The following is a 112,828-nucleotide window of genomic DNA, read 5'->3' as shown; positions in this document are numbered from 1 at the left end:
GGCCGAGCAGCCCGCCGTCGACGGCGACGAGGCGATGGGTCCGAAGCCGCCCGACGACTCGACTGTCAACTTCGTCCTGGATCTCGCGCTGCGCATCGGCGAGGTCCAGATGTCGAGCGGCGCCGGCGCTTCCGACGTCACGGCGACGATCATCGCGCTGACCTCCGCGCTCGGTCTCCCGCACTGCGAGGTCGACGTGATCTTCACGTCGATCACGGTCACCTGCCACCGCGGCACCGACATGGCGCCGGTGACGGCGCTGCGCGTGGTCCGTTCGCGCAGTCTCGACTACACGCGGCTCACCCAGACGGAGACGCTGGTCCGCAGGATCGTCCGCGGGAACATCGGCGCCGAAGAGGCCCAGCAGGAACTCCAGCGGATCACGACCGCGCCGCACCCGTACCCCCGTTGGGTGGCCACGGCCGCCTGGGGCGGGTTGGCCGGGTTCATCACCCTGATCCTCGGCGGCAGCATCGACGTCGCGCTGGTCGCGATGGTGATCAGTGCCGTCATCGACCGGCTCGGCCGCTTCCTGAACCGCTTCGCGCTGCCGTTCTTCTTCCAGCAGGTGATCGGCGGCCTGGTCGCGACCCTGTCCGCGATGGCGATAGTCAGCAGCAACCTGCTCACCACGAACAAACCCACGCTGGTCGTCGCCGCGGCCGTCACCGTGCTGCTGTCCGGTCTCTCCACGGTTTCCGCCGTGCAGGACGCCATCACCGGCTATTACGTCACGGCGGCCGGGCGCACGATGGAAACCGCGCTGATGAGTGCCGGGCTGATCGCGGGCGTGGTGCTCGCCCTCAAGATCGCCTTGCTGCTCGGCCTGCCGCTGACACCGCTGCCCGAAGTGGTCTCCTCGACGCCGCAACAACTTCCGATCATCGTCGTCGGCAGCATCGGCGCGTCCGCCTGCTTCGCGCTCGCGTCGTATTCGACGATGCGCGCGATGATCGTCGCGGGAGCGGCGGGGGCGATCGGCGGCGCGGTGTACGGCGCGCTGATGCTGACCGATTTCGAGGCGGTCAGCTCGTCCGCGATGGCCGCGACGCTGGTGGGTTTCTGCGGCGGCGTGCTCGCCAGGCGGCTCAAGGTGACCCCGCTCGTGGTGGCTGTGTCCGGCATCACGCCCCTCCTTCCGGGCCTCTCCACCTATCGTGGTCTATACCAATTGGGCGTCGAACAGGGCGGGAACATCTCGACGCTGATGACCGCGGTCGCGATCGGGCTTGCCCTGGCAGCGGGTGTGGTCCTCGGCGAGTACCTGGCGCAGCCGGTGCGCACGGGGCTCGGCAGGCTCGAACGCAAGTTCGCCGGGCCGCGGATGGCGGGGCCGATGGAACCCGCCGAGCGACGCTTGGAGTGATCGCGCGACGACCGGCCGTCTCGCGAGCTCGCGATAGGGTCCTTCCCTAGGGCAGCGACCCGCGATTTCGAGGGAGCGGCTGGTGGACGAAGTGAACTCCGAGACGGGCAGAACGGCATCCGCGGATTTCGTGGTGGTGGCGAACCGGCTCCCGGTGGACCTCGAACGGACCGCCGACGGGAGCAGACGCTGGACGGCGAGCCCCGGCGGGCTGGTGTCGGCGCTCGAACCGTTCCTGCGGTCCCGCAAGGGCGCCTGGGTCGGCTGGCCGGGTGTACCCGACGTCGAGGTCGAGGAATTCGACGACGACGGCCTGGTCCTGCACCCGGTCTCCCTGACTTCGGACGACGTCCGCGACTACTACGAGGGCTTCTCGAACGCGACGCTCTGGCCGCTTTACCACGATGTGGTGGCGCGGCCGGTGTTCGACCGGAGCTGGTGGGAGTCCTACGTCCGGGTGAACCGGCGCTTCGCCGAGGCGAGCGCGAAGGTGGCCGCCGAGGGCGCGACCGTGTGGATCCAGGACTACCAGCTCCAGCTGGTCCCGGCGATGCTGCGCGAACTGCGCCCTGATCTCCGGATCGGGTTCTTCCTGCACATCCCGTTTCCCCCGGTCGAGTTGTTCATGCAGATGCCGTGGCGGACCGAGATCGTCCGCGGCCTGGTCGGCGCCGACCTCGTCGGATTCCACCGACCGGGTGGCGCACAGAACTTCCTCTGGCTCGCCAGGCAGCTGGCCGGTCTCGAATCCAGCCGCGGCGCGGTCGGCATCCGCACCCGTCCCGGCCTGATGCAGGTCGGCGACCGGACGGTGCGGGTCGGCGCGTTCCCGATCTCCATCGACGCCGTCGGTCTCGACAAACTCGCCAAGACCAAGGGCGTCGCCGAACGCGCCGCCCAGTTGCGGCGTGATCTGGGCAATCCGAAGAAGGTCCTGCTCGGCGTAGACAGGCTTGACTACACGAAGGGCATCGACCTGCGGCTGCAGGCCCTGCACGAGTTGCTGCACGAAGGCCGCGTCCGCCCGGAGGACGTCACGTTCGTCCAGCTGGCCACGCCCAGCCGCGAGCGCGTCGAGCACTACCAGCGGATGCGCGGCGACATCGAGCAGATGGTCGGGCGGATCAATGGCGAATTCGCCCGCGTGGGTCACCCGGTCGTGCATTATCTGCATCAGTCCGTGAACCGGACGGAACTGGCCGCGTTCTTCTCGGCGGCCGATGTCATGGTGGTCACTCCCCTGCGTGACGGGATGAACCTCGTCTGCAAGGAGTACGTCGCCTGCCGCCACGACCTCGGCGGCTCGCTCGTGCTGTCCGAGTTCGCCGGCGCCGCGGCCGAGCTGACCAGTGCGCTCCTGGTCAACCCGCATGACCTGGACGGGGTGAAGAACGCCCTGGAGACTGCCATTACGCTCGACCCCGCAGAGGGACGCCGCCGTATGCGCGCCATGCGTCGACAGGTCCTCACGCACGATGTCGACCGATGGGCGCGCTCGTTCCTCCAGGCGCTCGGCGGAGAATCGACGGACTGAGACTTCCCCCATACCCCGCATAGTTCCCGAGGAGAAATCGTTGACCGCCGAGGCACTGCCCGCCGAGCTGCGGCGCGCGATTGTCCAGGTCGCGCGTACCCCGCGGCTGCTGGTCGCCTGCGACTACGACGGCACGCTGGCCCCGATCACGGCCAACCCGGACGAAGCCCGTCCGCTGCCCGAATCGGTGGGTGCGCTCAGGTCGCTGGCCGGCCTGCACGAGACGACCACCGCGGTCATCTCCGGCCGCGCGTTGCGCGATCTCGCCACCCTGTCCCGTCTTCCCGCCGAGGTGAACCTGGTCGGCAGTCACGGGTCCGAGTTCGACATCGGCTTCATCCACGCGCTCGACGAAAAGGCCCGCGAGCTCCACAGACGGCTTGAAGCCGAGCTGGAGAACCTGGTGCTCGACGTGCCGGGTGTCTCACTCGAGGTCAAGCCCGCGAGCATCGCGGTGCACGTCCGCCGCGCCGAGCACGAGGCGGGCCGCCGCGTCCTTCGCGATGTCCACAATGGACCTTCCCAGTGGGAGGGCGTGTCCACCACCGACGGCAAGGAGGTCGTCGAGCTCGCGGTCGTCCAGACGGACAAGGGCCGCGCGCTGGACACCCTGCGCCACCAGGTCGGCGCGACGGCGGCGATCTTCCTCGGCGACGACGTCACCGACGAGAAGGCGTTCGCCCGGATCTCCGGCCCGGACCTCGGTGTGAAGGTCGGCGAGGGCGAAAGCCTCGCGCAGTACCGGGTCCCGGACACCGTCGACGTCGCGATGGCGCTCGCCTTCCTGCTCGAAGAGCGCCGCAACTGGCTCTACGGCGAGCAGGCGCCGCCGATCGAGCGGCTTTCCATGCTGGCCAACGAACGTTCGGTCGCGCTGGTCACGCCGGACGCCCGGCTGACCTGGCTTTGTCACCCCGGCCCCGACGCGCCCGCGGTGTTCGCGGACCTGCTCGGCGGCGCCGGCGCGGGGCACTTCTCGATCAAGCCGCACCGCAACGGCCTGCCGCTCGGGCAGCGCTACCTGCCGAACACGATGACGGTCGAGACCCGCTGGTCCCGGCTGCTCGTCACCGACTACATCGAGCCGGAGAGCCCCGCGCACCGCACGGATCTCGTCCGGGTGATCTCGGGTGAGACGTCGGCGGAGATCGTGTTCGCGCCCCGGCCCGAATTCGGTGGCGTGCCGGTGAAACTGGTCGCCAACGGCGACGGGATCCTGGTGCAGGGCACCTCGGAGCCGTTCGCGCTGCGTTCGCCCGGCGTGGAGTGGGAGATCACCTCCGACGGCATGAACGACACCGCGACCGCGCTCGTCACCCCGTCACCGGAGAACCCGGTGGTGCTCGAACTCCGTTGCGGCACCTCGGATCTCGCCGCGCACGAACTGTCCGAAGTAGAGCGACGGTCCCGCGCGGGCGACTACTGGAGCACCTGGGCGCAAACGCTCAAGCTGCCCAGCGTCCAGACCGACCTCGTCGGCCGCTCGGCGCTGACGTTGCGCGGGCTGGTCAACACCGACACCGGCGGCGTGCTCGCGGCGGCGACGTCGTCGCTGCCGGAGGAGATCGGCGGCGTCCGCAACTGGGACTACCGGTACTGCTGGATCCGCGACGCGGCCATGACCGTGCGCGAACTGGTCCACCTCGGCTCGACCGAGGAGGCCGAAGGCTATCTCCGCTGGCTGCACGGCGTACTGTCCACTTTGGCCGGTCCGGAACGGCTGCACCCGCTGTACACCTTGGCGGGCAGCGTGATCGGTGCCGAAGCGGTCATCGAGTCGCTGCCCGGATACGCCGGTTCGCGGCCGGTTCGCGTCGGCAACCTGGCGAACCACCAGGTGCAGCTGGACGTCTTCGGCCCGGTCGTCGAACTCGTGCAGACACTGGCGGCGGCGCGCGGTGAACTGCGCGACGAAGACTGGCAGATGGTGCGCGCGATGGCCGAGGCCGTCACGCGGCGCTGGAACGAGCCGGACCACGGCATCTGGGAGGAGCGGCACGTGCCGCGCCACCGGGTGTACTCGCGGGTGATGTGCTGGGTGACCATCGACAGGGCGATCAAGCTGGGCGAGGTCTACGGCCGTCAGGTGCCGGGCGCGTGGCCTTCGCTGCGCGACGAGATCGCCGCCGACGTGCTGGACAAGGGCTGGAACGAAGAGGTCCAGGCCTTCACCACCGCGTATGACGGAACGGATCTCGACGCCGCGTCGCTGTTCGTCGGGCTGACCGGGCTGATCGATCCGGCCGACCCGCGGTTCCAGTCCACGGTGACCGCGATCGAGGCGGAACTGCGCAGCGGGTCCACTGTGTACCGGTACCGCCGCGACGACGGCCTTCCCGGCGGCGAGGGCGGTTTCCACATCTGCGCGGCTTGGCTCATCGAGGCGTACCTGCTCACCGGGCGGCGCACCGAGGCCGAGGAACTGTTCACGCAGATCGTCGACGCCGCGGGCCCGACCGGCCTGCTGCCCGAGCAGTTCGACCCGATCGCGGAGCGCTCGCTGGGCAACCACCCGCAGGCGTACTCGCACATCGGGCTGATCCGCTGCGCGAACCTGCTTTCCCAGTAGCGCGAACCCCATGTCATGAAAGGGGCTTTCAGGACGAATTTCGTCCTGAAAGCCCCTTTCCTGACACTCAGCCGCCCGCGACCGACGGGATGATCTGGACCTCTTCCGCCCCGGCGAGCGAGGTCTTCGCGCCGTCGAGCCGACGGCACTCCTCACCGTCCACGTAGAAGTTCACATAGCGCCGCAGCACCCCGGTTTCGTTACGCAGACGGCGTTCCAGCGCGGGGAACTCGGCACCGAGCGAGTCGAGTACGGCGTCGAGCGTCGGGGCGTCGACCTCGAACGTCCCCGCTCCGCCCGCGAGCGGCCGCAGCATCGCGGGCAGCAGGACCCGGACCACCTAGACCACCTGGGCCCGTACGCACAACACGTCCGGAAGATGTGCGGCCACCTGATGCCAGGTATCGCCTTCGTCGGGACTGGCCCACACCTCGCCGGACCGCGTGCCGAAGTAGATCCCCGCCTCTTGATCGACGCACATTCCGTCCCGGAGCACACCGGCGTAGAAGTCCTTGTCCGGCAAGCCGTTTCCGAGCCCGGTCCAGGTCTCGCCCGCGTCCTCGCTGCGGTAGACGCGACAGCGGCCGTCCGGCGGGAAACGGAGAACGTCCGCCACCAAAGGGAAGTTGTAGACGGTGTCCGGTTCGGCCGGATGGACGACCATGGCGAACCCGAAGTCGTTCGGCAGGCCGCCGGCGATGGACTTCCAGGTCCTCGTGTCGTCGTCGCTGCGGTAGACGCCGCCGTGATTCTGCAGGTAGAACCGTTCGGGGCGGGACGGATGCATCGCGACCTTGTGCACGCACTGCCCGAACTCGGGCTCCTCGTCCGGCAGGAAGCCCGCGCTGATCCCGCGGTTCGACGCCGTCCAGCTCTTGCCGCCGTCCTCGGTGCGATAGACACCGCCCGTCGACATGGCGACGGTGATCCGCCCGGGATCCGCCGGATGCGGCAGGATCGTGTGGATCATCTGGCCGCCACCGCCGGGAGTCCAGTGTGGACGGTGCTCGTGGTCCCACAGCCCGCGCACGAGTTCGAAGGTCTCGCCGCCGTCCTCGGAGCGGAACAGCGCGGACGGCTCGGCGCCGGCGTAGACGACGTCACCCGAGACCACGATCTGCCAGATGCCTTCGAGCGCGGTCCCGGTGTCGGCGGGGAAGTCCACCGGCGCGTGGTCCGGCTCGGTCCAGGTCTCGCCGAAGTCCTCGGACGTCGCGATCGTCGGTCCGAAATGCTCGTTGACCGCGGCGGCGTAGACCTTGGACGGGGTCAGCGCGACCGCCCGGACGGCCTCCATCGGGAACTTCGGCGTGGAGAGTTCCCAGTTCTCCCTGTCCTCACCGCGGGCGAGGAACAACCCCTTCCTGGTCCCGATCGCCAGCTGGAACTCCACGACGCCGTCCTCCTCGGTCCGATGGTGTGACTGAGGTCACCGTACTACCGAAGCGCGTGAAGGCCCCCTTCCCTCGGCTGAGCCGAGGGAAGGGGGCCTTCACGCGTGGTTGGAGTCGTCGCGCCGGCTGCAGTCCAAGGGGTCGTGGCCTTCGCCTTCTCGGGAGAACGAAGGTCACAGACGAACAGCCGGCGCGACGGGTTCGGGGCGGGTCAGGTTCCGCTGATCAGGCGCAGCGCCAGATCGGAGCTGAACTGTCCGGCTTCGACGTTCGGCGCGATCCCGCACTTGCCGTCGGAGTCACCGGGCACCTTGACCCAGAGCAGCATCTCGGCGCCGCCGCCGGTCTGCGAGGGCGTCCCGAGCTTGCGCCCGGCCGGGTTGCACCACTCGGCGCCCTTGGGGCCGTTGCCGTTGCGGCTCGTGTCGATCACGAACGGCTTGGTGTAGCCGTACTTGCTCGACAGCGCGGCGCTGACACTTCGGCCGTAGTTGGCCGAGTCGGTGGTGGTCTTGTAGTTCGACACGTTGATCGCGAGACCGCGGATCGACTTCACGCCGACTGCGTTGAGCCGGTCGGCCATGGTGGCGGCGGGGATCCAGGTCGAGTTGCCGCCGTCCATGTAGGCCCAGGTGTTCGGGGCCTTCGCGGCGAACTGCTCGGCGGCGTACTTGAGCAGGTCGAGGCGGGTCTGGCGCTCACCGGCGGGCAGGCAGTCGACCTGCGCGAGGGCGTCCGGCTCGATGATGACGACGGCGGGCTTGCCGCCGATGCCGTCGGCGAAGTTCGAGATCCAGGTCCGGTACGCCGCGGGGCTGCCCGCGCCGCCACCGGAGTGCCCGCCGCAGTCGCGGCCGGGGATGTTGTAGGCGACCAGGATCGGCAGCTTGTCCGCCACGTCGGCGGCGTAGGTGTAGCCGTCGACGGCCTTCTTGACGTCGCCGCTCCAGTTGCCGAACCACCGCGCGCCCGCCTTGGTGGAGATGGCGGCCTTGATCTTGTCGGCGGTGCTGCCGGGGTGGTCCTTCACCCAGACGGCGGGGTTGGAGTTCGGGTCGACGTAGAAGCCGTTGGTCTTCTCAAGGGGGTTGCCGTCGGCGGCCTGGGCCGGCGCGGCGATGAGGGCCAGCATTGAGGCGGCCAGCAGACCGAGCGTCTTGATGCGCATATCTCGATCTTCGAACCCTCGCGTACAAGATTCGTACAACCCGCGTTTCGTCCTCTACTTGCGGTACTTGCAAGCGCAAGGACCGCGTCGAGAGGACGAAACGCGAGAGGGGGTCAGGCCGAGTAGCCCTTCGGCGGGATCAGGGTGGCGAGCTGGTTGAAGGTGAGCCAGTAGATCTGGTTGCCGCCGAAGTTGGCCGGGTCGGCGATCTTCACCGTCATGTTGTCGCTGTTGTAGCCGATGATCGTGAAGTAGTGGTAGATCGTGTAGTTCGGGTAGCCCGGCGGGTGGTTGTTCGCCGGGGCGACGATGTTCGCGACGAGCGCGTAGCCCTTGTCGACGTCCAGCACGATGTCGCGCCACAGGAGGTCGCGCTGCGCCTGGGTCGGCGGGTCGTTCGGCATCTCCTTGGTCTCGTACCAGCCGCCCGCGACGTGGTTGTTGAGGACGCGGGTGACCTGGCCGATCCAGTCGGTGCCGTTGGTGCTGGTCGGGAGCTCGTTGGCGAGCTGCTGCTGGCTCGGCGGGTTGCCGTTCTTGGCCGAGATGGCGATCCGGGTGGCGGCCGGGCCGCACCAGTAGCCGGTCTCCTGGATCTGGTACTGGATGTTGAGTTCGGCGGCCGCCTTGACGCCCTCGACCTTGGCGGGCGGCGCCATCGAGTTCACGAAGCCGGGATCGGTGGACTTCTCTTGGGCGACGGCCACGGCCGGCGCGGTGATCAGTGCGGACACCGCGAGCGCGGCGACTACCGCGGACTTGAGTCTGCGCATGGTAATCCTTCCCCAGTTTCACTTTTTATCGGTGAATAGTGAACAGGATCGCCCCTGCGGTGGCTTTTGTCTTGACCTCCACCTGCGCTTTCCCCGAACGGCCCACGACGAAAGTAGGATCGAATGAACGCTCGAGGGGCCATCGGGCAAGAGCGATCGTGCAGGTGATGAAAAACGATCACGAGCAGACGGGCTCGCGAGGGCTGGACAGGCCGGATCTCGGTGGTCCCGACCCGGCACCCGTCTTCGGCATGCTCTTCGACGCTCACGCGGCTCCGTTGCAGCGCTACCTCGCCCGTCGTGTCGGCACCGAAACCGCGCACGACCTCGTCGCCGAGACGTTCCTTGTGGCGCTCCGGCGGCGAGAGACGTATCGCCCGGAGGCCGGGACGGCACGGGCGTGGCTCTACGGCATCGCGACGAACCTGCTCCGGCACCACGTCCGCACCGAGACCCGCGCGCTCGCCGCGACGGCCCGGCTCGCGTCCGCCGACCCCCTGGTCTCGACGGGACACGACGGCCGCGTCGCGGAGCGGGTCGACGCGCAGACCCGCGCGGCCCAGCTGGCGGGCGCGCTGGCCGAACTGAGCGTCGCGGACCGCGACACCCTGCTCCTGGTCTCCTGGGCGGGTCTGGACCCCGGCGAGGCCGCCGAGGCGCTGGGCATTCCCGCGGGAACGGTCAGATCCCGGCTGCACCGGATCCGAAGATGGTTGCGCGCCAACGCACCGGAGATCAATTCAGCGTCCACAAAGGAGGACGGCGAAAGTGCACGGCGATAACATCAGGAAGGTGTGGTCCGACGCCGAACTCGACAAGGCGCTGGCCGATCTCCACTCCGAACCGGACGTCCGTCAGGACGAACTGGCCCGCGCCAGGGCTTCACTCCTGCGCGCCGCGGGCGAGGCCGACCCGCTCCCCGAAACAGCGCCGCCCCCGGCGAAAAAACGACCGGGCTCGTGGCGCTGGATCGCGGCCGCGGCCGCGGCGGCGCTGGTGTCCGGTGGAGGGATCGTGGCGACGAACGCCTTCGTCGGCGAGGACGGCCAGGCCCCCGCGGCCCACTCGGCCCTCCCCCCGGACACGGGCCCCCTGAAGGACCTGCGCGGCTCCGACCTCCCTCTGACCGATAAGCAGTACTGGCTCTCCACGGAGTCGACTTGGACGACGCGGGTCGGCAGGAAGAGCACGGTGATCTACCAGACACACGAGATCGTCGAGCGGTGGCTGCCTTCGGACCGGTCCACCCGGCATCGGACGCGGTTCACCACCACCGGCGAAATCCGCTGGATCAAAGGCGACTACGAGACGGCGAAGGCACAAGGCGAGTCGATCCCCGGCGCGACGGTCTCCACCGGATGGGAAGGCTCGGGGCCGCGGCCGACGGGGACACCTGAGTCCGGGACGACCACGACGAGCCCGCCGCCGGACGGACCCGTCTCGACCCAGCGGGACGGACCTGTGCGAAGCGACTGGATGCTGCTGAGCAAGGAATTCCTCGAAGGGCTGCCCACCGATCCGGCGAAGCTGCTCGAACGGCTGCGCCACGACAGCAAGGACGGCTCGGAGAACACGGCACCCGCGATGTACGACATGGCCCTCAGCGTCCTGCGTTCGGCGCACGGCTACAGCGACCTCCGGGTGGCACTGTGCAAAGCGCTCGCGAACGCCCCGGGCGTCACGCTCGAGACGAACGCGGCCACTCCCGACAAGCGTCCGGCCGTCTCGTTCTCCGTCCGGGACGCGGACCGGGTCAAGACGTTCGTCGTGGACCTGGCGACGGCGCACGTCGCGGGCTACAGCACCGCGCGGAACCGGTCCGATTCCGACCTTCCGGGGCTGTCGATACACGAGACGACGGTGACGACGCAGATCACCGACCGCGATGGCCCCTAGCGGGCGTGTTTGGCGGCGTTGAGCGCGCTTCCGACGTCTCCCACCTCCAGCACCCGGATACCCGGCGGCATCTTGCCGGAGTCCGGCGGCACCAGCGCGTAGGTGAAGCCGAGCCGGGCGGCCTCCGCGAGCCGCCGCCCGACGCTCGGCACCCGCCGGACCTCACCCGACAGCCCGACCTCGCCCATCGCGACGAGCTTGGGCGAGAGCGGGGTGTCCGTCGCCGACGAGATCAGGGCCAGCACCACCGCCAGGTCGATCCCGGGCTCGGTGATCTTCATCCCGCCGACCGTCGCGACGTAGACGTCCTTGTCGCCGACCTTGAGTCCCGCCCGCTTCTCCACCACGGCCAGCACCATCGCGACGCGTGCCGAATCGAGACCGCTCACCGCGCGGCGGGGCTGCGGGGCCTGTGTCGCCGACACCAGCGCCTGCACCTCGCCCAGCAGCGGCCGTTTGCCCTCCATGGTCACCGTGACGGCGGTGCCCGCGACCGGCTCGGAGGTGTGGCTCAGGAACAGGCCCGACGGGTCGGGCACGCCCACGATGCCTTCCTCGACCAGTTCGAAGCAGCCGATCTCGTCCGCGGCGCCGAAGCGGTTCTTGATCCCGCGCAGCATCCGCAACGTCGAATGCTTGTCGCCCTCGAACTGCAGGACGACGTCGACCAGGTGCTCCAGCACCCGCGGCCCGGCGACCGAGCCGTCCTTCGTGACGTGACCGACCAGCACGATCGGCAGTCCGCGTTCCTTGGCCAGCGCGACCAGCCCGGCGGTGACCGCGCGGACCTGGGTGACCCCGCCCGGCGCGCCCTCCACCTGTGGCGAGGCCATGGTCTGGACCGAGTCGACGATCAGGACACCCGGCTTGACCGCGTCGACGTGGCCGAGGATCGCGGAGAGATCGCTCTCGGCCGCGAGGAACATCTCGTCGTGGACGTTGCCGGTGCGCTCGGCACGCAGGCGCACCTGCCCCGCCGACTCCTCGCCGGTGACGTACAGCGCGCGGCCCGCGGTGGCCGCCCATTGATAGGCGACCTCCAGCAGGAGGGTCGACTTGCCGACGCCGGGCTCCCCGGCGAGCAGGATGACCGCGCCCGGCACGAACCCGCCGCCGAGCACGCGGTCCAGTTCGGAGACGCCGGTGGGCTTGGCACGAGCCGTTTCGACGTCGACCTCGCCGATCGGGCGGGCCGGGGCGCTGGGCGCGCCCGCCGCGACCCTGGCTATCGCCGGGCGGGCGTCGCCGCGTTCCTCGAGCGTTCCCCATGCCTGGCACTCCGGGCAGCGCCCGACCCACTTCGGTGCCTCGTACCCGCATTCACCGCAGCGGTAGGTGCTGCCTTTCTTGACCACTCCGCGAGGCTAGCCGCCACCACCGACAAACCCGGGCAGCACGGGCCGGGGGCTGAAGGGGACTTTCCCCGCATCAGATGCAGCGAAGGGGCCCTTCGCCGCGTGTGATGCGGTGAAGGGCCCCTTCAGCTCTCTTTAAGACTTAGTGGCCGCCGGACTTGGCTTCCTTCTCCGGCGCGGGCTCCCGGCTACCCGGGTGCGACGGCGCCGCGACCGGCAGGTCCAGCGTGACCGAACCGGAGTTCTTGAAGACGAAGGTGACCTTGATCGTCTGGCCCGCCCACAGCGGCTGCTTCAGGCCCTGCAGCACGACCGTGGCCTTGCCGACCTCGGTGGGCTGCTCCGGGCCCACGGACGGCGTGACCGTCCCGGCGACGCTCGACGACGGGGCGCCGGACTCGCTGCTCGACGGGGCACCCGAGGAGGACGGGGCACCGGAGGACGACGGGGCGCCCGAAGACGACGGCGCCGAGGAGGGGGCGCTCGTCGGAGCGACCTCCTTGGTCGACTCGACCGCGTCGGACGGGCCGATCACGAGCGCGTGGCTCGCGACGACGGCCTTGGCGCCGGAGATCTTGGCGTCACCGGTGGTGGCTTCGGAGGAGACCGAGACGAGCTCGTCGTCCAGCTTGCCCTGGTTCACGATGGTCAGCGTCAGCGGCACGGCGGCACCCGCCGGGTACGCCTGCCCCTCGGCCGGGAACTGCAGCGCGGCGTTCCGCAGCACCAGGTCCTTGGCCTGCGCGTACGTCCCGTTGACCGCGGGCTGCTGCGAGTCGGTCTGGGTGATCTGACCGGCACCGCAGCCGGCGAGCACGAGCGCGGCGCCGAGCGCCAGCACACCTGCGCCGAACACGCGACGATTCTGCAGCCTCACGTCGGAGTCCTTCCATCTCACGGCCTCTTCACCGCGAAGACTAGCCGGGCGACTTCGCGGCCGGAGAACCCGGTGCGTGTTGACACGCCACCAATGCGGTGACGTGCCCAAGATCAACCGTCCACAAAGGATTTGGAAATCGTTCGCTTCTCACCTGCATGAGCATGGGCGAATTGGGTTTGTCAACCCCTGGGCGGACCATCGTCAGGCCGCTGACCTGCGACGACGATCGCAGGCCGCTAGGTGGGCCTCGTCGGCACGTGCTAAGATGAATTCAGCGAAAGGGGCAGAGGACACATGGTTTTCAAGGTCGGAGAGACCGTCGTCTACCCGCACCACGGTGCCGCACTCATCGAAGCCATCGAGACCCGCGTGATCAAGGGCGAGGAGAAGAAGTACCTCGTCCTCAAAGTCGCGCAAGGGGATCTTACGGTTCGCGTGCCCGCTGACAACGCCGAGATCGTCGGTGTTCGTGATGTCGTCGGGCAAGAAGGACTGGACAAGGTTTTCGACGTTCTGCGTGCTCCGCACACCGAAGAGCCCACTAACTGGTCTCGTCGGTACAAGGCCAACCTCGAGAAGCTCGCCTCCGGCGATGTGAACAAGGTGGCCGAAGTGGTGCGCGACCTCTGGCGACGAGAGAAGGACCGCGGACTTTCAGCCGGCGAGAAGCGCATGCTGGCGAAGGCGCGGCAAATTCTGGTCAGCGAGCTGGCGCTCGCGGAGGGCACCGACGAGGACAAGGCTGAAGTCCTCCTCGACGAAGTTCTGGAAACCGCGGCAGTCTGAACCGGCGGGTGTCCCACGCCAGGTGAGGCTGCGGGGGATACCTCTACGATCGCGCACATATGAGCACCGTCCATATGAGCACAATCGTGTTCGTCACTGCCGTTCCACACCATGCCTCCGACGCGGAGCTCGCTCTCGCGCCGGTCAATGGTGAAGCTCTACTCACGCACACTGTGCGGGGGCTGCTCGCGCTGCCGGATCTCGATCTGGTGGTCGTGGCGGCCCCCGAGCGGTGTGCTCATTTGTTTTCGGCCGCGCTGACCGGCTTGGAAGAGCGTTGCCGGATAGTACCCGGATCCTCGCTCAAACATGCTTTCGACACCGTCGAAAAAGAGATCGCCGGGAATCCCGTTTTCCTCGTGCATGACGCGTTGCGCGCATTCACCCCCGCGGACACGGTCCGTACCGTCGCGGACGCGGTCCGTGCGGGCTTCTCTTTCGTGGTTCCCGTACTTCCGATGGCGGACACCGTGAAGGTGACCGACGCGGCGAAGGTGATCACGGGCACCGAAGACCGCGCACACCTGCGTACGGCGCAAACCCCGCTCGGCTTCACTCGTGAGACTTTTCTCTCGTATGTCGACAAACCGTCTCTCGACGGCGCGCACACCGTCGCCGGGCATCCCGATGCGATGCGCGTCACCACTTCGTTCGAACTGAAACTGGCCGAGGCGATCGCCGTGGCCGGAGAAGAAGAGGATGTGCTTTGAGGATCGGCAACGGCGTTGACGTCCACCCCATCGAGGCAGGCCGCGAATGCTGGATCGCCGGTCTCCTCTGGCCCGGCGTCGACGGCTGCGCTGGGCATTCCGACGGCGACGTCGCCGCGCACGCGTTGTGCGACGCGCTGCTGTCCGCGGCCGGACTGGGTGATCTCGGCGCGGTGTTCGGCACCGGTGATCCGAAGTGGGCGGGCAAGCACGGCGTCGAGTTCCTCGCCGAGGCGCGGCGCCTGGTCGAGGCGGGCGGCTGGACCGTCGGGAACGCGACCGTCCAGATCGTCGGCAACGCACCGCGTGTCGGGAAGCGCCGCGAAGAGGCGCAGAAGGTGCTGAGCGAGGCCGTCGGCGGGCCGGTGAGCGTCTCCGGGACGACGACCGACGGGCTCGGCCTGACCGGTCGCGGCGAAGGCATCGCGGCGTTCGCGACGGCGTTGCTCCTGCCCTCGCAGGAATAGCCCGCGCCAGGAGCCGGTTCGGGCAGTCATGGCAGTCACACTTCCCGAACCGGTCCGAGAACTGGTGGACGGCAAGAACTTCGCGACCGTGGCCACGCTGGACGCCGACGGCGGACCGCAGACCTCGGTCATCTGGGTGGGCCTCGACGACGGCGATCTGGTCTTCAGCGCCACCGAAGACAGGCTGAAGGTGCGGAACCTCCGACGCGACCCTCGCGCGAGCGTGTCGATCACCGACGCGGAGAACCCGTACCGGCACACGCAACTGCGGGGCACGGTCACGATCACGCCGGACCCCGGGAAGACGCTGCCGAAGGCGCTGAGCCACAAGTACCTCGGCCAGGACCCGCCGCCGGAAGGCCCGGAGGTCGAACGGGTGATCGTCCGGCTGCGAGTCGACCGGATCGCCGGGAACGTTCGTTGATTAGGCTCTCGCCATGGGTGTGACTTTCAACGATGAGACCAAGAAACTCCTCGACGGCAACAACTTCCCGGTCCTCGCGACCCTCAACGCCGACGGCTCCGCGCAGACGTCCGTGCTGTGGGCGAAGCGGGACGGCGACACGGTGGTCTTCGCGACCGTCCGCGGCCGTCTCAAGGAGCGGAACATGGCCAGGGACCCGCGGGTGTCCGTGTCGGTGTTCGACCAGGAGAACCCGTACAACTACGTCGAGATCCGCGGCACCGTGGAGATGACCGACGAGGGCGGGCGCGAGCTGATCAACGAGCTCTCGCACAAGTACCTCGGCAAGGACTACCCGGAGGAGCCGGCGGACGTCGTCCGCGTGCTGGTCCGGATCACGCCCACCAAGATCACCGGTAACGCCGCCTGACGGTGCAATGAAGGGGACTTTCATTGCAGAATTCGCAATGAAAGTCCCCTTCATGTCACACGCGGGGAGCGGCGAAGACCCCACGATCGTGGCTAGGGTGGGGTTCGTGACCTATCGCGCTGTGTTGTTCGACTTCTCCGGCACGGTCTTCCGGCTCGAGCAGGATGAGACCTGGCTCGCCGACCTCACCGATCACGAGGGCGAAAACCTCGACCTCGAGGCCCAGACCGAACTGATGCGCCGGATGACCGCGCCGGTCGGCCAGGTCGTCGACCTCGACGAGGAGCACCTGCACGCCTGGCACCACCGCGACCGCGACCCGGTGCTGCACCGGAAGGTGTACCTCGAGGTCCTCAAGCAGTCCGGGGTCCCGCACGCCGACCAGGCCGTCGCGCTCTACACCCGGCTGATCGATCCCACCCAGTGGACGCCGTACCCGGACACCGAGGCCGTGCTCAAGGGCGTCGCGGGCAAGGACGTCAAGGTCGGGGTCCTGAGCAACATCGCCTTCGACATCCGGCCCGCCTTCAGCCGCCGCGGCTGGGACGCCTTCGTCGACGAGTTCATCCTGTCCTTCGAGGTCGGGGCCGTGAAGCCGGAGCCGGAGATCTTCCGGACGGCCATCGAGCGGCTCGGTGTCGACCCCGCGGAGACGCTGATGGTGGGCGACAGCGAGGAGGCCGACGGCGCCGCACGCGAGATCGGCTGCGCGTTCGCGCTGGTAGAGCCGCTGCCGACGACCGAGCGGCCGGACGCCCTACTTGGTGTCATGCGCACCCATAACGTGCTGTAATACGGTCACTGCGACGCCGCTCACGCGGACCCCGTACCCTTTTAGGGTGGCACTACACCTCTATGACACCGCGACCCGGAGCGTGCGGGAGTTCCATCCCGCCCGTAGCGGAACGGCGTCCATGTACGTGTGTGGTGCCACCGTGCAGGGCATCCCCCACATCGGCCACGTCCGCGGCGCGCTGAACTACGACGTCCTGCGTCGCTGGCTCGTCCACAGTGGACTCGATGTGCTGATGGTCCGCAACGTCACCGACATCGACGACAAGATCCTCACCAAGGCCGCCGGAGCGGGTCGCCCCTGGTGGGAGTGGGCCGCCACGCACGAGCGCGCCTTCGAGACGGCGTACGAGTCGCTGGGCTGCCTGCCCGCTTCGATCTCCCCTCGGGCGACGGGGCACGTCACGCAGATGGTCGAGCTGATGCAGCGGCTGATCGACGGCGGGCACGCCTACGCCTCCGGCGGCGACGTGTACTTCTCGGTCAAGGCGTTCGACGGCTACGGCGACCTGTCCGGCCAGAAGCCCGACGAGGTCCAGCAGGGCGAGAGTCTCGGCGAGGGCAAGCGCGACCCGCGCGACTTCACCCTGTGGAAGGCCTCGAAGCCGGGCGAACCGTCGTGGCCGACGCCGTGGGGTGACGGCCGTCCCGGCTGGCACCTCGAGTGCTCGGCGATGGCGACGACGTACCTCGGCCCCGAGTTCGACATCCACGGCGGCGGCATCGACCTGGTCTTCCCGCACCACGAGAACGAACGCGCCCAGTCCAACGCGGCGGGCGACCCGTTCGCGCGGTTCTGGCTGCACAACGCCTGGGTGACCATGTCCGGCGAAAAGATGTCGAAGTCGCTGGGCAACACGGTGTCGATCCCGGAGATGATCAAGAACTACCGGGCGCCCGAACTGCGGTACTACCTGATCCAGCCGCATTACCGGTCGACGATCGAGTACTCCGACGGCGCGCTCACCGAAGCCGCCCAGGGTTACCGGAGGATCGAGCAGTTCCTCCGGCGTACCGCCGGCATCGCCGGTGACGTCCACCTCGGCGAGGTCCCCCAGGAGTTCGCCGCCGCGCTCGACGACGACCTGGCCACCCCGCAGGCGTTCGCAGTGCTGCACAACACGGTCCGCGACGGTAACGCCGCCCTCGACGAGGCCGACACTTCCAAGGCACTCGAATTCGCCGCCTCCGTGCGCGCGATGACCGACGTGCTCGGCCTCGACCCGCTCTCCGCGCGCTGGTCCGAGGCGGGCGGCAACGAAACGCCCACCCGGCAGGCACTGTCCGACCTCGTGGAAGGGCTGCTCACCGAACGGCAGCAGGCCCGCGCAGAGAAGGACTTCGCCCGTGCGGACGCCGCGCGTGACCGCCTCCAGCAGGCGGGCATCGTGGTGGAAGACACCCCGAACGGTCCACAGTGGACCGTCAAGGAAGTCTGACACTTACTCGCTTTTCTAGCTCAAGGATTCTCACTGATGGCAGGCAACTCCCGGCGCCAGGGCGCTATTCGCAAGCCCGGCACGAAGAAGGGTCAGGTCGTCGGTTCCGGCGGCCAGCGCCGGAAGGGCCTGGAAGGCAAGGGCCCGACCCCCAAGGCCGAGGACCGGCCCGGGCACAAGGCGTACCGCATGTCGAACGCGCGTGACCGCAAGGAACAGGCGCGCCAGAAGAAGGCCGACAAGCCGGAACTGATCGCCGGCCGCAACCCGGTGGTCGAGGCGCTGCGCGCCGACGTGCCCGCCACCGCGCTGTACGTCGCGATCAACATCGAGATCGACGACCGCGTCAACGAGGCCGTCCGCCTGGCGGGCGACAAGGGCATCTCGATCCTGGAGGTCCCGCGCGAGGAGCTCGACCGCAAGACCAACCGGGCCATGCACCAGGGCCTCGGCCTGCAGGTCCCGCCGTTCGAGTACGCCGACCCGCGTGACCTGATGGCGGTCGCGAAGAACTCGGGGCAGACCCCGCTGTTCGTCGCGCTCGACGGCGTCACCGACCCGCGCAACCTCGGCGCGGTGATCCGTTCGGCCGCCGCGTTCGGCGCGCAGGGTGTCCTCCTGCCGGAGCGGCGCAGCGCGGGCATGACCGCGGTCGCGTGGCGGACCTCCGCCGGCACCGCCGCCAAGCTGCCGATCGCCGTCGCGACCAACCTCACCCGTCAGCTGAAGGCGTGGAAGGACGACGGCCTGATGGTCGTCGGCCTCGACGCGGACGGCTCGGTCGACATCGACGAACTGGACCTCGCGGCGGACCCGCTGGTCATCGTGCTCGGCTCGGAAGGCCGCGGCCTGTCCCGGCTGGTGCGCGAGACCTGCGACGCGACCGTGTCGATCCCGATGGCCGCCGGTGTCGAGTCGCTCAACGCGTCCGTCGCGGCCGGGGTGCTGCTGGCCGAGGTGGCGCGCCGCCGTCGTCTCACGGGACGTGTCTGACCCCGCACTTCGTAGACACGTAGTTCATCGACATCGGGCGGGGGCCTCAGGCTAAGGTCACCAGCGGATAACGCGCAACCGCCCTGGGGGACCCCGCACCGATGTCGTTCATTTCGCCGCTGTTCCTGTGGTACTTCATGCCGGCGGTACTGCTCGCCGTGCTGGTGTGCCCGCGCAGCTGGCGGAACGGCATCGTCGCCGCGGGCAGCCTGATCTTCTACGCCACCGGCGCCGGGCCGTACACGCTGGTGCTGATCGGCTGCATGGTCGTCAACTTCCTGGCCGGGCCCGCGCTGGAACCGAACGCGTGGGATCTGCAGAACAGGCGGCGCAAGCGGCTGCTGCTCGGGGTCATCGGCCTCAACGTCGGCATGCTGCTGATCTGGAAGTACGCGGGATTCGCGACCCAGCAGATCGCGGCCGTGACGCACTGGTTCGGCGGCGGTTTCCCGGTGGCCGACCTGGTCATCCCGATCGGCATCTCGTTCTACACGTTCCACCACATCTCGTACGTGGTGGACATCTACCGCGGTGAACGCCGCGCGCTGCGCAACCCGGTGTCGTTCGCCGCGTACATCGCGATGTTCCCGCAGCTGGTGGCCGGGCCGATCGTGCGCTACCGCGAGATCGCCGACCAGCTGCCCCAGCAGCGGTCGCATCGCCTCGACGACGTCGCCGCCGGTTTCCCGCGCTTCGCGCTCGGGCTGTGCAAGAAGACGATCATCGCGGACTCGCTCAGCCCGATGGTGGACGCGTGCTTCAACACTCCACCGGATCAAATGACCTTCGCGATCGCCTGGCTCGGCGCGATCGGCTACACCCTTCAGCTGTTCTTCGACTTCTCCGGCTACTCCGACATGGCGATCGGGCTCGGCCGCATGCTCGGCTTCCGGCTCCCGGAGAACTTCGCGCGGCCGTACTCGTCGGTGACCATCACCGAGTTCTGGCGGCGCTGGCACATGTCGCTGTCGCGTTGGTTCCGCGACTACGTCTACATCCCGCTGGGCGGCAACCGCACCGGCGCGGGCCACACGTACCGGAACCTGTGCATCGTCTTCGTGCTGACCGGGTTCTGGCACGGCGCGCAGTGGACGTTCCTGATCTGGGGCGTCTACCACGGCGCGCTGCTGATCGTGGAACGCGCTTTCGGCTACGACGTCACCCCGAAGACCCAGGCCGCCCGCATCGGCCGCCGTGCGCTGACACTCGTGCTCGTGGTCTTCGGCTGGGTGTTCTTCCGCGCCAAGGACCTGCCGCACGCGCTCGGCATGATCGGGCACATGGTGCTGCCGGACTTCACCGGTCTCACCGACGTCGTGGAGAGCGCGGTGACCAACCAGCGGCTGATCATCCTGCTGTGCGCGCTCGCGATCGTGTTCCTGCCGGCGCATCCGGTGACCGGGCCGCTGCTGGAGTCGTCACGGAGCCGCCCGGCGACGGCGCTGCGGATCGGCGTGATGACCGTGGGGCTGATCTACGCGGCGATCCTGATCGCGACCGGCACGTTCAGCCCGTTCCTCTACTACCAATTCTGATGGAGCACCGAGCATGACCGACCTGGCCAGCCAGCCCGGCGTGATCCCCTACGTCGACAACCACGACGGCCAGCGTCGGCTGCTCACCGTCGACATCCCGCCCTTCAGCGTCAATGCCGTGCGCCACTACGCGCCGTTCGCGAGCATCGACGGCAGGCAGTACGTGGTCTCGTGGGGCTCGGTCACGTTCGAAATCCCCGCGGACCGGAACGTGCACGTCAGCGTGCATCTGCAGACCAACTACGCGACCGGGGTGACCTCGACCCCGTTCGCGTCGATCGTCCTGGCCCCGCACCCGGCGCCGGTCCGGCTGGCCATGAAGTTCACGACCAACGCCGAAGGCTCGCTCATCCCGGTCGGCTAGCTTGACTCATGACCGGCGACTGGAAACGGGATCGGGTCGGCTCGGCACTGCGTGGCGAGAACCCGACGGTGCTGCGACGGCTGGACGCGGGATTCGCGGTGATCGGCGATACGCAGTTCCTGCCGGGCTACTGTGTCCTGCTGACGGATTCCCCCGCCGTCGGCAGGCTGACCGATCTGCCGAGGACGCGGCGGCTGGAGTTCCTGTCCGACATGGAGGTGCTCGGCGAAGCCGTCGAGAACGTCTGTGCACGACGGGACCCTGGCTTCCGTCGCGTCAACTTGGAGATCCTCGGTAACACGGACCCGTTCCTGCACGCGCACGTCTGGCCGCGCTACGACTGGGAACCGGCGGACCTCGTCGGGCGGCCGGTCTGGCTCTACCCGGCGGATCGTTGGCGGATCGCGGAACATGCTTTGGGCCCTCGGCACGACTCATTGCGTGAGGCGTTGGCACAGGAGATCACCAGGCTTCGGGCCACGGCCTGAGGTAGCCCCGAGCATCCCCGCCGCCGGTCGGCGGCGGGGATGCTCGGGGCACTGAACTCAGCCGAGACCGGTCAGCAGGTCGGCGAAGACCTGAGGCCGGCTGAAGTAGCCGACGTGAGACGAGGCCAGGGTGTGCACCTCGAACGGGTTGTGCGGAGTCAGCTCGTCGGCCTTGCGGATCATGTAGTCCTGGACCGCCGGGGTGATGCTGAGATCCGAAGCGAGACGGACATAGGTGTGCGGGACCCGCCCCCATCCGTCGGCCTGAACCAACGCTCCCGGTTCGAGCACCGCGTAGCTCTCGTCCGGGTCCAGGGAATCCAGCAACAGCCGGAACTGGTGGTCGCTGGAGTCGGCCATGATGGCGGCCTTCAGCTCGGCGAACAACGCCGGGTCGCCGTGGGCGCTACGCCAGTTCAGCCGGGCCACACCGGGTTCGTCCACGTCGGGCACGGTGATCCGCGCCGCCAGGGCGTCCAGCAGGTTGTCGTCGACCACGTCCCACGGCTCGGTGAGCATGGCCGGGTCGCCGAGGCAGAGCGCGGAGAGGTAGACGACACGGTCGAGCAGTTCCGGCGCGGCGTTGGCGACGGCGCTGATCGTCAGCCCTCCGAGACTGTTGCCGACCAGGACGACCGGTGCCCCGCCGTCGAGCCGTCGCAGGGTGTCCACGACGTGCTTCACGTTGTCCTGCAACGTGATTCCGCGCAGTGGGGAGGGAGCGGCCGCCAGTGCCGCGAGGTCCTGGGGTTGCCGGTAATAGGCGGCCGGGCTGTCCGCACGGTCGCCGTGACCGGGTAGGTCGACGGCGTGCGAACGGTATCCGAGCAGAGCCAGTTCGTTCTGCAACGGGCCCCAGGCCCGCGCGTTACTGGAGCCGCCGTGAACGAAGACGAAAATGGGGCGCGAAGATGCGCGCATCGTGAAGATCCTTGTCATCCCTTGGCGAACGGTGGACGTGGACCTTGGCGTCGGCGAGGGCCGGTACCAGGGTCAGCGTGTCGACCGGAGGCGAAAGGCCTGCCAGGTGTGGATGACGGAGCACATGGTGATCATCTTAGCGAGGGGCGCCGCCGGGCGCCCCTGATTTACCGGACGGCAGGCCGCGGGCCGCGTCGAGCACCAGCCGGGAGAACTCCTCGCCGCGCGCCATCGGCAGGTAGTGCCCCGCCTTCGGGACGGTGATCAGCCTGCCGTCGGCGCAGGCGTCGAGGAAGCGGCGCTCGTGGCGGCGGAAGTGGTCGCGCGAGCCGTTGATCAGCCAGGTCGGCCCCGGGTAGGTGCCGAGTTCCGCGAGCACGTCGAAGTCGGCGAAGGCCTTCGCGACGTCCGGGATCACCTCGGTCGCGATGCCGCCGCCGATCACGGCCTCGGCGAGCTTCGGTGGCAGCGCATTCCGGAACTGCCGTCGGCTGAGTCCTTCTCCCCGGTCCGGGAGCCGCATGAGCAGGCGGTGCGCGATCCGGAAGGGCGCCTCCAGTGTCCTGCCGGGCAGGTAGGTCGAATCCGCGACGACGAGGCCCGCGACCCGGTCCGGATGCCTCGCGGCCGCGGCGATGGCGACATAGCCGCCCAGCGAGTGCCCGACGACCAGAGCGGGCTCCTCGATGCCGTCGACGACGGCGTCCACCGCGTCGGCCAGGGTGAACCGCTCACCTCGGCGGGTTCCGTGCCCGGGCAGGTCGATCGCTCGCGCGGAAGCGCCCGGGTGTTCGAGCTGCTCGGCCCACGCGGCACCGCTGAGCCGGATTCCGTGGACGAAGACGACGGGGACCATGGTTTGCCTCCTGAATGCAACGCACCGTTGCGTTGCAAACTACCGGCGTTCGCCACACAACGCAACGGTGCGTTGTATTGTGCTCCGGTGAGCATCCAAAGCGGCCCTCGCAAGGCCGAGGCGATCTTCGCCGCCACCCTCGAACTCCTGGCCGAGCACGGGTACGAAAAGCTCGCCATCGAGGCCGTCGCCGCCCGGTCCGGCGTCAACAAGACGACGCTGTACCGGTGGTGGCCGTCGAAGGACGCGCTCTTGGCCGCGGCGCTGCGCGATTCGGGACTGTTCGCCGTCGACATCCCGGACACCGGCAGCCTCCGCGGCGATCTCCTCGCCGTGGCGACGCAAATCCACCGGCTGCTGACTTCGGAGCAGACCGCGCCGGTCGTCACGGCGACGCTGACGGCGGGCCCGCGCCGTCCGGAACTGGGTGACGTGTCGCGAAGTTTCTTCGCCGACCGCATGGCGCGCGAAGAGCCGATCTTCGAACGCGCCATCGCGAGGGGCGAACTGAGGTCCGGCGCCGATCCTGTCGTCGTGATGGATCTGCTCGCGGGGGCGATCTGGTTCCGGCTGTTGTTGCGCGGCGGCGAAGCCGGTCCGAAATTTCTCGAAGAAGCCGTCGACACAGTGCTGAACGGGGCCGCGTGAAAATCACTTTGAAGATCGAATCCGAGCGGCTCGAAGATTATCTCGTCGCGGACGTGGTCATCGATCACGATCATCCGCTGATCCGCGAAACGGCTGACGCGCTGTCACCGACCGGCGGCACCGAAGTCGACGTGATTCGTTCGATGTTTCACTTCGTGCGCGACGAGATCGCCCATACGGTGGACGCAGCCGATTCCCGCGTCACTCTTATGGCGTCCGACGTTCTGCGCGAGCGGGTCGGCCTCTGCTACGCGAAGGCCCACCTGCTGGCCGCTTTGCTTCGCAGTCAAGGCATTCCCGCCGGGTTCTGCTATCAGCGGATCGGCGTGCTGCACGGGCTCAACGCCGTGTATCTCACCGGCCCGGACCGGTGGATCCGGCTCGATCCGAGGGGCAACAAAAACGGTGCGGACGCCCACTTTCCTTTCTCACGAACAGATTCCCCGGAAGTAGAGCGGCTCGCGTGGAAGCTGGACCCCGCCAAGGGAGAGATCGACTTCCCCACCGTGTACACCGCTCCGTCTTCGGCCGTTGTCGAAACACTGTCGTCCGCGAAGCCCGGACCCGCTTGGTACGAAGGCATCCTTCCCCACGCTCCGTGAGCGGTTTTTCCGCGTTTCGGCGAAACCCCGGCAGCGAATAAGGTATAGCCGTGCGTTACGTTCGCTGTTGGTATCTTTCCCCCGAATTTCTTATTTCGGCATGGTCACGAGGCGCGTAGAGTAACTCCCCGCACTCGAACAGATACGCAATGCGTTCGTCCGTTCGGGTGCGGATCAAGGAGGTGACCCCCGTGCCCGCGGAAGCCGACCGGCTCCGCCGTACCCCATTGCAAGAGATCTTCTGGACCAGGACGAGCCTGCTGCTCACGGTACTGGTCGTCATCGCGGGCCTCAGCCTGTGGATCTCCAGCATGATGGATCCCGGCGCCGGTAAAACGCTGCTCACTTCACTGGGCACCGGCACCCTGATCTCCGCGGTGGTCGGCTTCGGCCAGACCCTGATCACCGCCGCCGCGTCACAGCGCGCGATGGTGACCCCGGTGATCGAGGAAAGCCGGCGCGCGCTGGAAGCGCTCAGCGCCGAATACCGTTCGCTCAACAAGGAATTCTTCCCCACCCACGTCTTCGAGGCGACGGCCGATCCGGATCCGTTGTTCAACCGGGTCATGACCGAAGACCTCGACGTGGCCCGGCACTACTTCTTCCGCGGCTTCTCCGGCAGGCACGCCGCGGCCCGATTGCTGTTGTCCCGCACCGAAAGGGAGCTGCGCGTGGTCATCGCCGACCCGCGCGACGAGGGCGCCATCAGCGGCAGGGCGCGGTATCTCCTGCGCAGCGAAGAAGCGGGCATGGACTACGAGACGATCCAGAAACGCCTCGACGACGAGATCAGCATCGGCCTGGTCGGGCTGTTCCTGGCCCGCAGCCGGTGCTCACTGGTGGACATCACCGTCGTCGCCGACCCGCCGCTGGACCGGCTCGAAGTCTTCGACGAGAGCGTTTGGGTGACCTTGTACAGCGACATCCGCGGGGCGACCACGCTGTATCCGCGCACGCTGCGGTTCAGCGAGGGTTCCTTTCTGTACAACAAGGAACGCTCCGAGTTCCTGCGTGTTTCCCAATCCCGTTCCGGACGCCACTTCCGTATCTCCACCACGACGACGAGGGCGGATTTCCTCGCCCTGTACGAAAAGATCACCGGTTCTCCCCTGTCCGAAGAGAACTTCCTCGAACTGGAAGGGAAATTCCACGCCTTCCGGAAGGAGTTCACCACACTCGCCGAGCTGAACCCCTGATTTCTCGGCGCCGAAGAGCACTAGAACTGAGGAGCTTGAGTTGCTCACTCGCTTGTCCCCCCTCACCCAGCTGGCCGCGCTGCTCCGCACGACGGATCTGCCGCTGGCACAGCATTGGCAAGTCGTCGACGAGATCTTCCGGGACTGGACGTCGAGACCAGGCCTGCGCACCGATCTCCGGCGGCACCTGGACTCGCTGAGTCCGGACGAGGCGAGCGCGGTACTCTGCCGATCCCGTGAGACGACCACCCATTTCGCCTGGTGCCTGCTCGACTCCCCGACCGATCCGTTTTCGATCTGGCTCCACGAGTACAAGGCACCGGAGGACTGGCGTGAGGGTTACGCCGATTCCGTGCACAATCACAGATATCACTTCTGCACCACGCTCCTCCGTGGCAACTATGTCCACGAGCGGTATTCGACCCTGCGCGACCAGCTTTCCGGATTGATCACATCGGTTCGGTTACGACGTAGCACGCTGTGTCAGGCGGGGGCGGTAGGCGTCATGTACGCGGACGAGTTCCATCGGATTCCCGAAGCCACCGAAGGGACTATGACGTTTTTGGTGAAGTCACGCCCGGTAAGCGATTCCAGTCTTTCCTATGACCCGAAAACCGGAATCGGGCATCGTCACGTTCCGGTGGAGGTCCGATTGGGGGACCTGGCCGACCGCATCTAACTACACACCGCCGTCGAAGGCGCATACCCTTACTCCACCCGTCCGTAAACGGGATCGGAGAGGTGTATGCGCGCGCGAAAGAACACGATTCCTTCCCAGACCATCGACGCCGTCGAACATCGCGTCCGGCAACTGTGCTGGCGCTATGCGGACAAACTGCAGTTCCACGGCTGGCATCACGTGAGTTTCGTCCGGGCCAAGGCCGCGGGATTCGCCGAGCACAACGGTGCGGAGCGCACCGTCGTCGAGGTGGCGGCACTGGTGCACGACGTGAACTACATCGTGCTCCGGAACTCCCCCGCGGCCGCCGGGCGAGATCTCCGGCTGGGCATCCTGCGGGAGTGCGGTGTCGAGGACACCGTGGCCCGGTGGATCGACGAGATCATCGACGAGGCCGAGATGGCCACCAGAGGACGGCACATCTCGCTCGAAGCTCAAGCGCTGAGCGACGCCGACACGCTGTTCAAGGCGCTGCCGGTGACGCCCGTCGTGCTCGCCCACCGTTATCTGCGGGAGAACGGGTTGAGCCTCCGCGAACTGGCGGACAAGATCGTCGGCGAACAACGCGACGTCCACGACAGCGGCTACTACTTCTACAACCCCAAGGCCGCGGAGAGCTACTCCCGGTGGGCGTTGGCGAATCTCCAGTTGTGGCAGTGCATCAAGGAAGCCGTCGACGATCCGACGGTCGTCGAACTCCTCGACGCGGTGCACGCCGTGGACTACGAAGCCGAGCCCGCGGCTTCCTAGGACACGGCCTAGCGTTGCCCGTAGCCGCGGAGCTTCTCCACGACGTGGTCGATCTCGGCGGGCGGGAGCAGATTCGGTGGTCCCGCCGCCCGCGCCGTCAGCCAGACCTGGCAGACCCATTCGAGCTGCTGCGCCCGGTTGTACGCGGAGCCGAGACTGTCGCCGAAGGTCGTGGTGCCGTGATTGGCCAGGATGCACCCCCGGCGGCCTTCCAGAGCCTCCAACATGGCTTTGGCGAGTTCCTCGGTGCCGTACGTCGCGTAGGACGCGACGCGGGCCGTCGGGCCGATCGCGGCGAGCATGTAGTGGATCGGCGGCACCTCGGTGACGAGGGTGGAGACGGCCGTGGCGTGCACGGAGTGCGTGTGCACCACGGCTGAGATCGCCTTGCCGTCCGGATCCACCGCCTCCCGGTACACCGTGAGATGCATCGGGAGTTCGCTGGTGGGTTTGAGGGCGCCGTCGACGATTTCGCCGTCGAGGCCCACCACAGGGATGTCTTCCGGCCGCAGCCCGGCGTAGTCGACCCCGGTCGGGGTCACCGCGACCAGCTCGCCCCGCCTCGCGGAGACGTTGCCGGACGTACCGACCACGAGCCCGTCGGTGGTCATCCGGCGGGCGAATTCGCAGACCGCCGCGCGTTCCTCGGCCAGGATCATCGTCACGACCTCCACGGGCTGGACGACGACGAGCCGCTCGCCGTCGTCCAGCGTCGAAAGATCAGGAAGGGCGTGGGCCGTTGGTCTTGGCGGGAGCCGGCTTCGGCGCCGCCTCCGGCTTGGGCGCGGCGTCGGGAGCGGGGGCCAGCAGCTTGATGGCCTCCTGGACGGCGACGTCCGTCGCGGAAAGCCGTTCGGCGACCTTGGACCGGAGTTCCAGCGCGAGCTTCCGGGCCTGCTGAGCCTCGGACTGCTGGGTCTTCGCGTCGGTGAGGGCTTCCGCGACCTGCTCCTGCTTCGCGGCGATGTCCTCCGCCGAAGACTTCTCGGACTTGGCGATCTTCTCCGCCGAGATCCGCTCGGCTTCGGAGCGCTTGCCCGCCGACACCCGGTCGGCTTCCGCGATCTTGTCCGCCGACGCCTTCTCCGCCTCGGCGCGACGAGCCGCCGAAGCCTCCTCGGCCTTCTTGTCCGCGGCGGCGCGAGTCCGGACGCTCTCCATGTCCAGTTCCTTGCGCTTCTGCGCCGCCTCGGAGTTCAGCCGCTCGATCTCGGCCTTGGCGTCCGCGAGCAGCTTCTCTCGCTCGGCCTGTGCGTCCTTCGCCGCCTTGTCGCTCGCGCGCTGCGTCTCGTGGGCGTACCGGTCCGCTTCGGCGCGGGTCGACTTGGCGTCGGCCTCCGCGGCGGCCTTGAGGTCGGCGATCTCCTCCTCGGCGAGCTGCATCATCATGCGGACGCGTTCGGCCATCGCGCCGGCGCCGGACGGGCTCGCGCTCATCCGCACGAGGGCGGCCTTGGTCTCGTCCAGTTCCTTCTGGGCGTGGCCGAGCGCCTTGGTGAGTTCACCGGCGGTCGCCACGGCCTCGTCGCGGTTGCGCGAGGTCTTCTTGAGTTCGGTCGACAGTTCGGCGAGCCGCTCGTCGACCTGACGCTTGTCGTATCCGCGGACGGCGCCCGCGAACTGGGGCGATTTCGCTGAGGGCGCCTGAGGCGCCGTCTTCTCAGGAGCGACCATGGCGGACACCTTAATGAGCCTGGGCCCGTCGGGTAGTACCGCCAAACGGCTGCACTCGGTCCGCGACGGGCCGATCACATGGCATCCTCCATTGTTGACAGGTCGTAAGCAGGGGGAGGCCCGGTTGAACGTTTCGGCGATCCTCGACGACATCGCGGAGCACTGGCACGTCTACGCCACGATGCCCTTCATCGCCGCGCTCATCGGCTACATCACGAAACGCGTCGCCATCGAGATGATGTTCCGGCCGCTGGAGTTCGTCGGGTTCAAGCCGTTCCTCGGCTGGCAGGGGGTCATCCCGGCCAACACGCGCCGGATGGCGACCACCGCCGTCGACCTGCTCACCAAGAACCTCGTCGATCCGCAGGAGATCTTCTCCCGGCTCGATCCCGACGAGGTGGTCAAGGAGCTGGAGGAGCCGCTTCTCAAGGCCGTCGAGGACGTGACCCGCGAGGTGATGGAGCAGTACCAGCCCAGGTTGTGGGAACTGCTGCCGACGCGGGCGCAGCGGATGCTGGTCGACCAGGTCCGGGCTCAGGCGCCGAAGGTCGTCGCGCGGCTCATGCGCGAGGTGTCGACGAACATCGACGAGGTCCTCGACGTCAACGACATGCTGATCAACGCGATGGTCCGGGACAAATCGCTGACCTGCCGCCTGATCAAGGAGGTCGCGACCCCGGAACTCCGCTTCATCGCCCGGTCCGGGATCTACTTCGGCTTCGTCATCGGCCTGATCCAGTTCGTCGCGTGGGCGCTGACGAAACAGCCGTTGATCATGCCGATCTTCGGTTTCGTCACCGGGTTCGTCACGGACTGGCTGGCCCTGAAAATGATCTTCTACCCGCGCGAGCCGCGCCGGTTCCTGTTCTTCAGCTGGCAGGGCATGTTCCAGAAACGCCGCCAGGCGGTCGCCCGCGACTACGGCGCGCTGATCGCGGACGAGGTCCTCACCGTGCGGAACGTGATGGAGGCCGTGCTCACCGGGCCGAAGTCGGACAAGCTGTTCTCGATGATCACGCGCGAGGTACAGCGGACCATCGACGCGCAGGCGAGCATCGCGAAACCGTTGGTGGCGCTGACCGTCGGCGGCGTGCAGTACCAGGAGATGAAGAAGGCCGCGGCGGAGAAGGCGATCGCGTACCTCCCCGAAACGGTGAAACACGTGGAGAGCTACGCCACTGACGCGCTCGACGTCCGCAACACGATCGTCGTGAAGATGCAGCAGCTGACCCCGCTCGAGTTCGAAGGGATCCTGCGACCCGCCTTCCAGCAGGACGAATGGAAGCTGATCGCGGTCGGCGCGGTGATCGGCGGGCTCGTGGGTGAACTTCAGGTCCTGCTACTCCTCCACTGAGGACAGGCGGCTAGGTTCCCCTCAGGCAAGTCGCGGGAGGGGCACGAAGTGGACGCCGTCATCGCCGATCTCGGCGAGCACTGGCCGGTGTACGTCACCATGCCGTTCATCGCGGCGCTGATCGGGTACGTCACCAAACGCGTCGCCATCGAGATGATGTTCAAACCGGTCGAATTCGTCGGCGTCAAGCCGTTCCTCGGCTGGCAGGGCGTGCTGCCCGCGAACGCCGAGCGGATGGCCTCCACCGCCACCGAGATGCTGACGAACAACCTCGTGGACCCGAAGGAGATCTTCGCCAGGCTCGATCCGGCGCAGGTGGCGAAGGAGATCGAACAGCCGCTTCTGCGGATCGTCGAGGACGTCACGCGCGAGGTGATGGAGCAGTACCAGCCCAGACTCTGGGAAGTGCTGCCGAACACCGCCCAGCAGATGCTGCTGAAACGCGTGCAGGCCGAGGCTCCGCGCGCGATCGAAAAGATCATGCGGGAGATCGCGGAGAACATCGAGGACGTCCTCGACCTCAAGCACATGGTCGTGACGAACCTGGTGCGCGACAAGGCCTTGCTGAACCGGCTGATCCGCGACATCTCGCGGCCGGAGATGCGGTTCATCGCGCGGTCGGGGATCGTGTTCGGCTTCTCCCTCGGCTGCGTGCAGCTGCTCGTGTGGGCGCTGACGAAGTCGCCGATCGTGCTGCCGCTGTTCGGTGTCGGCATCGGCTGGTTCACCGACTGGATCGCCCTGAAGATGATCTTCCTGCCGCGTGAGCCGAAGCGGTTCTTCGGCTTCTACACCTGGCAAGGCGTGTTCCAGAAACGCAAGGACCAGGTGGCCGCGGACTACGGCGACATGATCGCGCGCGAGATCATCACCATCCCGAACCTGCTCGAAGCCGTGCTGAGCGGGCCGAAGTCGGACAAGCTGTTCACGATGATCGCCCGCGAGGTGCAACGGACCATCGACACTCAGGCGAGCGTCGTGAAGCCGTTCGTCGCGATGGCCGTCGGGAGCAGGAAGTTCCAGGAGATGAAGCGGACCGCGGCGGCGAAGGCCGCGGCACGGATCCCGGAGACGATCCGGCACGCTGAGGGGTACGCGGTCAACGCGCTCGACGTCCGGAACACCATTGTGGACAGAATGCGGCAGCTGAACCCGCTCGAATTCGAGCAGCTGCTACGCCCGGCGTTCCGGCAGGACGAGTGGAAGCTGATCGCGGTCGGCGCGGTGATCGGCGGCCTTGTCGGTGAACTTCAGGTGCTTCTGCTGCTTCACTGACGCACACCGGATACCGTTTCCCATCCCACGAGCGAGGAGGTCGGAGTGGACGCCGTCCTGGACGACCTCGCCCGGCACTGGTGGCTGTACGCCGCGATCCCGTTCGTCGCCGCGCTGATCGGCTACGTCACCAAACGCGTCGCCATCGAGATGATGTTCAAGCCGCTGGAGTTCGTCGGGATCAAGCCGTTCCTCGGCTGGCAGGGCGTGGTGCCCAAGCACGGCGGGCGGATGGCGGCCGTCGCGACCGAGCTGCTGACGTCGAACCTGTTGGACGTCAAGGAGGTCTTCCGGCGGATCGATCCGGCGATCATCACGCGCGAGATCGAGCAACCGCTGCTGCGGGCCGTGGACGAGGTCGCCCGCGAAGTGCTCGAGAAGCACCATCCCAGGCTTTGGGAGGTCATGCCGACGATGGCGCAGGAGCTGCTGATCAAGCAGGTCCAGGCCTCGACGCCGCGGCTGGTGCGCGAGTTCATGGCGGAGATGACCGAGAACCTCGACGAGGTGCTCGACTTCCAGCACATGACCGTGCAGCGGCTCACCAGGGACAAGAAGCTGCTCGTCCGGCTGATCCGCGAGACGTCACGGCCGGAGATGGCGTTCATCGCGCGCACGGGGATCTACTTCGGCTTCGGGCTCGGTGTTGTGCAGGCGTTCGTGTGGGCGCTGACGAAGGAGCCGTGGGTGCTGCCGATCTTCGGCGGCTGCATCGGGTTGTTCACCGACTGGCTGGCGATCAAGCTGATCTTCGTGCCGCGCGAGCCGGTGCGGGTGGGCCGGGTGATCCTGCAGGGCAAGTTCCAGCGGCGGCGGGCCGAGGTCGCGCGTCAGTACGGCGAGATGATCGCGAACGAGATCCTGACCGTGCCGAACCTGCTCGACGCCGTCCTGCGCGGGCCGCGGTCGGACCGGCTGTACGCGCTGGTCGAGCGGCTCGTGGCGCAAGCCGTCGACGAACAGGCGAGTGTCGCGAAACCGATGGTCGCGATGGCCGTCGGCGGGCAACGCCTGCGCGAGATCAAGCAGGCGGCCGCGCGACAGGCGCTGGAGCGGCTGCCGCCGACGATCCGCCACGCCGAGGGCTACCTGACCGAGGCGATGGACGTCGCGAAGATCGTCGAGCGGCGGATGCTCGGGCTGACGCCGCTGGAGTTCGAGGGGCTGCTGCGGCCGGCGTTCCGGCAGGACGAGTGGAAGCTCATCGCGGTCGGCGGGCTCATCGGTTTCCTGGTCGGGGAGCTCCAAGTCCTGCTCATGCTCCACTGACGCCGGATCGCGTTTAGCCCGCTAAACGCGCTCCGCCGCCGACCCGCGTTTAGCGGGCTAATCGCGACCCGGGCGGGGGGTGGGTGCCCCGGCGGAGAAGCGTGTCCGAGGCCGAGCACCTGCGTTTAGCGGGCTAAATGCGATGCGGGCCCGGAGCCAGGACCGGGGGTGTCCCGGTGGCGGGCGTCCCCGTGTCTTGAAGGCCACCTTTGAGACGTTGATCGTCCCAAAGGTGGCCTTCAAGACATCCAAGGCGACTTGCGTTTAGCGGGCTAAACGCGCTCCGGGCCCGGAGGCGCCGCGCCTCGTCGGAGAAGCGTGTCCCCAATGTGGCATTGGAGACGCTGAGCGTCTCCAATGCCACATTGGGACACCAGCCCGAGGCCGCCGACTTGCGTTTAGCGGGCTAAACGCGCTTTGGGGGCGGTTCTCACCTGCGCGAGACACGGGGTGATTACGGTGGTGGGGTGGCGTCCGAACCCCAGCAACTGCCAGCCGTCCACGAGGCGTGGCTTCCGCGTGAGCATGCGCTGCACCGCCCCCGCCACGGTGGCAGGCAGCTGACCGCGCTGATCAGCGCGCTTCTGTTCTTCACCACCCCCGCCCTGCTGTGGGTGTTCGGCGTGCGGCCCGGCGAGATCGAGAACCACAAGCTCGCGAGCTTCCCCGGCCTGGACAAGGGCTGGGCCTTCTTCACCGACCTGCCGACCTGGGCCATCGACCAGCTGTCGTTCCGGCCGGGCGCGATCGCCGCCGCCGACGCGATCAGCCGCGGGGTCTTCGGCGAGGGCGCCCCGCTCGACCAGCCGCCACCGCAGCAGCAGGCGGGCCCGATCCCCGCGCCGCCCGCGCCCACCACGTCCAAGACCGCGCCTACGCAGGGCCCGACGCCGAACGCCGCGTCCGGCTATCGCCGTGTCGTGCAGGGCCGGGACGGCTGGCTGTACTACGGCTACGACGCCGACGCGAAATGCGATCCGTCCCGTCCGCTGCCCGAGACCATCGACAAGATCAACGAGCTGCGGCGCGCCGTCGAGCAGTCTGGGAGGCGGTTCGAGCTCGTCGTCGCGCCGGACAAGTCGACGATGGTCCCGCAGTTCCTGCCCGACACCTACCCCGGCAAGGACTGTTCGCAGTCGGCTGAGGCGGCCACCTGGCACCGGATGCTCAAGGACGCCCGCGCGATCGACCTGCGGCCCGAGCTGCGCGCGTCCGAGGGCCGGGTGCAGCGGCCGGTCTACCCGCCGAACGACACCCACTGGGCCGACGAGGGCGCGCTGGTGATGACGCGCGCCATCGCGAACGCGATCAAACCGGGTGTCACGCAGACCTGGGTCAGCGTTCCCGTCGGCCAGTACGACACGGTCGCCGACCTGCCGCCGCTGATCAGCAAGCAGGGCACGAAGACCAACACGCTCTACAGCCTCCGCCCGGACGGCTTGGTCGAGCGCGCGGGCGAGCCGAACGGCGACATCGACAGGCCGGTCTACCGCACCGCGAGCCCGCTGATCGGGACCGTGGACGAGAAGATCCTGATCTACGGCGATTCGTTCACGAAGGCGTCTTCGCGGTATCTCTCGGGCGCGTTCACGAACCTGACGATGCTGGCGCACTTCACGCAGAAGACGACGCAGGCCGAGGCCGTCGATGCTTTCGTCAACGCGAACGTCGTGGTCCTGGAGGCCGTCGAGCGCAGTGTGGCCGGTGGTCAGCTCGCGTTCATCGACCCCGGTTTCCTCACGGCGGTCAAGAAGGCGCTCGCCGAGCACCCGATCCGCTAGCGCAACGCGGGCTGCGCCGCCGCCGTCGGTTCGACGCGGACCCGCGAGCTCCTGCCGCGCAGCCACGCGATGAGGCGACAGACCAGGTAGATCACGAACGAGATCGTCGTGACGAACGCGCTCACCGGCTTCCCCGGCGCGAGCGACAGGATGATCCCGCCGAGTGCCGCGACCTCCGCGAACACGATCGACAATACGGTCGCCTTCCACGGGCTCGCCGTGACCCGCGCCGCCGCCGCGGCCGGGGTCACCATGAGCGAGACCACCAGCAGCGCGCCGACGATCTGCACGCCGAGCGCGCTCGAAATCCCGACCAGCACCGCGAAGATCAGCGACAGCAGCCGCACCGGCACGCCGCGCGCCGTCGCGACAGCGGGGTCGACCGTGGCGAACAGCAGCGGCCGGTAGATCACCGCGAGCACCACCAGGACGACGACCGACGCGCCGACGAGCAGGTTCAGGTTGGTGGAGTCGATGGTGATGATCTGCCCGACGAGGATGCCGAACTTGTTGGCGCTGCGGCCTTCGTAGAACGACAGCAGCAGGACGCCCATGCCGAGTCCGAAGGCGAGGATCACGCCGATCACGGAGTCGCGTTCGGACTCGCGGCCGCCGAGGATCCCGATCAGCAGGGCCGCGATGACCGCGCCCGCGAGGCCGCCGAGTTCGACGCCGACGCCGAGCAGCAGCGCGCCCGCCGCGCCGGTGAAGGCCAGTTCGGCGGTGCCGTGCACGGCGAACGACATCCGCCGCATGACGACCAGCGGGCCGAGCACGCCCGCCACCAGCCCGAGGACGGCGGCCGCGAGCAGCGCCGTCTGCACGAAGTCGAGACCGAGAAGTTCGCCGGTGAGGGCGAAGTCGAACATCTTGTCCACGGCGCTACGAAACCTGTTCGTCGAAATGGTGGGGTTCGTCCTCGCACAGCGAGCTCTGCGCCCCGGCGACGTGGATCTGCCCGCCGACCTTGAGCACCTCGATCCGCGTGCCGTACAGCTCGGACAGGGTCTCCGAGTTCATCACCTCGTCCGGCTTGCCGACCCGGAACTGGCCGTTCACCAGATAGAGCACCCTGTCCACATAGGACAGGATCGGGTTGATCTCGTGGGTGACGAACAGGACGGCGGTGTCGGCCGCGCGCCGTCGCTCGTCGATCAGCTCGCTGACCGCGCGCTGGTGGGCCAGGTCGAGGGAGAGCAGTGGCTCGTCGCACAGCAGGACCTCGGGGTCGCCGACCAGCGATTGCGCGACGCGGAGCCGCTGCTGCTCGCCACCGGAAAGCCGTCCCACCGGCTGTTTCGCGTACGCCTGGGCGCCGACGGACTCGATCGCCCGTGCCACCAGCTGACGCCGTTTCGCGATCCCGAAGAGCCCGGTCCCCCACCGGTGCCCGTCCAGGCCGAGGCCGACCAGGTCCACCCCGCGCATCGTCAGGCCCTCGTCGAGGGCGCGCTGCTGCGGGATGTAGCCGATCCGCCGGTTCTGCCCGCCGGGGCGCCGCCCCGCGATCTCGACCGTGCCCTCGGGCAGTCCCTGCTGGCCGAGCAGCACCTTGAGCAGGCTGCTCTTCCCGGAGCCGTTCGGCCCCAGGATCGCGAGGAACTCCCCGGGCTCGACGTCGAGGTCGAGCCCGGACCAGAGGGCCCTGGTGCCGAACGCGAGGCTCGCCCCGCGGACACGGACGCACGCACGCGCCTCGGCAGGTACGGAGGTCACTACTTCAGTGCTCCCGCCAGCGCGTCCACCGACTTCGTCATCCATGCAATGTAGTCGGTCACACCCTGGGGAAGTGTTTCGGTGACGTCGACGACCGCGATCCCGGCGCCCTTGGCGTCGCCGACGACCTGCTGGGTGACCGGGGTGGTGGTCTGCGCGTTGTTGATCAGCGCCTTGACCTGCTTGCCGGAAATCAGCTGCTTGACCTGGTTGAGCGCGGCGGCGGGCACGTCCTGCTCCGCTTCCACGGCCTCGGCGAAGGCGGGCGGCGTCGCGTCGGTGACCTTCGCGCTGTCGAGCAGGTAGTGCGCGACGGGCTCGGTCGCGACGACCTTGCCGCCCGAGGCGCCCAGCCCGGTGACCTTCTTCAGCAGTTCCTGGGTCTTGCCCTTGAACGCGGTCGCGTTGGCGGTGAAGGCGTCCTTCGACGCGGGCTGGATCTCGCCGAGCTTCGCGGCGACCTGGTCGGCGATCTTCTCGACGCCGGGCAGGCTGTACCAGACGTGCTCGTTCTCGTTGCCGGTCGCGGCGATGTCGACGGCGACGAGCTTCTGCGCGCCGGCGGCCTGGTCCGCGAGCTTCGAGAAGAACTCGTCGTAGCCGCCGCCGTTGGACAGCGTCAGCTTCGCGTTCTTCGCGGCGATGGCGTCGCTCGCGGTGGTCTCGTAGGAGTGCGGGTCGGCCGAGGGGTCGTGGATGATCGAGGTGACCTCGACCTTGTCGCCGCCGACGGCGGTCACGACGCTGCCCCAGACGTCGGTCGAGGCGACGACCTTGATCTTCTCGCCGCCACCGGGGTTCGCGGCGGCAGCGTTCTGCGAACCGGAAGCCGTCGACGCCTTGTCGCCGGACGCGCAAGCCGTCGCGCCGAGCGCGAGGACGGCCAGGGCCGACACGGCCGCGAAAACACTCTTAGTACGGCGGGAATTCATTTACTGCACTCCTGCGGATGCCCAGGCCAGGTGTCCCAGATGCCGGGTAATGGAAACCGTTGTCAGATTCAACTGTACCCCATCCGGCTGAAGGCACCCCCTGTCCAGGTACGAGCTGTACCCAGGGTCACTCTGAATCGAGACCTGCCACACGTCGGGTGATGCTTCTGCAAAACGTTCTGAACCGTTACGGTTTGCGGATGGGCCGTCCTATCCGCACCAGGAGGCAGGCGACACTGGCGTCGTTGGCCGCAGAGCTCGGTGTGTCGAGGACCACCGTCTCCAATGCCTACAACCGACCGGACCAGTTGTCCCCTGAGCTGCGCCGACGCGTCCTCGAGACCGCGCGCCGCCTCGGCTACCCGGGCCCGGACCCGGTGGCCCGATCACTGCGGACGCGCAAGGCGGGTGCTGTCGGTCTTTTACTCACCGAGAACCTCTCCTACGCCTTCCGTGACCCGGCGGCCATCGGCGTGCTCGAAGGGCTCGCGCTGGCGTGCGAGGACGCGGGCGTCGGCCTGCACCTGGTCCCGGCGAGCCCGGGCCGTGAGGACGTCGCCGCGGTGCACCGCGCGGGCGTCGACGGCTTCGTCGTCTACTCCGTGCCCGACGACGACCCGCATCTGGGCGCCGTGCTGGAGCGCCCGGTGCCGACGGTGATCGTCGACCAGCCGCGCGTGGACGGCGTCGACCGGGTCGGCCCGGACGACGCTGCCGCGGTCACGGCCATGGCGCAGCACCTCATCTCGCTGGGCCACCGGCAGATCGGCGTGCTGTGCATGCGGCTGGGCCGCGAGCGCAACGACGACTTCGTCTCCATCCAGCGGCAGAGCGCCGCGCACTTCCACGTGCAGCGGATCCGCCTCGAGGCACTCGCCGCCGCGTTCTCCGCGGCGGGTGTCGACTGGTCGACCGTGCCGGTGGTCGAACGCTTCGACCACACCGTGGACGACGGCGCCTCGGCCGCGCGCCAGCTGCTTGACGCGTATCCGCAGGTCACCGCCGTGATCTGCACTTCGGACATCCTCGCGCTCGGGGCGCTGGCCGAGGCGGAACGCCGTGGGCTGCGGGTGCCGCAGGATCTGACGGTCACCGGTTTCGACGGCATCACCGAGGCCGAGCGATCCGGGCTCACCACGGTCCACCAGCCGGTGCTCGAGAAGGGCAAGGCTGCGGGCAAGCTGCTGCTCAGCTCGGCCGACCGGGTCGGGCCGAAGGTGATCACCCTGCAGACCGAACTGCGGGTCGGCCGCACGTCGGCGCCGCCACGAACGGCCGAAGAACGCTGGTTCGGGCCGTGATGTAGCCCGTAAAGCGTTGCTCTCACCGAGCGTGTCCGTTCAAATGGTCGTGTGACCTCAATAGACGTACTTCTCAAGCGAAACCAGGAGCTGGGCGACGTCACTCCTGGTGACCGTTCGTCCCCGAGGCCATCACTCCAGGTGGCGGTTCTGACCTGCATGGACGCCCGTATCCGGGTGTTCGAGATCTTCGGCCTGCTCCAAGGCGAATCCCACGTCCTGCGCAACGCCGGCGGTGTCGTCACCGACGACATGATCCGCTCGCTCGCGCTGAGCCAGCGGAAACTGGGCACGCGTGAGGTGCTGATCGTCCAGCACACCGAATGCGGCCTGTCCATGGTCACCGAAGACGACTTCAAGGACGAACTCGAAGAGAGCACCGGACTGCGCCCGACCTGGGCCGTCGAGGCGTTCCGCGAGGTCGAGGACAGCGTGCGCCGCTCGGTGCAGCGCGTCCGGCGCAGCGACTTCCTGCCGCACCGGGAAAACGTCCGCGGGTTCGTCTACGACGTCAAAACGGGTCGCCTCAGCGAGGTCGCGTAGACCTCTTAAGCTTGACCCCGTGGGCGTCGACGCGGATGTGCTGACCGGATGGTTCGACGAAGTGGGGCGCGATCTGCCCTGGCGTGAACCGGAATGCACCGCCTGGGGTGTGCTCGTCAGCGAGATCATGTTGCAGCAGACGCCGGTCGCGCGGGTCCAGCCGATCTGGCTCGAATGGATGGCGCGCTGGCCGGTGCCGTCGGCGCTGGCCGCGTCGTCTCAGGGCGAGGTCGTGCGCGCCTGGGGCAAGCTCGGCTATCCGCGACGCGCGTTGCGGCTGCACGCGGCGGCGGCCGTCATCGCCGCCGAACACGGCGACGTCGTTCCGTCCGATGTGGACACTCTGCTCGCGTTGCCCGGTATCGGCGCGTACACCGCGCGCGCGGTCGCGGCCTTCGCCTACGGCAAGCGGGCGCCGGTGGTGGACACGAACGTCCGGCGCGTGGTGGCCAGGGCGGTGCACGGCGCGGGTGACGCCGGGCCGCCGTCGAACACCCGCGACATGGCCGACGTCGAGGCCCTGCTGCCGAAGGAAGACGCGCCCGCCGCGAAACTCTCGGCGGCGCTGATGGAACTCGGCGCGCTCGTCTGCACGGCCCGCTCGCCGCGTTGCGCGGACTGCCCGATCTACGACGACTGCGCCTGGCAGCACGCGGGCAAACCCGCCTACGCCGGGCCCGCGAAGCAGGTCCAGAAGTTCGCGGGGACCGATCGCCAGGTGCGAGGGCTGTTGCTCGACGTCCTGCGCGGAACCGAGGGCCCGGTCGAGAAGGCGCGGCTCGATCTCGTCTGGGACGAATCCGGGCAGCGCGACCGTTGCCTCGACTCCCTGCTGGTCGACGGCCTGCTCGAACAGACCGGCGACGGTCTGTTCGCCCTCCCCGGGGAACACTAACGCATTACGACAAAAGTTGGTCAATGGTTGTCAACGACGCGATGGCGGGTTAGTTTTCCGGCCAACGCGCATGATGGGAGCTACGCCCGTGGCCGACTTCGACCGACGTACCGCGCTCAAGGGCGGCCTGACGGTAAGTGCCGTCGGGCTACTGGGGACGACAACGTTTTCCGCCGCCGCCGTAGCGGCGCCCGGGGCAGCAGAACCGAAGATCCATGACACGGCGGCCTGGGGTGCCCGGCCGCCGAACGGGACGATCGAGGTGCAGAACCACAAGCCGACGTACATCGTCGTGCACCACACGGTCGATCCCGGCAACGTCACCGACTACTCGCTCGAACACGCCTTCTGGGCGTCACGGGCGATCCAGAACTTCCACATGGACACCCGCGGCTGGGTGGACAGCGGCCAGCAGTTCACGAACAGCCGCGGCGGGCACATCACCGAGGGCCGCCACCGCAGCCTGGAAGTGCTGCGCGGCGGCACGAAGCACGTGCTGGGCGCGAACGTGGGCAACAACAACAGCACTTGCATCGGGATCGAGAACGAAGGCCTCTACAGCACCGAGAACGTCACACCGGCGCTCTGGGACTCGCTGGTGAAGATGGTCGCGTACATCGCGTCGCAGTACGGGATCTCGCCGGAGTTCATCAAGGGACACCGGGACTTCAACTCGACCGAATGCCCGGGAACCGTGCTGTACAACCGGCTTCCGGAACTGCGCACGGCTGTCGGGAACCTGCTGGGCTCGGCGTCGCCGAGGGCCGATCTGCCCGAGTGGCCGCTGCTCAAACCCGGCGACGCCGGACCGCGGGTGCGGGTGGCCCAGGAACTCCTGCGGGCACGCGGTTTCGCCGTCCCCACCGACGGCCTGTTCGGACAGTCCACAAAGGACGCCGTCCGCACGCTGGCGACGAAGCACGGGCTGGAGCGTGACCTCTGCGGCGCGACGGCGGCGACCGACGAGACCGGGTTCCTCGGCTCCGACGTCTGGCCGCTCATCGTAGGGCCCGGGACCGATCTGCGGGCGCTGAAAGCACGACTCGCCGGCTGAACACCAGCGGCAAGAGGATCACGAAGGCGGCGACCCAAGGGAGCGTGGACGTTCCCCACGGCAGCAGCAGACCGCCGATGAGCGCGCCCCCGGCGACGGCGCCGTTCCAGGCCGCGATGGTGAGCGACTGGGCGGCGTCGGCCGTGGGGCCCGCAATCAGCGCGGTCACCGCCTGGAACGCGGTGGGCGCGCCGCCGAACGCCAGACCCCACAGTGCGGCGGCGGTCAGCACCAGGCCGTGGACGCCGTCGCTGATCCCCAGCAGGACGATGGCCGCGGCGGTCGCGCCGGTGCAGAACATCAGCACGGCCCGCGGCCGGCGGTCGAGCGCGGTACCCACCACGACCAGCCCGCCGACCGTCGCGCAGCCGAACACCAGCAGCGCCACGCCCAGCATCCCCGCCACGTCCAGACCGGCGAGAACCGGGCCGATGTAGGTGTAGGCCACGTTGTGCCCCAAGGAGAACAGCGCCACCGTCGCCAGCACGGGGCGCATTCCGGGCAGTCGGGACGCGGCGAGCGGCCGGGTGGACGCCGCCGGATCCGCGGGGACGGCGGGCACCACGGCGATCACCCACGCCATCAGCGGCACGGTGATCAGCGCCATCGCGGCGAAGGCCCAGCGCCAGTCGGCCAGTTCGCCGAGCGCGGTACCGGCGGGCACGCCGAGGGCGAACCCGATCGGGGTGCCGGACATGGCCACGGCCAGCGCGCGCCCGGTGAGTCCCGGCGGGGCGAGACGCATCGCGTAACCGGCGACGAGAGACCACATCACCCCGGTCAGCGCGCCGGAAACGATCCTCGCGACCAGGATCAGCGGATACGACGAGGACACGGCGATCAGCAGGTTGGTCACCAGGAAACCGGCGATCAGCAGCAGGAGCAACCGTTTGCGCGGGACCCGGAGTGTCGCGCTGGTGAGCGGGATCGCGGTCAGCGCGGTGGTGATCGCGTACACCGTCACCAGCTGCCCGGTCGCCGACGGGGAAACGCCCAGGTCCTCGGACATGCCCAGCAGCAGTCCGGCGGGCAGCACTTCGGTGAGGCAGCCGAGGAAGACCGTCGTCGTCAGCGCGAGCAGCGCGGGGATGGGCAGCATGCCCCGACGATCTCTTCCCCGGCGCGGCACGGGGTAGTCCCGGGCGGGTATGCCGTGGGGTTATCGGCCGGGATAACCCCGTGGCATGCCCGGCTGACAGTGCCGCGCGCGGCGCGGGCGCACGCACGATGGCCGGGCATCCTCCCCCGTAGAGAGAAGGCTCGTTCATGACCGTGCGGATTCGGTGGCAGGAGCCCTTGTGCACCGCGCTGCTCGCCACCACGATGATCGGCACCTGCCAGGCTCCGGCCGCGGCTCAGCCGGCACCCGGCAGTGACGGGTACGTGCACGTTTCACCCGACGGTACCGTCCTCGGCGCCGATCCTTACTACCCGAAGGACGGCAACGGCGGTTACGACGTCGACAAGTACGCGCTCGCGCTGGACTACTCGCCGTACTCGATGCAGTTGAACGGCAAGGCGACGATCACCGCGACGGCCACCCAGGACCTCAGCCGGTTCGACCTCGACCTGCGCGGGCTCACCGTGCGATCGGTGACCGTCGACGGGGTGCCCGCCACGTTCCGGCGGGCGGGTGAACACGAGCTGGTGATCACCCCGCGGACCCCACTGGCCGAAGGCACGCGGTTCACCGTGGTGGTCGGTTACGACGGGCGCCCGGAGCCGATCGCCACGGCGCGGGGCCGCGTCGGCTGGCTGGGCACCCCCGGCGATTCCGCCGTCGCCACCGGTCAGCCGCGTTCGGCGATGACCTGGTTCCCCGTCAACGGCACCGAAGTCGACAAGGCGACCTTGCGCGTCTCCGTCACCGTTCTGGACGAATTCTCCGTGCTGGGCAACGGTTCCCAGGTCTCCGACGTGCCAGCCACCTTCGGGCGGCACACCGTCACCTGGTCGGAGGACACCGCACTGGCGCCGAGCACGGCGATGCTCGGCATCGGGCGCTGGGAGGTCGAAAGGGTCACGCTTCCCGGTGGCCGGACCGCCGTCAACGCCTATCACCCGTGTGCCGTCGACAAGCGGAAGATCGGCGGACAGCTGCCCGAGGTGCTGGAGTTCCTCACCGGGAAGTTCGGCGACTACCCGCAATCGGCGGCGGGCGGACTGTTCCTCGATCGCTCTCTCGGTTACACGCACGGCGCCCAGACCCGGCCGGTGTACGGCCGCACGGCCACCATCGCCGATCTGGTGTACGCCACCGCGTACCAGTGGTGGGGAGCCGGCGTGAGCGGCAAGATGTGGCGCGACGCGCTGATGCCCGAGTCGATCGCGCAGTACGCGGTGTGGCTGTGGGACGAGGCCAAGAACGGCGTCGACCTCGACCGGCGTTACCGCGAAATGGTCGCCAAGGTGAGCGGTGACACCGGTTTCTGGGCGCCCAAGATCACCGATCCGGGCAAGGGAACCGAATTCGCGCCCACGGCCAAGGCCGTGCTGATGGTGCACGCACTGCGCCGCACGATCGGCGACGACGGGTTCTTCCAGATCATGGCGGGCTTTCCCATGATCAACCCGCAGGGCAACCAGAACTGGCACGACTTCGAGCTCTACGTCTCCGCGATGACGCAGCTCGATCTCGGCGCGTTCAACCACGCGTGGCTGGACGGCACGGTGCGCCCGCCGGACGAACTCCTCTATCCCGGGCCGCTGCGCCCCTCGCGATGAGAACTCCCGCCCGGACGACGTGACCCGATCATCCGTCGTCCGGGCGGGTCCCCAAGTCACCGTGAGACTCCAGATATCCGGCGTAAACCGGGGCCGTCCTCGCCTCGGCCCAGTACGTTTCGACCACGGCGGCGAGCAGTTCCTCCCGGCGCCCCGCCACGAAGGTCTCCCGGTTCCAGGCGAGAATATGCCTGCGCGGCAACACATCCCCGAGCAGTGGCCGGGTGACGACGCCGAGGTTACGCGGATCGCAGATCGGCTGCGACAGGCCGATCGCGCCCGCACGGACCACCAAGAGCGCCACCTGCTGCGAAGTCACCTGATGGGCGACCGACGGGCTGAAGCCGTACCGCGCGCAGGTGTCGGCGAAGTACTTGGTGAACGTGGCCGCCGAAGAATCCGACACCATCACCCATGATTCGTCCCGCAGCGCACGCAGGTCGACGACCTCCTCGCGGGCCAGCGGATGCCCTTCCGGCAGCAGGACGAAGGTCGGCTCGGTCACCACCACCGCGGTGTCCACACTCGCCGGGATCTCGAGCTCGTAGCCCGGATAATCCTTGACCAGCCCCAATTCCGCGCGCCGCTGGGCCAGCAACGGCAGCAGCCGCTCGGGGTGGTCGTCGTGCACGACCTGTACTTCGGAGACCTCGGGCCACAACCGGTGCACCAGTGACGGCAGATGCGCCACCAGCGCGCTGGCCACGGACGCCACCCGGACGACGTCGGGCGGGCCGCTGGGACAGACGCGCTGCTCGATGTCTTCGAGCAGTTTGTCCAGCTGTGGCAGCAAAGCGGCGGTCCGCCGCAACAGCAGTTCACCCATCGGCGTCGGTGTCACGCTGCCTTCCCGCCGATCGAACAACTGATAGCCCAGCATGTTCTCCAAACGTTTGAGCTGCGCGGAAACGGCGGGCTGGGTGACGCCGAGAGCGATCGCGGCACGGGAAAGGCTGCCCGTGTCCGCGATCGCCCGGATCACCCGCAGGTGGTGAACATCAAGCTGTACGACGTCGAACTCCTTTGTCACGTACGGGTTTTCGCCCCGTCGGAAGAAGTCATCGCCACGGAATCGCCCGTGACCCTGGTCCGTCTGCCCAGAAGAATATACAGGAGAAAGGCGCCGAAAACGGAATTCACCGTCGGAATTCCCCACGGCAGCCAGGCACCCACCGCAGCCCCGGCCACCCAGCAGATCAGCGCGACGGGAACCCAGGACGGGCAAGACGACGGCAGTTCCCCGGACGCGCGAGTGGCGTCCAGATCCGGTTTCCAGCGCCGGACCACGTAGTACTCGGCGATCACCACTCCGGCCACCGGTGGGGTGAGCACGCCGACCCAGGTCAGGAAAGTGGTGAAATGGTCGAGGATGCCGATCGCGGAGAGCACCGTGCCGAGACCGCCGAGCAGCAGGGTCGCGGTGGTGCGGTCGAGCCGCCGGGACAGCAGCACCTGCACGGTGTTCACCAGCCCGAGCGAGGACGAGTAGAGGTTCCAGTCGTTGATCTTCAGGATCGCGGTGACCAGGATCAGCGTGCCGAGCACCCCGGACGACGAGGTGATGATCCCGACCACGTCGGCGCTTTTCGCCGCGTGCGCGAGCAGAACCCCGATCAGGCCGATCAGGTACTGGCCGAGGGTGATGCTGACCAAGGTCTGTTTCACCACGTCGGACGCGGTCCGGTTGAACCGGGTCATGTCCGGGGTCATGATCGCGCCCATGATGAACGCGCCCGCCACCAGCGTGGTGCCCTGCGCGAGCGACATGGCGGGCCCCGGCGGCGGCTCGGCCATCAACGCGGGCAGCGAATGGTCGCCGAGCGCGGTGACGATCGAATACCCTGCCAGCGCGAGGAAAGCGGGCACCGTCAGGTACGCCGTCCAGGCCATCGCGTGGAAGCCGAACATGACGATCGCGGTGACCAGCGCGCCGCCCGCCAGCGCCCACACCCAGACCGGCGGGCCGCCCATCAGGGCGTGGAGGCCGTGGGCGAACACGTCGTTCTGCACCCCGAACCAGCCCGCCAGGCTCAGCGTCATGAGCAGCCCGACCAGCGAGGACCCGCCGGTGCCGAATCCGGCCCAGCGCGCGAGCACCGATGTGGACAGCCCTTCCCGGGTACCGGCGATGCCCATCAGGATGGTGATGATCTCCAGCAGCACCGAACCGATCGTGATGGCCAGTACCGCGTCCCAGAAGGTCATGCCGAACCCGAGTACCGCCCCGAGCAGGAACTGGTGGAACGAGGAGACCTGCCCGAACCGTTGCAGCGCGACGGAAACCCAGGAATAGCGGCGTTCGGCGGGTACCCGGCGCAGGGAGAAGTCGTCGTGTTCCACGGTCACTCCGCCCGTTCCGGAACGGCTTGTTCGAGGACGACGAATCCCTGACCCGGCAGTGGCCGCCAGGAGAGTTCGCCGCGGTAGAGCCGTTCGAGGAACCCGACCCGCTGGTGGTAGGCGAAAACGGAGCTTTCGACCCCGGCGACCGCGACGGTGCCGACGAACATCGGCAGCTCGGCCAGGAAGTACCGGACCGCGCTGCGCAGCTGGTCACGGCTGGGATGTTCGCCTTCGGGCAGCCGCCGGTCCAGCACCCAGCCGGTGGCGCCGAGGCACTGCTCGGAGAACTCCGGGTCGGTGGCGAACCGCTGGTGTGCCTCGGAAAGCAGGCCGAGGTACGCGCGATCGGTTTCGAGCACCGCGGCGTCCAGGATCAGGGTGTGCGGATCCGACGGGCAGACCTGCTGCAACGCCCGGACGATCTTGTTGCGCGTGTAGTTGCCTTGCCGCTGCGCCTTCTGCGCCGCGCGGACCGGGTCGTAACCGAGGGCTTCGAGGGTGAACGCGGACGGCCCGTCCGGGACGAAGAAATGAAAGCCCTGAAAGGCCGACATGGCCCAGCGGGCGAGATCGGCGATCCGGTCCACCGTGAAATAGCTGTTGAACGGGCTGACGCCGATGCAAACGTGCTCGGCGCGCGCCAGCGGATCGGTACAATGCTCGGTGAGCGGCTGTGGTCGCAGCAAGACGGCTCCTGATTCGCGTGATATGCGCCGGAGTTGAGGCGTCGACCGAACGTAGCCATGGCGGGTAATCCGCGGTATTGCCGATCGTGGTTGTCATCGCGTTATAGGAATTCGACGATCTTTCGTTCCTGCGAGACAACGGTTGAATCGGCGCGACCTTCGGGGGTGCCGGACGCGGGCGGAGCGCGGTATACGAAGTCATGGAGATTCAGGTTCGGCATCTTCGCGTGATCTGTGAAATCGCATCGTCGGGCAGTCTCAACCGTGCCGCGGCCGGGCTGGGGCTCGGGCAGCCCGCGCTCAGCCACCAGTTGCGCCGGATCGAGCGGATGGTCGGCGGCTCACTGTTCCACCGCGACCAGCACGGGGTGCGGCCCACCGAACTCGGTTCCCTGATCCTGCGACGGGCGCGCGCGATCGTGCTCACCTTCGACGAACTGGAGCACGACTTCCACCGCCAGGAACCGGAGCTCGGCGAATCGGTCAGAATCGGCTGGAACGACAGCGCCATCACGGGTTCGCTGCTCGGCGGGCTGCGCGACCTGAGACCGGGCGAACCGTTCCGCACGCGCGCGGACACCTCGCGCACCCGGCTGCTCGCACAGGTCGCGAACCGCGGCATCGACCTCGCGCTGATCATGATCTGCGGCGGGCGCGGGCTGCCGGTGCCGCCGGAGGTGCGGACCATGACCCTGGTGAGGGAACCGTCGTTCGTCGCGGTCCCGTCCGGGCATCCGCTCGCCGACGCCGAGGAGATCGAACTCACCGAACTGTCGGGCGAGGACTGGATCGTGTCGAGCGGTGGCGACGGCTGCCGGGTGGTGTTCCGCGAAATGTGTCTCGCGCACGGTTTCGACCCCAGGATCACCCACGACGTGGACATCGACACCGCGCGGGAAGACCTGGTCAGCGGCGGCTACGGCGTCGGGCTGGTCCAGCCGACCCGGCCGCCGTCGGACGGCCTGGTCATCCGGCCGCTGGCGGGGGCGCCGATGTGCGTGCGGCACGTGCTGGCCTGGCGGGAGGACGGCCCGTGCGCGCCCCGCGTCCCGGAACTCGCGACCGAGGCGACGGCGGGGTACTGGCAACTGGCCGAACGGACGGCGCCGTACCGGACCTGGCTGCACCGGCACGGCCGGCTGGCCGCCGGCTGAAGACCGCGGGCCCCGCTGGTGGGGCGCGTTGGCCGCCTGAAGTACATGAAGGTCCCCTTCCGTGAAGGGGGCCTTCATGTACTTGGGACGGTGTGAAGGGAACTTTGAGGGACCCTGGGTCCCTCAAGGAGGCCTTCACGGACTACGCGGCCGCCGGTTGAGGGGGCCCGGCGCCCCGCCGCCAACGGCCACCCCGCCCCGCCATCACACAGGCCTCCCCCCTCGATAACCCTCCGGCATGTCGAGGCGGCACTAGAGCGCGTCCCGGAAGACGGCCGACGATGGGAATCGTCAATCACGGTCGTGAAGAGAAGGGGCACCATGCTGCCGTTGATCTCTCGTACGGAACTGCTCTCCCGAATGGAGGCCGGGTCGGTGGTGGTGGTCGACACGATGCCCGCCGCCTATTTCGAAAAGGAGCATCTCCCGGAAGCGCGCAACATTCCGGGGTTCCCGTACGAACAGGCCGCCGAATTCACCGATGACCTGGCACCGACGGTGCTTCCGGACAAGGCCGCCGCGATCGTCGTCTATTGCGCGAACACGCCGTGCCGCAACAGTGAATTCGTCGGACGGCGGCTGCTGGAGCTCGGGTACACGAACGTCCGCAAGTACCGCGAAGGCATCGAAGACTGGGTCTCGAACGGTTTGCCCACCGGTTCTTCGTCCTGAGTGGACCATCCCGCATCCAAGGAGAACGTCTTGTCCAAATGCAAACGGTTCGTCTGCGTGCTGGCCGGCGTGCTGGCGCTCATCACTGGTTTCGGCTCCGGCGCGGCTTCGGCCGCACCTTCACCGACGGCCGAGAACGTGATGGTGGTGACGTCGGCCAACTACGCCGAGGTCATGAACATCTCGAAGCAGAAGCTGGTCATCATGGACTTCGGCGCGACCTGGTGCCCGCCGTGCCGCCAGATGAAGCCGGTCATCGAACGGCTCGCCGGTGAGTACGGCGGCAAGTTCCTGCTCGGCGAGGTCGACGTCGACCGCAGCCGGGACCTCTCCAGCCGGTACAACATCCAGTATCTCCCGACGCTGGTCGGGGTCCGCAACACCGCGGAACTGCCGTCCTCCCGGAACATCGGCTACCCCGGCGAAGCGAAGCTGCGCGCCTGGATCAACGCTCAGTTGGCGAAGGGCTGAGCGTGTGGCTCCGGGGCCTACCCGATGACGTCGGAGAGAAACGCTTCGACGGCACCGAGGTAGGTCTCCGGGGCCTCTTCGTGCACGACGTGCCCGGCGCCCTCGACGACGATGTGACGGCCGAGGCCGCCGGGCACGCGGGCCGCGAGTTCGGCCTGCTGCCCGTGCGGCATCGCCGTCCGTTCGCCCTCGATCGCCAGCAGCGGGCATCGGAGGCGTTCGACGTACTCCCAGAAGTCCCGCCGTCCCCATTCCGCCGCGATCTCGTACAGATCGGGGAGCGAGGCGATCAGGTGATAGCCGTCTTCGCGTTCTTCGACGCATTCGATGAAATAGTCGCCGGTGTCGCCGAAGAATTCGCGCACGTGGGCCAGTGACCGGAACGGGACCGGCCAGGATTCGAAGTGGCCGCGCCAGTCGTCGACGGTCCGTCCGCGCTGGTCCGGCGCGAAGTCCTCGCAGACCACGGCGCGGACGAGTCCGGGATGGGTCGCCGCGGTGACCCACGCGTGCAGGCCGCCCATCGAATGTCCGATCAGGACCGCGGGCTCGTCGAAGGTCTTCAAGACCTCGGCGACGTCGTCGGCGAAGCGCTCGGTGCGCCAGGGGCCACCGCGCGGTCCGCGTCCGTGCCCGCGCGCGTCGAGACCGTGGACACGCCCGTACGGTTCGAGCCTTCGCGCGACCCGCCACCACGTCGTCGCCCTGCCCATCAGCCCGTGCAGGAGGACGATCGGCGGCCCGTCACCGCCGAAAGTGATCAACCCGTCGCGCTGAATCACCACTAAGCTCCCCTCCATGCGCAGCCGTGTCCCCGCCGCCGGTCTGGTCCTGGGGGTCATCTGCGCCCTGATTATCGGTTGCAGTCCCGATCCTCCCCCGGCGGAGCCCCCACCGCCGCCGCCGATGAACCCGGCGCCGGGCGCCGCGGGCGCGGGCGATCCGTACTACCCGATGGACGGAAACGGCGGCTACGACGCGGTCGAGTACCAGGTCGGGATCACTTACGACCCCGCGAAAGGGCGTCTCGACGGCGACACCACGGTGACCGCGAAAGCGACCCAAGACCTCAATCGGTACAACTTGGACTTACGCGGCTTGACGGTCCAATCCGTTGAAGTGGACGGAAAACCGGCGAAGTTCGCCCGGGAGGGCGAATTCGAGCTGGTGGTGACGCCCGCCGAACCGATCCGGAACGGGACCGCTTTCCGCACGAAGGTCGTCTACGGCGGCGACCCTTCGGCGACCCCCAAGGCGGGCGGCAGCGAGAACGGCTGGCAGAAGTCGAAGGACGGCGGCGCGTTCATCGTCGGCGAGCCGCATTCGGCGTCGTTCTGGTACCCCGTCAACGAAACCCCGCGCGACAAGGCGATGTTCAACCTCACCGCCCGGGTGCCGGACGGCTGGACCGTCATCTCGAACGGCCGCGAGATCCAGAAGACCTCGGCGAACGGCTGGTCCACGACGTCCTGGCAGGAGCGCACGCCCGTGGCGGCCTACCTGACCACCGTGGCGATCGACAAGTTCACCGTCGACCGGATGTCACTCCCGGACGGGACGCCGCTGGTCAACGCGTACGCGCCGGGTGCCGAGGACAGGCGCGACGCCGGAAGGCGGCTGCCGGAGATCATCGGCTTCCTGACCTCGAAGTTCGGGCCGTACCCGGTGGACGCGGCGGGCGGGATCTACCTCGACGAGGACATCCACTTCTCGCTGGAGACCCAGACCAGGCCGACCTACGCGAAATGGGCCGACCTGATCACCGTGGTGCACGAAACCGCACACCAGTGGTTCGGCGATTCGGTGACGCTGAATTCGTGGTCCGACATCTGCCTCAACGAATGTCTCGCGTCGTACGCGCAATGGCTTTGGCAGGAATCGCGGGACGGCCAGAACCTCGACGACCGCTATCGCGCCGCCCTCGAGATCATGCGGGGCAGCCCGGATTTCTGGAGGCCGAAGCTGGTCGACATGGGGGCGGGAAAGGAATTCCACGGCGTCTACGACAAGGGGATCCTGGCCATCCACGCGCTGCGGCGCAAAATCGGCGAAGGCGCGTTCGCGCGGCTGCTGAAGGAATGGCCGGCGGCGCACCGGAACGCCAACGCGTCCTGGGCGGATTTCGAGGCGTTCACGATCAAGCTCTCGGAGCAGGATCTGCGGCCGTTCTTCGACGCCTGGTTCCACGGCACGGTGATCCCCCCGGACGCCGAACTGCTGCCAGGCACCCTGCGGGGCTAGGTGCCTATCGCAAGTAGTCCTCTAGTTGCGGTAGTCGGGCAGGTCGATCCCGTTCACCACGTCCCGCATCTTCCGTGACGCCAGCGCGGCGATCGGTTTGAGCCGCATCGCCCGCATCATCAGGTACCTCGTCCGCAGGGCCGTCCGCGACTTCGCGAAGATCGTCTCGGCGTTGGCCCGCCCCATCGCCTGCGTGTTCTCGACGAACTCGCGCATCACCGACTCGTACCGCTCGAGGCCGGTTTCGAGGTCGGCGGCGAGTTCCCCGGCGAGGACGTACGCGCCGACGAACGCCAGGCTCGTGCCCTGTCCGGAGAGCGGCGACGGGCAGAACGCGGCGTCACCCAGCAGCCCGATCCGGCCGCGCGACCAGGACTCCATGATCACCTGGGCGCACGAGTCGAAGTAGAAGTCGGGGGCGTCGTCCAGCCGTTCCAGCAGCCAGGGTGCCTCCCATTCCATCCCGGCGGCGAACCCGCGGACCAGCGCCTTCTGCGCCTCGATGTCGCGGTAGTCGTAGTCGACCTTCTCCGAGGCGAACCCGAAGTAGGCCATCGCCTCGTGACCGTCGCGAATCGCGCGGATCCCGGCGGACCGGCCGACGTCGTCGAAGCCGATCGCCCAGTTCCGCAGGCCCAGCCGGTTCGGCACGGTGAAGAACGCCAGGTACGAGCCCAGATGCCGGACGAACCGGGACTCTTCGCCGAAGGCCAGCGCCCGCACTCCGGAGTGCAGCCCGTCCGCCCCGATGACCACGTCGAACGTCCTCCGCGTGCCACTGGCGAAGGTGACGTCGACGCCGTCTGCCCTCTCGTCCAGCGCGGTGATCCGGTCGCCGAAGACGTACTCCGTCTTCTCCCTGGTCGCCTCGTACAGCACTTCGGTCAGGTCGCCGCGGAGGATCTCGATCTCGGCGATGACCCCGTCACCGCCGAAGTCGTCGGCGCGGCGGGTGGCCTTCGTCCGGCTCTTCCGGTCGACGAGCGTCTCGCCCTCGGTGTCCGTGCACGCCGCGCGGATGCGTTCGTCCAAGCCCATGCGGCGGGCGACCTCCCTGGCCGTTCCGCGCAGGTCGACGGCCTGACCACCGGGGCGCAACGAAGGCGCGCGCTCCACGATGGTCACGTCGAACCCGTATCGCGTCAGCCAGAACGCCAGCGCGGGGCCCGCGACGCTCGCGCCCGAGATGAGGATCTTCGTGTCGGCCATTCTCCGGAAGGTCCCACGCATCACATCGCGGCGCAAAAGAGTTTCACCGTAGGGTGGACGGCATGGCTGTCGTGAAGATCAACGCGATCGAGGTCCCCGAGGGCGCAGGCCCCGAGCTGGAGAAGCGGTTCGCCGCACGGCTGCACGCCGTCGACAACCAGCCCGGCTTCCTCGGCTTCGAACTGCTCCGCCCGGTCTCCGGCGAAAGCCGCTACTTCGTCTACACGAAGTGGGAGTCCGAAGAGGCGTACCAGGCGTGGGCGTCCGGCCCGGCGCGTGAGGCGCATGCGGGTGAGCGCGCGAAGCCGGTCTCCAGCGGCGCGAACCTGCTGGAATTCGAGGTCGTCCAGGCTTCGAAGCCGGGTGAGTGAGCTCGAACGAGCCGCGGAACTGATCGACGGCGCCGGCGCGCTGCTCGTCTGCGCCGGCGCCGGCATGGGCGTCGACTCCGGCCTGCCCGATTTCCGGGGCGACGAGGGTTTCTGGAAGGCGTATCCGCCGTACGAGCGGCTGGGCATCAGCTTCGTCGAACTCGCCGACCCGCGGCATTTCGCCGAAGATCCCGAGCTGGCCTGGGGTTTTTACGGGCACCGGCTCGCGCTGTACCGCGCCACCGTCCCGCACGAGGGGTTCCGGCTCCTGGCGTCCTGGGGCTCGCGCAAACCCGGCGGCGTGCGCGTGTTCACGTCCAATGTGGACGGTCAGTTCCAGAAAGCCGGCTATCCGCACGTGGCCGAGGCGCACGGATCGATCCATCACCTGCAGTGCCTTTCCCGGTGCACCCCCGAGATCTGGCCGTCGGACGACGTCGAGGTCCCGGTCGACGAGGACACGATGCGCGCGCTCGACCCGCTGCCGTCGTGCCCGCGCTGCGGTGGCCTCGCGCGCCCCAACATCCTGATGTTCGGCGACTACGACTGGCTCGGGCAGCGCAGCCAGGCCCAGCTCGACGAGCTGACCGCGTGGCGCCGCGCGCATCGCGACCTCGTGGTGGTGGAACTCGGCGCCGGGCAGGCCGTGCCCACCGTGCGGCGCTACTCGGAGCTGGCCAGCGCCGCGACCGGCGCCCTGGTCCGGATCAACCCGCGCGAACCCGGGATCCGGCACGGCCGCGGCGTCTCACTGGCGAGCAACGGCCTCGAAACCCTCAAGGCGCTGGACGCCCTGCTCGCCTCGTGAGTGGTAAGGACGGTTAGAGCGGACCGGTATTTGCCTACCTATGCGTGACCAGGGTGAAGATGGTGTGCGGTAGTCGAAGGGGTCGCTCCGGTCTCGGGGCTCGATGACATCGGCATCCAGAACAAGCTCTACAAGCCACCGAGATGACATCAGGATCCAGTGGGTCGGCAAAGCGAATACCGGTCCACCAGAACCCGAACCGCCCTTACCACTCACGAGGCGTGGAGGTCACTTTCCGGGCAGCACGACCTCGGCGTACACGGCATCGTGATCGCTGCCGGGCGTCTCCAGCACCTTGAAGTCCGCGATGGCCGCCCGTTTGTCCGCCAGCACGTGGTCGATCGGCACCGGCGGTACCGCCCCGTTCGTCCAGGTCCCCTGCAGCGCCTTCCCCAGCTGATCGGCCGCGTCCACGTATCCCCTGGTCAGCAGCTCACGGAAGACCGAGTGGTCGAGGCTGGCGTTGAAGTCGCCTGCCAGGATCCGGATGTCGTGCTCCGCGTCGGCGTACGGCAGGTCCTTGGCCTCGTCGACCCACGCGTGCCTGTCCCACATCGGCGCCGCGGGATGGACCGCGACGACCTCTATCCGGACACCGTCGCCGAGGTCCACGCCCGCACTCGGCTGTTTGTAGGTCGAGTCGCCGCTCAGCGTCAGCGGCGTCAGCGGGTACTTCGACACCAGCCCGGAGCCGGAGGCCCACTCCGCCGGATGCAGCACCTGGAACGGCAAGAGCCGGAACAACCCGGCCCGGTCGAGCCCGGTGATCGCCTCGGGCGTCAGCTCGGTCAGGCTCAGGACGTCGACCTGGTGTTCCTTCACGTAGCCGACGATCCTGTCCGGATCCGCCTGCCCGCCGAGCATGTTCGACGCCAGCACGCGGACGTGCTTCCCGCCGAGCGCCTTCTGCTCGTTCGCGAACGCGCGGGGCAGCACCAGGGCGGCGATCGTGAAGGTCAGGACCAGGGCGACGGCCGCGACCCACCAGCGGCGGAGCCCCAGGGCGAGAACGGCCAGCACCAGCGTCGCGATCCCGGCGTACGGCGTCAGCGCGAGCGCCGCGATCGTGTACGTGTTGCCGTCGTAGCCCACCAGCCGCATCGCCGTCAGCACCGCGAACGGCACGACCGCCCCGATGAGCAGCCCGCTGACCAGCTTCCCCCGGGCACTCCCGCGGGTCCGGGGAACCGCCCGTTCTTCGATCACCATGACATCGAGTATGCCGATCAACGCCCGATGTGGCGGCGGTCTCCACAACACCTCCACAACCACCTCACGCCGCGGCTACCAGCGCTTATCAGGTTGTGCCAGCCGCTGTCAGCCCGCTGTGCGCGGCCTGCCAGCCGGGGCGGGCACCTTTGTCCGCGGGGCGAGATCCACAGGAGGAAACATGACGCACGCGATCAGGGCCGAGGGCCTGGTCAAGCACTATGGGGAGACGAAGGCGCTCGACGGGGTCGATCTGGAGGTCCCGGCGGGCAAGGTGGTCGGGGTGCTGGGGCCGAACGGCGCGGGGAAGACCACCGCCGTCCGGATCCTGGCCACCTTGATCCGGCCGGACCGCGGCCACGCGAGCGTCTTCGGTCACGACGTCGTCAAGAACCCGATGGCGGTCCGCAGCATGATCGGGCTGACCGGGCAGTACGCGTCGGTCGACGAGGACCTCTCCGGTACGGAGAACCTCGTGCTGATCGGCAGGCTGCTGGAGTTCTCGAGGGCGGACGCCAAGAAGCGCGCGGCCGACCTGCTGGAGCGGTTCGAACTGACCGACGCCGCCGGACGCGCGATCAAGACCTACTCGGGCGGGATGCGGCGGCGGCTCGACCTCGCCGCGAGCCTGGTCGGCCGTCCGAAGGTGCTCTACCTGGACGAGCCGACCACCGGACTCGACCCGCACGCCCGCAACGAGGTCTGGGCCGTGGTCCGGACGCTGGTCGCGGACGGGACGACGGTGCTGCTCACCACGCAGTACCTGGAGGAGGCCGACCAGCTGGCCGACACGATCACCGTGTTCGACCGTGGGCTGGTCGTGGCGAACGGGCGGGCCGACGAGCTCAAGCGCCGGACCGGCGGCCAGACGCTGCAGGTCCGGCCGACCGCGCTCGCCGATCTCGACGCCGTCGAGCGCATCCTGGCCGCGCTCACCGGGGCCAAGCCGAACCGGGACAACGACACCGGGCTGCTCACCGCGCCCGTCGCCGACCCCGTCCTGCTGTCCACCCTGGTCCGCAAACTGGACGAAGCCGGGATCACCGCGGACGAACTGGCGCTGCGGCTGCCCAGCCTCGACGAGGTGTTCCTCGCGCTCACCGGCAAGCGACCCGAAGAGTCCACAAAGGACACGACTCCGGAAGGGAGCCTGGTATGACGACCATCGCAGTGCCCGCGGCACCACGGCACGTTTCCCTCTCCAGCAGCGTCCAGCACGGGCTTTCCCTTGCCTGGCGCGGCATCCTGAAGATCCGCAAGAACCCGGAACAGCTGGCCGACGTCACCATCGCGCCGATCATCTTCCTGGTCATGTTCGTCTACCTGTTCGGTGGCGCGATCATGGGCAGCACCGAGGGCTACCTCCAGATGATCGTGCCCGGCATCATGGTGTTCAACATCCTGCAGGCCAGCATGACCGTCGGCGTCCAGCTCAACACCGACGTCACGAAGGGCGTGTTCGACCGCTTCCGGGCGATGCCGATCGCGAGATCCGCCCCGCTGATCGGCGCCGTGCTGGCCGACGTCGTGCGGTACCTGGTGTGCATCACCGTGCTGATGATCGTCGCGACGATCATGGGCTACCGGATCCAGACCGGTCCGGCGGAGTTCGCGCTGGCCGTCGTGCTGGCGATCGCGTTCGCGCTGGCGTTCTGCTGGGCGTCGGTGTTCGTCGGGATGCTGGTGAAGAGCCCCGGCGCGGTGCAGGGCCTGATGTTCGTGGTGCTGATGCCGCTGACCTTCGGCAGCAACGTCTTCGTCCCGACCGGCACCATGCCCGGCTGGTTGAAGGCGTGGGCCGACATCAGCCCGGTGACACAGATGTCCGACGTCCTCCGCGGCCTGATGAACGGCGGGGCGATCGCCGGGCCGCTGACCGGCTCGCTGATCTGGATGGCGGCCGCGATCGCGGTCTTCTTCCCGCTCGCCACCTGGGCTTACCGCAAGCGCGTCTGACGGGGGTCAGGGGGAACGCGCGTGAAGGACTCCTTCTCCCGCCGGGAGGAGGAGTTCTTCATGCGCTCACTTCCCGGATGATCCAGGAGACCAGTTCGGCACGGGACAGCCCTGCGTCCTGGACGAGCAGTGCTTCGTAGCGTTCCTCGCCGAAGTTCTCGCGGAGGTCGTCGATCAGCCTCCGGATGTCGGGCTCACCGAGGTCCGTCCTGCCGCGGAGGAGCTTTGCCGCGCCGAGGAGCCGGACTGCGGCCTCGGGCCGCCCCTGCCGGAACCGGATCAGGCCCGCGACCTCGACGATCCGCCCCAGGTCGGGCATGTCGCCGCGCTCCGCGGTGGACCTGACGACGATCGCGGCACCGCGTTCGGCCTCGTCCAGATCTCCGGCGGCCAGCGCCACCCCCGTCTCGATGAGCCCGCCGAACTCATCGCCGAACATGCCCGGCAACGGCACCTTGGCCATCAGCTCGCGGAACCGGGCGGCGATCTCGCGCGCCTCGTCGATCCGGCCGAGGCGGCCGTACAGGTCGGCCTTCCCCACCAGGACCATCACCGCGAGCTGATCGTTGCCCGTGTCGACCGCGTAGCGCTCCGCCTCGCGTATCTCCTGTAGCGCCGTTTCGAGGTCGCCTGCCCTCGCGTACTCGGTCGCGAGCCGCCAGCGCTGCTGGATCACGTCGTCCTGCGAACCCAGTTCGAGCGCGAGGGCGAGCCCTTGCCGGTACAGCGAAAGCGCGGCCTCGTGGTCGCCCGACATCGAGATGTCGCTCGCCTTCATGCCCACCGCCATCGCGGTGCCCCAGCGGTCGCCCACCGCCAGGAATCCTTCGTAAGCCTTGTCCCTGGCCCTGTCCGCGCCTTCGGTGTCACCGTCGTCGGTGAGGATGAAACTCTGCGCCCACGATCCCGCCGACCTGGCCCACGGGTCCGGGCTCGACAGCGCCCTGTTCACCTCGCGGTGCGCGAGTTCCTTGCTCTGGCTGAAGAAGGCCAGCATCGGCAGGCCGATGGACAGCCCGGCGAACCGGATGTGCGCGTTCGTCCGCACACAGTCGTCGATGAGCGAACGCGTGGCTTCGGGGTTTCCGACCCCGGGGATCATCATGGTGATCTCGCGCATCGCCCGGAACGCGGCCGCGAAGTCCTCTTCCAGACGGTCGCCGAAAGCGAGCACCTCGGAGACGAAGGACTCGACCCTGGCGCTGTCCCCCTTGATCAGCCAGTACCAGAAGACGCCGCCGAACAGGTGCATCGCCATCTCCGCGTCGCCGACGTCGATGGCCTGACGGAGCGCCGTCACGATGTTGCCGTGCTCGGCGTCGAACCGCGAGATGGCGACGAGCTGGTCCCGCGTCCGCAGCAACGGCTCCAGCCGCTCGGCGAGTTCGGCGTAGTAGCGGTGATACGCCTTCGTCAGCCGTTCTCGTTCTTCGGCCTCGTCGAGACGTTCCGCCGCGTACGCCCGGATCGTCTCCAGCATGCGGTAGCGCGGCTCGCCGTGATCGCCCGCCATCGCGTCCACAATGGACTTCTCGACCAGCGAGCCGAGGACGTAAAGGACGTCTTCGACGGGCAAGCCTTCCCCGGCACAGACGCTTTCGATCGCTTCGACCTCGGCACCGGCACCGAACACCGAGAGCCGCCTGGCGAGCACGTGTTCGGCGTGGTCGAGCAGGTCCCAGCTCCACTCGACGACGGCGCGCAGCGTCCGCTGCCTGGGCAAGGCCGTCCGGCTGCCCGAGGTCAGCAGGCGGAACCGGTCGTCGAGGCGTTGCGAGATCTGCGCGACGGTCATCGAGCGCAGCCGCGCGGCGGCCAGTTCCAGTGCCAGCGGCATCCCGTCCAGCCGACGGCAGATCTGCGCGACTTCGTCCACTGTGGACTCGTCCAGGACGAAGTCCGGGCGCACGGCCAGCGCGCGGTCGACGAACAGCCGGATCGCGCCCGCCTCGGCGGCCTCCGGAACGGTCGGCGTCCCGTCCGGGACGGACAACGGGCCGAGCGGGCACAGCGTCTCGCCGTCGATGGCCAGCGCTTCGCGGCTCGTCGCGAGGATCCGCAAGGTCGGCACGCGGCGCAGCAGGGTGTTCGCCAGCTCCGCGGCCGTGTCGACCAGATGCTCGCAGTTGTCCAGCACCAGCACCGATTCGCCGGCGCCGAGCGTTTCCACCACCCGGGCCAGCGCGTCCACCGGGCGGCGCATCGGGTCGGCGCCGTGCGAAAGACCGAGGTCCCACAGCTCCAGCGCCGCGAAGACCGCGCCGGGCAGGTCACCGGGATCGCGGACACCGGCGAGCGGCACGAACCAGACGCGCCCCCGCGCGTGCGCCGGATGCCGCGTCGCGACCTCGGTGGCCAGCCGCGTCTTCCCGGCGCCGCCGGGACCGACCAGCGTCACCAGCCGCGCTCCGGAGAGGAGTTCGGCGACCAGCTTCAACTCGTCGTCACGGCCGACGAAGCTGGTCAGCCGGACCGGGAGCCGGTCGGCGGCCGCGGGTGGCGGGCCGAGTTCGCCGCGCAGCGCGGCGAGGTGGATCTCCCGGAGTTCGGCCGACGGGTCGACCCCCAGCTGATCGGCCAGGGCCGCCCGGACCTCCTCGTAGACGGCGAGGGCGTCGGACTGCCGGTCCGCGGCGCACAACGCCCGGATCCACAGCCCGGCGAGCCGTTCGCGCAGCGGATTCCGCGCGACAGCCTCCTTGAGGTCCGCGAGGACCTCGTCGTGCCCGCCGAGCCGGATCTCCGCCTCGAAACGATCTTCGGCGGCCTCGAGACGCAGATCCTCCAGCCGGGTCGCCGGTGCCTGCGCGAACGGGGCTTCGAGCACATCGGACAACGCTTGACCACGCCAGAGGCCGAGCGCTTCGGCGAGGACGGCGGCCGCACCGGCGTCCCGGCCCGCCGCCAGCTCGGCACGGCCCTGGGCGGCCAGCCGTTCGAAGCGGAACACGTCGACGTCCTCGCGGGCGACGTCCAGCCGGTAACCCCCAGGGCCCGAGTCGAGACCGACGTCGTCGGCACGCAGGACCTTGCGCAGGCGCGAGACCAGGGATTGCAGCGCGTTCGCCGCGTCGGCGGGCGGTTCCGCACCCCAGAGGCCGTCGATGAGAGCCGTCGCCGGGACACCGCGGCCGGGGTCCAGCGCGAGCCTGGCCAAGAGCATGCGGAGGCGGGCACCGCCGATGTCGACCGGGGTGCCGTCACCGGCCTCCGCTCCGACCGGGCCCAGCAGCGTCACACGCACGGACCCCAGCTTTCCAGAACCCGCAAACCCTTAGCTCCACTAGGCGACGGAAGTGGGGATTATCCGGGCACCGGGGAGCTTTCCGGGCGGGCGGCCGAGGTCACGGCGTTACGTTCTTGGCCAAGTGACAGCCGATCGACTGGGAGCGTGAATGAGGTACCGGAGTGCGGCCGTCATCGCCGCCGTTCTGGCCGCGAGTGTCCTCGGCGGCGGGACCGCCGTCGCCGACATCGGGAAACCCGGTGCCGACGGGGCGGGCGACAGCTACTACCCGCAGGACGGCAACGGCGGCTACGAGGTCGGCGACTACAACCTGAAAATCGGCTACGAGCCCGCCACCAAGCAGCTCACCGGCCTGCAGACGATCACCGGCCGGACGACACAGGCGCTGAGCTCGTTCAACCTCGACCTGCGCGGGCTGACCGTCGACTCGATCAAGGTCAACGGGCGGAAGGCGGCCTTCACGCGGACCGGTGACCACGAACTGGTGATCACCCCGGCCCGTTCGCTGCGGAACCACGAGCGGTTCACCGCCGAGGTCGCCTACCACGGCGTCCCGCAGGCGATCGAGGATCCGCTGCTGGGCGAGAACGGCTGGCAGTACGCGAAATCCGGCGGCGCGTTCGTCGCCGGCGAGCCGAAGTCCGCGACGACCTGGTATCCGGTCAACGACACCCCGCGGGACAAGGCGACCTTCCACCTCGCGGTCACCGTGCCGTCGGAATGGAGCGTCATCGCGGTCGGCCAGGAGCGCGGGCAGGTCAAGAACGGCGGGAAGACCACCTACACCTGGGCCGAAGAGACCCCGGCGGTGCCGTACATGACGACGGTCGCGATCGACAAATGGGAGTTCGAGCGGACGAAGCTGTCGGACGGCACCCCGGTCGTCAACGCCTACGCCCCCGGCACACCCGCCTCGACCAAGCAGGCCGAAGCGCGGCTGCCGGAGATCATCGACTTCCTGGCGTCGAAGTTCGGGCGGTACCCGGTGGACGCGGCGGGCGGCATCTTCCTCGCCGAGCCGATCGGGTTCTCGCTGGAAACGCTGAGCAGGCCGATCTACTCGGGCGCGGCGGGCAACGTCCCGACGATCGTGCACGAGAACGCCCACCAGTGGTGGGGCGACTCGGTCGCCGTCGACAAGTGGAAGGACGTCTGCCTCAACGAATGCTTCGCCTCCTACGCGGAGTGGCTGTGGTCCGAGGCGAAATCGGGTCAGGACCTCAAGGCGCGCTACCTGACCGCCGTGCAGAAGGCGACGGACCGGTTCTGGGCGGGAAAGCTGTACGACATGGGCCCCGGCAACGAGTTCACGTACGTGTACTCGAAGGGCCCGGTGGCACTGCACGCGCTGAAGAACTACATCGGCGCGGCCCCCTTCGACCGCATCCTGCGGACATGGCCGGCCCTGCACCGCGACGGCAACGCGAGCCTGCCGGAGTTCCAGAAGTTCGCCGAGCGCATCGCGCACAAGAACCTCCAGGGCTTCTTCGACGCGTGGTTCTACGGCAACACCAAACCGGCGCCCGAGTTCCTCTACCCGGGGGATCTCAAGCCGGCCGCCTGACCTCGCTCCTGGTGAGTGGCTAGGCAACATTCGGATCGCAGGTCCGTACCGGCCTGGCCAGGCCTGCACGAGGGTGACGGTTCAGCGAGTGCCGGTGCTGCCGATGAAGGAATTGGGACGTTGAGTGTCCCGATTCCTTCATCGTCGATGGAGGTGTTCCGGTCTCGGTGCTTGATCAACCCCGAACCATCCCCTGCACCCGTCGAGCGGGGAAGATTCCGGACGTTCAACGTCTCGAATCTTCCCCGCTCACCCATATCAACATCCAGAACAAGCTCACCAAGACGACATGCAGGATCCAGTGGGTAAGCAAATACGAGGACCAGCCCGACCCGCGTCACACGTTAGGGTGAGTGGCATGACGTCAGTGCTCCTCACCGGTTTCGAACCGTTCGGCGGTGAGCGGGTGAACCCGTCGTGGCAGGCGGTTTCCCTGCTCACCGGCCGGCGGCGCGACGCCGTGGCCGTCGAACTGCCGTGCGTGTTCTCGCGGTCGCTGGTCACCTTGCGCGACGCGATCGACGAGTACCGGCCGGAACTAGTGATCTGTGTCGGCCAGGCGGGCGGCCGCCCCGGCGTGACCCCGGAGCGGGTCGCGATCAACCTGATCGACGCCCGCATCCCGGACAACGCGGGCTCGCAGCCCGTCGACGTCCCGGTGATCCCCGGCGGCCCCAACGCGTACTTCACGACCCTGCCGGTGAAGGCGTGTGTCGCGGGGATCAAGGACGCGGGACTTCCGGCGTCGGTCTCGTATTCGGCCGGGACCTACGTGTGCAACCAGGTCTTCTACGGGCTGATGCACTTGCTGGACAACGACTTCCCCGGCGTGCGGGGCGGTTTCGTGCACGTTCCCTACACGCCGGAGCAGGCCGCGCGGACGACGGCGCCGAGCCTGGCCGTGCACCGGGCGGCGGAAGCGCTGGGGATCATCGTGGACACCGCGCTTTCGGTGACCGAGGATCTTTCGACACCGGCGGGCACGCTGCACTGAGTCAGTACAGGTTCTGCCGGTAGTCCACGGAGATCGCGGCGCGCATCATCCGCTCGCCCGCCGCCTTCCGCAGGAGCTTCGCGGCGATGCCCGCGGTCTCGTTGAGCTTGATGTGGTCGGTCCAGATCGCGGCGGGTTTGGGCAGTTCTTCCGGGTCGACGTGCTGCTCGGCGTCCCAGAGACGGGCGTCGCGGACAGCCGCGCTGTGCGTGAGCCGCGTGTGCTCCACCTCGACCAGCAACACCGCTTTCGGGGCGCGGCCCCGTTCGGCCATCGGCTCGCGAAGCTCGGCGTCGGCGCTGATGCTCGCGGTGCCGGTGAGTTCGAGGACGCGGTCGTCGCCGGGTGCGAGGGCCACGATCGCCACGTGCGGCCGTTCGAGCACATTGTGGAACGTGTCGGTGCGCCGGTTTCCCGGCCGGTCGGCGATCGCGACGGTCTTCGGCCCGACCTGCCGGATGACGCCGGGCGGATCACCCTTGGGACTGGCGTCGGCCTGGCCGTCGCCGTCCCGTGAGGTGATCACCGCGAGCGGCGCGGTGCCGAGGAAGGCGGCCGCCGCGGGGCCGAGTCCGGGACCGTCCTCGGTGTCGGCGATCTCGGACGCCGTGGCCGGGCCCCAGACGCCGGAGCGGATCACGGCCTTGCCGCAGTGCAGGAAAGCCTCCTCGACGACGAGGGCGCCGTCGTCCACCGTTCCGTTGATCCGCAGCGTCTCGCGCCAGCCGGGGAGCAGGACGAGCAACGCGGCGCCGGTGCCCGACACGGCGTCCGGCGGAATCGGCAGCCGCAGGCGCTGGGGGCCTTCCGGGATCGCGAACCCGGGAGCGCCACCGACCACCGCGGCCCTCGGCCCGGCCCCGGTGTAACCGAGAACGGCCACGGGAGCGCGGCCGAGCAGCGCGACGCAGTGGGGGTCGAGCCTGTCGATGGACTTCATCATCACCGGCAGCTGCCTGCTCCCCACGACCCGCTCGAGTTCGGCCAGGTCACAGATGGCTTCCATGGGGTTAGGCTACCCTAAATCAGGGTTTGAGCTGCGCGGTGAAGAAGTCGACCATCTCCTGGGTCGTCCGCGCCGTCCCGTCGCGACGGGTCGAGACGAGCATCGCGCTCAACGGCGCGTCCTCGGTCCCGAAGAGCACGATGCCGCTTCGCTTGCCGACACCCGCCAGGTAGCGCCCGCGCAGGCCGTCGGTCGCCCAGGTGCCCTCGACGGGCTTGCCCTTGGTCATCTGCCGCCGGGCGTCGTCCTCCAGGCCGGTCATCGCGACGCCCTGGTAGTAGTTGATCGCGTTCGACGCCTCGTCGTTCTTGAACACGCAGGTGACCGCGGAAGCCGCACCCATCGCGGCGGCCGCGTCCGGCGCGTCCCTGCACTCGTCCCGCTGCGGGATGACGGCGGCGATCCGGCGGAGGCAGTCCGTGAATCCCTGCGCGTCCTTCACTCCCGGCTGATCGCAAGCCGGCTTCTGCGCCGGAGCCGGGGCGGCGACCGGTTCGTCCTTACCGCCGCTGAGCAGGACGATCGTCGTCACGATCGCCGCGAGGGCGAGCACGATGACGCCGTACGTCGTGGGCTTCTGCCAGCTCCGGCCCGGCGGGGGCGGAGGCGGCGTCCAACGCGGCGGCTGCGGACGCCGGGGCGGCTGCGGACGCCGGGGCGGCTGCTGCTGAACCGGCTGCTGGACGGGCGGCTGCCGCACCGGCGGTGCGACCGGCGCGAACGCGGGCACGGTCAGCTGCGAGTCCTCACCGCCCGCGGGCACGTGGTGCAACCCGAACGCGACCGCCGTCTCCGGCTGGTCCTGCGTCGTCGGCGCGATCCTGAGCTGGTTCGCCAGCAGGCTCGCCAGCAACGGCATCCGGCTCGGCCCGCCGACGAGGTAAACCCCGCCGAGATGGGCCGGGCTGAGTCCGGCCCGATGGATGGTGGCGGCCAGCAGCTCGGCACTGCGCAGGAAACTCGGCCGGACGAGCGCCTCCAGCTCCATCCGCGACACCCGCACGTCGCCGAACGGCTCGGGCATCGGGATCTCGGTCTGCTGATGCCGGGACAGGCTTTCCTTGGCGTCGCGGACATCCTGCAGCAGCGAACGGCGCGTCCGGCGGTCGCTGACCGCCTGCGGGCGCAGGATTCGCTGCCACTGCGCGGGATCGGAATGCGAAACCTCGCGGCCGATGTGCACCAGCAGCGCCTGGTCGATGTCGAGACTGCCGAGATCGGGCAGGCCGTCCTCGGCCAGCACGGCGAACCCCTGGGCGCTGACACCGACGACGGCGCAGTCGAAAGTGCCCGCCCCGAGGTCGTACACCGCGATCGGACCCGGCGGCCGGTGACCGTGGTTCAGGGAGGCGTAGTGCGCCGCGGCGGCGACCGGCTCGGGGATGAGCAGCGTCGTGCCGAAACCGGCCTTGAGCGCGGCGTCGCGGAGGACCTGCTTGCGATCGGGACCCCAGCCCGCGGGATGGGAGATGCGCACCTGCGCGGGCGGGCGCTGGAGGAGCAGCTCCGCCTCCTCGCCGACGCGGCGCAGGACCGCGGCGAAGGCGTCCGCGATGGGAAGCGTGACGTCACCGAGCTGGAGGGCGCCCTCGTCGATGCGCCGCTTCGGATTCGCTTCGAACCGGCTCGGATCCAGTCTGGCCCGGCGTTCGGCGTCGCGGCCGACGAAGACGGTTCCGTCCTTGTCGACGTAGATCGCGGACGACATCGTCACCGACCCGTCGATCTCGACGACCTGTGTCCCCCTGCCGTGGATCGAGAGCACCCCGACCGTGCTGGAGGTACCGAAATCGATCGCCAGAACGTCCACCTGACCCCCTCCCGGACCCGAGGGCATCGTCTCACGCGGAGATCGCGCGGCCGGGAGCGGTCAGACGGCGGTGGAGATGGTCACGTCATGATCGTCGAAATCGGCGACCACGCGCATCCGGCCGCCCAAGGCGACGATGTACCTGCGGAGAGTGTCCAATTCCATCTGGCTCGGATCGCCCTGCTCGAGCTGGCTGATCCGCGGCTGGCTCACTCCCATTCGCTTGGCGACCTCAGCCTGACTCAGCCCGACGTCCTCGCGAAGTTTCGACAGCCGAAAGCCGAGGACGTAAGCCTGCGTGGCTTCCCTCGCCGCTGCCCGCGCGGCTTCGACGTCGCGGCCCGCTTCGCGATCCGCAGCGAGCTTTTCGGCCTTGACCTCTTTCCAGGACCGACTCATTTCAGCTCCTCCATCGCGTCCAGACGCCGCCGGTATCGCTCCTCCGCGATCGGGATGTTGACGTCGTACCACCGTTTCCAGTTCCCGGCCTTGTCGCCGGCCACCAGGAGCACGGCTTTCCGCACCGGATCGAAGACGAACAAGATCCTGATCTCGGTGCGCCCGGCCGACGCCGGGCGCAGCTCTTTCAAGTTGTGTCGTGAAGTTCGATCCCCCACTTCATCAGGCGACTATAATGTAGACCTTATATCGATCGGGCCGCCGAGGCCAGGGTTCCCACGAAAGCGCGCTTTCGGCCGCCGGACACCAACGGGTGGTTCGCGAGGTGTCGGTCCAGGTGGTCGTGAGTGGCGATTCGGGTTATCGAGGGGTGACCCAAAGGTGGCGTCGTGTCTGCACCCAAGGTGATCGAGGGCGTGACTCGCGTGATTGAAGCCGGATCTCACGTGATCAGAAGCCGAACTCCGTGAACGTCACCCCATCACACAAGATCCGTCTTCAATCACGCGAGATCCGTCTCCAAGCACACGAGATCGCCACCCGATCACGCGTGAACGCCCAACCCGCCCGGGCACGACACCTTTGCCTTACCCCTCAAGAGAACCCCGCCACTCACGACCAACCCGGCCCACCACGCTCCGGCACTCTGGTCACCCCGAACGCGGAAGTGCCCGCCGCGGCAAACCCGCGACGGGCACTTCCTGTACTACCGAGACCTACTCCGCCTCGGCTTCACCGTTCTCTTCGCTCGAGCCGGCGCCGATGCTGACCGGCGGGGCGTCCGGGACCGACGACGGACGGGCTTCGCCGCGGAAGACGAAGTGCGCCTTGTCGTCCTTCTCGCCCTCTTCGTCGTTCCAGCCTTCGACGTCGACCAGGATGATCTGGCCCGCCTGGACCTCGCCGAACAGGATCTTCTCCGACAGCTGGTCCTCGATCTCGCGCTGGATCGTGCGACGCAGCGGCCGCGCGCCCAGCACCGGGTCGAACCCGCGCTTGGCGAGCAGCGCCTTGGCCTTGGGCGTGAGCTCGAGCTCCATGTCCTTGGCCTTGAGCTGCTTCTCGACCCGGGCGATCATCAGATCGACCATCTGGATGATCTGGTCCTTGGTCAGCTGGTGGAAGACGATGATGTCGTCGATCCGGTTCAGGAACTCAGGCCGGAAATGCTTCTTCATTTCCTCGTTGACCTTTTGCTTCATCTTCTCGTACCGGTTCGCGGTGTCCCCGCCCTGGGAGAAACCGAGCGAGACGGACTTGGAGATGTCCGAGGTACCCAGGTTCGAGGTGAAGATGAGCACGGTGTTCTTGAAGTCGACCGTACGACCCTGACCGTCGGTGAGACGGCCGTCTTCGAGGACCTGCAGGAGCGTGTTGTAGATCTCCTGGTGGGCCTTCTCGATCTCGTCGAACAGCACCACCGAGAACGGCTTGCGCCGCACCTTCTCGGTCAGCTGGCCGCCCTCTTCGTAGCCGACGTAGCCCGGAGGGGCACCGAAGAGCCGCGAAGCGGTGTAGCGGTCGTGGAACTCGCCCATGTCGATCTGGATGAGCGCGTCGTCCTCGCCGAAGAGGAACGCCGCCAGCGCCTTGGACAGCTCGGTCTTACCGACACCGGACGGGCCGGCGAAGATGAACGAGCCGGAGGGGCGCTTCGGGTCCTTCAGACCGGCGCGGGTACGGCGGATCGCCTGGGAGACGGCCTTGACCGCGTCCTCCTGGCCGATGATCCGCTTGTGCAGCTCGTCCTCCATGCGGAGCAGACGCGTGGTCTCCTCCTCGGTGAGCTTGAACACCGGGATGCCGGTCCAGTTGGCGAGGACCTCGGCGATCTGCTCCTCGTCGACCTCGGCGACGACGTCGAGGTCGCCGTCCTTCCACTGCTTCTCCCGCTCGCCCTTCTGGCCGAGGAGGGTCTTCTCCTCGTCACGGAGGCGGGCGGCGCGCTCGAAGTCCTGCGCGTCTATCGCGGACTCCTTGTCCCTGCGCACGTCGGCGATCTTCTCGTCGAATTCGCGCAGGTCCGGCGGCGCGGTCATCCGGCGGATGCGCATCCGGGCGCCCGCCTCGTCGATCAGGTCGATCGCCTTGTCCGGCAGGAACCGGTCGTTGATGTAGCGGTCCGCCAGGGTGGCCGCCTGCACCAGCGCGCCGTCGGTGATCGAGACGCGGTGGTGCGCCTCGTACCGGTCGCGCAGACCCTTGAGGATCTCGATCGTGTGCTCGAGCGACGGCTCGCCGACCTGGATCGGCTGGAAGCGTCGTTCCAGCGCGGCGTCCTTCTCGATGTACTTGCGGTACTCCTCGAGCGTGGTCGCGCCGATCGTCTGCAGCTCGCCACGGGCCAGCATCGGCTTCAGGATCGACGCGGCGTCGATCGCGCCCTCGGCGGCACCCGCGCCGACGAGCGTGTGCAGCTCGTCGATGAACAGGATGATGTCGCCGCGGGTCTTGATCTCCTTGAGCACCTTCTTGAGGCGCTCTTCGAAGTCACCGCGGTACCGGGAACCGGCGACCAGGGAGCCGAGGTCGAGGGTGTAGAGCTGCTTGTCCTTCAGCGTCTCGGGCACCTCGCCCTTGACGATGTTCTGCGCGAGCCCCTCGACGACGGCGGTCTTGCCGACGCCGGGCTCACCGATCAGGACCGGGTTGTTCTTGGTGCGCCGCGACAGCACCTGCATGACCCGCTCGATTTCCTTGCCACGGCCGATGACCGGGTCGAGCTTGCCTTCGCGGGCCTGGACGGTCAGGTTGCGGCCGAACTGGTCGAGCACCAGCGACGACGACGGGGTGCCTTCACCGCGGCCGGAGCCGGTCTCGGTCGACTCCTTGCCACCCTGGTAGCCCGACAGCAGCTGCAGGACCTGCTGACGCACCCGGTTGAGGTCCGCGCCGAGCTTGACGAGCACCTGTGCGGCGACGCCTTCTCCTTCGCGGATCAACCCGAGCAGGATGTGCTCGGTGCCGATGTAGTTGTGGCCGAGCTGCAGCGCTTCGCGCAGCGACAGCTCAAGCACCTTCTTGGCCCGCGGGGTGAAGGGGATGTGCCCGCTCGGGGCCTGCTGCCCCTGGCCGATGATCTCCTCGACCTGCTGGCGGACGCCCTCCAGCGCGATGCCCAGCGATTCCAGCGCCTTGGCGGCGACACCTTCACCCTCGTGGATCAGACCCAGGAGGATGTGCTCGGTGCCGATGTAGTTGTGGTTGAGCATCCTGGCCTCTTCTTGGGCCAGGACGACCACCCGCCTCGCGCGGTCGGTGAACCTCTCAAACATGTGCACTCCCTCGACTGCTGCGACGGCGGCCCGTTTCCATCGTGCTTTCACCGCGATGGATTCAGCACCGTGAGACCACTCTAGTAGCCATGCGGTCGCGCTGGCGTACCACTACGGCTGATTGCGGCCCGTTCGCGCCCGTGCCGTTCTCCGGCCGTGCGCTGTTTCATCTTCCGGTTGCCCTGCACCTTTACGTCAAGCCCAACGTGCGAACAGGCGTCCGGATTCCGTCGGATGCGCGTTGTCCGCTGAGCGCGAACATGACACGCGGACAGAGACTGCCCAGAGGGTGGACACCCGTCCGGAGTAGTCACGGACCGTGTGTAAGGTTAGGCACACCTAATGGCGAGGCCGGCTGGGTCCGCTGTGAAGACTTGCTCGCCGGCACCCCGGCGGTCGAGGGCGCCGGGGTCGCGGACGCCGCGGGTGGACGAGAATCCGCGGGAAGGGTCAGGAACGCCAGTCCGGATTCCGCCCGGTGGCTCCCAACGCACGCTCGAAAGTCGTCGCGCCGTCCGCAACGACGACTTCTTCGCCGTACACCTTCATCGCCCGCGCCTGATCACCCATCGCCGCGGCGGACGCGAACACGGCCTCGGCCGCTTCGGGCGCGACGTCGACGGTGCGACCGGTCGCGCGGGCCAGATCCCAGCCGTGGAAGACGAACTCGCCGAGCACCATGTCCCCGATGATCGAGGCGGGCATCTCCGCCGTGCCGAGCGCCGTCATGCCCTGCCACGCTTCGGGCGCCCCGAAGACGTCCACGAGCCGCGCGGTCTGCTTCTCGACGGCGGCGAGCCAATCGGCGCCGACGAGGCCCGCCTCCGCCTCGCCCGTGGCCACCTCGGGCGGCGGCGTCTTGCGCCCGGCGGCTTCGAGCCAAGGGCCCCAGTAGAGAAGGTGGTTCAGCAGCGCGCGGACGTCGTAATCGGCGCACGGGGTGCGGCCGGCGAGTTCGGTCTCGCCGATCCTGCGCAGGATTCCGGCGAATTCCGCGGCGGCGGGGGCGATCAGGGCAGCGTGTTCGGACATGAGGGCATGAGTTCACGGGAACGGTTGCGCCGTCTTGAAGAAACGCGACAGATTTCAGGGCAGGGCTAAGTTGGACCGGTGAGCGGGCACCGGATCCCGGCGGGGATCGTCAACGCGCGGGAGGCGAGCGCGAAGTTCGGCCTCGTCCGGCATCGGCCGTCGCCGGCGCTGCGGCCGTTCGTCGATCACCACTGGGTGCTGCGCTGGGATCTGAGCGGCCGTCCGGCCCACGAACAGGTGGTACTGCCCAATCTCGCGGTCAACGTCACCTTCTTCCGCGACGCGGCGGGCGCGTTCGGGCCCGGAAAACTACCTTTCCGCTACCTCGTCGGGGGCAAGGACCACGGTATCGGCGTTCGATTCAGGCCCGGGGCTTTCCGGGCATTCCTCACCGGGCCGGTCACGATGATCTCCGGCCGTTCCGTTCCACTCACCGATCTCTTCCCGGAAGCCGCGGGAGTGACGGAATCGGTACGCAATGCGACGGACGACTTCGAAATGGTCCGCCGATGCGAGGAACTGCTCCTCGCGAAACACCCCGTGCTCACCGCCGCGGCCAGGACGGCCATCGAGGCGGTGGAAACAATCGCGGCCGAACCGGCCATTACCAGGGTCGGGGAGCTGTCAAGCCGAACGGGCCTGTCTCAGCGAAGTCTGCAACGCCTGTTCGCCGAACATGTCGGCACCGCCCCCAAATGGGCGATTCAGGTATACCGGTTGAACGAAGCGGCGACACGGATCGCGGCCGAGGAACGGCCGGACTACGCGGAACTGGCGACAGCACTGGGCTATAGCGACCAAGCGCACTTCATCCGGGATTTCCGCTCCGTGACCGGATGGGCGCCCACCGAGTACGCCCGCTTGAACCGTGTACAAGAACAAGAAAGCCGCCGGGAAAAGTTTCCCGGCGGCTCGAAGGTCTGAAAGACCTCAGTTCTTCTTGTGGTAGGCCTCCACGACCTCGGACGGGATACGTCCACGGTCGGAAACCTGGAAGCCGTTCTTGCGGGCCCAGGCGCGAATGGCCTGGTTCTGCTCGCGGTCCACGGTCGCGGGGCGGGCGGCGGCCTTCACGCCTGCGACCGGACGAATGGCGGTGCGCTTACGGCCACCCGCGCGGCGGGCGTGCTCCACATACTGGGCCAACGCGTCACGAAGCTCTTCCGCGTTTTCCGCGGAAAGGTCGATCTGGTAGCTGACACCGTCCAAACCGAACTCGACGGTCTCTTCCGCCTCAGTGCCGTCGAGGTCGTCGACGAGCGAGACGAGCACCTTCTGTGCCATCTGTTTCCTCCTGCTGGGGGCTTACACGAATGATCTGGTACGGGGCATGCCCCGGACAGAAGACTTTGTCTAGCGACATTAATACCCGGTACCGAGACATAACGCAAATCTTGTTTACGAGAACGATCGAGGTATCTGTCACGCGGACGGGTTATTCAGGTCGGACGAGCGGGAACAGGATGGTCTCCCGGATACCAAGGCCGGTCAGCGCCATCAGCAACCGGTCGATCCCCATTCCGACACCACCGCTCGGCGGCATTCCGTACTCCAGCGCACGGAGGAAATCCTCATCCAGGTTCATGGCCTCACTATCGCCCTGCGCACCCAGCCGAGCCTGTTCCACCAGACGCTGACGCTCTACCACGGGATCCACCAGCTCGGAGTATCCGGTGGCCAGTTCGAATCCGCGCACGTACAGATCCCACTTCTCGGCCACCCCCGGCTTGCTGCGGTGTTGCCTGGTCAGCGGGGATGTCTCGACCGGAAAATCACGGACAAAAGTAGGTTCGTGGAGATGATCGCCGACGAGGTGTTCCCAAAGTTCTTCGATGAGTTTGCCGTGCCCTAACTTTGGGTCGAGCTCCAGCTCTCGCCCTTCGGCATAGGAACGCAGCTTGTCCGCCGATGTCTCGGGAGTGACCTCTTCCGACAACGCCTCGGACAACGACTCGTACATTCCGAGTGTGGTCCACTCGCCGGACAGGTCGTACTCCGAACCATCGACGAGAGTGACCACCTGAGTACCGAGAACGTTCTGCGCCGCCTCCTGGATGAGCTGACGCGTCATCACCGCGTTGGAGTCGTAGGTCGCATACGCTTCGTAGTACTCGAGCATGGCGAACTCGGGCGAGTGGGACGAGTCGCTGCCTTCGTTCCGGAAGTTCCGGTTGATCTCGAAGACCTTCTCGATACCGCCGACCACGCAACGCTTGAGGTACAGCTCAGGCGCGATCCTCAGGTACAGATCGAGGTCGAAGGCATTCGAATGCGTGACGAATGGCCGCGCCGCCGCGCCGCCGTGGAGCGTCTGCAGCATCGGGGTCTCGACCTCGAGGAATCCCCGGCCGTGAAACGAGTCACGCAGGGAACGCAGCACACCGGCGCGGGTACGGACCACGTCCCGGGCCTTGGGACGCACGATCAGATCGACATAACGCTGCCGGATCCGCGTTTCCTCTGCCAGGTCTTTGTGCGCCACGGGCAACGGGCGCAATGCTTTCGACGTGATGCGCCAGGCGTCGGCCATCACGGAAAGTTCACCGCGCTTGGAGGTGATGACCTCGCCCTCGACGAATACGTGATCACCGAGATCGACATCGGACTTCCATGCCGCGAGCGCGTCTTCACCGACCTTCGCCAGGCTGATCATCGCCTGCAACTCGGTGCCGTCGCCTTCACGGAGACTTGCAAAACACAGTTTGCCGGTATTGCGCAGGAACATGACCCGGCCGGTGATGCCGACGGTCTCGCCGGTGGCCGTGTCGACCGGAAGTCCGGAATGTTTCGCCCGTACTTCGGCCAGTGAGTGCGTCCGGGGAACCTCGACCGGATACGGATCGATACCCTCCGCGATTATCCGGTCGCGCTTGTCCCGGCGCACCCGCATCTGTTCCGGCAGGTCTTCGTCGGGGCTCGCGCCCTCGGATGCGGGGATTTCAGTCATGGCTCACAGCGTACGAACCCTCTCCTTCCCTACGCCAACCGGATTACCTTTTCCGGGTCCGGCCCAGCCGGTTTTCTCTCCATTAACCTGGCTCGCGTGAACTCATCCACTCCCGGCGTCGAAGCCGAACTGCACGCACGCCGCGCCGCCTCGTTCGGCGCGAAGGCCGCCGCCTATGCCGCACATCGGCCGGACTATCCGGAAAAGGCACTGGCCTGGGGGCTGGCGGGGGCGAGAACCACCCCGGAACGGGTCCTCGATCTCGGCGCGGGGACCGGCAAGCTCACCGAAGGACTGCTCGCCCTCGGTCTCGCGGTCACCGCGGTCGAACCGGACGCGAAGATGCTCGAAGAACTCACCAAGACGTTCCCGGGGGCGGCCCCGCTCATCGGGACGGCCGAGAAGATCCCGCTGCCGGACGAATCCGTGGACGCCGTGGTCGTGGGCCAGGCCTTCCACTGGTTCGACCTCGACCGCGCCTATCCGGAGATGGCCAGGGTGCTGAAACCGGGCGGAGTCGTTGCCGCGCTGTGGAACCACGACGACGAGTCCGTCGGCTGGCTGGCGGAATTCAACGCGCTGATCAAGACCTCGGCGAGCAGGCGCTGGCTGAGCGACTACGAATCGCTGCCGGAACACGAGGCCTTCGAACCGTTCGAGAAGAAGACTTTCGGTCACAAACAACCCAGGACGGCGGAAACCCTGGTGGAGACTCTCGCCACCCATTCGCACATGGTGGTGGTTCCGGCGGAGGAACGCGAAGCCAAGCTTCGCACGGCACGGGAATTCCTCGACCGGAACCCGGAAACCGCCTCGGGGGAATTCGACCTGCCGCTCACCACCACCGTCTTCCGGGCGCGACGCCGGTGAACGCCGACTGGAAGGCCACGTTCACCGCGACGTTCGGCGCGCCGGCCTCCGCGGTGTCCGCGCGGATCTGGGCCGAGGTGTACGGCGACGAGTACCCCGCCGAGCTCGACACCTACAGCTTCGTCACCCGCACCGACCTGCGCCGCATCGCGGACGAAGCCCGGCTGGAGCCGGGCGGGCGGCTGGCGGACCTCGGCTGCGGACGCGGCGGGCCGGGCCTGTGGGTCGCCGCCCGCACCTACGCGACGCTCACCGGCATCGACATCGCGGAGACGGCGCTGGCTTCGGCGCGGCGTCGCGCGGAGACTCTGCCCCTCTCGGACGTCGAAGCGACCGAGTTCCGGGTCGGCACCTTCGCGGACACCGGCCTGGACGACGCGTCGTCCGAGGCGGTGATGAGCGTCGACGCGCTGCTGTTCGCGCCCGACAAGGCACTCGCCTGCGCGGAGTTCGCGCGGATCCTCGTACCCGGCGGGCGGCTGGTCGTCACGACCTGGGACTTCGACGGGCAGCCCCAGAACCGGCCGCCGCAGGTCGCCGACCACCGGCCGCTGCTGGAATCGGCCGGATTCGACGTCCTCTCCTACGAAGAGACGCCGGACTGGCGAGCGCGGCAGCAGCGGACCATGGAACTGTCGCTGGAGCGGGTGGACGACCTGGCGGCGGAGTCGGGCGACGATCCGGCGAGGCTGCGGGCGAGCCTCGAACAGGCGCTGCGGAACCAGGACCTGATGACGCGGCGGGTGCTCATGGTCGCTTCGCGCCGCTGACGCCCCTCCCCTCTCCGAATGTCAGGAAAGGGGCTTTCAAGACGTTTTTTGTCCTGAAAGCCCCTTTCCTGACACATCCGAGGCCCCAGAGGAAACCGCATTTAGAGGACTAAACGCGGGAGTGGTGGTTGCGCTCGTAGACCAGCCGCAGGCCCAGCAGCGTCAGATCCGGCGCGTGCTCGGTGATCGTCTCCGACTCCTCCAGCACCAGGGGCGCGAGGCCGCCGGTCGCGATCACCGCGACCGGATCCGTCCCGCCGGGCGAAAGCTCGCGTTTGATCCGCTTCACCAGGCCGTCGACCTGGCCCGCGAAGCCGTAGAGGATGCCGGATTGCAGGCATTCCACGGTGTTCTTCCCGATCACCGACCGCGGCGGCACAAGCTCGACCTTGCGCAGCGCCGCGGCCCGCGCGGCCAGCGCGTCGACCGAGATCTCGATACCGGGCGCGAACGCGCCGCCGAGGAACTCGCCCTTCGCGGAGATGGCGTCCACATTGGTCGAAGTCCCGAAATCCACCACCACACAGGCGGTGGTGGGGTGCAGATGGTGCGCGGCCAGGGTGTTCACCAGCCTGTCCGCGCCCACCTCCTTGGGGTTGTCGACCAGGAGCGGCACCCCGGTGCGCACTCCCGGCTCGATGACGATCTTCGGCAACCGTCCGTAATATCGCGCGAGCATGACGCGCAGCTCCCGCAGGACGGCGGGCACCGTGGACAGCGCGCTGATCCCGGTGATCGCGTCCGCGTGCGGGCCGAGGAGCCCGCGCATGGTGAGCGCGAGCTCGTCGGCGGTGATCCGCGCGTCGGTGCGCATGCGCCAGTCACCCACCAGCTCTTGCCCGTTGTAGAGACCGAGCACGATGTTGGTGTTGCCGACGTCGACCGTGAGCAGCAAGGGCTCAGCTTTCGGCGTGCAGCAGCGCGTCGAGACGGCGGGCGTCGGCGGTTTCGGCGACCGGGAAGGTCATCGTGTCGTCGTCGGCCAGTGTCACGGTTCCGCTCATCAGTCCGGAGCCCTCCGGTGCGTGCCCCGGGTTGCCACCCTTCTCGACGATCCGGTTGTCCGCGTCGACGAAGACGACCCGCGGCCGGAACGAGGCCGCCTCGGCGTTCTCCATCTGCGCGTACGAAATCAGGATCACCAGATCGCCGGGGTGCACCAGATGCGCGGCGGCACCGTTGATCCCGAGCACCCCGCTGCCGCGTTCGCCCGCGATCACGTAGGTCTCGAGCCGCGCGCCGTTGGTGACGTCCACAATGGACACCTGTTCGCCCGGCAGCAGATCCGCCGCGTCCATCAGGTCTTCGTCGACCGTCACCGAACCGACGTAGTGCAGATCCGCCTGGGTCACCGTGGCCCGGTGGATCTTCGATTTCAGCATCGTGCGGTACATCGTGGACTCTCCCTATTCCCCTGCGTCCAGCGCGTGCTGGGGATGGTCCGCGGCAGCGCCGAGCACCACACCCACGTTGTCGATCAGCCGGGTACTCCCCACCCTGGCCGCGATCAGCAACCGCGCTTCACCGTCGACGGGCGCGGGCCCGAGGTCGGTTCCCCTCAACTCCAGATAGTCGACCTCGACCGCGGGCCGCGCGGCGAGGGTCTTCCTGGCGGTCGCCAGCACGGCGTCCGCGCCGTCGCGCCCGACGAAGGCACCCGCGGTGAGTGCCGCCGACAACACGATCGCGTCCTCACGCTGTTCAGGAGTCAGGTAGACGTTGCGCGAGGACAACGCCAGCCCGTCACGTTCCCTGACCGTCGGCACCCCGATGACCCGGGTGTCGATGTTCAGGTCACGCACCATTTTCTTGATCAGCACCAGCTGCTGGTAGTCCTTCTCCCCGAAGAAGGCGTAGTCCGGCCGCACGATGTTGAACAGTTTCGCCACCACGGTCAGCACGCCGGCGAAATGCCCCGGCCGCACCGCGCCTTCGAGCTCGTCGCCGAGCGGGCCGGGGTGCACCGTGACGGTGGCCCCGTCGGGGTACAGATCCGACGCCTTGGGCAGGAAGCCCAGTTCGACGCCGTCCTCCTTCAGTACCTCGAGATCCTTGTCCAGCGGACGCGGGTACGCCTCGAAGTCCTCGCCCTCCCCGAACTGCAGGGGGTTCACGAAGATCGACGTCGCGACGACCGTGTTCGGCAGCCGCTTCGCCCGGCGGATCAGCTCGCGGTGCCCCGCGTGCAGGGCGCCCATGGTGGGCACCAGCGCGACCTTGCGGCCGACCCCGTGCAGGGCACGCGTCACCTGGCTCACCTGCTCCGGCGGCTGGAAGGTGTGCAGCGTGCCTCGGGCGAATTTCGGTGTGGTCACTGGTTTTGCTGCCCTTCGGCGGGGTCTGCGGGATCACTGAGGAGTTCGGTGAGTTCGGCGGCGGCCGAGGGGTCCAGGAGCCCGGCGGCGTCGCCGCGCGCCAGCGTGCGCTTGGCCAGCGCGCGATAGCTCGGGGCGATGTCGGGGCCACGTTCGGCCAGCACCGCGAGGTGCTTACGCACGGTGCCGAGATCACCACGGGCCACCGGCCCGGTCAGTGCCCGGTCCCCGTGTCGCAGAACATTATCCAACGCCGCCGACAGCAACGGAGCCACCAGGCGTTCGGGCTGGCCGATTCCCGCTTCCCGCAACAGTTCCGCGCAGTCGGCGACCAGGGTCATCAGGTGGTTCGCGCCATGCGCCAACGCCGCGTGATAGAGCGCTCGCGCCTCGTCAGGGACCCGGACGGGCTCCGCGCCCATCTCCACGGTCAGCGCCTCGCCGACGTTCCACGCCGCTTCGTCACCCTCTGTGGCGGTGACGCCGACGCTGCAGGTGGCCAGTCTGTCGAGGTCCTCCGTGCGGCCGGTGAAGGTCATCACGGGGTGCAGGGCCAGCGGCAGCGCGCCTGCCTCGGCGGCGGGCGCGAGGACGTCGATGCCGTGCGACCCGGAGGTGTGCACGACGATCTGACCCGGTCGCAGGGAACCGGTCGCGACGAGACCGCGCACCATCCCGGCGAGCGCGTCGTCCGGCAGGGCCAGCAGGACCAGATCGGCGCGGCGGGCGACCTCGTCGGGCGGCAGGAGGGGCACGTCGGGGAGCAGTTGCTCCGCCCGGCGTACCGAAGCGTTGGAAAGGCCCGAAGCGGCGACGACCGTGTGCCCGGCCCTCGCGAGTGCGGCGCCGACGACGCTGCCTACCCGGCCGGCGGAAACGACGCCGACGGCCAAGCGAGCGGGCCTCATCATGGCGTGCGCCTGTGGACGCTCATGGTCGAAAACTCCTCAATTCGTTCCAGTCCCGCTCTGTGGTCGCGGGTACCGGACGACGGCGCGAGGGTAACCCTCGGGCGCGCGTCCGAACCGGTCCTCGTGACCAGCTTCACCTGATACGGGTCACCCGCGCGGAGCACCGTCCGCCAGCCGCACGGCGTCGGCGCGCGACGTCTTGAGCACCTGCAGCAGTTCACGCTGCCGCTGTTTGCCCTCGTCGGTGAGCTTCCTGCCGCGTCGCAGGAACGCCAGCTCGGTCACGCTGGCCTGATAGCGGCCGACGGCCTTCGCCGCGTCCCGTCCCGACTGCTTCCGCGCCTGTTTCCGCCAGGAGCGCCGCCCCGACAGGCTGGCCAGCAGCGTCACCTCGGACGGCGCGATCCAGCGCGCGTCGACCATCATCGGCAACGCGGCCGCGACGATCCGCTGCTCGCGGCGCCGCTGCATGACCACCACCGAGAAGACGCCGATGAACAGCGGCACCATGATCAGGAAATAGACGTTCAGGAAGGTCTTGGCGCCGCCGAGCAGCGCGGCACCGTTCCACAGCGCGTGCAGCAGCACGGCGACGATGTAGCCGCCGATCGGCGCCAGGATCCGCAATGAGCGCACTTTGCTGCTCGCGGCGACGCCGAGCCCGATTCCGGTCATCACGGCGAACAGCGGATGCGTGAACGGCGAAAGCACGCCGCGGAGGAAGAACGCCGCGAGCACGCCGGCGCTGGTGCCGTCGCCGAAACCGTGTTCGGCGAAGGCACGGCCGAAGTAGTAGATGTTCTCGGTGAAGGCGAACCCGGCCGCGGTGAACCCGGCGTAGACGATGCCGTCCACGACGCCGTCGAACTCACTCGGGCGCCGCCACCACAGCAGCAAGATGAAGGCGGCCTTCGCGGCCTCCTCGACCAGCGGTGCGGAGACCAGGCCGCTGATCTTGCCGCCGCCGCCACTGCCGAGCAGCAGGTCACCGACGGCTTCGGCACCGCTGTTGAGCAGCAGCGCGATGATCGTCGCGACGCACGCGCCCCAGACGAAGGACAGCAGCAGGAGCTTCGGGGGTTCCGGTTCCCAGCGGTCGACCCACAGGAACGCGGTGACCACCACACCGACCGGCACGAGTGCCGCGAGCACGCCGATCGTCACCGCGGGCAGGCCGACCTTCTCGGTCACCGTGCCGAAGACGAACAGCCCGCACAACGCGACGGCGATCAGCCCGAGCACCGGCAGCAGCACGGTGATCGACCGAGACCGGCGGGCCCGGTCGGGACCGGGCGCCGGGGAGGAAGGCTCGCTCACAGCGGGTCACCCTACCGTCGGTACGGGACAGGAGCGGGACGTGGAGCTGAAGTTCGAGACCGGACGGGCCACACGTGTGAACCCGCCCGGCCGAAGGCCCCGCCATCGCGGTGGCAGGGCGCCCAGCCTCGAGAACGCGACTGAATCAACCCACCAGCGCCCTGCCGACGTCGATTGCGGTCGCGGGTTCACCTGGTCGGACGCGACTCAATCCTCCGCACGCCGCCTGCGCCGCGGAGTGGACTCGTTCGCGCCGTTGGCCGCGAGCAGGTCCATCACCGACCGGCCGGACGCGTGGGAGCCGGCGGCGGGGGTCTCCGGACGGCTGTGCGACGACCCGTTTCGGGACGGCGTCTCTTCCTCCGGCTTCGCCCGCCTGCCGCCGTGACGGCCGCCTGACGACTCCTGGCCCTGCCAGGCCGGGGGCTCGCCGTCCGGGCGGCGGCGACGGCCACCACCGGTGGGCTCTGGGACGTTGGGGGCCGGGGTAAGCGAGACCGAGGAGTCCTCCGCCGCCCGGCGACGGCGTCCGCCGCTCCCGTTCTGCGTCATGCGGACCTCTTCGGGCAGCGTCGGGTTCACCGCGGGCGGCTCCTCGACGGGCGGGCTGTGCCGCGACGGCGCCTCGGCGGCCGGACGGCGCACCGGTTCGGGCTCCGGCGGGCGCACGGGCTCGGCACGGCGAGGAGGCTCGGACACGACCGGGATCGACAGCGGGGTCGGGGGCTCCGGATCACGACGAGGCTGAGGGCTGGAGGGCTGAGGGCTCGAGGGTTGGGGACTCGAGGACTGGGGCCGCGGCAGGGAGGCCGACTGCTGGGGCTTCGACGGCGGCGCGGGGCGCAGCCGGTCCTGGAAGTCGTCCTTCCGGGGGAACGCCGCGCTCAGGTCGGAGACCGGGCGCTCCTGCGTCCACGACGGCTTCCACTCGCCGGTGGCCTCCATCGGCTCCGGCGTGGCGGCGGGCTTGTTCGCGGGCGGCGGCGTGCCACCGGCCGGACGAGGCCGTTCGACCGGCTTCATCCCAGGCCGGGTCAGGCCGAGTTCGCGGTTCGGCCGGGGACGGTCCGGCTCGACCTTCTTGACCGGCTTCGCCTGCGCGGCGGGCTTCACCGGCGGCGTCTGCTTGCGGGTCTGCTCCTCCGGCCGCGGCGCGGGCGGGCGCTGCACGGTGCCGGCGTCGAGGCGCTGCTGCAGCGAAGGCTGCTGCGGACGGCGGGGCGGTTCGTTGCGCTGGGGCTCCGGGCGCTGAGATTCCGGACGCTGGGGTTCCTGACGCGGCGGCTCCGGGCGCTGGGGCTGCCGGGCGACGGCGGGCATCGACGGCTGCGAGACCTCGGCGCGCGAGATACCCGGCATGGACGGGCGGGACACCTCGGCCGGGGTCACCGGCGGCGGGGTCTTGCGCTTGGCATCGACCCTCGGCATCGGCCGGGAGACCTCGGCGGGCGACATCCCGGGGTTGGACATTTCGAGCCGCTCGCGACGGGCGGCTTCGGCGGCGAGCGCCTCGGCCGCCTTCGACGCGCGGGCGTCCGCCTTGCGCATGCTGCGGCGAGTCGACTCGTCGACCGGCTTCGGCCGCGGGACCTGATTGCTCTGGCCGTAGCCGTTGGCACCGTTAGTGCCGTTGATCTGACCGTTCGCCGGTTTTCGCCGGGCCGCGGGCGGGGCACCGGCCCGCACCGACGCCGGCTCGAGGACGCGGTCGATCATCTCTGTCGGGCGCTCCCGCCCGTGTTCACGATCGTCGACGTCGATCGTGGTGCTCTTGGCCGCCATGAGCTGGGGTTTGCCGTTGCCGTTCTCGGACCCCGCGCTCATCAGCTGCTTGTTGTCGAGGGACCGCATCCGGGTGGCCTGCGCGGTGAGCGCGACACGTTCGAGGAGGACCTCGCCACCACCGAAGAGCGACTGGAGGCTCTCACGCAGGGCGGTCACCTCGGCCCTGAGCGCTTCGAGCTCCTCCTGGGAGCGGCTGTCGGCGGCCTGCCGGGTCTCCGCTTCCATCTCCAGCTCGAACTCGCGGCGGGCGGCGATCTCCCGTTCCAGCTCCAGCTCGTAGACGGCCTGCGCCTCGGCGACGGCTTCTTCGCTCTGTGAAACGTGCTTACGCGAGCGGACTGCCAGGAACGCGCCGATCAAGGCGGCCCACAGCGCCGCGACGATCCCCAGCCGCAAGTAGCGGAGGTCGTCGGAAAGCACCAATGCGAGAGTCGCGCCGACGGCGAGAACCAAGCCGACGACAAGCCACGGCCTACCCGCAAGGCGGCCGCGCGAGTCGTCACCCACCCCGGTCATGCCCAACACCGTACCTTCTAGTAATCCGAACGAGACCTAGTCGGTACTTCGAGCGGTGGCTCCCGAGCGTTAACCGGTCGGCTCGGGATCGCGCTCCCGATCGCTGCCTTCGGGGGTCCGGCAGCAGTGCTCGAGCCACAAAGCCGCAGCTACCAGCGCCACCGAGCTGACGATCCCGACCGTCGCCGAGCGGAGGTCGCCGCTCGCCGCGAGGAGTTCGTCACGTCGCGGAAAAAGATACGCGAAAGCCGCCAGCCAGACCCCCGTCATGACGGATCCGGCGAGTGACGAGGCCTTGGCGAGGGCCACCGATCGGGCGACGGAGATCGCGGACAGCACCCGGCCTTCTTTGATCCGCGAACGGACGATGAAGGCGAGCACGGTCTCGCAGAGCGCGAGGACGAGCAGCGTGATCCCGGCGAAGAGCGGGAGCGCGGGGAAGGATCCGTAGGCGACCTGGAAGAGCAGATAGGCCAGGACCAAACCCAGGAGGCCGGCCACTGCCAGCTCACGTGGCCGGGTGAAGTGCATGGTCCAACGCTACCTGGGAGGCTTGACTCTCCACCAACTGGAGAGTCGACGATGAGGCACATGGGCACCGCAGCGGTTTTCACCATCGGGGAGCTGGCCAAACGGACCGGCCTGCCGGTGAAGACCATCCGCTTCTACTCCGACGAAGGGCTCCTGCCGCCGACCGACCGCACCGATTCCGGCTACCGCCTCTACGACGCCACCGCGATGGCGCGCCTGGAGCTGGTCCGGACGCTGCGGGAGCTCGGGCTGGGTCTCGCGGACGTCGAGCGGGCGCTGACCAGGGAAGCGACCATCGGGGACCTCGCGGTCCAGCACGTCGCCGCCCTGGACGAGCAGATCCGGCGGCTGGAGCTGCGCCGCGCGGTCCTGCGAGCGGTGGCCAAACGGGACTCACCACTGGAGGAGGTCGAACTGATGAACAAACTCGCGTCGATGTCGGACGAGGACCGCAAACGCTTGCTCGACGAGTTCTGGCAGGACATGGTCGAGGGGCTCGAACTGGATCCGCAGTTCTACGAGCGGATGCGCTCGGCGAAACCGGAACTGCCCGACGACCCGACGCCCGAGCAGCTGGAGGCGTGGATCGAGTTCGCCGAACTCGTGCAGGACGACGAGTTCCGCGCGTCCATCCGCCGGATGAGCGAGTGGCACTCGAAGCTCCGGAAGCAGGACGGGGCGGACTTCGGCGAGAAGCAGCAAGAACTGTGGATGGCCTGGAGCACGAAGGCAGCCGAAGCGCTCGAAGCCGGCCTCGCGCCGGACTCGGCTGAGGGCCGGGAACTGGCGGAGACGATCTTCTCGGAGTCCTCGCGGAACGGGCGGGACGCGGCGGACCCGGCTTGGCGGAAGCGGCTGACCGACGGGATGGCGGTCAGCGCCGACCCGCGCGCCGAGCACTACTGGGTGCTGCTGGGGAAGATGAACGGCTGGCCGTCGTTCCCCTCGCAAATGCCTCAGGCCGAGTGGATCATCGCCGCCATGCGCTCCGCCCTGGGATAGCAAGGGACCTTTGCTATCGCCCGCCCCCTCCCGCGTTTCGTCCTCTAGTTGCGGTGGTTCGCACCACGCACTACCGCAACCAGTCCTCTAGTTGCGGTGGTTCGCACCACGCACTACCGCAACTAGAGGACGAAACGCGGGGGTCAGGCGAGGGTGAGGGTGAGCGGGGTCCGGCGTACGGAGGTGACGTCGGAGGCCGGGCGGGCGGCGAGGAGGGCCGCGACGGGACCGTGGCCGGGGAGCACCGCGTCGGGCTCGATCTCCAGCCAGGGGATCAGCACGCTCGCGCGCTCCGGCGTGCCGGGATGAGGAAGCAGCAACCGGGGGTCGTCGGAGCGCACCCCGTCCACGGTCACGATGTCGACGTCCAGCGTGCGCGGCCCCCAGCGGACCTCGCGCACGCGCTCGGCCTCCCGCTCGGCCGCCTGCCCGGCGCGCAGCCAGTCCCAGTGGTCGCGAGCCGGGTCGTCGACCAGGACGAGGGCGTTGAGGAAGTCCGGCTGGTCCTCGACACCCCACGCTTTCGTCTCGTAGACCGACGAAACCGCGACCACCGCGGGCCGCACCGCGTCCACGGCCGACTGAAGGAACGCGAGCCGGTCCCCCAGATTCGAACCGAGCGAAAGCAGCGCGCGGCTCATCGCTCCCGCCGCACACTCACGGCGACGTCGTCGAAGTTCAGCGGGATCGGCGCGGACGGCTTGTGCACGGTCACCTCGACGGCGGTCAGCCGCTCGTCGCGCAGGACCTCGTCGGCGATCTTCCCGGCGACACTCTCGATGAGGTCGTACGGCTCGCCCGCCACGATCCCGGCGGCGAGTTCGGCCAGTTCGCCGTAGTGCAGCGTCTTGGTCAGGTCGTCGGACGCGGCGGCCGGTCCGAGGTCCAGCCACACCACGATGTCGACGACGAACTCCTGCCCGTCGCGCTTCTCGTGGTCGAAGACCCCGTGCCTGCCGAAGACCCTCAAGCCGGTCAACGTGATCCGGTCAGACAACGGGACTCCCCTTCCGCCAAGCCGCCGCGACGGTCACGGCGTCGATACTCGCGCCGACCTCGTGCACCCGCACACCCCATGCCCCCGCCGCCGCGGCGAGCGCGGACACGGCCGCGGTCGCGTTCTCCCGGCCGTCCGGCGGAGCGGGCTTTCCGTCCTTTCCGGACAAAAGGCGCCCGAGGAACCGTTTGCGCGAGGCGCCGACGAGCACCGGGAAACCCAGTGACAGGAGGGAATCCAGGCCGTTCAGCAGCGCCCAGTCGTGTTCGGCGTCCTTCGCGAAACCGAGCCCCGGGTCGAGCACGATCGCACTCTGGTCGACCCCCGCGGCGACCGCTTCGTCCACTCGGGACAGCAGTTCGGCGCGCACGTCCGCGACGACGTCCTCATAGGACGCCAGCGCGTTCATGTCCTTGCTGTGCCCGCGCCAGTGCATGAGCACCCACGGGACCCCGGTCTCCGCGGCGACCTTCGCCATGTTCGGGTCGGCCAGCCCGCCGGAGACGTCGTTGATGACCGACGCGCCCGCGTCGACGGCGGCGAGGGCGACCTCGGCCCGCGTGGTGTCCACGGACATCGCGACACCGTCGGCCGCGAGGGTGCGGATCACCGGCATGATCCGGGAAATCTCGGTTTCGGCGTCCACTCGGGACGCCCCGGGCCGGGTCGACTCGCCCCCGACGTCGATCAGGTCCGCGCCGCGCGCCCACATCTCGTGCGCGTGCTCCAGCGCCTGCTCGACCCCGAGGTAGCGGCCGCCGTCCGAGAAGGAATCGGGGGTGACGTTGAGGATGCCCATCACCGCGCAGCGGCCGGGCCGGGGCAGGGCGATCATCGACGGCCCTTGATGAGGTCCAGCGCCTCCGCCCGCGAGGACGCCGAAGACTTCAGCAAACCGCGCACGGCCGACGTCGTCGTCCGAGCGCCGGGCTTGCGGATCCCGCGCATGGCCATGCAGAGGTGCTCGGCCTCGACCACGACGATCACGCCGCGGGGCTTGAGCTTGCGCACGAGCGCGTCGGCGACCTGCGAGGTGATGCGCTCCTGGACCTGCGGGCGCTTGGCGTAGAGATCGACGAGCCTGGCCAGTTTGGACAGCCCGGTGACCTTGCCGTGGCCGTTCGGGATGTAGCCGACGTGGGCGACACCGTGGAAGGAAAGCAAGTGGTGTTCACAGGTCGAGAACATCGGGATGTCCGTCACCAGGACGAGTTCTTCGTGCGCCTCGTCGAACGTGCGGTCCAGCACGTGGTCCGGTTCGGTGTAGAGCCCGGCGAACATTTCCCGGTAAGCGCGAGCGACCCGGGCCGGGGTCTCCAAGAGACCGTCCCGGTCCGGGTCCTCACCACAAGCGAGCAGGAGTTCGCGTACGGCTTTCTCGGCCCGCTCTTGGTCGAAGACCGGGCTTTCGCCGTTAACGCTTGGTGTCGTCCTGTCCGTCGTCACGCCGTTGCTGTCCTTCGTCCTGCTGACCGCCAGGCTGGCCCGGCTCGCCGCCGAACCAGGTGTCGCGCGGACGGTCTTCGGCGGGACGCCAGGGCTGGTTCGGCTGTCCGCCCGGCTGAGTCGCCGGGGTCCATCCGGGAGGAGCCCCGTAGTTCGGCGGACCGCCAACGGGCCCACCCTGATAACCGCCTGCCGGACCGCCCGGCTGCTGCCCACCATATGCCTGGGGCCAGTGGCCGGTGCCGTTCGGCCCACCGTTCGGGCGGCCACCGTTGGGGTGGGCGCCCGGCTGCGGCGGAGCGTAGGGGTTGGCGTTCGGGTCCGGCGGCGGGACCGGGGCCGCGTACGGCGGGCCACCGGGAAGGTCACCGCCACCCTGCGCGGTACCGACCGGGGTCGGCGCCGGCTGCAGCACCGGCTGTGCCTTCTTCTCCTCCGGCGGGGGCCACGGCTCGCCGCGCTCCATCGCCAGCTCGCCGGGGGTCTTGATCGGCGGCTTGTCCGACGGCTTCCGCTCGCCGAACTCGTTGAAGATGGTGATGTGCGGGCGCTTCTCGACGGTCGCGAAGATCCGCTCGAGATCCTTGCGGGTCAGCGTCTCCTTCTCGAGAAGTTCGATGACCAGCTCGTCCAGCACGTCGCGGTAGGTGCTCAGCACGTGCCACGCCTCGGTGTGCGCGGTCTCGATGAGCTTGCGCACCTCCTCGTCGATCTCGTGCGCGACCTCGAGCGAGTAGTCCGCCTGGCGGCCCGCCGAGCGGCCGAGGAACGGGTCACCCTGCTCCTGGCCGTACTTGACGGCGCCGAGCCGGGCGCTCATGCCGTACTCGGTGACCATCGCGCGGGCGATCTTCGTCGCCTGCTCGATGTCGGAGGAGGCACCGGTGGTGGGCTCGTGGAAGACGAGCTCCTCCGCCGTCCGGCCGCCCATCGCGAAGACCAGGCGCCCGATCATCTCCGAACGGGTCATCAACTCCTTGTCGTCCTCCGGGACGAGCAGGGCGTGACCGCCGGTGCGCCCGCGCGGCAGGATCGTCAGCTTGTAGACCGGCTCGATGTCCGGCATCGCCCACGCGGCGAGCGCGTGCCCGCCCTCGTGGTAGGCCGTGATCTTCTTCTCCTTCTCGGAGATGATCCGGCTCTTGCGGGCGGGGCCGCCGACGACGCGGTCGACCGACTCCTCCAGCGCCTCGTCGGTGATCACGTGCCCGTTCTGGCGGGCGGTGAGCAGCGCGGCCTCGTTGAGCACGTTCGCCAGGTCGGCGCCGGACATGCCGACGGTCCGCTTGGCGAGGCCGCTCAGGTCGGTGCCCTGCGCGATCGGCTTGCCCTTGGCGTGCACCTCGAGGATCGCCCTGCGACCGCGCATGTCCGGTGCGGACACCGGGATCTGGCGGTCGAAGCGGCCGGGACGCAGGAGCGCCGGGTCGAGGATGTCGGGCCGGTTGGTGGCGGCGATCAGGATGATGCCGCCGCGCGCGTCGAAGCCGTCCATCTCGACGAGGAGCTGGTTCAGCGTCTGCTCACGTTCGTCGTGACCGCCGCCGAGGCCGGCGCCGCGCTGGCGGCCGACCGCGTCGATCTCGTCGACGAAGATGATGCAGGGCGCGTTCTGCTTGGCCTGCTCGAACAGGTCGCGGACCCGCGAGGCGCCGACACCGACGAACATCTCGACGAAGTCGGAACCGGAGATCGTGTAGAACGGCACGCCCGCCTCGCCGGCGACGGCTCGCGCGAGCAGCGTCTTACCGGTACCGGGCGGCCCGTAGAGCAGCACGCCCTTGGGGATCTTCGCGCCGAGTGCCTGATAGCGCGCCGGGTTCTGCAGGAAATCCTTGATCTCGTACAGCTCTTCGACGGCCTCGTCGGCGCCCGCGACGTCCCCGAAAGTCGTCTTGGGCATGTCCTTGTTGAGCTGTTTGGCCTTCGACTTGCCGAAGTTGAGGACGCGGTTCCCGCCGCCCTGCGCGTTGTTCATCATCCACATCAGCAGGCCCAGCACCAGCGCCAGCGGAATGGCGAAGATCAAGATCTGGGTGAGGACGTTCTGCTGGGTGACCTTGGTCGTGAACTTGACCGGGTTGTCGCCGTTCTTGAGGCCGATGAGCTGGCCGTAGATGTTGCCCGCGACGTTCGCCGGGTACTGCGCGATGATCTGGTCGACCTGCTGGCCTTCGACCTCGATCTTCTTGGTCAGCAGCAGCTTGATCTGCTGTTCCTTGTCCTCTTGCGAGGCTTCCTTGACGTTGTTCGCGGTGATCTGCTGATTCGCGATCGAGATCGGCACCTGGGTGTAGCCACGATCACTGTCGAAGATCGTGTTGTAGGCGAGAAACGCCAGTACCGCCGCGAGAATCCAGAGCACTGGGTTCTTGAGCACGCTCTTCCGGTTCATACGACTCGGCCCTGGTGGCCTCGACCCTTCCTGGTTGGGCGGCTCCTGTGATACCCGCCATCACGATCTTGACGACCCATGGTGCTCCGACACCCGCCCCTCAGGATACCGCCCGCCTGGACGGACGAGGGTGGTGAGCCTCTCGGACGTAAACGGCGGACGCCTCGTGAGGGTTCCCGGAGCGTGAACGCGCCAGTCACCCTAGCGTGTGTCGACCGCCACACCGGCGGCCATTTCACCGAGTCGCGTACGGAGTGTCTTGACGTCGGCGGGCGAAACGGTGACCCATTCGCGGCCGTCCGGTCCGGCCTGTGACGTGCTGAGGTACCGCCCGCTGACGGTGTCGAACCAGCCGAGAACCCGGGACCGCTGTTTGGCACCGACCTGGGACCGGCTGTTCGCTGCGAGCTGACCGCCGCGCAGCCGGGGCTGGCCGGTGAGTTTGCCGAACGCCTCGCGCGGGTCCGCGGTGACGCGTTCACTGAGTGAGACGCGGGACTTGTCCTTACGACGGTTCTTGACGGCTTCGGTCTCTTCGGCCTGCTTCGTCGGGTTGACGGCGGCACGGATCGGCTGGGTGCGGCGGGCGTCGTCGATCGGCAGCGTGACGGACGCCTCGGAGCCGCGCTGACCCGGCGGCAGCACGTCGACGACCGCTGTCGGGAGCCCGTCCGCGGGGGCCTCGCGCAGCCAGATCCCGGACTGGTCCTGGATCGCGAGCACCCCGTTTCGGCCGTCGGTGGCGCCGAGCACGGCGATCGTCGGGGCCTGGAACTCGGGGATGTGCAGCGCGTCGATGGTCAGCGAGCCGCGGGCGAGGAGGTACAGCCAGTCCTCGATCTTCGACTCGAGCCTTCCCCTGCCGTCGCGGAGGCCGCGGGCCTGGAGCTCGACTTCGGCACGGCTGCGCAGCGCCCGGCGCTCGGCCTCGGTCGCGCCGTGCGAACGCACGCGCAGCGGATAAGGCAGGTCGCCGAGTTCGGCGGACTCCCAGAGGAAGTCGAACGCCAGCGGCGTGAAGTGTTCCTGATGCATTGCTCCGTGCCCTCCCGGCACCTTGGCTCCTGGGCCTCGGGACGCCCAGGGGGTTCACGATAGCGAAGGGGTACGACAGTCGTCGGCCGGATGCGGATAGTGGTCGGGGTTGTGGGTGCGCCAGATGTCATGAAAGGGGCTTTCAGGACGAAAAATGTCCTGAAAGCCCCTTTCATGACATACGCGAAGTGACCGAGAGATCAGCGTGCGGGAGAGGCGTCGGCCGCGATCTTCCCCAGCATCTCCGTGAGCCGGTGCCGCAGCGTCGCCGGATCCGCGGGCGCGATGGTGATCCAGTCCCGGCCGTCGGAACCGCGGGTGGCCTGGGTGAAGTACCGGCCCGACTGCGTGTCGAACCAGCTCAGCACCGAAGACCGGCTCCGCGTGCCGTGCTTGCTGCGCGCGTTGGCGCCGAACTGGCCGCCTCGCAGCCGCGGCTGCGCCTGGAGTCGCGAGAGTGCCTTGCGGTCCTCGTCGGACGTCGCCGTGCCGTCGACCTGCGGCTGGCGGCGCTGGAGGAAGTCCGCCCCCGAAGCGCCGACGAGCCCGTCCAGTGGGAGGGTGATCGACTTCTCCGTGCCGCGCGAACCCGGCGGCAGGAGGGAGACGATCGCGCTCGCAAGGCCGTCCGGGGCAATGGGGTGGAAGTGGAAACCGCGCGGGTCCTGCACCGTCAGGAGGCCTTGCCCGCCGAACAGCGACGCGACCGCGAGCAGCGGTTCGGTGTTGGGATTGTTGAGCTGGACGCAGTCCAGGCTCAGGTCCGGCCTCGCGAGGACACCGAAGTAGTCCTCGATGTGGGGCTCGGGACGCCCTCGGTCGTCGGAGAGACGGCGCTGGTTCAGCGACTGGAACGTCTGCGCCCGCAGGGCGGCGCGCTCGTCCACGGTCGCCCCGTGCGAGCGGAGCCGCAGCGGGTACGGCAGCTCTCCGGCGTTCGCGGTCTCCCACAGGAAGTCCAGCTCGACCGTGGTGAGCAGCTCACCGTTCGCCATCATCCGCCCCTAGTGTCTTTGGTGAACCCGCGTCCGCGATCGGCGTCGGCAGGACACTGCCTGGTCATCTACCTCACGACCGCGGAGAGGGTGTCCTGCCACCGCGATAGCGGGGCCTTCGGCCGGGGCGGGTTCAGGCGCTCCGCCGAAAGGCTCGCACAAGTCAGCGGGCGCGCGGCCGATGAGGCCGCGCGCCCGGTGAGAACCGCTTTAGCGATCGTCGTCTTCGGTCCAGGCACCGATGACCGGCGGCGGGGTCGCCTCGTTGGCGCCGAAGGCGTCGTCCGGGTCCGGCTCGATGAGGAACGACGCGTGCGTGTGCTCCTCTTCCTGCTCGGCCTGCGCGCCGTGGGCGCCCATGCCCATGCCGCCGCCCATGCCCTGCATCGGCGGGGTGGCACCGCCACCGATGGTGCCGCTGGAGGACACGATGCCCTGCTGCGGAACGGCCTGGGACGCGGCGCTCTGCGCGGGCGCGTTGTCGGTCGCCGCGGCGTCGGTGCTGTCGGTGTCCTTCGCGCCGGACTTGTTGCCCTGCCCGAGCGCCTTGGCACCGGCGTAGCCGAGACCGCCGCCGAGCGCGGCCGCCGTGAGCGCCTGGCCGAGACCGTTGCCGCCGGTCGCCGGGGCGTGCGGGGCCATCGGCGCACCGGCGCCGGACGCCATCCCGGCGCCAGGGCCGGGAGCGACACCCGAAGCCGGAAGGTTCCCGGCGGCGGGGTTGTAGCCTGCCTGCGAGAACACACCCGAGTCCGGACCGCCGTGAACGGCCGCCGCGGGCGAACCACCCTGCACACCGCCGTAGCCGTGCGTGCCGGCGAGGACGGGGGTGCCGGAGACGGCGCCCGAGTTGAGGCCACCGCCGCCGACGTTGCCGACACCGCTGAACGAAGCGCTGTTGTGCGAAGCGGTCGGCTTCATGCCGAGGGATTCGGGGCCGAAGCTCGGAGTCGAGCTGTCGACCTCGCTCATCTCCTTGGTGTAGGCCTCGAGGAACCTGGCCTGCTCCGCCCGCACTTCCTTGTCCTGGTCGGCGAGGGGCTTCTGGTCGGTGATCATGCCGACCGGGCCCGCCGCGAGAGCCGCGCCCAACGCACCCTCGGGGGTGTAGTTGGTCGGCTTCGGCATGAGCTTGACCTTGGTGGCCGCGTCGGCCTGCTTCTGCAGCCTGTCCGACATCGTGTGCGCGGCCTCGGAGGCCTGCGAGCCCGAGTTCGCGATGGCGACCAGCGAACCCTGCGCGCTCGCCGCGCCCTGTCCGATCCAGGCGGCGCCCAGTTCGGAGATCGCGTTGTAGAGGTCGTTCGACGCCTGGCTCAGCTTGGAGCCGTGCGAGGTCCACGACTGGCTGATGGCCGTCGCGGTGCTGGGGTCGTTGCCGACGTTGGCCTGGTCCCACAGCTCCTGGCTGGTCGGGGCGCTCTCCCAGTTCGGCGGGTTGGTGATGGCGCGGTCGGCGCCGATGTCGAAACCGTCCGAACGCCCGCGAGCGGACGAGACGATGCCCGCGGCCTGCGAGTTGTCGCCGAGCTGGACCGGGGTGCTGCTGGTGTTCTCGCCGAAAGAGTCGGCACTGTGCTTCGGTGGCATGGCTTTCTGACTCCCCCTCAGACGTTCCGGAACGGCTCGGCCGCGGCCTGGTCGATCTCGTGGTAACGGGCCATCGCGGTGACGATGCCGGACTCGGCCGCCTCGTACTGCTGGTACAGGTTCTGGAGAGCGGCGGCGTACGAGTCGCCGCCACCGTCGGCGCGGTTCGCGACCTTCGCGGCGATGGCGTTGCCGACCGGGTTGTTGCCCAGCTTCGGCGCCTGCCCGAGGTCACCGGCGCGGTGGAGCAGCGCCTCGACGGCGTCCTTGCCGGTCCGGATCTTGTTCAGTGCGGTCTGGGCCGCGTCCGGGTCGATCCCGACCTGGCCCTGGGCCGCGGCGTTCTTGAACGCGTTCGCGTCCGCCAAGCTGCTGTTCCCCATCTGAGCTCTCTCCGTTTCCCCCGGGCCAGGTCACGACTGATTCGTGACGAAGGTCTTCGCATAGGTTAACGCACTTGATCGCAGCCTATGACGCGTTCGCCGTGCTCAGGGTTCCGCATTTCCGCCGATGCGGGCAAGCGGTTCTCAGGACGTGTAAACGTGCGGATCCAGGGTGCCGATGTAGGGCAGGTCCCGGTAACGCTCCGCGTAGTCGAGGCCGTATCCGACTACGAATTCGTTGGGAATGTCGAACCCGATGTACTTGACCGGTACATCGACCTTGACCGCTTCCGGCTTGCGCAGGAGCGAGACGACCTCGAGCGAGGCTGGGTTGCGGCTGGCGAGGTTCTTCAGAAGCCAGGACAGCGTGAGCCCGGAGTCGACGATGTCCTCGACGATGAGCACGTCGCGGCCGGCGATGTCGCGATCGAGGTCCTTGAGGATCCGCACCACGCCGGACGACGAGGTCGCCGAGCCGTAGGAGGAGACCGCCATGAACTCGAGCTGTGAAGGAAGAGGAAGTGCCCTGGCGAAGTCGGTCATGAACATCACCGCGCCCTTGAGCACCCCGACGAGCAGGAGGTCTCCCTGCCCCGAACCGGGGCCGTCGGCCGGGTAGTCCGCGGCGACCTGCGCGGCCAGCTCGGCGATCTTGTCGTTGATCTGCTGCTCGGTGACGAGCACGGAGGCGATCTCGCCTTCGTACACAGGACGATCCCCTCTAGGTGGTGGATTGGGGTGCTTCGACCGAGAGCCTGCCATGCGCCCGGGTGGCCACCAAGTCGCCGGGTAGCCAAACGCCCCCCTGCCCCCGCCAATTGCCCACCAGGGCATCGACCGAACGGAGATGGGCGTCGGTCAGTTCGCGGACCCCGGAGTCCAGCAGCCACCTGCGGAGGACGCGCCGCCGCAGCGCGGGCGGCTCGGTGGCGAGCACCGCGACGTCGAGCCCTTCCTCGGCGAAGGCGCGCAGGTAGACCTCACCCGCGAGTGTGTCCAACGCCTCGGTGTCCTCACGCAGTTGTGCCGCCGTCCGGGCGAGCGAAGCCGCGACACCGCCGGACAGCACGTCCTCCAGAAGGGGCACTACTTCCGTTCGTAATCGGACACGCGTGAACCGCGGGTCCTCGTTGTGCGGGTCCTGCCACGGGTCGACGCCGAGTGCCCGGCAAGCCCGCCGGGTGGTGGCGCGGGTGACGCCGAGCAGCGGCCGTCCCCACGGCGGGTCGTGCGGCCGCATCCCGGCCAGTGAGCGCGGTCCCGAACCCCGGCCGAGGCCGAGCAGGACGGTTTCGGCCTGGTCGTCGAGGGTGTGCCCGAGGAGGACGAGGCCGTGTCCGCCGGGAAGTGCCGAGCGCAAGGCGCCGTAACGGGCGCGGCGGGCGGCCGCTTCCGGTCCGCCCGGGCCCTCGACCTTCACCGTCAGGACCTCGGCGCTGTCGGCGCCCAGTTTTCGAGCCGTGTCCGCCGCCTTCGCCGCGATCTCGGCGGAACCTTCCTGGAGCCCGTGATCGACGACCAGCGCCCGCACCTTCAGGCCCGCTCGGGTGCCGGTGAACGCGGCCGCTTCGGCGAGCGCCAGCGAATCCGCGCCGCCGGAGACGGCGACGCACACCTCGTCGGTGACCTTCGCCGACGCGAGGAACTCCCGCACGGCCGTCCGCACGGCCGCGATCGCCGGATCCGGCCCGCTCACCCGTGCAGGCGTCGCACCCAGGCCGCCGGATCGGTGATCTCGGCCCTGGTCGGCAACGTGTTCGGCGACGTCCACACCGCGTTGAAGCCGTCCATGCCGACGGCGCCGACGACGTGCTTGGTGAACTTCGCGCCCTGCTCGTACTGGCGCATCTTCGCGTCCACGCCGAGCAGGCCGCGCAGCACGCGGTCGATCAGGCCGCCGCCCTTGCGCCGTGCGGTGAACCGCGACCGGATCAGCTCGACACTCGGCACGACCTGCGGCCCGACGGCGTCCATCACGAAGTCGGCGTGTCCCTCCAGCAGGGTGGAGAGCGCGAGCAGCCGGTCGAACACCGCGCGTTCGCTCGGCGACTGCAGGAGTTCGGCGAGACCGGCGCCGCTCGCCTTGCCCTTGCCGATCTGCTTGATGGTGTCCGGCAGGCGGCCGACCAGATCGCTCAGCCCGTCCGCGTCGCGGCCGGCGAGCCCGCCGATCAGGCGCTCGACCTCGTCGGCGAAGTAGTCGCGCAGCCAGGTGACCGCGGTGAACTGCAGCCGGTGGGTGCATTCGTGCAGGCAGACCCACAGCCGGAAGTCGTGGCCCGGCACGTCCATCGCGCGCTGGGCGGCGACCACGTTCGGCGCGACGAGCACCAGCTGGCCCCGGCGTTCCGGCCCGCCGAACGGGTCGTACTGGCCGAGGACCCGCGACGCCAGGAACGCGAGCACCAGACCGGTCTGGACGCCGGCGCCACCGGCCAGCACGGGCGCCAGCGGGCCGCCTTGGGCCGACGGCAGTGCGCGGCCGGTGAGCGCGTCGAGCCCCGCGGCGGCCGAACGGACCCAGCCGGGCCTGTCGACGACTTCGGCGGGCAGCAGCGGCAGGTCGAGGCCGAGCCCGGTCAGCTCACGGACGTGCCCCTCCGCCTCGCTGGTCAGTTCGCGCAGATCGGCGACGGCTTCATCGGCCACTTCGCGGTCGACCACCGGGCCACCGCGCACCAGGAGCGCGCCCGTCGAGGCGGCCAGGGACCAGTCGACCATCGAACGCGTCTTGGTCGGCGTTTCCTCACTCACTCTTATGACGCTACCCGCTGGAAGACCGAATTCCGCCTCGACTTCCTCACGCTCCGATTCCGGTCGCTCACCGGATTCAGCGACAACCGCATTTGTGCAGGGTCGCCGCGACGACGTCGAGTGCGGCCCGGCCCTTGTTCTGGTCCGAACCGGACGACATCAGCGCGAACACCAGCATGCGGCCGTCGGTGTCCAGCACCACGCCGGCCAGGGTGTTCACCCCGGACAGCGTCCCGGTCTTGCCACGGACCCAGCCCCGGCCCGCCGCCGACGCCGGATCGCCGTAGCGCTTCTCCAGCGTCCCGCTGCCGCCCGCGACGGGCAGGCCCGCCAGCAGCGGCCGCAGTTTGGCCGTCCTCGGATCCTTGCCGTCCGGCGCCGCCGCGACCGCGAGGATCTCGCTGAGCACCTTGGCCGGGATCTTGTTCTGGTCGGACAGCCCGCTGCCGTCGTTGATCTGGACTCCGGTCAGGTCGAATCCGGCCTGCTTGAGCACGTCCAGCGTCGCGGCCGCGCCGCCGGCGAACGACGGCTCGGTGCCCTTGGCGAGCGCGATCTGGCGGGCGAGGACGTCGGCGAGCATGTTGTCCGAAAGCTGGAGCAGCGAGTTGGCGAACTCCGCCAGCGGCTGCGACTTGACCTCGCCGAGCACCTTCGCGTCCTTCGGCGCCGTCGTCGTGCCGCCCGCTTGGGCTTCGAGCTTCCCCGCGATCTTCTGGGTCAGCGCGGTCGCGGGATTGGCGATGCGGGGCGCGTGGTCGCTCTTCGGGTCGTTGCGGCCGCCGTCGGCCATCACGGGGACGACCGGGGCCATGTAGGTGTTCCCGGCGATGGTGTCCTCCGGGTCCCAGCCCTTCGCGGACGTCGGTCCCTTGAACAGGCTGACGTCCAGCTGGACCTTGGAGATCTTGCCGCCGCTCGCCTTCTTGACCTGGGCGACGAGATCGTCGACGTGGGCGGCGCCCGGGTACAGCGGCGAGTCCGTGCCCAGCGGCAGCGAGGTCAGCGAGGGATCGCCGCCCGCGACGAGGATGACCGTGCCCGGATCGGCGCCCTGGACGATCTTCGTCGAGATCTGCGTCCCGTGGTCGAGCGACAGCAGGGCGGCCGCCACGACGAGGATCTTCGTGGTCGACGCCGGGGTCAGCGGGGTGCCGGAGTTCTTGTCCCAGAGGACGTCGCCGGTCGACGCGTCCACGACGGTGCCGGTGAGCGTGCCGAGGTCCGCGGCACCGGCGGGACCCGCCAGCGCGGCCGCGAGACCCGCTTTCGTCGGCGCGACGCCGTTGATGTCCGGCCCGTGCAGGACGCGGGTGACCCCGGCGGGCTTGGGGATGTCGCCCCTCGGCGCGTTCGGCGCCCAGGGCAGCCCGAGCCGGTTCGACACCTTGGGCATCGCGGCGGCACCGCCCACCCCGGCGAGCAGCAGGACGACGACCAGCCCCGTGATCAGCAGGACCTTGCGCTTGCGCTTCTTCGGCTTCGGCGCGGGCGCGGCCTCGGCGGCCGGAGGTTCCTCGGACGGCGGCTGGGACTGCTGGATCCCGACAGTGGCTTCGGGGTCGAAACGCTCTTCGGCAGGCTCGATGCGGACCGGGCGCGCGTGCATGGTCGCGGACGGGACCTCCGCGGGACGCGGCGGCTCGACCCGGTTCTGCTCGGGCCGTCGCGGCGGCTCCTGCGGCGGCGGCTCCTGGAGCTGGGGATCCTGGCGCTGGGGCTCTTGACGCTGGGGTTCCGGGCGCTGAGGTTCTTGGCGCTGGGGTTCCGGGCGCTGGGCCTCTTGCCGCGGCTCTGGCCTCGCGAGCTCGTGTTCCCGCGTCGGCGTGGCGGCGCCCCGGTCGAACTGGTCCCAGTCCGGTTCGTCCGTCTGCCGCGGCTGGACGGGCTGGACGAAGACCGTCTTGGGCGCCTCGGGCTCCGGTTCGACCGGCGTCACCGGTGCGAACGCGGACCACTGCGGGGTGGGCGTCTCCGGGATGTCCGGTTCGTCCTCGACCTCGACGACCGGCGAGAACCACGAACCACTTTCGGGTGTGACCTTCGGCACTGAAAGCTCTTCGGTCTTGCCGTTCGCCAGACCCGACATGGGCAGCCAGACGGTGGCTTCACCGTCCCTCTTGGTGCCCTTGGGCTCGGCGGATGAGGTGTCCTTGTCGTCCGACGGCCACCTCGGGTCATCGTTTTCCGGCACGTAACGCTCCTTCATCCACCGTCCGGGGAAGGGGCCAAGCTCACATACGACCACATCGATGCGACCGCCCGAGCCCCCGTGGTCCACACTAGTGAAGACAAGACGATGATTTCGGTGAGCCGTCCGCGAGGCGGGGCGTACCAAAGACGAGAGCAGCGAGGCCGGCGTGGAATTCGACGTCACTATCGAAATCCCCAAGGGGGAGCGCAACAAGTACGAGGTGGACCACAAGACCGGTCGGATCAAGCTCGACCGGACCCTGTTCACCGCCACGCAGTACCCCGCTGACTACGGGTTCATCGACGACACCCTCGGCCAGGACGGCGACCCGCTCGACGTGCTGGTGCTCGTCCAGGAGCCGACCTTCCCGGGCTGCCTGATCCGCTGCCGCGCGATCGGCATGTTCCGGATGACCGACGAGAAGGGCCCGGACGACAAGGTCCTCGCCGTCCCGACGAACGACCCGCGCCTCGAGCACCTGCGCGACATCCACCACCTGAACGAGTTCCACAAGCTCGAGATCCAGCACTTCTTCGAGGTGTACAAGGACCTGGAGCCGGGCAAGAGCGTCGAGGGTTCGTCCTGGGTCGGGCGTACCGAAGCCGAGGCCGAGATCAAGCGTTCGTACGAGCGTGAGACCGACCGGCTGGCCAAGGAAGCCGTCGACGGTCCGGCCGCTCACTAGTTCGCAGAGCTGAAGGGGCCCTTCACCGCATGTCATGCGGTGAAGGGCCCCTTCGCCGTTCGGTCCGGCGGCTTTCAAGGCGCCCCCAATGTGGCATTGGGGACACTGAGCGACGGTAGGGCAGGACGGTGGTGGCGCAGGGCGGAACTGTGTGGATTTCGGGTCATCCAACGCACCAAAATCCACACAGTGAGCGCCGCCGGGCCACCGGACCGAAGCGACAGTTGGGGTCGTCGGCCGCAGGCCACAGTCACACAGAGTGCGCCAGAACCGCTTGAGAAGAGCCTCGGACTTCCTACGCCGAGTAACCCGGGATCGGGAACGGCGCCAGGAATTCGCGGATCTCGGCGGCGATGGTGTCCAGGGCGGCCTGTTCCTCAGCGGCCGCGGCGGTGATCGTGCGGTCGATCCACTCCGCCACCTTGACCTGGTGCTCCGGCTTGAGCCCGCGGGTGGTGATCGCGGAGGTGCCGAGCCGGATGCCGGACGGGTCGAACGGTTTGCGCGGGTCGAACGGCACGGTGTTGTAGTTCAGTTCGATCCCGGCCCGGTCCAGCGCCTGCGCGGCGGGTTTGCCCGGCACGTTCTTGTTCGTCAGGTCGATCAGCAGCAGGTGGTTGTCGGTGCCACCGGACACGAGGTCGTACCCGCGCTCCACCAGCGCCTCCGCCAGCGCCTGGGCGTTGGCGACGATCGCGTGCGCGTAGTCGCGGAACTCCGGCTTCCGCGCCTCGCCCAGCGCGACGGCGATCGCGGCGGTCGTGTGGTTGTGCGGCCCGCCCTGCAGACCGGGGAACACCGCCTTGTCGACGGCCTTCGCGTGGTCGGCGTCGGAAAGGATCATCGCGCCGCGCGGGCCGCGCAGCGTCTTGTGCGTGGTCGTGGTGATGACCTGCGCGTGCCCGACCGGCGACGGATGCGCGCCACCGGCGACGAGACCGGCGATGTGCGCGATGTCGGCGACCAGGACGGCGTCGACCTCGCGGGCGATTTCCGCGAACGCCGGGAAGTCGATGGTGCGCGGGATCGCGGTGCCGCCCGCGAAGATCAGCTTCGGCCGGTGCTGCAGCGCGAGTTCGCGCACCTGGTCGAGGTCGACGCGGCCGGTCTCCTTGCGGACGCCGTAGCGCACCGGGGTGAACCACTTGCCGGTCGCGGACACGCTCCAGCCGTGCGTGAGGTGGCCGCCGTCCGGCAGCGCCATGCCGAGCACGGTGTCGCCGGGCTTCGCGAACGCGAGGTACACCGCCAGGTTCGCCGGGGAACCCGAGTACGGCTGGACGTTGGCGTGATCGGCGCCGAAGACGGCCTTCGCCCGCTCGATGGCGAGGTTCTCGACCTGGTCGACGAGCTGCTGGCCCTCGTAGTACCGCTTGCCTGCGTAGCCCTCGGAGTACTTGTTGGTGAGGACGGTGCCGGTCGCTTCGAGCACCGCCTGGGAGACGTAGTTCTCGGACGCGATCAAGCGGATCTTGTCGTGCTGGCGCTTCGCCTCGTCCTCGACGAGCCCGGCGATCTGCGGGTCCGCGGCGGCGAGCGCGGACAGTTCTGGCTGGTGTGTCATGGCGTACTCCGGCTCAGGAGTGGCCTTCACCCAGGCGCGCGGTGCCGACCCGAATTCGCTTCCCGGTGGTGCTCCACCTCAAATGCGCCAGTCGCTGGTGCCTCCGGAGCCTAGTGCACTCCGCCGGGACGGGAGTCGGCATGCGGACGATGTCCGGCACACCAACGGCGGCTGCATCCGGCCGTCCGATCGCAGAACGCCTCCGCGCAGACGGCGCAGCGTTTGATCCGCCGCCAGCCGCCGAACGCGACCAGTTCCGCCAGCCCGGAGGCGCCCGCGACCAGGTCGCCGCATCCCGGCCACGACGTCACAAGCACTACGCGCCAACCATTTCCGGCCTCGACCAGTCGTGGCGCCGCACCGTTGCCCGCCAGGATCCGGTTGAGCCGATCGGCGGCGGCGCGCTCGTCGGGCAGCGCGGAGGCGACCCCGGCGAGCCACGGATTCCCTTGGGCCAGCAGCCTTTCCGCGATCTCGAGCTCCGGGTCGAGATCGCGGAAAGGCGGGACGATCACGTGTTTGCGGGTCACGGCTCTTCGATCGCGACACCCATCGAGCGGGCCGTGCCCGCGATCGTGCGCATGGCCGCGCCGAGGTCCCCGGTGTTGAGGTCCGGCAGCTTCCGTTCGGCGATCTCGCGCAGCTGATCCTGAGTGAGCTTCCCGGCCACCTCATGTCCGGGACGGCCGGATCCCTTGCCGCCCAACGCCTTCTTGATGAGGAACGACGTGGGCGGGGTCTTCAGCCTGAGTTCGAAAGAACGGTCTTCGAACACCGACACGACCACCGGGATGATCTCGCCGCGGTGCACCGCGGTCGCCGCGTCGTAGGCCTTCTTGACCTCGACGAGGTTCACGCCGGTCTGGCCCAGCGTCTTCCCGAGGTCGACCACCGGCGCGTCGCCGGCGGTCAGCTCGAGCGTCGCTTGGTGCGTCTTCTTCTTGGTCTTCGGTGCCATGCACCCGAAGCTAAGGTCTCCAGCTACTGGAGAGTCAATCGATCGGCTTGATGCCTTCCGAGTGCCTGCGCGCCAGCTCCTGGTAGATCGCCGCGTTGTGCTCGACCCAGCCGCGGGCGGTGCCGTCGAGCGGGACGTGCTTCTTCGCCGGGCTGCCCATGGCGACGGTCTCCGGCGGGATGATCATCCCGGGTGTCACCGTGGCACCGGCCGCGACCAGGGCCTTCGCGCCGATCTGCGCCTTGTCGAGCACGGTCGAGCCGTTCCCGATCAGCGCCTGCTCGCCGATCGTGCAGTCGTGCACGAGGCACTGGTGCCCGACGGTGACGTTCTTGCCGACCTCGGTCACGCCGCCGTTGACGTGGATGACCGAGTTGTCCTGGATGTTGGCGCCCTCGCGGATGAGGATCCGCCCGAAGTCGGCGCGCAGCACGGCGCCGTACCAGACGGAGGCGCCCTTTTCGACGACGACGTCGCCGATCAGGGTGGCGGTGGGGGCGATCCACGCTTCGGGATCCACCTGGGGACGCAGCCCCTCGAATTCGAACATCGGCATGTCCCGCACCCTATGCGCGGGAGCTGAAGGGGACCATGCCCGCATCTGATGCGACGAAGGGGCCCTTCACCGCATGGGATGCGGCGAAGGGCCCCTTCAGCTCGGCGCCGTCAGCCGATGGCGGTGTTCAGCAGGAGGTCCACGGCCTTGTCGTTACGCGTGGTCTCCCGGACGATCACCTCGTCGGGCGGGTAGAAACCGGGGCTGGAACCCCGCGGGTACATCTCGAAGGTGAAGCTCAGGATCTTGTGGGTGCCCCACATCCAGTCGTCGATCGTCCCGTCCGTGATGTACAGGTCGCTCGACTGCTGCGGCGTGTAGCCGTTGGTCGCCGCCAGCTGCCTGCCCAGCGTCTGGAAACGCTGCGCCTCGGCCGCCGTCATACCCGGCGCGGTGTCGTTGTACGTGAAGCCGAACGGCCACAGGACGAGCTCCGAATAGGTGTGGAAGTCGATGCTCGCCTTGATCTGCTGGACGCCGCCGATCTTGCGCGAGTTCACGAAGTTGGACACCGCCCTGGTCTCCGGGGCGGAGAACGCCGAGGGACCGCGGTAGGTCTCGCTGGTCGTCGAGCCCGACGAACCGCCGCAGCAGCCCCAGTTGTAGGCCCAGTTGCGGTTGGGGTCGGTGCCGTTGCCCTGGCGGTTCTTGCGCCAGTACTTGTAGCTGCCGCCGGAGATGTCGTACTCCGAACCGTCCGGGTTGACGTTCGGGATCACGTAGATCTCGGTGCTGTCGACGAAGCGCTTGATCGCCGGGTCGGAGGCGTAGCCCTGGGTGAACCGGTTCACGATCCGCAGGCACATCTCGGTGGTGAGGTGCTCGCGCGCGTGCTGGTTGCAGGTGAAGAGGACTTCGGGCTCGTTCTCGTCGGTGGCGACGTTGTCGCTGATCTTGAGCATGTTCAGCGCGCGGTTCTGGTACGAGTTGCCGACGCTGCTCAGCCGCGCGATCGACCCGTAGTTCGTCTGCGCGTTGCGCAGTTCCGTGGTGACCTCGGCGTAGTTGTGGAAGCCGGAGTCCGACGGCGGGAAGTCGTTGATCGCGTTCGTGCCGACCTTCTCCGACCTGTCGACGACGCCGCGCTGCTCGACGCGGAAGCCGAGCGAGCGCACCTTCGCCGCGTCGCGCGCCTCACCGATGAAGGTGGTCGTACCGCCCGCGGAACCGAGGACGTCGACGCCCAGCCGGGAGATCTGGGTGCGCTGCTGCGAAGTACCGGTACCGAAGACCTCGTAGATCTGGACCTGCGCGTCTTCGGCCTGCTGGTCGGCGGTCGCCGGACTCGCGGCGACCGGGATGGTGAACGCAGCGACGGCCGCGATCGCCACGGCCATGCACCGTCTTATGCGCATCGTCGTCTCCTAGCTCTCAGGCAAGGGAAGGGAACCTCACCATGGCGGGAGCCGACAGGACCGAACAATCCGTAACGGTACGGATCTAATGCGTATTTCTACCCGTAGTTCGCGAAACAGAGCGCTTCGATGTCGCCACGCAGTGCGGCGAACGGCCGCCGCCGGACGCGCTGCTGGACGATCGCACCGAGCAGATAGGACAGTAGGGCCCGCGCCCGCGCTCGGGGGTCTTCGACGTCGAGCGGGGCGAGCAACTCGGCGAGCAGTTCGGTGATCGACGTGAGCATGACGTCGATCGCCTGCGGATGCTGCGCGCGGCCCGCGGCGATCCAGTACTCGAACCAGAGGAAGGCCGCGTTCGGGCGGCCGGAGAACTCGGACAGGAAGGCCTCGAGGGCGGCGAAGAGCCGCTCATCCGGGTGATCGTGTTTCTCCGAAATTTTGCGCAAATCGGCGGTGAACGTTGTGATGTGCGCCGCCATCGCGCGGTCGATCAGGACGTCGATGTCCGCGAAGTAGTAATGAATCGCACTCTTCGTGAGCGGCCCGGCCTCCGCGATCGCGCGAACGGTGCAGCCCGCGAGCCCGTCCCTGGCGAGCACGACACGCGCCGCTTCGACGATCTGCTCCTGTTTCTGCAGTTGATTGGGGGAGAGCCGCACGCTGCGGCCGGGAACGGCGGTCACGAAGTTCCTTACACCAAGTAGTCAGGACGGGAGCCCTGAAGCTTAGGGCAAGCGTCCCGGCCGATCACAGCGGGTGAAAAATCGAGGTGGCTAGCGGCCGATCTGTAGCGGACAATGCGCGACATGGTGACCACAGGGGACAACGGGTTCAGCCCGGCGGCACGCCGGCAGCTGGAAAAGGAACTCGCCGATCTGCGTGCGCAGCGCGAAGCGATGGCGCCGCTCGTCGGCGAGCAGGAACGGACCGGCGACGCGGCCGACCAAGCGGAGGTGCTGGACCGCGCGGAGGCCGCCGCCTACCTCGAGCGGCGCATCTCGGATGTCGCCGCGAAGCTCGAGCACGGCGGGCGCAACAGCAAGGGCCTGCTCCCCGACGGCACCACCGTCACCATCAGGTATGCGGACGGCGACGAGGAGGAGCTCCACATCGTCACGATCCCGGGCGAGGACGCCGACGCCTTCACGGTCACCTCGGACAGCCCGCTCGGCCTCGCGCTCGTGGGCGCCAAGGAGGGCGACGAGATCAAGTACCGGACGCCGCGCGGCGAGACCAGCGCCACCGTCGTCACCCTGAAGCCGCCTGCCTGACCCTTTCGCGCATCTCCGCCGGGATGTCATGAAAGGGGCTTTCAGGACACTTTTCGTCCTGAAAGCCCCTTTCATGACACCCGGCCCCACTGCCTTCACGCGCCTGGACGGCAGAGAACCGGATTCACCAGCTCGGCGCACGGCCGGTGCCCGTGGGACCGGACGATGTCCTTGCCGACCTGGTTGGTCAGGTACCGCAGAAGACTCGCGACGAGCGAGTCGGCCTTCGGCTCGCCGAACGTGTACGCGTACTCGGTCTCCCAGAACGGGTAGGCCGCATGGATCGCGCCCTCCAGGGTCGCCTGGTGGCCGTCGATCCGGACCGGCAGCACGTCCTCGCGTTTCGTGGCCGCGCCCAGTTCGCTGTAGCCGAGCGCGCCGGGCACGCGCGAAACAGCCTCGAGGACGTCGTTCGTGGACGGCCGCGCGCAGCGCACCACCCCCGGCTGGGCCCCCGGCGCCGGTTTGAGGCAGTCGTCGGAGTTGTCGCCCGGTTCCCGCTTGCCCGCCAGGACCTGGAGCTCGAACGTCCGCCGCGTACCGGAGTCGGAATGCCGGTCGACGAGCCGGACGGGCTGGTCCTTGCCGCCGATCTCCCGCCAGTTCGCGATCTTGCCGTCGTGGACGTCGCGGATCTGCGCGAGCGAGAGGTCCTGGACACCGGCTTCCTTGTTGACCACGAGCGTGAACAGCGAGAACGCGACCGGCCGAGGCAGCAGTTGCGGGAAGCCCTCGCTCTTGGCACCGTCGGAGAACGCCAGCACACTGTCGTTCCCGGCCTGGTTCAGGCTGCCGAGCCCTTCCGCGCTCCCCCGGCTGTCGAAGGCGAAGGACGCGCCCGGGCACGTCTTCGCGTACGACGCCGTCGCTTCCTTCAACACCGGCGCGAACGCCGTCGACCCGGTGATCGTGAGCTTCCCGGACGCGCAGTCCAGCGGCGGCGGTTTCTCGTCGAAGACCAGCGAACGGGTGAGCTGGAAGATGCTGACCACCACGAGGAAGAGGATCAGCGCCATCACCGAACCGGTCGGCCCGGTGCGGCTCTTGGTCTCGCGGAGGCTGCCGCCCTTGATCTCGCCGATGACCTGGGGATCGTCGAAGTCTTCGGTCGAGCCGTTCGGGATCCGGTCGAGCACGGCGAGGATCTTGTAGTGCGCGCCGCGGTTCAGCGGCACCCTCGGCAGGTCGATCACGCCGACCGGCTTTTCGGGATTCTCGTCGCGCGCGCCGAAACCGGAGTCGTCGCCGAAACATTCGTGCAGATGAGGCGAGCTGAGCTCGGTCACCACCATCCCGGCCACGGTGCGGCCGGGGAACTTCACGCGGACGCCCACCCGGTCGTCCGCGTTGACCGCGTAGTCGTCGGTGTCGATGTCGGTGGTGCCGCTGTTCTCGATGCGCAGCAGCACGAACGACGGGTCGACGAGCCGCTCGCCGTTCTCGTGCTGCAACTGCGCGAGCGCGTCGGCCGTCGGCGCGAAGCCGCGCTCGGACGCCGTCGGGGTGTCCATCTGCACGCGGTAGCCGAGCCGTTTGCGGCCGACGAGCACGAACTCCCACAAGAACGCGACGGCCGGGACGGCGATCCCGACCACCGCGAGCAGGACGTCCCACGGAAAGCCTTCCAAGGCCAGCCTCCAGGTCGGTTCGGGGAACCGAACCTAAGGCTCAGCCAGGGCGGCGACGGCGGACTTCAGCCAGTGTTCACCGGCCGTCCGCGAAGGCGTAGTCGTCGAGGTCGAAGAACCGGCTCGTCACCATCGTTTCCAGCGTCGGCGAGGCACGGAACGGCACGTCCCCGTTCACGTCGAAGTAGTAGCTGTTGGCCAGCGAGCAGCTGTCCTGGAAGAACACCTGGTGCTTGCGGCGGTCCAGCATGCTCCGGAAGTACCGGTCGTTGGCCTCGTTCGTGACCTCCACCCGGGTCGCCCCGGTCTTGCGGGCGTTGCGCAGGCACCGGACGATGTGCGCCGTCTGCGTCTCGATCAGGTTGAAGTACGAGGAACCGTTGTAGCCGTAGGGCCCGAGAATGGTGAACAGGTTCGGGAAACCGGGCACGCTGACGCCCTGATACGCCTGGAAGCGGTTCTCCTCCCAGAACTTCTCCAGATCGGTGCCGCCCGCCCCGCGCACGGTGAACGCGGGCATGTTGCCCTTCTCGAACACCTTGAACCCGGTCGCCAGCACCAGCACGTCGACCGGATGCGCGGTGCCGTCCGCGGTGCGCACGCCGTGTTCGGTGATCGCGTCGATGCCCGTGGTCTCCAGCGTGACGTCGTCGCGGTCGAACGTCTGGAGGTATTCGTTGGAGAAGCTCGGGCGCTTGCAGCCCAAGGCATAGCGCGGTGTGAGCTTCTCCCGGGTCTCGGGATCCTTGACCGCGCGGCGCAGATGCGCGAGCCCGATCCGCTCGCCCGCGCCCGCGGTCGGCAGGAGTTTGTGGAAGTGCGCGGCCAGCGGGAAGGTCAGTTCGACGAGTGCCTGGCTGGCGAGGCGCGACAGCCGTTTCGCTCCGGGCAGCCGTCGCATCGCGAGCCGCACCGGCCCCGGCAGGGCGGCGTCGGGCTTGGGCAGGCACCAGATCGGCGTCCGCTGGAACACCGTCAGATGCCCGGCTTCCGGCGCGATGGACGGGATCACCTGCACGGCCGACGCCCCGGTGCCGACGACCGCGACGCGTTTCCCGCGCAGGTCGACGGTGTGGTCCCAGCGCGCGGTGTGCATCACCGTGCCGCGGAAATCGGCGAGCCCGTCGATCTCCGGCGGCTTCGGCTGGGTGAGCACGCCGGTGGCGCCGACGACGAACCGTGCCGTCATCGACCAGCCATCGGCGGTTTCGAGGCGCCACAAGTGCGTTTCGTCGTCGAAGGTCGCCGAAACGACCTTGCTGCCGAGGCGGGTACGGCGGCGGATGTCGTACTTGTCGACGCAGTAGTCCGCGTAGGCCTTGAGTTCGCGGCCCGGCGCGTAGACCCGCGACCAGCCGGAGATCTGCTCGAACGAGAACTGGTAGCTGAACGACGGGATGTCGACGGCGACGCCGGGATAGGTGTTCCAGTGCCAGGCGCCGCCGACGCCGTCACCCTCCTCCAGCATGAGGAAGTCTTCGAAGCTCGCTTTGTGCAGCAGGATCGCGGCGCCGATTCCGGAGAAGCCGCCGCCGATGATCGCGATCTCGCGGTCCGGGGTCATGCGGGACGTCCTTCCAGGGCGAAGCGCGAACTGGCGCCGAGCACGACGACGTCGGTCTGGTGCTCGATGCCTTCGGCGGTGCGGATTCCGTGGGGAGCGAAGGCGTAGACGGGCCAGGTGATGAGCTTGCAGCCAGGCCGCCGCAGCGCTCCGTAGTAGCCGAGACCCGGCGCCGTCCGCCGCGAGCCGAAGCGGCGGTCCGGCGTCAGGAGCCTGCGGATCCAGGGATCTTTCACCTGCCAGCGCAGGAAAACGCGGGCGACGGCGATCCCGAGGACGTCCGGCCCCGGCACCGGCATCGGCACCACCCAGTCCGGTTCCTCCTGGAACACCTTCACCGACCGCGCGGTGGCCACCACCTCGGGCACGATCTGCGCCGCCTCACGGCCGGGCGCGACGACGGCGACCCGCTGCCCGGCGAAGTCGTGCCCGAACCATTCGGTGCCGCGCAGCACCTCGCCCCGGAATTCGCCCAAGGTCATGACGCGACCGGTTCGTGCGTGATCTCCTCGGTCCACGACTGCGGTTTGCCGAGCAGCCGGGCGGGGATCAGGCGGGTCGCCTTGACCATCGGATCGGCCAGCAGCCGGTGGTAGACGTGCGAGCGGTCGACGATCATCGCCGCCTGCGCCTTGAGCACGTGGTACGCCGGGATTCGCTTGGTGAACTCGCCGCGGCCGCCGATGGTGGAGAACCGTTTCACCGCGTTGTACAGCTTCTTCTCCGGCAGGCCCATCGCGACGATGTTGTCCCGCATCTTGTTGATCAGCGGGACGAACACCACGATCAGGCCGAGGACGATCTGCGGTTTGAGCGAGCCGACGGACTCCGTGATGATCTTGGTCGCCGATCCGGCGCCGATCAGCTCGAGGACTTCGAAGTCGGCCGCGATGTGCCGGGACTCGTCGGAGTTGATATGCCGGAACACCTGGTGGCACACCGGATCCGAGACCTCGTCCAGCAGGAACTTCACCAGGGCGCCGTCCAGCGCGCATTCCAGCAGCGGGATGAGCGTGGCGAGCGCTGTCAGCGGCAGCGAGTCGCCGTAGTCGTCGAGGACCTTGATTGCCAGCTTGACGTTGATGTTCGGCTCCGGCATCGAACCGTGCTCGTCGAGCATGCCCCAGCGCTTCATCAACGCCAGTTCGGCGTTCGCGTGTTTCTGTTCCTCGGCGTGGAAGTAGCGGTAGATCTCCTGGATCACCGGCGTCGGCGCCTTCTTGGCCAGCGAGGCGAACCCGCGCGCGCCGACGTGCTCGATCCACACCAGGTCGGCCATGAACGGCCGCATCTTGGCGCGGAGTTCGTCGGTCATCGTGTCCGCGCCGGGCGCGTCCCAGTCGATGTCGGCCAGCGACCACTGCTTGTCCTTGATGGTCTGGAGCATCGCGGCGAAGTCGTAGGCCATCACTTCTCCTTTTCGGCGGGCAGGAACCGGCCGAGGAGACCGGCGATCCGCGTGTACGGGACGGGCACGAAACGCTTGGCGTGCCAAAGAAGCTGGGCGTCGGGCTGCGGCACCACGTAGAGGCGGCCGCGATCGTGGGCGTCGAGCGTCATCCTCGCGACCTTTTCGGCGGAGAACCCGACCACGTCGGAGACCCGCCGGGCGAGGCCGCGTGCCTCGGCGTCGATGAGTTCGCCGTCGAAGATGTTGGTGCGGACGAAGGTCGGGCACAGCACGGTGACCGCGACGCCGGTGCCGGACAGCTCGGCGGAGAGGGTCTCGGAAAGGCTGACGACCCCGGCCTTGCTGACGTTGTAGGCGGCCATCCTCGGCGCGGCCGTGAAGCCGGCGGCCGACGCGACGTTGATGACGCCGCCCGCTCTCGCCTCCCGCATCGCGGGCACGAAGGTGTGGCAGCCGTGGATCACGCCCCAGAGGTTCACGCCGAGGGTCCGCTGCCAATCGGACAGCGGGCTCTCCCCGACGACCTTGCCGCCGGCGCCGATCCCGGCGTTGTTGACGACGAGGTCCGGCTCGCGGCCGAGCCAGGAACGGGCCTGGTTCGCGAGCTCGGCGACTTCATCCACAGTGGACACATCGCAGGCGATGGCGACCGCTTCACCCTTGTTCTTGAGCATCGCGGCGGTTTCTTCGGCCGATTCGAGGTCGATGTCGGCACAGACGACCCGGCTCCCGCGCCGGACGAGTTCGGTGGCGATCGCCCTCCCGATGCCGCTGCCCGCCCCGGTGACGACGGCGTGCGCTCCGTGAGTCCGCTTCGTCATCACGCCGCCTTCTCGATCGCCGGGAGATTCTCGGTGAGGAACCGGCAAGCCCGCTCCATCGCGGGCCGTGCCTCCGGGATGAACCGGGTCAAGGCCTGGAAGACGTGCATCTGGCCGGGGACGACGTCCAGTTCGCAGTCCGCCCCGGTGCGGCGCAGCGCCCTGGCCAGCTCGACGGCGTCCGCGGCGAGCATTTCGAGGCCACCGGCCTGGATGATCGTCGGCGGGAAACCCTTGATGTCGTCGAAGGCGAACCGCAGCCGCGCGGACGCGAGGTCGGCGTCCACTGTGTACAGACCGACCAGCCGCGCGGCCGCCGCGGCGGAGATCATCGGGTCGCGCCGCATGCGTTCTCGCTGGGCGGCCAAGGAAAAGGTCACGTCGAACAGCGGCGAGAAAAGCGCCAGCGCGGCGGGCGGTTCGCGGTTCTCCCGGATCAGCTGCGCGGCGAGGTCGACCGCGAGATGCCCGCCCGCGGAGTCACCCGCGACGAGGATCCGCCGGTACCCCTGCCCGACCAGCCGGTCGTATGCCGCGCGGACGTCGTCGGCGGCGTTCGGGAAGCGATGCCGGGGCGCGAGCCGGTACTCGCAGGCGAAGACCGGCAGGCCGGTGCCCTCGGAGACCCGCGTGGTCAGCCCGCGATGCGTCCGCGCCGAACAAAGCGCGTAACCGCTGCCGTGGACATAGAGGACGACGTCGTCGCCGTCGGTCACCCCGGGACCGCGGACCCACTCGCCGCGGATGCCGGGCTCGACGCGACTTCCCTTCAACGGCGGGGAAGCCAGCCACAGACTGCTCGCGATGAAGGCGCGGGAGAACCTGATCCCCGCCGGGGTGGCGGGGATCGCGTTGGCGATCGGCCGTACGAAAGCGGACGTCAGCGCGGCGGCCAAACCGGGTCGCAGGCCATTCTGCGGTCGCATGCCCTCAGAATGAATCCGAGGGCATCTGCTGTCAAGATGGAGAGGTGACCGCGTCCCGCCGCTACAGCGGCAAAACCGCCGACGAGCGCCGAGCCGAACGACGGCTCGCCCTGCTCGGCGCCGCCTTGGACATCTGGCAGGAACAGGGCTGGGCGGCGGTCACCATGCGGGGCGTCTGCGCGCGGGCGAACCTGACCGACCGGTACTTCTACGAGAACTTCGCCAACCGCGACGCGTTGCTCGCCACCACCTGGGAACAGGTCCGCGACGAGACCCTCCGGATGGTTCTGGACGCCGTCGCCTCCCGGATCGAGCAACCCGCGCTGGACCAGCTCCGGGCCGCGGTCGACGTCGTCGTGCACCACGTGCAGGAGGAGCCGGCGCGGGCGCAGATCCTGTTCGGCGACCACTCGGGCAGCGCCGTGCTGGAACAGCTGCGGCGGCAGACCGTGCAGGAGACCACCGGCCTGCTGATCGAACTGGCCCGGCCGCATCTGAAGCCCGATGTGGACGGTCTGGAGTTCCGGGTCAACGTCCTGCTGGGGATCGGCGGCTTCGTGGAGATCATGCTCGCGTGGCGCTCCGGACTGCTCGACGCGGACGCGGCCACCCTCGTCGATCACTTGACGGGAGTGGGGACTTCGCTGTCACAGACGTTCCTCAAAAGCTCCGCCGATGGGGAAATTCCGGCGGATTGAAGCAGTTCGGCCCGGAGTCGTTCACGGTCCAACGACTGGAGTCGCACCGGGTCACCCGCGTGAGCAGGACACATCGGCTGTACGAGACCTGGCGATCCGCGGAAAGCCTGGTCCACCGTGTCAAGGCGGTCCATGTCCTGCGCGACAACATGGCCGCGCCGAATCCACTGGGATTCATGGCGCTGATGGATGACGGCGGCGATTCCCCCTTGGCGGCCGACGACCAGTTCGCGCTGACGAGAATTCTGCATTTCTTCGAAGAGTGCGGCGCGCTTCTCGAAGTCGGCGCCATCGTGTTGAGGCTGTACAAGAAGCTCTTCGAGCGCTACGTCATCTACTGGGTGGACGGGTACCTGGAGCCACTCCATGAGGCGTCCGCCAGGACGGAGCGCGAGATCGAGACCGGCTGGTTTCCGCGGCTCCGGGCCGCGATGGACTCGCCGCGGTAGTCCCCGGAACGGGTGAACTTGACCAAGCGGGCGCTCTCCGGCCCGGTCACCCGGTCGGTCACCCGACCAAAAGGTCAGGGCCCCATCCGGAGTGTCCGAATGGGGCCCTGACCTGCGGAGCCGCCTAGGGGAATCGAACCCCTGACCTATTCATTACGAGTGAATCGCTCTGGCCGACTGAGCTAAGGCGGCGTACATCGGACTCACACCCGATGACGGAGACAAGTGTAGCGGAGGCTTGAACGTCACCTTCCGGGGCCACCGTCGTTAGGGTCCTATGACGCCGGTCTCAGTCCCCCAAGACCGGCCCATCCCCACTGGAGGACCTGTTCATGCGGCGACGACTGCCCCGTGTGCTGGCGCTTCCGGCCGCCGCGGCTCTGCTCTTGCTGACCGCGGCCCCGGCGACCGCCCAGACGATCCCGACCACGCCGATCCCCGAACCGGCCAACCCGGGACAGCCGCCGATGTCGTCACCGATCGGCCCGCAGCCGCTGGGCAAGGCCGTCGGCGACGCGGGTGCGGCGCTCGGCGTGCTGCGGCTGCTGCCCAACGCCGTGCCGACGAGCGCGATCCTGCCCGGCGTCAGTGACCAGCTTCCGAAGCAGTCCGCGCTCGAAGCCGGGATGGGGCTTTCCAGCGCGCAGGCCAACTCCGAGGCGTACCTGAGCTACGAGCGGTCGATCGCGCAGTCGTCACCGTTCGGCCTGTCCGCCGCGGGCAACGCGCCGCAGACGCCGGGCAGCCTCGTGCAGACCGCGCTGCCGGACAACCCGAAGCCGATCAGCGGCGGCCTCAACGCGCCGAAGAACCCGCTGTTCAACCTCGGCCTGCTGAACGGCGAGGCGCACGCGCGCTGGAGCCCGACGCTCGGGCCGTGTGTCGGCACGATCGCCGACTCGAGCACGTCGATCGCGAACCTCGCGCTGCTGCCGTCGATCCCGAACATCCCGGGCGCCGACCAGCTGACCGAGGCTTCAGCGCAACTCACAGCCGGGCTCAAGGCGCTTCCGGGTCCGCTGGCGAGCCTGGGCGGGCTGCTTTCGGGCACCAGCGCCAGCAGTGACGGCAAGGGCGCGGTGCTGAGCCTGCCGAACACGCTGTCGTCGCGCTCGACCGTGCGACTGGTCGACATCCCCGGCACGAAGAACAAGGCCGTCGAATCGACGTCGACCCTGCAGGCGGCCAGCATCGAACTGCTGAAGGGCACGCCGCTCGGCCTGACGATCAAGGTCGCCAGCCAGCCGACGCTGCGGGTCACCTCGACCGGCGACAAGAAGACGTCGAAGGTCGAGTACACCGCGCCGGTGCTGCAGGTCGTCCGCGGCGACAAGGTGCTGTTCACGCTCGACGCGAACAACCCCGCCAAGGACATCCCGATCGGCATCCCGCTGCCGTCGCTCAAGCAGCTCCCCGGCTTCGAACAGCTGAAGAACGTGCCGGTCATCGGTGGGCTCGCCGAGATGCTCGACGGTGCCACCAAACAGCTTCCTGGCGGTGAGGCCGGGAACGGGCTCACCCTCGACCTCGGGGTGCTGAAGCTGTCGATCGCCGGGCTGAACCAGAAGTCGAGCGACATGACGTCGCCGTTCAAGGGCTTCCAGATGGGTGCCTCGGCGCGACTGCTGGACCTGCAGATCCTGCCGACGACGGCGCTGCAGAAGGCGCTGCCGCCGGACGCCGCGAAGAAGCTGCCCTCGTCGCTGGCCCAGGTGTCGCTCGGCGAGCAGATCGCCCGGGCGTACGCGCCGACCGGCGGTGTCGAGTGCGGCACGACGACTCCGCCGCCCGCGGGCAACAACGGTGGCGCGGCGCCGAAGGGCCCGGTCAAGAACCTGGCGTACACCAACGCCGCCTACGACACGGTGCCGATGTTCTGGATGGGTACCGCGATGCTGCTGATCGGCGTGGTCCTCGTGGCCGCCATGCCGGGACGGCGCCGGCTCGCGGTGGTCCCGGTCTCCCGCAAGGACGTGCCGGGCTTCAAGCCCTCGCCGCGTCCGCGCTCGGAGGACTAGACGGGGCGAGGAGGGTGATGAACGGTCCTTTCGCGCCTTGCCCCCGCGTGAGAGGCCCGTTCGTACCGCCCTCGGTCGCCTGGAGGTAGTGGTCACCGTGGTCGTGGGGGGGGGGGGGGGGGGGGGAAAAAAACCCCCCCCCCCCCCCCACCCCAACCACCCCCCCCCCCCCCCCCCCCCCCCCCCCCCCTCTCCGCTCTTTTTCCTCC

General features: G+C 68.6%; 109 protein-coding genes, 1 tRNA gene, 1 pseudogene and 1 riboswitch (1 of these 112 cut by a window edge). Of the genes and pseudogenes, 49 read left to right on the top strand and 62 right to left on the bottom strand.

Annotation, left to right across the window (positions count from 1 at the left end; all coding sequences use genetic code 11):
• The 3 genes from ACZ5IK_RS01270 to otsB form a co-directional block, all read left to right on the top strand.
• Window positions 1-1,366, top strand: the 3' portion of a protein-coding gene (locus ACZ5IK_RS01270) for a threonine/serine exporter family protein (protein WP_465486039.1). It extends 200 nt beyond the left edge of the window; 1,366 of the gene's 1,566 nt are visible here — the last part of the coding sequence; its start codon lies beyond the left edge, outside the window; it ends in the stop codon at window positions 1,364-1,366.
• A gap of 82 nt (window positions 1,367-1,448) precedes the next feature.
• Window positions 1,449-2,900, top strand: a complete 1,452-nt coding sequence (locus ACZ5IK_RS01265) for an alpha,alpha-trehalose-phosphate synthase (UDP-forming) (protein WP_465486038.1) — start codon at window positions 1,449-1,451, stop codon at window positions 2,898-2,900.
• A gap of 40 nt (window positions 2,901-2,940) precedes the next feature.
• Window positions 2,941-5,469 (top strand): trehalose-phosphatase, encoded by a 2,529-nt coding sequence (gene otsB / locus ACZ5IK_RS01260; RefSeq protein WP_465486037.1) that lies wholly within the window; start codon window positions 2,941-2,943, stop codon window positions 5,467-5,469.
• A 67-nt stretch (window positions 5,470-5,536) separates the two neighbouring features.
• Here otsB and ACZ5IK_RS01255 read toward each other — a convergent pair whose 3' ends face one another.
• The 4 genes from ACZ5IK_RS01255 to ACZ5IK_RS01240 all read right to left on the bottom strand — a co-directional run bounded on the left by ACZ5IK_RS01255 (window position 5,537) and on the right by ACZ5IK_RS01240 (window position 8,804).
• Window positions 5,537-5,809, bottom strand: a complete 273-nt coding sequence (locus tag ACZ5IK_RS01255; protein WP_465486036.1) for a MoaD/ThiS family protein — start codon at window positions 5,807-5,809, stop codon at window positions 5,537-5,539.
• A complete protein-coding gene (locus ACZ5IK_RS01250; RefSeq protein ID WP_465486035.1) occupies window positions 5,810-6,862 on the bottom strand; it encodes a WD40/YVTN/BNR-like repeat-containing protein in 1,053 nt (350 codons plus the stop codon). It abuts the gene before it with no gap.
• Window positions 6,863-7,074: 212 nt separating this feature from the next.
• Complete coding sequence (locus ACZ5IK_RS01245; RefSeq protein ID WP_465486034.1) at window positions 7,075-8,031, bottom strand: glycoside hydrolase family 6 protein; 957 nt, start codon at window positions 8,029-8,031, stop codon at window positions 7,075-7,077.
• 113 nt (window positions 8,032-8,144) lie between these two features.
• On the bottom strand, window positions 8,145-8,804 hold the full coding sequence (locus tag ACZ5IK_RS01240; protein WP_101611013.1) for a C39 family peptidase: 660 nt from the start codon (window positions 8,802-8,804) through the stop codon (window positions 8,145-8,147).
• A gap of 158 nt (window positions 8,805-8,962) precedes the next feature.
• Between ACZ5IK_RS01240 and ACZ5IK_RS01235 the strand changes: the two genes are divergently transcribed.
• Both ACZ5IK_RS01235 and ACZ5IK_RS01230 read left to right on the top strand, forming a co-directional pair.
• The gene (locus tag ACZ5IK_RS01235) at window positions 8,963-9,586 is read left to right on the top strand and encodes an RNA polymerase sigma factor (protein ID WP_465486033.1); all 624 of its coding nucleotides are present in this window, start codon (window positions 8,963-8,965) and stop codon (window positions 9,584-9,586) included.
• A 10-nt stretch (window positions 9,587-9,596) separates the two neighbouring features.
• Complete coding sequence (locus ACZ5IK_RS01230) at window positions 9,597-10,700, top strand: CU044_5270 family protein (protein WP_465486032.1); 1,104 nt, start codon at window positions 9,597-9,599, stop codon at window positions 10,698-10,700.
• Here the strand turns inward: ACZ5IK_RS01230 and radA are convergent.
• Both radA and ACZ5IK_RS01220 read right to left on the bottom strand, forming a co-directional pair.
• Entirely contained in the window at window positions 10,697-12,055 is a 1,359-nt protein-coding gene (gene radA, locus ACZ5IK_RS01225; protein ID WP_101611014.1) for a DNA repair protein RadA, read from the bottom strand. The two genes, ACZ5IK_RS01230 and radA, sit on opposite strands and share 4 nt — an antisense overlap.
• A gap of 142 nt (window positions 12,056-12,197) precedes the next feature.
• A complete protein-coding gene (locus tag ACZ5IK_RS01220) occupies window positions 12,198-12,932 on the bottom strand; it encodes a copper chaperone PCu(A)C domain-containing protein (RefSeq protein ID WP_465486031.1) in 735 nt (244 codons plus the stop codon).
• Window positions 12,933-13,229: 297 nt separating this feature from the next.
• On the opposite strand from ACZ5IK_RS01220, the gene ACZ5IK_RS01215 reads away from it, so the two are divergent.
• The 11 genes from ACZ5IK_RS01215 (at window position 13,230) to ACZ5IK_RS01165 (ending at window position 21,342) form a co-directional block, all read left to right on the top strand.
• Window positions 13,230-13,721 (top strand): CarD family transcriptional regulator, encoded by a 492-nt coding sequence (locus ACZ5IK_RS01215; protein WP_005165253.1) that lies wholly within the window; start codon window positions 13,230-13,232, stop codon window positions 13,719-13,721.
• Between the two features lie 59 nt (window positions 13,722-13,780).
• Window positions 13,781-14,431 (top strand): IspD/TarI family cytidylyltransferase, encoded by a 651-nt coding sequence (locus ACZ5IK_RS01210; RefSeq protein ID WP_465486030.1) that lies wholly within the window; start codon window positions 13,781-13,783, stop codon window positions 14,429-14,431.
• Window positions 14,428-14,898 (top strand): 2-C-methyl-D-erythritol 2,4-cyclodiphosphate synthase, encoded by a 471-nt coding sequence (gene ispF / locus ACZ5IK_RS01205; protein ID WP_037318231.1) that lies wholly within the window; start codon window positions 14,428-14,430, stop codon window positions 14,896-14,898. The genes ACZ5IK_RS01210 and ispF overlap by 4 nt, the downstream gene beginning before the upstream one ends.
• A 28-nt stretch (window positions 14,899-14,926) precedes the next feature.
• The gene (locus ACZ5IK_RS01200) at window positions 14,927-15,322 is read left to right on the top strand and encodes a PPOX class F420-dependent oxidoreductase (protein WP_465486029.1); all 396 of its coding nucleotides are present in this window, start codon (window positions 14,927-14,929) and stop codon (window positions 15,320-15,322) included.
• A 13-nt stretch (window positions 15,323-15,335) separates the two neighbouring features.
• A complete protein-coding gene (locus ACZ5IK_RS01195) occupies window positions 15,336-15,731 on the top strand; it encodes a PPOX class F420-dependent oxidoreductase (protein ID WP_465486028.1) in 396 nt (131 codons plus the stop codon).
• A gap of 106 nt (window positions 15,732-15,837) precedes the next feature.
• Window positions 15,838-16,524 carry an HAD family hydrolase gene (locus ACZ5IK_RS01190; RefSeq protein WP_465486027.1) on the top strand — a complete coding sequence of 229 codons (687 nt, stop codon included), beginning with the start codon at window positions 15,838-15,840 and terminating at the stop codon, window positions 16,522-16,524.
• Between the two features lie 46 nt (window positions 16,525-16,570).
• Window positions 16,571-17,962 (top strand): cysteine--tRNA ligase, encoded by a 1,392-nt coding sequence (cysS, locus tag ACZ5IK_RS01185; protein WP_465486026.1) that lies wholly within the window; start codon window positions 16,571-16,573, stop codon window positions 17,960-17,962.
• Window positions 17,963-17,998: 36 nt separating this feature from the next.
• Window positions 17,999-18,955 carry a 23S rRNA (guanosine(2251)-2'-O)-methyltransferase RlmB gene (gene rlmB, locus ACZ5IK_RS01180; protein WP_101611019.1) on the top strand — a complete coding sequence of 319 codons (957 nt, stop codon included), beginning with the start codon at window positions 17,999-18,001 and terminating at the stop codon, window positions 18,953-18,955.
• A 101-nt stretch (window positions 18,956-19,056) separates the two neighbouring features.
• Window positions 19,057-20,490, top strand: coding sequence for an MBOAT family O-acyltransferase (locus tag ACZ5IK_RS01175; protein WP_465486025.1), 1,434 nt, complete (start codon window positions 19,057-19,059; stop codon window positions 20,488-20,490).
• Between the two features lie 13 nt (window positions 20,491-20,503).
• Window positions 20,504-20,854, top strand: coding sequence for a hypothetical protein (locus ACZ5IK_RS01170; protein ID WP_465486024.1), 351 nt, complete (start codon window positions 20,504-20,506; stop codon window positions 20,852-20,854).
• Window positions 20,855-20,862: 8 nt separating this feature from the next.
• Window positions 20,863-21,342 (top strand): HIT family protein, encoded by a 480-nt coding sequence (locus tag ACZ5IK_RS01165; RefSeq protein WP_465486023.1) that lies wholly within the window; start codon window positions 20,863-20,865, stop codon window positions 21,340-21,342.
• A 57-nt stretch (window positions 21,343-21,399) separates the two neighbouring features.
• Here ACZ5IK_RS01165 and ACZ5IK_RS01160 read toward each other — a convergent pair whose 3' ends face one another.
• Window positions 21,400-22,263 carry an alpha/beta hydrolase gene (locus tag ACZ5IK_RS01160; protein WP_465486022.1) on the bottom strand — a complete coding sequence of 288 codons (864 nt, stop codon included), beginning with the start codon at window positions 22,261-22,263 and terminating at the stop codon, window positions 21,400-21,402.
• Between the two features lie 136 nt (window positions 22,264-22,399).
• Window positions 22,400-23,119: an alpha/beta fold hydrolase gene (locus tag ACZ5IK_RS01155; RefSeq protein WP_465486021.1), complete on the bottom strand. Its 720-nt coding sequence runs from the start codon at window positions 23,117-23,119 to the stop codon at window positions 22,400-22,402.
• 87 nt (window positions 23,120-23,206) lie between these two features.
• Between ACZ5IK_RS01155 and ACZ5IK_RS01150 the strand changes: the two genes are divergently transcribed.
• The 5 genes from ACZ5IK_RS01150 to ACZ5IK_RS01130 all read left to right on the top strand — a co-directional run bounded on the left by ACZ5IK_RS01150 (window position 23,207) and on the right by ACZ5IK_RS01130 (window position 26,994).
• Window positions 23,207-23,767 carry a TetR/AcrR family transcriptional regulator gene (locus ACZ5IK_RS01150; protein ID WP_465486020.1) on the top strand — a complete coding sequence of 187 codons (561 nt, stop codon included), beginning with the start codon at window positions 23,207-23,209 and terminating at the stop codon, window positions 23,765-23,767.
• Window positions 23,764-24,369: a transglutaminase-like domain-containing protein gene (locus tag ACZ5IK_RS01145; protein WP_465486019.1), complete on the top strand. Its 606-nt coding sequence runs from the start codon at window positions 23,764-23,766 to the stop codon at window positions 24,367-24,369. Before ACZ5IK_RS01150 ends, ACZ5IK_RS01145 begins: the two co-directional genes overlap by 4 nt.
• A gap of 149 nt (window positions 24,370-24,518) precedes the next feature.
• Window positions 24,519-25,565 carry a hypothetical protein gene (locus ACZ5IK_RS01140; RefSeq protein ID WP_174720473.1) on the top strand — a complete coding sequence of 349 codons (1,047 nt, stop codon included), beginning with the start codon at window positions 24,519-24,521 and terminating at the stop codon, window positions 25,563-25,565.
• Between the two features lie 40 nt (window positions 25,566-25,605).
• Window positions 25,606-26,244, top strand: a complete 639-nt coding sequence (locus tag ACZ5IK_RS01135; RefSeq protein ID WP_465486018.1) for a hypothetical protein — start codon at window positions 25,606-25,608, stop codon at window positions 26,242-26,244.
• A 66-nt stretch (window positions 26,245-26,310) separates the two neighbouring features.
• On the top strand, window positions 26,311-26,994 hold the full coding sequence (locus tag ACZ5IK_RS01130) for an HD domain-containing protein (RefSeq protein WP_465486017.1): 684 nt from the start codon (window positions 26,311-26,313) through the stop codon (window positions 26,992-26,994).
• Window positions 26,995-27,002: 8 nt separating this feature from the next.
• Here ACZ5IK_RS01130 and ACZ5IK_RS01125 read toward each other — a convergent pair whose 3' ends face one another.
• Together ACZ5IK_RS01125 and ACZ5IK_RS01120 are read right to left on the bottom strand one after the other, a co-directional pair.
• Window positions 27,003-27,653 (bottom strand): class II aldolase/adducin family protein, encoded by a 651-nt coding sequence (locus tag ACZ5IK_RS01125; RefSeq protein WP_465486678.1) that lies wholly within the window; start codon window positions 27,651-27,653, stop codon window positions 27,003-27,005.
• Window positions 27,654-27,714: 61 nt separating this feature from the next.
• A complete protein-coding gene (locus ACZ5IK_RS01120) occupies window positions 27,715-28,668 on the bottom strand; it encodes a coiled-coil domain-containing protein (RefSeq protein ID WP_465486016.1) in 954 nt (317 codons plus the stop codon).
• A 124-nt stretch (window positions 28,669-28,792) separates the two neighbouring features.
• Here ACZ5IK_RS01120 and ACZ5IK_RS01115 point away from each other — a divergent pair, with 124 nt between their 5' ends.
• From ACZ5IK_RS01115 to ACZ5IK_RS01100, 4 genes are all read left to right on the top strand, one after another.
• Window positions 28,793-30,022, top strand: a complete 1,230-nt coding sequence (locus ACZ5IK_RS01115) for a DUF445 domain-containing protein (protein WP_465486677.1) — start codon at window positions 28,793-28,795, stop codon at window positions 30,020-30,022.
• Window positions 30,023-30,070: 48 nt separating this feature from the next.
• Complete coding sequence (locus ACZ5IK_RS01110) at window positions 30,071-31,297, top strand: DUF445 domain-containing protein (protein ID WP_465486015.1); 1,227 nt, start codon at window positions 30,071-30,073, stop codon at window positions 31,295-31,297.
• Between the two features lie 45 nt (window positions 31,298-31,342).
• Entirely contained in the window at window positions 31,343-32,566 is a 1,224-nt protein-coding gene (locus tag ACZ5IK_RS01105) for a DUF445 domain-containing protein (protein WP_465486014.1), read from the top strand.
• Window positions 32,567-33,033: 467 nt separating this feature from the next.
• A complete protein-coding gene (locus ACZ5IK_RS01100; protein WP_465486013.1) occupies window positions 33,034-34,347 on the top strand; it encodes an alginate O-acetyltransferase AlgX-related protein in 1,314 nt (437 codons plus the stop codon).
• Here the strand turns inward: ACZ5IK_RS01100 and ACZ5IK_RS01095 are convergent.
• From ACZ5IK_RS01095 to ACZ5IK_RS01085, 3 genes are read right to left on the bottom strand one after another with little or no spacing between them, the layout of a single operon-like run.
• Entirely contained in the window at window positions 34,344-35,225 is an 882-nt protein-coding gene (locus ACZ5IK_RS01095) for a metal ABC transporter permease (RefSeq protein WP_465486012.1), read from the bottom strand. The genes ACZ5IK_RS01100 and ACZ5IK_RS01095 overlap by 4 nt on opposite strands.
• Before the next feature lie 4 nt (window positions 35,226-35,229).
• Window positions 35,230-36,063 carry a metal ABC transporter ATP-binding protein gene (locus tag ACZ5IK_RS01090; protein WP_465486011.1) on the bottom strand — a complete coding sequence of 278 codons (834 nt, stop codon included), beginning with the start codon at window positions 36,061-36,063 and terminating at the stop codon, window positions 35,230-35,232.
• Window positions 36,063-36,995 carry a metal ABC transporter solute-binding protein, Zn/Mn family gene (locus tag ACZ5IK_RS01085; protein WP_465486010.1) on the bottom strand — a complete coding sequence of 311 codons (933 nt, stop codon included), beginning with the start codon at window positions 36,993-36,995 and terminating at the stop codon, window positions 36,063-36,065. Before ACZ5IK_RS01085 ends, ACZ5IK_RS01090 begins: the two co-directional genes overlap by 1 nt.
• 200 nt (window positions 36,996-37,195) lie before the next feature.
• On the opposite strand from ACZ5IK_RS01085, the gene ACZ5IK_RS01080 reads away from it, so the two are divergent.
• From ACZ5IK_RS01080 to ACZ5IK_RS01065, 4 genes are all read left to right on the top strand, one after another.
• Window positions 37,196-38,296, top strand: a complete 1,101-nt coding sequence (locus ACZ5IK_RS01080) for a LacI family DNA-binding transcriptional regulator (RefSeq protein ID WP_101613561.1) — start codon at window positions 37,196-37,198, stop codon at window positions 38,294-38,296.
• Window positions 38,297-38,347: 51 nt separating this feature from the next.
• Window positions 38,348-38,839 carry a carbonic anhydrase gene (locus tag ACZ5IK_RS01075; RefSeq protein ID WP_184896627.1) on the top strand — a complete coding sequence of 164 codons (492 nt, stop codon included), beginning with the start codon at window positions 38,348-38,350 and terminating at the stop codon, window positions 38,837-38,839.
• Between the two features lie 19 nt (window positions 38,840-38,858).
• Window positions 38,859-39,734 carry an HhH-GPD family protein gene (locus tag ACZ5IK_RS01070; protein ID WP_101611039.1) on the top strand — a complete coding sequence of 292 codons (876 nt, stop codon included), beginning with the start codon at window positions 38,859-38,861 and terminating at the stop codon, window positions 39,732-39,734.
• Between the two features lie 88 nt (window positions 39,735-39,822).
• A complete protein-coding gene (locus ACZ5IK_RS01065) occupies window positions 39,823-40,788 on the top strand; it encodes a peptidoglycan recognition protein family protein (RefSeq protein ID WP_465486009.1) in 966 nt (321 codons plus the stop codon).
• Here ACZ5IK_RS01065 and ACZ5IK_RS01060 read toward each other — a convergent pair.
• Entirely contained in the window at window positions 40,733-41,887 is a 1,155-nt protein-coding gene (locus tag ACZ5IK_RS01060) for an MFS transporter (protein WP_465486008.1), read from the bottom strand. The two genes, ACZ5IK_RS01065 and ACZ5IK_RS01060, sit on opposite strands and share 56 nt — an antisense overlap.
• Before the next feature lie 167 nt (window positions 41,888-42,054).
• Here ACZ5IK_RS01060 and ACZ5IK_RS01055 point away from each other — a divergent pair, with 167 nt between their 5' ends.
• Window positions 42,055-43,512 (top strand): M1 family metallopeptidase, encoded by a 1,458-nt coding sequence (locus ACZ5IK_RS01055; RefSeq protein ID WP_465486007.1) that lies wholly within the window; start codon window positions 42,055-42,057, stop codon window positions 43,510-43,512.
• Window positions 43,513-43,540: 28 nt separating this feature from the next.
• Here the strand turns inward: ACZ5IK_RS01055 and ACZ5IK_RS01050 are convergent, their stop codons facing one another.
• The 3 genes from ACZ5IK_RS01050 to ACZ5IK_RS01040 are packed head-to-tail and all read right to left on the bottom strand — an operon-like array spanning window position 43,541 to window position 46,541.
• Window positions 43,541-44,542 carry a LysR family transcriptional regulator gene (locus ACZ5IK_RS01050; RefSeq protein ID WP_465486006.1) on the bottom strand — a complete coding sequence of 334 codons (1,002 nt, stop codon included), beginning with the start codon at window positions 44,540-44,542 and terminating at the stop codon, window positions 43,541-43,543.
• A complete protein-coding gene (locus ACZ5IK_RS01045; RefSeq protein WP_465486005.1) occupies window positions 44,539-45,852 on the bottom strand; it encodes a purine-cytosine permease family protein in 1,314 nt (437 codons plus the stop codon). Before ACZ5IK_RS01045 ends, ACZ5IK_RS01050 begins: the two co-directional genes overlap by 4 nt.
• Window positions 45,853-45,854: 2 nt before the next feature.
• Entirely contained in the window at window positions 45,855-46,541 is a 687-nt protein-coding gene (locus ACZ5IK_RS01040; RefSeq protein WP_101611044.1) for a tRNA-dependent cyclodipeptide synthase, read from the bottom strand.
• Window positions 46,542-46,768: 227 nt separating this feature from the next.
• Here ACZ5IK_RS01040 and ACZ5IK_RS01035 point away from each other — a divergent pair, with 227 nt between their 5' ends.
• The 3 genes from ACZ5IK_RS01035 (at window position 46,769) to ACZ5IK_RS01025 (ending at window position 48,838) form a co-directional block, all read left to right on the top strand.
• A complete protein-coding gene (locus ACZ5IK_RS01035) occupies window positions 46,769-47,695 on the top strand; it encodes a LysR family transcriptional regulator (protein ID WP_465486004.1) in 927 nt (308 codons plus the stop codon).
• Window positions 47,696-48,016: 321 nt separating this feature from the next.
• Window positions 48,017-48,367, top strand: coding sequence for a rhodanese-like domain-containing protein (locus ACZ5IK_RS01030; RefSeq protein ID WP_465486003.1), 351 nt, complete (start codon window positions 48,017-48,019; stop codon window positions 48,365-48,367).
• Between the two features lie 30 nt (window positions 48,368-48,397).
• Window positions 48,398-48,838, top strand: a complete 441-nt coding sequence (locus tag ACZ5IK_RS01025) for a thioredoxin family protein (RefSeq protein ID WP_465486002.1) — start codon at window positions 48,398-48,400, stop codon at window positions 48,836-48,838.
• Window positions 48,839-48,855: 17 nt separating this feature from the next.
• On the opposite strand, the gene ACZ5IK_RS01020 is transcribed toward ACZ5IK_RS01025, so the two are convergent.
• Window positions 48,856-49,638, bottom strand: coding sequence for an alpha/beta fold hydrolase (locus ACZ5IK_RS01020; RefSeq protein ID WP_465486001.1), 783 nt, complete (start codon window positions 49,636-49,638; stop codon window positions 48,856-48,858).
• On the opposite strand from ACZ5IK_RS01020, the gene ACZ5IK_RS01015 reads away from it, so the two are divergent.
• Window positions 49,637-51,079, top strand: a complete 1,443-nt coding sequence (locus ACZ5IK_RS01015; RefSeq protein ID WP_465486000.1) for a M1 family metallopeptidase — start codon at window positions 49,637-49,639, stop codon at window positions 51,077-51,079. The two genes, ACZ5IK_RS01020 and ACZ5IK_RS01015, sit on opposite strands and share 2 nt — an antisense overlap.
• 21 nt (window positions 51,080-51,100) lie before the next feature.
• On the opposite strand, the gene ACZ5IK_RS01010 is transcribed toward ACZ5IK_RS01015, so the two are convergent.
• Window positions 51,101-52,288 carry an FAD-dependent monooxygenase gene (locus ACZ5IK_RS01010; protein WP_465485999.1) on the bottom strand — a complete coding sequence of 396 codons (1,188 nt, stop codon included), beginning with the start codon at window positions 52,286-52,288 and terminating at the stop codon, window positions 51,101-51,103.
• A 62-nt stretch (window positions 52,289-52,350) separates the two neighbouring features.
• Between ACZ5IK_RS01010 and ACZ5IK_RS01005 the strand changes: the two genes are divergently transcribed.
• Window positions 52,351-52,659 carry an antibiotic biosynthesis monooxygenase family protein gene (locus ACZ5IK_RS01005; protein WP_005165349.1) on the top strand — a complete coding sequence of 103 codons (309 nt, stop codon included), beginning with the start codon at window positions 52,351-52,353 and terminating at the stop codon, window positions 52,657-52,659.
• Window positions 52,652-53,467 (top strand): SIR2 family NAD-dependent protein deacylase, encoded by an 816-nt coding sequence (locus ACZ5IK_RS01000; RefSeq protein WP_465485998.1) that lies wholly within the window; start codon window positions 52,652-52,654, stop codon window positions 53,465-53,467. The genes ACZ5IK_RS01005 and ACZ5IK_RS01000 overlap by 8 nt, the downstream gene beginning before the upstream one ends.
• A gap of 228 nt (window positions 53,468-53,695) precedes the next feature.
• On the opposite strand, the gene ACZ5IK_RS00995 is transcribed toward ACZ5IK_RS01000, so the two are convergent.
• Window positions 53,696-54,676, bottom strand: coding sequence for an endonuclease/exonuclease/phosphatase family protein (locus ACZ5IK_RS00995; RefSeq protein ID WP_465485997.1), 981 nt, complete (start codon window positions 54,674-54,676; stop codon window positions 53,696-53,698).
• 181 nt (window positions 54,677-54,857) lie between these two features.
• Between ACZ5IK_RS00995 and ACZ5IK_RS00990 the strand changes: the two genes are divergently transcribed.
• Entirely contained in the window at window positions 54,858-55,835 is a 978-nt protein-coding gene (locus ACZ5IK_RS00990; protein WP_465485996.1) for an ATP-binding cassette domain-containing protein, read from the top strand.
• The gene (locus ACZ5IK_RS00985) at window positions 55,832-56,632 is read left to right on the top strand and encodes an ABC transporter permease (RefSeq protein ID WP_101611055.1); all 801 of its coding nucleotides are present in this window, start codon (window positions 55,832-55,834) and stop codon (window positions 56,630-56,632) included. Before ACZ5IK_RS00990 ends, ACZ5IK_RS00985 begins: the two co-directional genes overlap by 4 nt.
• A gap of 58 nt (window positions 56,633-56,690) precedes the next feature.
• Here the strand turns inward: ACZ5IK_RS00985 and ACZ5IK_RS00980 are convergent, their stop codons facing one another.
• Window positions 56,691-59,876, bottom strand: a complete 3,186-nt coding sequence (locus tag ACZ5IK_RS00980; RefSeq protein ID WP_465485995.1) for an AfsR/SARP family transcriptional regulator — start codon at window positions 59,874-59,876, stop codon at window positions 56,691-56,693.
• Between the two features lie 151 nt (window positions 59,877-60,027).
• On the opposite strand from ACZ5IK_RS00980, the gene ACZ5IK_RS00975 reads away from it, so the two are divergent.
• Together ACZ5IK_RS00975 and pcp are read left to right on the top strand one after the other, a co-directional pair.
• Window positions 60,028-61,443: a M1 family metallopeptidase gene (locus tag ACZ5IK_RS00975; protein WP_465485994.1), complete on the top strand. Its 1,416-nt coding sequence runs from the start codon at window positions 60,028-60,030 to the stop codon at window positions 61,441-61,443.
• A gap of 358 nt (window positions 61,444-61,801) precedes the next feature.
• Entirely contained in the window at window positions 61,802-62,437 is a 636-nt protein-coding gene (pcp, locus tag ACZ5IK_RS00970) for a pyroglutamyl-peptidase I (RefSeq protein WP_101611058.1), read from the top strand.
• A gap of 1 nt (window position 62,438) precedes the next feature.
• Here the strand turns inward: pcp and ACZ5IK_RS00965 are convergent, their stop codons facing one another.
• The 6 genes from ACZ5IK_RS00965 to ACZ5IK_RS00940 all read right to left on the bottom strand — a co-directional run bounded on the left by ACZ5IK_RS00965 (window position 62,439) and on the right by ACZ5IK_RS00940 (window position 69,959).
• Window positions 62,439-63,443, bottom strand: coding sequence for a pyridoxamine 5'-phosphate oxidase family protein (locus tag ACZ5IK_RS00965; protein ID WP_465485993.1), 1,005 nt, complete (start codon window positions 63,441-63,443; stop codon window positions 62,439-62,441).
• Window positions 63,444-63,462: 19 nt separating this feature from the next.
• Window positions 63,463-65,253 carry an Hsp70 family protein gene (locus tag ACZ5IK_RS00960; protein ID WP_465485992.1) on the bottom strand — a complete coding sequence of 597 codons (1,791 nt, stop codon included), beginning with the start codon at window positions 65,251-65,253 and terminating at the stop codon, window positions 63,463-63,465.
• A gap of 60 nt (window positions 65,254-65,313) precedes the next feature.
• Complete coding sequence (locus ACZ5IK_RS00955) at window positions 65,314-65,652, bottom strand: helix-turn-helix domain-containing protein (protein WP_465485991.1); 339 nt, start codon at window positions 65,650-65,652, stop codon at window positions 65,314-65,316.
• Complete coding sequence (locus ACZ5IK_RS00950) at window positions 65,649-65,870, bottom strand: type II toxin-antitoxin system RelE/ParE family toxin (RefSeq protein ID WP_465485990.1); 222 nt, start codon at window positions 65,868-65,870, stop codon at window positions 65,649-65,651. Before ACZ5IK_RS00950 ends, ACZ5IK_RS00955 begins: the two co-directional genes overlap by 4 nt.
• Before the next feature lie 498 nt (window positions 65,871-66,368).
• Window positions 66,369-68,927, bottom strand: a complete 2,559-nt coding sequence (locus ACZ5IK_RS00945) for an ATP-dependent Clp protease ATP-binding subunit (RefSeq protein ID WP_465485989.1) — start codon at window positions 68,925-68,927, stop codon at window positions 66,369-66,371.
• A 450-nt stretch (window positions 68,928-69,377) separates the two neighbouring features.
• Window positions 69,378-69,959: a TIGR03086 family metal-binding protein gene (locus ACZ5IK_RS00940; protein ID WP_465485988.1), complete on the bottom strand. Its 582-nt coding sequence runs from the start codon at window positions 69,957-69,959 to the stop codon at window positions 69,378-69,380.
• A 78-nt stretch (window positions 69,960-70,037) separates the two neighbouring features.
• Between ACZ5IK_RS00940 and ACZ5IK_RS00935 the strand changes: the two genes are divergently transcribed.
• Window positions 70,038-70,883, top strand: a complete 846-nt coding sequence (locus tag ACZ5IK_RS00935) for a helix-turn-helix domain-containing protein (RefSeq protein WP_465485987.1) — start codon at window positions 70,038-70,040, stop codon at window positions 70,881-70,883.
• 6 nt (window positions 70,884-70,889) lie between these two features.
• Here ACZ5IK_RS00935 and ACZ5IK_RS00930 read toward each other — a convergent pair whose 3' ends face one another.
• Both ACZ5IK_RS00930 and lysS read right to left on the bottom strand, forming a co-directional pair.
• Entirely contained in the window at window positions 70,890-71,243 is a 354-nt protein-coding gene (locus ACZ5IK_RS00930) for a histone-like nucleoid-structuring protein Lsr2 (RefSeq protein WP_005165380.1), read from the bottom strand.
• A 151-nt stretch (window positions 71,244-71,394) separates the two neighbouring features.
• Complete coding sequence (lysS, locus tag ACZ5IK_RS00925) at window positions 71,395-72,906, bottom strand: lysine--tRNA ligase (protein ID WP_465485986.1); 1,512 nt, start codon at window positions 72,904-72,906, stop codon at window positions 71,395-71,397.
• Between the two features lie 96 nt (window positions 72,907-73,002).
• Here lysS and ACZ5IK_RS00920 point away from each other — a divergent pair, with 96 nt between their 5' ends.
• Entirely contained in the window at window positions 73,003-73,776 is a 774-nt protein-coding gene (locus ACZ5IK_RS00920; RefSeq protein ID WP_465485985.1) for a class I SAM-dependent methyltransferase, read from the top strand.
• On the top strand, window positions 73,773-74,546 hold the full coding sequence (locus tag ACZ5IK_RS00915) for a class I SAM-dependent methyltransferase (RefSeq protein WP_465485984.1): 774 nt from the start codon (window positions 73,773-73,775) through the stop codon (window positions 74,544-74,546). The genes ACZ5IK_RS00920 and ACZ5IK_RS00915 overlap by 4 nt, the downstream gene beginning before the upstream one ends.
• A 109-nt stretch (window positions 74,547-74,655) precedes the next feature.
• Here the strand turns inward: ACZ5IK_RS00915 and ACZ5IK_RS00910 are convergent, their stop codons facing one another.
• The 7 genes and pseudogenes from ACZ5IK_RS00910 to ACZ5IK_RS00880 all read right to left on the bottom strand — a co-directional run bounded on the left by ACZ5IK_RS00910 (window position 74,656) and on the right by ACZ5IK_RS00880 (window position 81,921).
• Window positions 74,656-75,441 carry a type III pantothenate kinase gene (locus ACZ5IK_RS00910; protein ID WP_465485983.1) on the bottom strand — a complete coding sequence of 262 codons (786 nt, stop codon included), beginning with the start codon at window positions 75,439-75,441 and terminating at the stop codon, window positions 74,656-74,658.
• Window positions 75,442-75,445: 4 nt separating this feature from the next.
• On the bottom strand, window positions 75,446-75,940 hold the full coding sequence (gene panD, locus ACZ5IK_RS00905) for an aspartate 1-decarboxylase (RefSeq protein WP_101611067.1): 495 nt from the start codon (window positions 75,938-75,940) through the stop codon (window positions 75,446-75,448).
• Between the two features lie 12 nt (window positions 75,941-75,952).
• Entirely contained in the window at window positions 75,953-76,861 is a 909-nt protein-coding gene (panC, locus tag ACZ5IK_RS00900) for a pantoate--beta-alanine ligase (RefSeq protein ID WP_465485982.1), read from the bottom strand.
• Window positions 76,858-77,784, bottom strand: a pseudogene (locus ACZ5IK_RS00895) (Rossmann-like and DUF2520 domain-containing protein); the annotation flags it as partial. The gene panC and the pseudogene ACZ5IK_RS00895, both read right to left, overlap by 4 nt.
• A 135-nt stretch (window positions 77,785-77,919) precedes the next feature.
• A complete protein-coding gene (locus ACZ5IK_RS00890; protein ID WP_465485981.1) occupies window positions 77,920-79,089 on the bottom strand; it encodes a PrsW family intramembrane metalloprotease in 1,170 nt (389 codons plus the stop codon).
• 207 nt (window positions 79,090-79,296) lie between these two features.
• Window positions 79,297-81,390: a DUF6779 domain-containing protein gene (locus ACZ5IK_RS00885; protein ID WP_465485980.1), complete on the bottom strand. Its 2,094-nt coding sequence runs from the start codon at window positions 81,388-81,390 to the stop codon at window positions 79,297-79,299.
• 69 nt (window positions 81,391-81,459) lie between these two features.
• Complete coding sequence (locus ACZ5IK_RS00880) at window positions 81,460-81,921, bottom strand: DUF3180 domain-containing protein (RefSeq protein ID WP_101611072.1); 462 nt, start codon at window positions 81,919-81,921, stop codon at window positions 81,460-81,462.
• A gap of 60 nt (window positions 81,922-81,981) precedes the next feature.
• Between ACZ5IK_RS00880 and ACZ5IK_RS00875 the strand changes: the two genes are divergently transcribed.
• Window positions 81,982-82,923 (top strand): MerR family transcriptional regulator, encoded by a 942-nt coding sequence (locus tag ACZ5IK_RS00875; RefSeq protein WP_465485979.1) that lies wholly within the window; start codon window positions 81,982-81,984, stop codon window positions 82,921-82,923.
• A 143-nt stretch (window positions 82,924-83,066) separates the two neighbouring features.
• On the opposite strand, the gene folK is transcribed toward ACZ5IK_RS00875, so the two are convergent.
• From folK to dacB, 13 genes are all read right to left on the bottom strand, one after another.
• Window positions 83,067-83,564 (bottom strand): 2-amino-4-hydroxy-6-hydroxymethyldihydropteridine diphosphokinase, encoded by a 498-nt coding sequence (gene folK, locus ACZ5IK_RS00870; RefSeq protein ID WP_465485978.1) that lies wholly within the window; start codon window positions 83,562-83,564, stop codon window positions 83,067-83,069.
• Window positions 83,561-83,920, bottom strand: a complete 360-nt coding sequence (gene folB, locus ACZ5IK_RS00865; protein WP_093933318.1) for a dihydroneopterin aldolase — start codon at window positions 83,918-83,920, stop codon at window positions 83,561-83,563. The genes folK and folB overlap by 4 nt, the downstream gene beginning before the upstream one ends.
• Entirely contained in the window at window positions 83,913-84,755 is an 843-nt protein-coding gene (folP, locus tag ACZ5IK_RS00860) for a dihydropteroate synthase (RefSeq protein ID WP_465485977.1), read from the bottom strand. Before folP ends, folB begins: the two co-directional genes overlap by 8 nt.
• The gene (gene folE, locus ACZ5IK_RS00855; RefSeq protein WP_465485976.1) at window positions 84,752-85,366 is read right to left on the bottom strand and encodes a GTP cyclohydrolase I FolE; all 615 of its coding nucleotides are present in this window, start codon (window positions 85,364-85,366) and stop codon (window positions 84,752-84,754) included. The genes folP and folE overlap by 4 nt, the downstream gene beginning before the upstream one ends.
• Complete coding sequence (ftsH, locus tag ACZ5IK_RS00850) at window positions 85,335-87,761, bottom strand: ATP-dependent zinc metalloprotease FtsH (RefSeq protein WP_465485975.1); 2,427 nt, start codon at window positions 87,759-87,761, stop codon at window positions 85,335-85,337. Before ftsH ends, folE begins: the two co-directional genes overlap by 32 nt.
• 201 nt (window positions 87,762-87,962) lie before the next feature.
• Window positions 87,963-88,796: an ESX secretion-associated protein EspG gene (locus ACZ5IK_RS00845; RefSeq protein ID WP_465485974.1), complete on the bottom strand. Its 834-nt coding sequence runs from the start codon at window positions 88,794-88,796 to the stop codon at window positions 87,963-87,965.
• A gap of 200 nt (window positions 88,797-88,996) precedes the next feature.
• Entirely contained in the window at window positions 88,997-89,791 is a 795-nt protein-coding gene (locus ACZ5IK_RS00840; RefSeq protein ID WP_465485973.1) for an ESX secretion-associated protein EspG, read from the bottom strand.
• A gap of 210 nt (window positions 89,792-90,001) precedes the next feature.
• Window positions 90,002-91,381: a WXG100 family type VII secretion target gene (locus tag ACZ5IK_RS00835; RefSeq protein ID WP_465485972.1), complete on the bottom strand. Its 1,380-nt coding sequence runs from the start codon at window positions 91,379-91,381 to the stop codon at window positions 90,002-90,004.
• 17 nt (window positions 91,382-91,398) lie between these two features.
• Window positions 91,399-91,764 carry a hypothetical protein gene (locus ACZ5IK_RS00830; RefSeq protein WP_184896715.1) on the bottom strand — a complete coding sequence of 122 codons (366 nt, stop codon included), beginning with the start codon at window positions 91,762-91,764 and terminating at the stop codon, window positions 91,399-91,401.
• Between the two features lie 144 nt (window positions 91,765-91,908).
• Window positions 91,909-92,472 (bottom strand): hypoxanthine phosphoribosyltransferase, encoded by a 564-nt coding sequence (gene hpt / locus ACZ5IK_RS00825; RefSeq protein WP_016337783.1) that lies wholly within the window; start codon window positions 92,470-92,472, stop codon window positions 91,909-91,911.
• Between the two features lie 13 nt (window positions 92,473-92,485).
• Window positions 92,486-93,460, bottom strand: coding sequence for a tRNA lysidine(34) synthetase TilS (gene tilS, locus ACZ5IK_RS00820; RefSeq protein WP_465485971.1), 975 nt, complete (start codon window positions 93,458-93,460; stop codon window positions 92,486-92,488).
• Window positions 93,457-94,485: a zinc-dependent metalloprotease gene (locus ACZ5IK_RS00815; protein WP_465486676.1), complete on the bottom strand. Its 1,029-nt coding sequence runs from the start codon at window positions 94,483-94,485 to the stop codon at window positions 93,457-93,459. Before ACZ5IK_RS00815 ends, tilS begins: the two co-directional genes overlap by 4 nt.
• 109 nt (window positions 94,486-94,594) lie before the next feature.
• Window positions 94,595-96,727 (bottom strand): D-alanyl-D-alanine carboxypeptidase/D-alanyl-D-alanine endopeptidase, encoded by a 2,133-nt coding sequence (gene dacB, locus ACZ5IK_RS00810; RefSeq protein ID WP_465485970.1) that lies wholly within the window; start codon window positions 96,725-96,727, stop codon window positions 94,595-94,597.
• A 151-nt stretch (window positions 96,728-96,878) separates the two neighbouring features.
• On the opposite strand from dacB, the gene ACZ5IK_RS00805 reads away from it, so the two are divergent.
• Window positions 96,879-97,397 (top strand): inorganic diphosphatase, encoded by a 519-nt coding sequence (locus ACZ5IK_RS00805; RefSeq protein WP_101611081.1) that lies wholly within the window; start codon window positions 96,879-96,881, stop codon window positions 97,395-97,397.
• A gap of 295 nt (window positions 97,398-97,692) precedes the next feature.
• Here ACZ5IK_RS00805 and ACZ5IK_RS00800 read toward each other — a convergent pair whose 3' ends face one another.
• The 6 genes from ACZ5IK_RS00800 to ACZ5IK_RS00775 form a co-directional block, all read right to left on the bottom strand.
• Window positions 97,693-98,961: a serine hydroxymethyltransferase gene (locus ACZ5IK_RS00800; protein WP_465485969.1), complete on the bottom strand. Its 1,269-nt coding sequence runs from the start codon at window positions 98,959-98,961 to the stop codon at window positions 97,693-97,695.
• A 21-nt stretch (window positions 98,962-98,982) separates the two neighbouring features.
• A riboswitch (ZMP/ZTP riboswitch) is annotated at window positions 98,983-99,061 on the bottom strand.
• A 10-nt stretch (window positions 99,062-99,071) separates the two neighbouring features.
• The gene (locus ACZ5IK_RS00795) at window positions 99,072-99,491 is read right to left on the bottom strand and encodes a CGNR zinc finger domain-containing protein (protein ID WP_465485968.1); all 420 of its coding nucleotides are present in this window, start codon (window positions 99,489-99,491) and stop codon (window positions 99,072-99,074) included.
• On the bottom strand, window positions 99,488-99,919 hold the full coding sequence (locus ACZ5IK_RS00790) for an uL11 family ribosomal protein (RefSeq protein ID WP_465485967.1): 432 nt from the start codon (window positions 99,917-99,919) through the stop codon (window positions 99,488-99,490). The genes ACZ5IK_RS00795 and ACZ5IK_RS00790 overlap by 4 nt, the downstream gene beginning before the upstream one ends.
• Before the next feature lie 34 nt (window positions 99,920-99,953).
• Entirely contained in the window at window positions 99,954-100,475 is a 522-nt protein-coding gene (locus ACZ5IK_RS00785) for a gamma carbonic anhydrase family protein (protein ID WP_465485966.1), read from the bottom strand.
• 110 nt (window positions 100,476-100,585) lie between these two features.
• Window positions 100,586-101,812, bottom strand: coding sequence for a M14 family metallopeptidase (locus ACZ5IK_RS00780; RefSeq protein WP_465486675.1), 1,227 nt, complete (start codon window positions 101,810-101,812; stop codon window positions 100,586-100,588).
• Between the two features lie 116 nt (window positions 101,813-101,928).
• On the bottom strand, window positions 101,929-102,516 hold the full coding sequence (locus ACZ5IK_RS00775; protein ID WP_101611086.1) for a TetR/AcrR family transcriptional regulator: 588 nt from the start codon (window positions 102,514-102,516) through the stop codon (window positions 101,929-101,931).
• Window positions 102,517-102,639: 123 nt separating this feature from the next.
• Between ACZ5IK_RS00775 and ACZ5IK_RS00770 the strand changes: the two genes are divergently transcribed.
• Window positions 102,640-103,104, top strand: a complete 465-nt coding sequence (locus ACZ5IK_RS00770) for a GreA/GreB family elongation factor (RefSeq protein WP_465485965.1) — start codon at window positions 102,640-102,642, stop codon at window positions 103,102-103,104.
• Window positions 103,105-103,199: 95 nt separating this feature from the next.
• Here ACZ5IK_RS00770 and ACZ5IK_RS00765 read toward each other — a convergent pair whose 3' ends face one another.
• The 6 genes from ACZ5IK_RS00765 to ACZ5IK_RS00740 all read right to left on the bottom strand — a co-directional run bounded on the left by ACZ5IK_RS00765 (window position 103,200) and on the right by ACZ5IK_RS00740 (window position 109,454).
• Window positions 103,200-104,732: a PstS family phosphate ABC transporter substrate-binding protein gene (locus tag ACZ5IK_RS00765; protein WP_465485964.1), complete on the bottom strand. Its 1,533-nt coding sequence runs from the start codon at window positions 104,730-104,732 to the stop codon at window positions 103,200-103,202.
• A 76-nt stretch (window positions 104,733-104,808) separates the two neighbouring features.
• Window positions 104,809-106,296: a flavin-containing monooxygenase gene (locus tag ACZ5IK_RS00760; protein ID WP_465485963.1), complete on the bottom strand. Its 1,488-nt coding sequence runs from the start codon at window positions 106,294-106,296 to the stop codon at window positions 104,809-104,811.
• Window positions 106,293-106,778, bottom strand: a complete 486-nt coding sequence (locus tag ACZ5IK_RS00755) for an NAD(P)/FAD-dependent oxidoreductase (RefSeq protein WP_465485962.1) — start codon at window positions 106,776-106,778, stop codon at window positions 106,293-106,295. The genes ACZ5IK_RS00760 and ACZ5IK_RS00755 overlap by 4 nt, the downstream gene beginning before the upstream one ends.
• Window positions 106,775-107,704 carry a ferritin-like domain-containing protein gene (locus ACZ5IK_RS00750; protein ID WP_410662943.1) on the bottom strand — a complete coding sequence of 310 codons (930 nt, stop codon included), beginning with the start codon at window positions 107,702-107,704 and terminating at the stop codon, window positions 106,775-106,777. Before ACZ5IK_RS00750 ends, ACZ5IK_RS00755 begins: the two co-directional genes overlap by 4 nt.
• Window positions 107,704-108,528, bottom strand: coding sequence for an SDR family NAD(P)-dependent oxidoreductase (locus ACZ5IK_RS00745; protein ID WP_465485961.1), 825 nt, complete (start codon window positions 108,526-108,528; stop codon window positions 107,704-107,706). The genes ACZ5IK_RS00750 and ACZ5IK_RS00745 overlap by 1 nt, the downstream gene beginning before the upstream one ends.
• Entirely contained in the window at window positions 108,528-109,454 is a 927-nt protein-coding gene (locus ACZ5IK_RS00740) for an alpha/beta hydrolase (RefSeq protein ID WP_465485960.1), read from the bottom strand. The genes ACZ5IK_RS00745 and ACZ5IK_RS00740 overlap by 1 nt, the downstream gene beginning before the upstream one ends.
• 44 nt (window positions 109,455-109,498) lie before the next feature.
• On the opposite strand from ACZ5IK_RS00740, the gene ACZ5IK_RS00735 reads away from it, so the two are divergent.
• The gene (locus ACZ5IK_RS00735; protein WP_465485959.1) at window positions 109,499-110,152 is read left to right on the top strand and encodes a TetR/AcrR family transcriptional regulator; all 654 of its coding nucleotides are present in this window, start codon (window positions 109,499-109,501) and stop codon (window positions 110,150-110,152) included.
• Window positions 110,153-110,211: 59 nt separating this feature from the next.
• On the top strand, window positions 110,212-110,601 hold the full coding sequence (locus tag ACZ5IK_RS00730) for a hypothetical protein (RefSeq protein WP_465485958.1): 390 nt from the start codon (window positions 110,212-110,214) through the stop codon (window positions 110,599-110,601).
• Between the two features lie 118 nt (window positions 110,602-110,719).
• Here the strand turns inward: ACZ5IK_RS00730 and ACZ5IK_RS00725 are convergent.
• Window positions 110,720-110,793 (bottom strand) — tRNA-Thr (locus ACZ5IK_RS00725).
• Between the two features lie 140 nt (window positions 110,794-110,933).
• Between ACZ5IK_RS00725 and ACZ5IK_RS00720 the strand changes: the two genes are divergently transcribed.
• The gene (locus tag ACZ5IK_RS00720) at window positions 110,934-112,619 is read left to right on the top strand and encodes a hypothetical protein (protein ID WP_465485957.1); all 1,686 of its coding nucleotides are present in this window, start codon (window positions 110,934-110,936) and stop codon (window positions 112,617-112,619) included.
• Window positions 112,620-112,828: the final 209 nt, after the last annotated feature.

This window comes from Amycolatopsis sp. NPDC031561, from assembly GCF_055580625.1.
Note: the sequence above shows the minus strand (reverse complement) of the source record. Positions and strands in the feature narration are given on the sequence as shown.

What these genes read in the sequence shown, in the direction of transcription:
- ACZ5IK_RS01005 (WP_005165349.1), top strand. Translation starts at nt 52,351, where the DNA reads ATGGCTGTCGTGAAGATCAACGCGATCGAGGTCCCCGAGGGCGCAGGC.
- ACZ5IK_RS00755 (WP_465485962.1), bottom strand. Translation starts at nt 106,778, where the DNA reads ATGACCTTGGGCGAATTCCGGGGCGAGGTGCTGCGCGGCACCGAATGG.
- ACZ5IK_RS00830 (WP_184896715.1), bottom strand. Translation starts at nt 91,764, where the DNA reads ATGGGGAACAGCAGCTTGGCGGACGCGAACGCGTTCAAGAACGCCGCG.
- dacB (WP_465485970.1), bottom strand. Translation starts at nt 96,727, where the DNA reads ATGAAGGAGCGTTACGTGCCGGAAAACGATGACCCGAGGTGGCCGTCG.
- ACZ5IK_RS00930 (WP_005165380.1), bottom strand. Translation starts at nt 71,243, where the DNA reads ATGGCACAGAAGGTGCTCGTCTCGCTCGTCGACGACCTCGACGGCACT.
- ACZ5IK_RS01030 (WP_465486003.1), top strand. Translation starts at nt 48,017, where the DNA reads ATGCTGCCGTTGATCTCTCGTACGGAACTGCTCTCCCGAATGGAGGCC.
- ACZ5IK_RS00885 (WP_465485980.1), bottom strand. Translation starts at nt 81,390, where the DNA reads ATGACCGGGGTGGGTGACGACTCGCGCGGCCGCCTTGCGGGTAGGCCG.
- ACZ5IK_RS00750 (WP_410662943.1), bottom strand. Translation starts at nt 107,704, where the DNA reads ATGGCCTACGACTTCGCCGCGATGCTCCAGACCATCAAGGACAAGCAG.
- ACZ5IK_RS01155 (WP_465486021.1), bottom strand. Translation starts at nt 23,119, where the DNA reads ATGGTCCCCGTCGTCTTCGTCCACGGAATCCGGCTCAGCGGTGCCGCG.
- pcp (WP_101611058.1), top strand. Translation starts at nt 61,802, where the DNA reads ATGACGTCAGTGCTCCTCACCGGTTTCGAACCGTTCGGCGGTGAGCGG.
- ACZ5IK_RS00985 (WP_101611055.1), top strand. Translation starts at nt 55,832, where the DNA reads ATGACGACCATCGCAGTGCCCGCGGCACCACGGCACGTTTCCCTCTCC.
- ACZ5IK_RS01245 (WP_465486034.1), bottom strand. Translation starts at nt 8,031, where the DNA reads ATGCGCATCAAGACGCTCGGTCTGCTGGCCGCCTCAATGCTGGCCCTC.
- folP (WP_465485977.1), bottom strand. Translation starts at nt 84,755, where the DNA reads ATGATCGCCCTGCCCCGGCCCGGCCGCTGCGCGGTGATGGGCATCCTC.
- ACZ5IK_RS00745 (WP_465485961.1), bottom strand. Translation starts at nt 108,528, where the DNA reads ATGACGAAGCGGACTCACGGAGCGCACGCCGTCGTCACCGGGGCGGGC.
- ACZ5IK_RS00940 (WP_465485988.1), bottom strand. Translation starts at nt 69,959, where the DNA reads ATGTCCGAACACGCTGCCCTGATCGCCCCCGCCGCCGCGGAATTCGCC.
- ACZ5IK_RS00955 (WP_465485991.1), bottom strand. Translation starts at nt 65,652, where the DNA reads ATGAGTCGGTCCTGGAAAGAGGTCAAGGCCGAAAAGCTCGCTGCGGAT.
- ACZ5IK_RS00760 (WP_465485963.1), bottom strand. Translation starts at nt 106,296, where the DNA reads ATGACCCCGGACCGCGAGATCGCGATCATCGGCGGCGGCTTCTCCGGA.
- ACZ5IK_RS01170 (WP_465486024.1), top strand. Translation starts at nt 20,504, where the DNA reads ATGACCGACCTGGCCAGCCAGCCCGGCGTGATCCCCTACGTCGACAAC.
- ACZ5IK_RS01175 (WP_465486025.1), top strand. Translation starts at nt 19,057, where the DNA reads ATGTCGTTCATTTCGCCGCTGTTCCTGTGGTACTTCATGCCGGCGGTA.
- panD (WP_101611067.1), bottom strand. Translation starts at nt 75,940, where the DNA reads ATGTACCGCACGATGCTGAAATCGAAGATCCACCGGGCCACGGTGACC.
- ACZ5IK_RS00800 (WP_465485969.1), bottom strand. Translation starts at nt 98,961, where the DNA reads ATGACACACCAGCCAGAACTGTCCGCGCTCGCCGCCGCGGACCCGCAG.
- ACZ5IK_RS01160 (WP_465486022.1), bottom strand. Translation starts at nt 22,263, where the DNA reads ATGCGCGCATCTTCGCGCCCCATTTTCGTCTTCGTTCACGGCGGCTCC.
- ftsH (WP_465485975.1), bottom strand. Translation starts at nt 87,761, where the DNA reads ATGAACCGGAAGAGCGTGCTCAAGAACCCAGTGCTCTGGATTCTCGCG.
- ACZ5IK_RS00720 (WP_465485957.1), top strand. Translation starts at nt 110,934, where the DNA reads ATGCGGCGACGACTGCCCCGTGTGCTGGCGCTTCCGGCCGCCGCGGCT.
- ACZ5IK_RS01015 (WP_465486000.1), top strand. Translation starts at nt 49,637, where the DNA reads ATGCGCAGCCGTGTCCCCGCCGCCGGTCTGGTCCTGGGGGTCATCTGC.
- ACZ5IK_RS00815 (WP_465486676.1), bottom strand. Translation starts at nt 94,485, where the DNA reads ATGGTCGACTGGTCCCTGGCCGCCTCGACGGGCGCGCTCCTGGTGCGC.
- ACZ5IK_RS00990 (WP_465485996.1), top strand. Translation starts at nt 54,858, where the DNA reads ATGACGCACGCGATCAGGGCCGAGGGCCTGGTCAAGCACTATGGGGAG.
- ACZ5IK_RS00845 (WP_465485974.1), bottom strand. Translation starts at nt 88,796, where the DNA reads ATGCATCAGGAACACTTCACGCCGCTGGCGTTCGACTTCCTCTGGGAG.
- ACZ5IK_RS01140 (WP_174720473.1), top strand. Translation starts at nt 24,519, where the DNA reads ATGCGTTCGTCCGTTCGGGTGCGGATCAAGGAGGTGACCCCCGTGCCC.
- ACZ5IK_RS01210 (WP_465486030.1), top strand. Translation starts at nt 13,781, where the DNA reads ATGAGCACCGTCCATATGAGCACAATCGTGTTCGTCACTGCCGTTCCA.
- ACZ5IK_RS00740 (WP_465485960.1), bottom strand. Translation starts at nt 109,454, where the DNA reads ATGCGACCGCAGAATGGCCTGCGACCCGGTTTGGCCGCCGCGCTGACG.
- ACZ5IK_RS01010 (WP_465485999.1), bottom strand. Translation starts at nt 52,288, where the DNA reads ATGGCCGACACGAAGATCCTCATCTCGGGCGCGAGCGTCGCGGGCCCC.
- ACZ5IK_RS01130 (WP_465486017.1), top strand. Translation starts at nt 26,311, where the DNA reads ATGCGCGCGCGAAAGAACACGATTCCTTCCCAGACCATCGACGCCGTC.
- rlmB (WP_101611019.1), top strand. Translation starts at nt 17,999, where the DNA reads ATGGCAGGCAACTCCCGGCGCCAGGGCGCTATTCGCAAGCCCGGCACG.
- ACZ5IK_RS01085 (WP_465486010.1), bottom strand. Translation starts at nt 36,995, where the DNA reads ATGAATTCCCGCCGTACTAAGAGTGTTTTCGCGGCCGTGTCGGCCCTG.
- ACZ5IK_RS00965 (WP_465485993.1), bottom strand. Translation starts at nt 63,443, where the DNA reads ATGGAAGCCATCTGTGACCTGGCCGAACTCGAGCGGGTCGTGGGGAGC.
- ACZ5IK_RS01215 (WP_005165253.1), top strand. Translation starts at nt 13,230, where the DNA reads ATGGTTTTCAAGGTCGGAGAGACCGTCGTCTACCCGCACCACGGTGCC.
- ACZ5IK_RS00835 (WP_465485972.1), bottom strand. Translation starts at nt 91,381, where the DNA reads ATGCCACCGAAGCACAGTGCCGACTCTTTCGGCGAGAACACCAGCAGC.
- ACZ5IK_RS01200 (WP_465486029.1), top strand. Translation starts at nt 14,927, where the DNA reads ATGGCAGTCACACTTCCCGAACCGGTCCGAGAACTGGTGGACGGCAAG.
- ACZ5IK_RS01165 (WP_465486023.1), top strand. Translation starts at nt 20,863, where the DNA reads ATGACCGGCGACTGGAAACGGGATCGGGTCGGCTCGGCACTGCGTGGC.
- ACZ5IK_RS01020 (WP_465486001.1), bottom strand. Translation starts at nt 49,638, where the DNA reads ATGGAGGGGAGCTTAGTGGTGATTCAGCGCGACGGGTTGATCACTTTC.
- ACZ5IK_RS00995 (WP_465485997.1), bottom strand. Translation starts at nt 54,676, where the DNA reads ATGGTGATCGAAGAACGGGCGGTTCCCCGGACCCGCGGGAGTGCCCGG.
- ACZ5IK_RS00945 (WP_465485989.1), bottom strand. Translation starts at nt 68,927, where the DNA reads ATGTTTGAGAGGTTCACCGACCGCGCGAGGCGGGTGGTCGTCCTGGCC.
- ACZ5IK_RS00785 (WP_465485966.1), bottom strand. Translation starts at nt 100,475, where the DNA reads ATGCCGATGTTCGAATTCGAGGGGCTGCGTCCCCAGGTGGATCCCGAA.
- ACZ5IK_RS01125 (WP_465486678.1), bottom strand. Translation starts at nt 27,653, where the DNA reads ATGATCCTGGCCGAGGAACGCGCGGCGGTCTGCGAATTCGCCCGCCGG.
- ACZ5IK_RS00840 (WP_465485973.1), bottom strand. Translation starts at nt 89,791, where the DNA reads ATGGCGAACGGTGAGCTGCTCACCACGGTCGAGCTGGACTTCCTGTGG.
- ACZ5IK_RS01060 (WP_465486008.1), bottom strand. Translation starts at nt 41,887, where the DNA reads ATGCTGCCCATCCCCGCGCTGCTCGCGCTGACGACGACGGTCTTCCTC.
- ACZ5IK_RS00790 (WP_465485967.1), bottom strand. Translation starts at nt 99,919, where the DNA reads ATGGCACCGAAGACCAAGAAGAAGACGCACCAAGCGACGCTCGAGCTG.
- ACZ5IK_RS00880 (WP_101611072.1), bottom strand. Translation starts at nt 81,921, where the DNA reads ATGCACTTCACCCGGCCACGTGAGCTGGCAGTGGCCGGCCTCCTGGGT.
- ACZ5IK_RS01055 (WP_465486007.1), top strand. Translation starts at nt 42,055, where the DNA reads ATGACCGTGCGGATTCGGTGGCAGGAGCCCTTGTGCACCGCGCTGCTC.
- folK (WP_465485978.1), bottom strand. Translation starts at nt 83,564, where the DNA reads ATGAGCCGCGCGCTGCTTTCGCTCGGTTCGAATCTGGGGGACCGGCTC.
- ACZ5IK_RS00875 (WP_465485979.1), top strand. Translation starts at nt 81,982, where the DNA reads ATGGGCACCGCAGCGGTTTTCACCATCGGGGAGCTGGCCAAACGGACC.
- ACZ5IK_RS01120 (WP_465486016.1), bottom strand. Translation starts at nt 28,668, where the DNA reads ATGGTCGCTCCTGAGAAGACGGCGCCTCAGGCGCCCTCAGCGAAATCG.
- ACZ5IK_RS00770 (WP_465485965.1), top strand. Translation starts at nt 102,640, where the DNA reads ATGGTGACCACAGGGGACAACGGGTTCAGCCCGGCGGCACGCCGGCAG.
- ACZ5IK_RS01080 (WP_101613561.1), top strand. Translation starts at nt 37,196, where the DNA reads ATGGGCCGTCCTATCCGCACCAGGAGGCAGGCGACACTGGCGTCGTTG.
- ACZ5IK_RS01240 (WP_101611013.1), bottom strand. Translation starts at nt 8,804, where the DNA reads ATGCGCAGACTCAAGTCCGCGGTAGTCGCCGCGCTCGCGGTGTCCGCA.
- ACZ5IK_RS00780 (WP_465486675.1), bottom strand. Translation starts at nt 101,812, where the DNA reads ATGGCCGTGGCGATCGCGGCCGTCGCTGCGTTCACCATCCCGGTCGCC.
- ACZ5IK_RS01195 (WP_465486028.1), top strand. Translation starts at nt 15,336, where the DNA reads ATGGGTGTGACTTTCAACGATGAGACCAAGAAACTCCTCGACGGCAAC.
- ACZ5IK_RS00975 (WP_465485994.1), top strand. Translation starts at nt 60,028, where the DNA reads ATGAGGTACCGGAGTGCGGCCGTCATCGCCGCCGTTCTGGCCGCGAGT.
- lysS (WP_465485986.1), bottom strand. Translation starts at nt 72,906, where the DNA reads ATGACTGAAATCCCCGCATCCGAGGGCGCGAGCCCCGACGAAGACCTG.